Raw genomic sequence first — 113741 nt, forward strand, 5'->3', positions numbered from 1 at the left:
GGCACAGGTTCAAGGACCTCAGGAGCGACTCGGGTTGCCACCGGGCTGACAGGGGATGGTAGCTAATCATCTCCCTGCGGAGAGACACAAGGAGCGACTTCAGTCGCGATCAGCCCCGGCGCCATCTTCATCGCGACGGCAATGCGCGGTCCGGGCTTTCCGGTCGGCGGCGCTGGATAAAAAAAGCCCCGGCGGGGGGGCCGGGGCAAGGGGGGGTAAAACAGAGGGACGCAAGGCAGTCCGAATCAGCTCTGTCCGAGATTACTCAGCACTTCGGAGATGTGCTGGGGAGAATCCAGGTTCTGACGTTCGTTAAGGTAATCGCGGCCGGCACCGGCGGGGTTGCCTTCGGCTTTCACCACCTCTTGCTGCGCTTCCAGGTCACGGTATTCGGCGGCGATGAACTGCGCCTGATCCTGGTTGAGGCGCTGCGCCAGGTAATCACGGGGCGCGCCCTGATCGTTGCCGGCGGCGCGGGCACGCTGGCCCTGAGCCACGGCTTCCTGATAAGAGGCCTGGATCTGCTCGAAGCTGTCCAGGTTCTGGCGCTGGGCCAGGTAATCATCGGCCTGGGCAACACTCAGGGGGGCGGCGCTCAGGGCCGCAATGGCGAACGGGATAAGTGCTTTGTTCATGGTCCTAACCTCGCTGTTCGGTCGTTCCGGCGCGTGGCGGGACCGCTCGCTGTACTTGGCCTCCCACGCTTGATGGTTGCCAGTATGGTTACAGGTTACAGATTTGTCAACTTGTAACTTGCAAAGCAAATACCTATCGCCGCCATAGGTGTTGCCTCAGGGCGCCAGGCTGCGCAGGATCAGGTTGGTGACCGCGGTCAGTTTGGCTTCCATCTCCTCGGGATCGCCGAGCCGGCTGAGCAACACCGGGTGGGCGTAGGCGGCGGCGGTGACGCGGATCGCGGTGCACACCTCGTCGAGCGGGGTTTTACGTTCGAACTCGCCACTGTCGCGGCCGTCGGCGACGATCTTCTCGATGGTCTCGTAGACCACCCGGTTGTGCTCCTCGGTGACCGCCCATTGGTTCTCGATGGACACCACGATGATGTCGTGCATGCGGCGCTCCTTGAGGAACAGTCGCAGGGCTTCCTCCAGCAGGGTGCGCAGCATGTCGCGCAGGCGCTGGGTGGCGGGCTGGTCGCGCGCGGCGACGGCGCGGATGGCGTTGTCCATGCTCAGCAGAGCGCGGGCGCAGACCGCCTCGCCGATCGCCTGCTTGGAGTTGAAGAAACGGTACAGGTAGGCGCTGGACACGCCGATTTCCCGGGCGATGTCGGTGACCGAGGTCTTGCGGAAACCGTGGGCCTTGAACAGATCGTCGGCCACGCAAAGGATCTGTTCGCGGCGTTCGTGGTCCGCCGGCCCGCGCTGGCCCGGCGTGCCGTCGCACAGGTCGTTGCCCGTGTCGTTGGTGACTTTGTTGCTCATCATGCTCTCCCAATCTCGCCGTCGCGGCACAGGCACGGCAAGTAACAAACACTATAATTTGTAACGGGGTGAGCTTAGCAGATAGATCGGCGCGGCTGTAGGAGCGGTCGGGTGGCGTGCCGCTCCTACAGCGGCCTGGCCCCCTGGGGAGGGGGCCCGTGGGGGCTACTTGACGCGGGGATCCAGTTCGCCGGTTTCGTAGCGCTGGTACATCTTTTCCAGGCTGATCGGCTTGATCTTGTCGGCGTTGCCGGCGGTGCCGAAGGCTTCGTAACGGGCGATACAGATGTCGCGCATGGCCGACACGGTTTCCTTGAGGAATTTACGCGGGTCGAACTCGGCCTTGTTGTGGGCCAGGAAGCGCCGCACCGCGCCGGTGGAGGCCAGCCGCAGGTCGGTATCCACGTTGACCTTGCGCACGCCGTGCTTGATGCCTTCCTGGATTTCCTCCACCGGCACGCCGTAGGTTTCCGGAATCTCGCCGCCGTATTCGTTGATCACCTTCAGCCATTCCTGGGGCACCGAGGAGGAGCCGTGCATCACCAGGTGAGTGTCCGGGATGCGGGCGTGGATTTCCTTGATGCGCTCGATGGCGAGGATGTCGCCGGTGGGCGGCCGGGTGAACTTGTAGGCGCCGTGGCTGGTGCCGATGGCGATGGCCAGGGCATCCACGCCGGTGGCCTTGACGAAGTCGGCGGCTTCCTCCGGATCGGTGAGCAGCTTGTCGTGGTCGAGCTTGCCCTCGGCGCCGATACCGTCTTCCTCGCCGGCCATGCCGGTTTCCAGGGAACCCAGGCAGCCCAGCTCGCCTTCCACGGATACGCCACAGGCGTGGGCCATTTCAACGGTGCGACGGGTCACTTCCACGTTGTAGTCGTACTCGGTGGGGGTTTTGCCGTCCTCGCCCAGGGAGCCGTCCATCATCACCGAGGAGAAGCCCAGTTGAATGGAGCGCTGGCAAACACTGGGGCTGGTGCCGTGGTCCTGGTGCATCACCAGCGGGATGTGCGGAAACTCCTCGGTGGCCGCCAGGATCAGGTGGCGCAGGAAGGGGGCCCCGGCGTATTTGCGGGCACCGGCGCTGGCCTGCACGATCACCGGTGAATTGGTCTGGTCGGCGGCCTCCATGATGGCGCGCATCTGTTCCAGGTTGTTCACGTTGAACGCCGGTACGCCATAGCCGTGCTCGGCGGCGTGGTCCAGCAGTTGACGCATGCTGATCAGTGCCATGGTATTTCTCTCCGGTTAACCGTTTGCGGTGACTGACACCGCTTTGACTTCATCCTTAAGGCCGTACGCCCGACGCCGGACGCCTGATGCTTCAACCCGGTTCGGAGACCTGCGGAGTGTTTACTGCCCATGCCGCAGAAAACACGCCAGACCGTTCAGGTTGCGGGTTTAGCGTCCGGCGTCAAGCGTCCGGCGTCCGGCGTCCAGCGCTTTCAATCTCTTGCCCGCTGCTCGAGCATCGCCACCGCCGGCAAGGTCTTGCCTTCCACGAATTCCAGGAAGGCGCCGCCGCCAGTGGAAATATAACTGATGCGATCGGCGATGCCGTACTTGTCCACCGCCGCCAGGGTATCGCCGCCGCCGGCGATGGAAAATGCCTCGCTGTCGGCGATGGCTTCCGCCAGTTCCTTGGTGCCTTCACCGAACTGGTCGAATTCGAACACGCCCACCGGGCCGTTCCAGACGATAGTGCGCGCTTCCTTCATCAAGGCGGCGAACACGTGGGCGGTCTGCGGCCCCACGTCCAGGATCATGTCGTCCTCGGCCACCTCGTCCACCGTCTTGGTGATGGCTTCGGCGGTTTCGGCGAATTCCTTGGCCACCACCACGTCCACCGGCAGCGGGATGTGCACTTTCTCGGCCAGCTTCCGCGCCGCCGGGATCAGATCCTTCTCGCACAGGGACTTGCCCACCGGGTGGCCGGCGGCGGCCAGGAAGGTGTTGGCGATGCCGCCACCAACGATCAACTGATCGACCTTCTCCGCCAGGGCGTCGAGCACCTCCAGCTTGGTGGACACCTTGGAACCGCCGACGATGGCCACCAGCGGCTTGGCCGGTTCCAGCAGCGCCTTGCCGAGGGCATCCAGTTCATTGGCCAGCAGCGGCCCGGCACAGGCCACCGGCGCGAACCGGGCCACGCCGTGGGTGGAGGCCTGGGCGCGGTGGGCGGTGCCGAAGGCGTCCATCACGTAGATGTCGCACAGCGCCGCCATTTTTTTGGCGAGCGCCTCGTCGTCCTTCTTCTCGCCCTTGTTGAAGCGCACGTTCTCGCACAGCACCACCTGGCCTTCCGCCACGTCGACACCGTCGAGCCAGTCCTTGGCCAGGGGCACCTCGCGGCCCAGCAGGCCGCCCAGGTGCTCGGCCACCGGCTTGAGCGAGTACTGTTCCTCGTATTCGCCCTCGGTGGGGCGGCCCAGGTGCGAGAGCAGCATGACACGGGCACCAGCCTCCAGGGCGTGCTGGATGGTCGGCAGCGAGGCGCGGATGCGGGCGTCGCTGGTCACCTTGCCGTCCTTGACCGGCACGTTCAGGTCCTCGCGGATCAGCACCCGCTTGCCTTTCAGTTCCAGGTCGGTCATGCGTTTGAAATTCATGATTCCTCTATACCTCGTTGGAAAAACGCTGGCACGCTCCACGTAACACGCTTGCACGCCAAAACTTTAACCCGTGCCACCGGCGGTGCTCCCGCGTGTCAGCGTGAAGCGTGTTGCGTGCCAGCGGCAATATAAGCCACCCAATCGAGCAGGCGGTTGGCGTAGCCCCATTCGTTGTCGTACCAGGCCACTACCTGGACCATTTCGCCCTGAACCCGTGTCTGGGTCGCGTCAACGACGGCGGACTCGGGCCGATGGTTGAAGTCCGCGCTCACCAGAGGCTCGTCATTGTAGCCAATCAGCGCCGGTTGTTCCTGGGACAGGCGCCTTAACCAGGGGTTCAGGTCGCCGGCGTCCGGGGTGCGCTCAAGCAGCAGGGTCAACGCCACCATGGCCACGTTAAGCGTGGGCACACGGATGGAGTGGCCGTCGATGCGCCCTTCCAAGGCCGGCAGCACCGCCTGCACCGCCTTGATGGCGCTGCTGGTGGTGGGAATGATGTTCTGCGCCCCGGCCCGGCCCCGGCGCGGATCACGATGCACGTGATCGAGCAGGGTCTGGTCCGAGGTGTAGGCGTGGATTTCCTTCATCAGGGCCTGGCGCACACCGAATTCCCGGTCCAGGGCCGCCAGCACCGGCGCCACGCAATGAGTGGTGCAGGAGGCCGCGGACAGTACCCGGCTGTCCGGGTCCAGGTCGCCGTCATTGACGCCGTAGACGATGGTCTGGTCGGCGCGGTCGAACGGCACCGCGCCGATGATCACCCGACCGGCGCCGGCGCTCAGATGCCGCGCCGCGTCGCCGTGGCCGCGAAAATGGCCGGAGCATTCGAGCACCACGTCCACCCCCAGCTCACCCCAGGGCAGGTCCTCGGGCCGCGCCTCGCTGAACAACCGGGGCGCCTGCCCGCCGATGCGCAGGCAGCCGCCCTCCAGAGCCACCGGGGCGTCGAGACGACCGTGGGTGGTGTCGTAGCGGGTCAGGTAGAGCAGGTCCTCGGCGCGGCCCAGATCATTGATCGCCACCAGCGTCACGGGCGCGGGGCGGCCCGCCGCCTCGCGCTCCGCGAGCGCGCGAACGAAGGAGCGGCCGATGCGGCCATAACCGTTGATCGCGATCTTCATGAAAAACGCTCGACGCTTGACGCCGGACGCCGGACGCCAAATACCGCGCTTTTCAGCGTCTGGCGTCCGGCGTCTGGCGTCCGGCTTTTATTCAAAGCAAGCTCTCCACCGCTTCGCGGACCGCATCGGCGGTGATACCAAAATGTTTGTACAGCTCGCCGGCCGGGGCCGAGGCGCCATAGCCGTGCATGCCCACCACCTTGCCGTCCAGGCCCACGAAGCGGTACCAGTAGTCGACGATGGCCGCCTCCACCGCCACCCGGGCACGCACCGCCGAGGGCAGCACCTGTTCCTGGTAGTCGGCGCTCTGCGCCAGGAAGGTGTCGACGCTGGGCATGGACACCACGCGCACGTTCTTGCCCTGATTGCCCAGCTCGCGGGCGGCGTTCACCGCCAGCTCCACCTCGGAGCCGGTGGCGATGATGATCGCCTCGGGCTGACCTTCGCCGGTCTGCAGCAGGGTGTAACCGCCCTTGGCCACGTTGCCCAGCACGGTGTCGTCGCGCTCCATGCAGGGCAGGCCCTGACGGGAGAAGATCAGCGCGCTGGGGCCGTCGGTGCGGGTCACGGCGTGCTTCCAGGCCACCGCGGTTTCCACCGTGTCGCAGGGCCGCCAGGTGCTCAGGTTCGGCGTCATGCGCAGGTTGGCGAGCTGCTCGACAGGCTGGTGGGTGGGGCCATCCTCGCCCAGGCCGATGGAATCGTGGGTGTAGACCAGAATGTTGGGCTGGTGCATCAAGGCCGCCATGCGCACCGCGTTGCGGGCGTATTCCATGAAGGTCAGGAAGGTGCCGCCGTAGGGGCGCACGCCGCCGTGCAGGCACAGGCCGTTCATGATCGCCGTCATGCCGAATTCACGCACGCCGTAATGGATGTAGTTGCCGCTGGCGTCACCGGCGGTGATCGACTTGCAGCCCTTCCACACGGTGTTGTTGGAACCACCCAGGTCGGCGGAGCCACCGGTAAGCTCCGGCAGCAGGGGGCCGAAGGCGTCCAGGGTATTCTGGCTGGCCTTGCGGCTGGCTACTTTATCGCCGGCCTTCTGGCATTCGGCGATGAAGTCGTTGGCGCGCTGCTCGAAGCCGTCCGGCAGCTCGCCGGCCAGGCGACGCTCGAACTCCGCCGCCAGCTCCGGGTGCTCGGCCTTGTAGGCATCGAACCGGGCCTGCCAGTCGGCTTCCACCTTGGCGCCCTGGGCACGGGCGTCCCAGGCCTGGTAGATCTCGTCCGGTACCTCGAAGGGAGGATGGTGCCAACCCAGGGCATCCCGGGTCAGGGCCACTTCTTCCTCGCCCAGGGCGGCGCCGTGGGAATCTTCCTTGCCCTGCTTGTTGGGGCTGCCGAAGCCGATCACCGTCTTGCAGCAGATCAGGGTGGGCTGGTCGGTGTTCTTGCGGGCGTTCTCGATGGCCAGCTTCACTTCCTGGGCGCTGTGGCCGTCCACATTGGGGATTACGTGCCAGCCGTAGGCGCGGAAGCGTTCCACGGTGTCGTCGGTGAACCAGCCTTCCACCTCGCCGTCGATGGAGATGCCGTTGTCGTCATAGAAGGCGATCAGCTTGCCCAGGCCCAGGGTGCCCGCCAGGGAGGACACTTCATGGGAAATACCCTCCATCATGCAACCATCACCCAGGAAGCAGTAAGTGTGGTGGTCGACGATGTCGTGGCCGTCCCGGTTGAACTGGGCCGCCAGCACTTTCTCCGCCAGGGCCATGCCCACGGCGTTGGCGATGCCCTGCCCCAGGGGGCCGGTGGTGGTCTCGATGCCCGGCGCGTCGCCGTATTCCGGGTGGCCGGCGGTGGGGCTGCCGAGCTGGCGGAAGTTCTTGATGTCATCCAGGCTGACGCCATAGCCGGTCAGGTGCAGCAGGCTGTAGAGCAGCATGGAGCCATGCCCGTTGGAGAGCACGAAGCGATCACGGTCGGCCCAGTGCGGGTTGTCCGGGTTGTGCTTCATGAAGCCGCGCCACAGGACCTCGGCGATATCGGCCATACCCATGGGCGCGCCGGGGTGGCCGCTGTTGGCTTTCTGGACCGCGTCCATGCTGAGCGCACGAATGGCGTTGGCGAGATCACGGGTGGCGGGAGCAGAGGACATGCACGTCTCCTGGGTGATTTTTGGGCAGCGCTGAAAAAGGGGGCGCTATTGTCGCCGAAGCCCGGGATGGGGGCAAACCCCCAGGGCGGCGACCGGGCCTGGAGCATCCCTGGCACACCTACGGGCCGGAGGGGCTATTTGGGCGAGAGCGCCGCCGAGCCAGCTCCTTTAGTGAGACAATAGCCACCCCCAAACCAACCACCACCCCCACTAAAGAGTAAATACCGAAATAGGTATCGAAATCCCCGGAGTACACCAGAACGGCGAGCATGGATGCCGCCCCCGCGAAGCAAGAGCAGGAGATGAAGATCAGTTTTTTATCTCCGGCTGTTTCCCGGTCAGTCAGCGCCCAACACCAAAAGCCTGTCAGCCCCAGAAATCCCCCTATGATGACAAGAAACAACGGCACAAAAGCCATATACAACGAGCCATGATCATTGCTTGTTTCCCAAAGCTTGCCGATCCACCCTGCCTGGAACGGCAGGAAGAACTGGATACAAGCAACCAAAAGAAGTGCCAACATGGGCAGATAGATCAGAGTGCCTGGCACCCCGAAGATAATGATCACGGTTTTCTTTATCGTTGATTTCATATCTGCCCCCAATACAACTTTGATTAATGATCCTAACCCCCAGCCCCTGCCCTGATTCTTATCCGCGCCGAGTGCCCATGCACGCGCGGAACATGATTTTTGTGACACGTGAAGACCTGGCAACGACGGGGCAGGCCGGCGAGCCGCCCGGGGTGCCACGCAGCACACCTTTCACGCCACCGAAACACCTATATCAATAAACTTTGATGCAGACTTCCGCTTCCTTTAGAATCGCGCTTTATGACCACCGATGCGGCACCGCTGGAACAGCCCCTGGACACCCTGGCCGCCTTCCTCAAGGCAGCGGGCGATCCGTTGCGTCTGGAGGTGCTGCGGGTACTGGGGCAGAACAGCTTCGGCGTGCTGGAGCTGTGCGAGATCATGGCCATGAAGCAGTCCGGCATGAGTCATCACCTCAAGGTGCTGGCCCAGGCCGGGCTGGTGGAGAAGCGCCGCGAGGGCAACTCGATCTTCTACCGGCGGCGGCTGCCGCCGCCCCAGGCGCCCACGGAGAAGCTCCACGGCGCCTTGTTCGAGGAACTGGACGAGACCCTGCTGGACACCGGCACCGCCAAACGGCTGGCCGGGGTGCAGGCCCAGCGGGCGGCGCAGAGCCGGGCGTTTTTCGCCCGCCACGCCGACGACCTGCCGCGCCAGCAGGAACTGATCGCCGAGTACGATCAGTACGCCGAGCAGGCCTGTGAGCTGCTCGACCGGGCCCTGGCCGGGGCGCCGGCGCGGCGCGCCCTGGAAATCGGCCCCGGCGACGGTCGCTTTCTGACTCCCCTGGCGGCCCGTTTCGAGCAGGTGCTCGCGCTGGACAACAGCGAGGCCATGCTGGCTCTGGCCCGGCGCCGTGTGCGCGAGGCAAAACTGAACAATGTGACCCTGGTGGCCGGCGAGTGGCCCCAGGAGGGCGAGAGTTTACCCTCGGTGGACGCGGTGGTGCTCAATATGGTGCTGCACCACCTGCCCTCGCCGGCCAGCGCCCTCAAGGCGGCGGCGGCGCAACTGAACGGCGGCGGCGTGCTGGTGGTCACTGATTTATGCCGTCACGATCAACGCTGGGCGGTGGACGCCTGCGGCGATTTCTGGCTCGGCTTCGACGAAGCCGATCTGGTGGCCTGGGCCGGCCGGTCCGGGCTGGTGTTGCGCGAGAGCCTGTTCCTGGCCATGCGTAACGGGTTTCAGGTACAGGTAAGAAGCTTTGAAAAGAGCAGTTGACAGTTACCAGTTAAATCACGGGAGACCCCACAATGAGTGAGTATTCCATCTTTACCTCCGAGTCGGTCTCCGAAGGCCATCCGGACAAAATGGCCGACCAGATCTCGGACGCGGTGCTGGACGCCATCATCGCCGATGACCCCCACGCCCGCGTGGCGGTGGAGACGCTGGTCAAAACCGGCATGGCGATCGTCGCCGGCGAGGTCCGGACCAACACCTACGTGGAACTGGAAGACATCGTCCGTCAGGTGATCCTGGACATCGGCTACAACAGCTCCGATGTGGGCTTCGACGGCGCCAGCTGCGCGGTGCTCAACGGCATCGGCAAACAATCCGCGGACATCGCCATGGGCGTGGACGAAGCGGAAGACAAGGAGCAGGGCGCCGGTGACCAGGGCCTGATGTTCGGCTACGCCACCGACGAGACCGACACCCTGATGCCGGCCCCGATCTATTTCTCCCACCGGCTGGTGGAGCGCCAGGCGGAACTGCGCAAGAACGGCCGCCTGGGCTGGCTGCGCCCGGACGCCAAGAGCCAGGTCACCCTGCGCTACGAAAACGGCAAGCCGGTGGCGGTGGACGCGGTGGTGCTGTCCACCCAGCATTCCCCGGACATCAAACTGCCGGAGCTGCGCGAAGCGGTGATGGAAGAGATCATCAAGCCGGTGCTGCCCGCTGAGTGGCTGCACGACAAGACCCTCTACCACATCAACCCCACCGGCAACTTCGTGATTGGTGGCCCGATGGGTGACTGTGGCCTGACCGGCCGCAAGATCATCGTCGACACCTACGGCGGCATGGCCCGCCACGGCGGCGGCGCCTTCTCCGGCAAGGACCCGTCCAAGGTGGACCGCTCGGCGGCCTACGCCGGCCGCTACGTGGCCAAGAACATCGTCGCCGCCGGCCTGGCCAGCAAATGCGAGATCCAGGTGAGCTACGCCATCGGCGTGGCCGAACCCACCTCGATCTCGGTGAACACCTTCGGCACCGGTAAGATCTCCGACGAGCAGATCGTGGCGCTGGTACGCGAACACTTCGACCTGCGCCCGCGCGGCATCATCGAAATGCTCGACCTGCGCCGGCCGATCTACCGGCCCACCGCCAGCTACGGCCACTTCGGCCGGGAAGGCTTCAGCTGGGAAAACACCGACAAGGCGGAGGCGCTGAAAGCGGCGCTTTAAGCCAGGAAACGTAAATCAAAACCTCCGTAGGAGCGGCTTCAGCCGCGAAACACCGGCCGCGCACAGCGCTGATCGCGACTAAAGTCGCTCCTACAAGAACCTTATCCCCCAACGTCATCGAGGGGCGCTGCAGCGGACATCCGCGAGGCTCGATGAAACGGGGTCGAAACGAACAACGGCGCCCATTCGCTAACCACGAATGGAGAAAGCAATGAACGCAAAAGCAGACGCGTTGCAGGACTACAAAGTCGCGGATATTTCCCTGGCCAAATGGGGCCGCTCGGAAATCGAAATCGCGGAAACCGAGATGCCCGCCCTGATGGCGATCCGGGAAAAATACCGTGCCGAACAGCCGCTGAAAGGCGCCCGCATCATCGGCTGCATCCACATGACGATCCAGACCGCGGTGCTGATCGAGACCCTCAAGGCCCTGGGCGCGGAAGTGCGCTGGTCCTCCTGCAACATCTTCTCCACCCAGGACCATGCCGCCGCCGCCATCGCCGCCGCCGGCGTGCCGGTGTTCGCCTGGAAGGGCGAGACCGAGGAAGAGTACATGTGGTGCATCGAACAGACCTGCCGCGACGGTGACGGCAATCTGTGGGACGCCAACATGATCCTGGACGACGGCGGCGACCTGACCGCCTACATCCACGACACCTACCCGGAAATGCTGGACAAGATTCACGGCATCACCGAGGAAACCACCACCGGCGTGCACCGTCTCTACGACATGCTGAAAAAAGGCACCCTGAAAGTGCCGGCGGTGAACGTGAACGACTCCGTGACCAAGAGCAAGAACGACAACAAATACGGTTGCCGTCACTCGCTCAACGACGCCATCAAGCGCGCCACCGACCACCTGCTGTCCGGCAAGAAAGCGCTGGTGGTGGGCTATGGTGACGTGGGCAAGGGCTCCGCCCAGTCCCTGCGCCAGGAAGGCATGATCGTGAAGATCACCGAGATCGACCCGATCTGCGCCATGCAGGCGTGCATGGACGGCTTCGAAGTGGTCAGTACCTACAAGAACGGCATCAACGACGGCAGTGAAGCGTCCGTGGACAAGGCACTGCTGGGCAACACCGACCTGCTGGTGACCACCACCGGCAACCTGAACGTGTGCGACGCCAACATGCTCAAGGCACTGAAGAAAGGCGCGGTGGTCTGCAACATCGGCCACTTCGACAACGAAGTGGACACCGCCTTCATGCGCGACACCTGGGAATGGGAAGAAGTGAAACCCCAGGTGCATAAAGTGTGGCGCGACAAGAAGAACGCCGACTTCCTGCTGCTGCTCTCCGAGGGTCGCCTGGTCAACCTGGGCAACGCCACCGGCCACCCGAGCCGCATCATGGACGGCTCCTTCGCCAACCAGGTACTGGCGCAGATGTACCTGTTCGACCAGGGCTACGCCGGCCATTCCGACACCGTGAAGGAAAAAATGCTCAAGGTGGAAGTGCTGCCCAAGCATCTCGACGAGGAAGTGGCCCAGTACATGGTGCAGGGCTTCGGTGGCGTGATCACCAAACTCACCCAGGAGCAGGCCGACTACATCGGTGTCAGCACCGACGGCCCGTTCAAGCCCGACCACTACAAGTATTAAGGCGCCGGACGCCGGACGCCGGACGCCGGACGCTTTGCGCTCGCCTCGCGAGCGGGCGTCCGGCGTCAAGCGTCAAGCGTCAAGCGCCTCGCAACGCGAGGCATAAATGAAACGCATCAGCTTTGAGTTTTTCCCGCCCAAGACCGAACAGGGCCGGGAAAAACTGCTGAACACCCAGAAAAAACTGCTGGTGAAGAAGCCGGAATTCTTCTCCTGCACCTTCGGCGCCGGCGGTTCCACCCGGGACAACACCCGGCAGATGGTGGACCTGCTGCGCGAGCAGCACGCCGACACCGCGCCGCATCTGAGCTGCATCGGCCAGAGCCGTGACGAAATCATGGAGCTGGTGAATGGCTACAAGGAAAAAGGTGTCACCCGCATCGTGGCACTGCGCGGCGACCTGCCTTCGGGCATGGGCTATGCCCAGAGCGAGGTGAAGTACGCCGATGAACTGGTGGCGCTGATTCGAGAGGAAACCGGCGATCACTTCACCCTGGAAGTGGCTGCCTATCCGGAGAACCACCCGCAATCGCGCAGCTTCGATGACGACATCGGGCACTTCAAGCGCAAGATCGATGCCGGCGCCGACAGCGGCATCACCCAGTACTTCTACAACGCGGACGCCTACGGCTACTACATGGACGAGCTGCGCCGCCGGGGCTGCGAGGCGCCGGTGTACCCGGGCATCATGCCGATCCTCAACGTGGCCAACCTGTTCCGTTTCTCGGACAACTGCGGCGCCGATATTCCGCGCTGGCTGCGTGGCCGGCTCACCGACCTGCAGGATGACGAAGCGGCGGTGAAAGCCTTTGGCGAGGAAGTGGTGACCCGCCTGTGCGAACGGCTGCTCGCCATGGGGGCGCCGGGCCTGCACTTCTACACCATGAACCAGGCCGCGCCGATTCTGCGCATCCTCGACAACCTCGGCCTTTGAAGAACAAGGCGGCTGAAGCGGAGTGCCGCCCAGTCGCTCCTACAAAATCTCTACCCTGCGGAGCCACGCGGGACGCCACCTCGAAGCGTCTCGGTGTGGCCCCCGCCGCTAACGGAAAAAGCGGGCCAGCGCCCGCGCTTCCTCGGCAATCAGATCCCGCACCACCGACGCCAGCTCATTGAAGCGCAGCACGCCGTGGATCAGCCCGGGCGCCACCACCAGTTCCGAGGCCACGCCGGCGTTTTCCAGTTCACCGTGAAGGGCCCGGTTCTGATCCAGCAACGGGTCCAGTTCACCCACCACCAACCGAGTGACCGGCAGCCCGCGCAGATCCCCATGCAGCGGCTGCACGCGCCAGTCGCTGTCATCGTCCGGCAGATAGGTGCGCCAATACTCGCGCATGGACGCCGCCGACAACCCCTGCCCGCCAACGCCACCCAAACGCCAGGACGCCGAATCGGTCTCCTTCGCATAAACGCCGTAGAACAGCAGAAGACAGGCCAGGGGCTCCACTCCGGCATCGCGCAGAGCCAAGGCCGCCGCCAGCGCCAGATTGGCACCGGCGGAATCGCCGCCCAGCGCGAATCGGGCCACGCTCAGCCCGGCCACGCCGCCCTCGGCCATGACCTGGCTGGCCACCGCCACCACCTCTTCGAACGCCGCCGGGAACGGATACTCCGGCGCCAGAGCGTACTCGATCGACAGCACCGCCAGGCCGCTGTCGCGCACCAGTTGGCGCAGGGGCGCGTCCCAGCCGGCCAGGGTGCCATGGCGGAAGCCGCCACCGTGGCAATAAAGCAGCAGACCCGGCGGTGCCCCGCCCTCGGGCGGGTAAAGCTTGCAGGGCACCGCGCGGCCCGGCGCCGGCACCGACAGCAGGCGCTCCCCGGGCAGCGGCACGCTGTCCGCCGAGGCAAACGCGGCGAGGCGTTCCAGATCCGCCCGCACGGTTTCGATGTCCGCGCCTTCCCGTGGCACCAGGCCGGCGCCGCGTAACAACGCGGCGACCCTCGCCACCTGAGGATGCACGGCCCCGCTCACGAAAACACCGCCCCGGCCATGGCGTCGAAGAGCGCCTCATACCCGGGCTGTCGGTCCAGATCGGCGACGAACCGGAGCACCGCGTCTTGCGCCTCCTCGGTGAGATGTGGCGCCGCCATCTTGCGGAACTTGCGCTCGAAGTCGGCCTCGGTCATGGGCGTCTCCACGGAACCGAGCCCGCTGATCACCTCACTGACCAGGTGCTCCCCGGAGTCCAGCGTCACGATCACCCGGTTAGCCAGATGCTTGGGAAACAGCGCGGTGAGCGCCGGGTCCACGGTCACCGTGGTCCGGTCCATGAGCGCCGCCGCCGCCGGATCGGCGATCTTAGCCGGGGTATAGGAATCCAGGGTGATGTCCCCGTCCAGCAACGCGCGGGCCACGTTGTAGGGCAGGCTGTGGTCGGCGGTTTCCCGGGTGCGCGGGCGCCATTTGTCGGCACCGTCCGCCAGCACCCGCCGGTTGAATTCGGAGGTCTCGATGCGAATCGCCTCGATCCCGGCCAGGTCACCGACCCGCTCACGCAGATCGAGGGCGGCCCACACGGCGGTATGCAACTCGCCGTTGGTGGGGAAGGTCTTGGTCAGCGAGCGGCGGATGGCGAAGTCTCCGTTCTCCAGGGTGCCGAAGCGGTCCACGTCCAGATTCAATGCACCGGTGACCTGGTTTTCGAAGCCCATTTCCCCTTCAAACACCGGCGCCGGGCCGGTCATGCCGTGGCGCGCCAGTTGCGCCGAGAAGATCGCGTTGCGGGCGGCGTTGGCGGCGGAACAGCCCTTCCAGTCCGACAGGGTGCCGGAGCGCACCTGGCGCAGGGCCAGATGCCCGCTGAGCGAGATATTGATGGCCTGCTCGATGGCGTCCGGCTCCAGCTTCATCAGTTTGCCAACCGCCGCTGCCGTGGCCACGTTGATGTAGTTCACGTGGTCCCAGCCCTTCTTGTTCAGGCTGGCGGCGTCCTGAAGACGCATCTGGATTTCGTAGGCCAGCACAATGGCGGCGATCAGCTCCTCGCCACCGGCCCGTTCCGCCTGGGCCACCGCCAGGCAGGCGGGAATGTTGTCGCTGGGGTGGCCCGGCTCCAGACCCATGTAGCCGTCGTTGTAATCCAGGAAGCGTACCATCACGCCGTTGGCGAAGGCGGCGGCCTCCGGCGTGCTCGTCAGCGCCGACCCGAACACGCCACAGACACCGGGCACCGACGAAGCATGGGCCACCGCGGCGTTTACCGGCGCGGCACCGTAAGCGCCCAACACGCATGCCAGGCTATCCAGAAAACGGCTGCGCGCAATGGCGCGTATCGGTTCGGGAATGTCCGTCACTGGAAAATCCCGGGCGTAGAGGGCGAGGCGTCTTGCAAGGGTCATGGGGTTTACTCCGATAGAAAGAGATGACGAATCGCGATCAAAGGCCCAGCCCGGCGTTCAGCCAGCCCAGATAGCCCACGTAGATGGCCAGAAGCAGCGCCCCCACCCACCGGCTCAGGCGCAGCCCTCGGGCTCCACCGATCAGGGCCAGCAATTGCAGCATCACCACCAGCGCGACCATCACCGGCCAATCCCGGTACAGCAGCCCATCGGCCACCGGGAAGGGCGTGATCACGCCGGCCAGGCCGACCACCGCCAGGGTGTTGAACAGGCCGGAACCAACAATGTTGCCAAGCGCCAGGTCGTGCTCGCCTTTGCGCGCCGCCGCGATGACGCTGGCCAGTTCCGGCAGGGACGTGCCCAGGGCCACCACCGTGAGCCCGATGATCAGTTCGCTGATGCCCAGGGACAGGGCGATTTGAACCGCGCCCCAGACCAGTAACCTGGATGAGGCCAGCAACAGAACCAGGCTGACCAGCAGCCAGACCAGGGCGGCGCCGGTGCCCGCGCCGGCTTCATTGCCGGGGGAATCGTCGGCGGAAGGACCGCCGCTGAAACTCTTCTTCACCGACCAGGCCAGCAACACCACGAAGGCGGCGAGAAGAACGAGCGCGTCACCGCGCCCCAGCTCGCCGTCGAGCAGTAACCCGCCGGCCAGCAGGCTGACGCCGAGCAGGAGAAGAATTTCCCGCCGAATCACCGGCGAGCGGGAATGGATCGGCCGGACCAACGCCGCCAGCCCCAACACCAGGCCAACGTTGGCAATGTTGGAACCGAACGCATTGCCCAGCGCCAGCTCGGGGCTGTTTTGCGAAGCGGCGATGGCGGACACCACCAACTCCGGCGCCGAGGTACCGAAGCCGACGATGATGATGCCGATAAACAGGGGCGGCACGCCGAGTCGGCGCGCGCACAGGGAGGCGCTATCGATGAAGCGGTCGGCGCTCCAGACCAATATCGCCAGACCCAGGATCAATGCCAACCAGGAGAGAAGCATGACAAAAGCCGGAGCGGATGGTTACGAAAAAAAGGGCGCGTGCTCTCCGCCCGGAGAGCACGCGCCCGCCCAACGACGGGCGAGCAATGCCTTATGTGGGGACCGTGATGCACATAAGGTCGGCACATCGCTTAATCGAGCGGAACATCCAGTAGCCGCGCGTACTGCTGGCCGGCATGCATGTCCCGCTCCACCATGCCGCCCTGGGGCGTCAGCCGGGGGTAGGAAATCTTCACCATGCTCAGTTGCGGTACCGGGATACGCTTCACCAAGGCCGGATCGGCGCCGTAGAGGCTGGCGAACCGCTCCACGGAAAGCGCCGGGCTCTGGTGATAAAGGTCAAAGCTCTCCCGGCTGTCGAAGTAGATATCGAAAGTGATCCAGAAAGGACCCGCCTGCTTCGACCGAACATGACGACATACTTCACGCAGTTTAGGCACGCGCTTTCTCCTCGGATTCGTTGGCATCGCCCACGCCGACCCACTCGGTGGTGACCAGCTCGAACGGGTCATCCAGCTGGACGACATGATTGAGTTTGAACTCATAGATGCGGCCGCAAGGGATGTCCGCCGGCGAAAACGCGAAGCCGTAGGACGGCAACTCCTTGCCCATGATGCTCGGGTAATGGAAGAAGTAGGGATTGCAGGCGTGGGCGATGGTGTTCGCCAGATCCTGAGTGGCCGCCGTGGCGACGAACAGCATCCCCAGCTCCGGCGGCGTGGCCGTGCCCGGGGGCGGCGTCACTCCGGTAACCGCGTTCCAGCCATACATACGCAGGGAGATATGGAATTCGCCCAGCTCGTCCTCCGGAATACACTGCCGGGTGCGCTCATTCAGCGCCGCCAGAAGGCGATCATGGAAGCCGTCGATGTCCTCCAGCACATCCGGATCCTGGATACCGACCAGCATGATGGTCTGGTAAGCACCGGCGGCGGCGCCCTCCAGCTTCATGGTGTAGGGCTGGTTTTCCCAGCGGGAGCCGGTGACCCGGACCCGGCGCTCATCCACTGAGCGGTACTCCGCATCGGTCACGTTCAGAATGCCGCCGGGCTCGGTCAGGCGGAAAGGGTCGGTATTCTCATAGAGCATGTGGCCGGACACGCTGTTGGGGGTACAGCGGTTGCCCGGGTCCAACGGCTCCACCTCGAATCCCGCCGAGTCGATACAAAGCAGGACGCCCGCCCCCCCGGTGGAGTTCTCCGCGCACTGCACGCCACATTCAGCGATCTTTCCCGCATGCCAGGCCGGGCCCCAGGGAGCACCTTTCCAGATCGGGAAGGCGGCGATCACCGCGGTATCGGTGGCGCGCCCGGCGAGGATAATGTCCGCGCCCTGGTCAAGAGCCTCGACGAAGGGCTCAACGCCCAGGGCGGCGACGATATGCTCGCACTGGTCCACGGTTTCGTCTTGCAGATCACCCAGCGGCGGCAGCGGCGTGATGCGGCCTTCGCCGTTCAGCCGCTTGAGCGTTGCTTTATCCTGCTCGCAGTGGATCAGCGCGATGCGCGGGGCAAGCCCGAGTTCCCGGGCCACTTCCAACACGATGTCCCGGGTCCAGGCCAGATTCAGATCGCCGCCGGCCTGGCCGCACGTGCCCACGATCAACGGCACGCCATGCTCCGCCTGCGCCGTCATCAGGATTCGCAGATCCCGCTTCACGGCGCCCCGGCTGTTTTTTGATTTGCCCATCGCCAGATAGGCGGCACCGCTATCGGTGGACCCGGCATCGGTGGCGATGGCCTGGGCGCCGAGGCGGAACCCCCGCGCGACCTCCTCCTCACGCACGCCGGCCCCAAGAGAACCACACGGCACGATGATCTTAATAGTGTCTTCTGAATCCTGTCTCATAAAAGCATCCTCTTTACCTTTCAATAAACGGGCCGGAGCCGGGAGTGGCCCACGATCAGGCAACCGGACGGGGGCTCTTGGTCGTTCAACACGGACACCACGCAACGGGCCGCCACCTGATTGGTACGCCGCAGTCCCTCGTGGGTGGACGCGCCGGAGTGGGGCGTGGCGACCACGTCGGGCCGTCGCACCAGTTCCCGGGTGACATCCGCGAGTGCCGGGTTGGCTTCACTTTCAAACACATCCAATCCGGCCCCGCCCAACCGCTCCTCTTGCAACGCGGCCAGCAGGGCCCGGTCATCGACCAGGCCGCCACGACCGGTATTGATCAGAAAGGCGTCCGGTTTCATCAAGGCCAACCGCCCGGCGTTGATGAGGTGCTTTGTTTCCGGCTTGAACGGCGCATGAAGGGAGACGAAATCGGCGCGCTCGAGCAGGGTGTCCAGATCCACGTACTCGACGCCCATGGCATCCGCGTAGGCCGGGTCCGGTCGCGGCGTGTGGACCAGCACGGTGGCGTCGAACGCCTTCAGCCTGCGCACCACGTTGCGGGCGATGCGCCCCAAGCCGATGATGCCCACCGTGCGCGCGTAGAGATCGTGACCAAGCAAAATCGCGCCCGGCCCGTCGATCAGTTGCTGCTGTGATTCGCGCAGCCGGTGGGCCACGCCCAGCATCAATGCCAGGGTGCGGTCCGCCACGCTTTCCTCGTTGCCACCGGCGGCGATGGTTACCACCTTGCCGGTTTGCCGGGCGGCATCGAGATCCACTTTCTCGTAGCCGACACCCCGCCGCGCCACGATCTTCAGGCGCGGCAGCGCCTGCAGCAGGCTCAAGGTCACCTGGGCGTGCCCGACGATCCAGGCGTCCGCCTCGGCGAGCAGAGCGATCAACTCCGCCTCGCCGGCGGTGGCGTCGGTGACGCCCTCCGGGAAACGGGCCACGGTAACATCGCAGCCGTTTTCCTCGAGGAACCGGATAGTTTCCCCGTCGAAGAATTTCTGCGTCACCACCACCGACTTTCTTTCATCCACCATGTTGGGTTCACCGTTCAAGGTTCACTTTTTCCTTTCGTTTCGCCCATGTCAGAACGCGTAATCCACGTACACGCGCAGCTCCTCACCGTTCAGCACGTTGTCCGGCTGCGCGGAGACCAGCGCCACGAAGTCCTCATTGATCCAGTAGCGGGTGTAAATCAGGCCCACGGAGACGCCCTCGTGCTCCGGTTCGTCGAACCGGTAGTTCAAGCGGTACTCCAGTTGCTTTTCTTCCACCTCGCTGCTGACACCGGACAGCGGGTTGGTGGCATCGAATTCGCCGCGTTTGAAGATCGCCATGGCGTTGACGCCATCCAGCGGGATACGCCCCAGGGAATGGCCGCTGAAGTCATACTGAACGCCGATCTGCCAGGCTTCCTCGCCATCGTTGTTGAAGTCATTGCCGGAACGGGTCCAGGCGTCCATCAGGCCATCGGCGTTGTCGCCGTGGTCGAAGTAGGCGTAGCCGAGCATGCCGTTACTGAGTTCCGCCTCGGATTTGGAGTAGGACAGACCCAGCCCCCAGCGCGCGATTTCCACGCCCAGGTTCACGTTCAGCCAGTTGGCGTCGTCATCGTAGGCCGCGTCGCCGCTGGCCCAGTCGTGGTCCCAGAGTTCACCTTCTTTCTGGAAGTCGTAGTACTGGGTTTCCAGGAGGACGCCGCCGTCCTCGCCAATGGGCGCGCGCAGGGTCAGGCCGTAGCTGGTGTTGCGGTTAAAGTCCCGGGCCACGCCACGGGCGAACTTGAGCGCGATCAGACGGGCGTCGTATTCCACGCCGAAGGTCTTGATGTCGGTGATCTCTTCCCCGGACTCACTGACGATCTTTTCGAAGTCTTCCCGGTCCCGGGGCGAGGTGCGATTGATGTAGGCGGCATCCAGGCTGAGCACGCCGGGCAGGGGACCGATGTCCAGGCCCTCGAAGCGCATTTGCCCGCGTGCGCCCTGGTAACTGCCCGGCACTGCCCGGGTGTCCTTGGTGACCACGGTGCCAGCGTCGAACCGGCCCCGGCCCGCCTGGAAGGCGGCCAGCCAGTGCTCGCCGCCGTGGCGGAATTTCAGGTTGGCCTGGCCCAGCTTGCCGAAGCTCTTGCTGTCGCCGGAGGTATCGTCGAACAGGTCGCGGTCTTCCGGTCGCGCATCGATCTTGGCGACGCCGTACAGGGATGCATCGAAGCCGATGCTGTCCATCCAGTAGCGGGATTCGTAATCGGTGACCACGCCCAGGGCGGTGCCGCCCAACCGTTCGCCGATCGGGATGCCGCCGAACAGATCGTCCATCAGATCGTTCTCGATGCGGGTATCGATATGCACCGCGCGCATGTACACATTCAGTTCACCGTCGTTGCCGGTGCGGTCATAGTCATTGATGCTCACCGCCATCACCTGGGTGGGCGCGCCGATCACCAGCGCCGCCGCCATTGCGTTTTTCATCTTCATTTCGGTTACCTCTTATACTTATTTTGGACAGAGGGGCCCCGTGCACCCTGGCGAAGCCGGATGCGGACCCGTTTTTTATTTGCTGTTTTTCTTTAAATAGCGCCGGTCAGGAAGGCTCCGGCAATAAAGACCAGGGACGCGCCGATCGCGGGAAGAAGCGCGAAACGTTGCAGTTCCCCCACCTCCTTGTTCAATAGGCCGCCGATTACATAAATGGGCGCGATCAACGGACTCAACGCATGCACCGGTTGGCCCAGCATGGAGGCGCGTGCGATATGGATCGGATCGACGCCGTACTCCGCCCCGGCCGAGGCGAGGATCGGCACGATGCCAAAGAAATAGGCGTCGTTGGACACGAAGAAGGTGAACGGCAAGGAAGCGAACGCGGTGATCGGCGCCATGTACTCGCCGGCGGCGTCGGGAATGATCGCCACGAACGCCTGCGACATGGCGTCCACCATGCCCGAGCCCGTGAGAATGCCGGTGAACACGCCGGCGGAGAAAATCAGCGTGGCCACGGTAACGGCGTTTTCCGCGTGGGCGGCGATGCGCGCCTTCTGTTCCGCCAGGCGCGGATAGTTGATCAGCAGAGCCAGCGCGAAGGTGACCACCATCACCACCGGCAGCGGCGCCACGCCGGTGCCCATGGCACCGGCCATGCCGAGCATCAGGAACAGGTTGACCCACACCAGTTTCGGGCGCTGATGGCGGTTACCGATTTCCGGCACGTCCGCGCCATTGTCGGTGGCCAGCATGTCCTTGCCCGGTTCCCAGCCGAGCCGCTTGCGCTCCCTCAGCCCCAGCCACCAGGCCACGCCGGTGGCGTACACCAGGCCCAGCAAGGCGGCCGGGATCAGCCCGACGAAAATATCCATCACATCCAGGTGGAGGGCACTGGCCACCCGGGCGGTGGGGCCACCCCAGGGAATGATGTTGATCATCGTGTTGGTGAGCAGCAGAAGCAGCGCGATGATCAGCGGATTCATGCCGATGCGCAGATAGACCGGTAGCATGGCCGTCACCACGATCAATACCGTACTGGTGCCGTCGCCATCGAAGGAAGTGGCGGCGCCGAGGAACGCCGTGGCCAGCGCGATGCGCAGCGGGTCGTGACCGGCGAACCGGGTGATCGATTTGACCAACGGCTCGAACAGGCCGGCGTCATACATGATCGAGAACAGCAGAATCGCGAACACCAGCATGATGGCGATGGGCGCCACCTTGCGCATCCCCTCCATGACCATGCCGCCCATGTCGCCGCCCAGGCCGGCGAACAGGCCGAGAATCACCGGGACAAGAATAAGGGCCACCACGGCGGACAACCGCTTGGTCATGATCAGCGTCATGAAGGTGATGACCATACCGAAACCAATCCAAGCCATATCGCTTTCCTTTTTTATTTTCCGAATAACGCGAACCGCCCCGGGGCGATCAAGGCAGAACCGTACACATTGACTATAATCAAGTAAATCTTGATTTTTTATGTGCATATTTACAGTAAATATTCACCTATGCTCCAATACACCGACGTCCCGTTCGCGAACAACCAGGATCGATTTCCGTGAGTGATGATCATCTCTATCTGACGGCCGAGGAGGCCGCCGGCATGCTCGGCGTGAGCCTGCCCACGCTCTACGCTTACGTAAGCCGCAAAGGCATTCGCTCGGTGAAAGTCGAGGGATCAAGAAAACGGCGCTACTGGGCGGCGGATATCGAGGCACTGAGCAACGGGGAACGCCGACCGCGAACCGAACGGCAGCCCGCACTGGACCTGGGAATACAAAGCAGCGCCATCACCCTGCTCACGGACAACGGCGTCTACTACCGTGGCGTCAGCGCCACGGAGCTGGCCGATTCGGCCTCCGTCGAGGAGGCCGCGGAGCTGATCTGGCAGTCACCGGGGGCGTTCTCCGATTCGCTGCCGACCATGCCGAAGGCCACCAAGCCATTGCTTGAGCTGTACCGGGACATGACCGTGTCGGAAAAGGCCATCGCGCTGTTTCCCCTGGTCGAGCGGGAGAATCCCCGCGCCTTCGATCTGTCGCCGGACGCCTACGCCCGCACCGGCGCCGACGTGGTGCGCATTCTGGCCTCGCTGATCGCCGGCCGGGGCGTGCCGGACGCCTCGCCGCTGCACCAATTCCTGACCCGCGAGCTGGGGCTGGACCCGGCCTACGAGGATATGATCCGGCGCCTGCTGGTGCTGTTCATCGATCATGAGTTCGACCACTGCACCTACAGCGTGCGGGCCGCCGCGCGCACCGGCGTGACGCCCTACTACGCGGCCATCGCCGGGCTGACCACCTATCAGGGCCGGCGGACGGCGTACGCCCGGCACCAGGCCGCCAACCGTCTGCTCACGGAAATCTGCACCGCCAAGGACCCGACCCCGCCGGTGCTGCAGTATTTCAGCCAGAATGGAGAGATCCCCGGTTTCAATCACTCCACCCACAAGGTCAAGGATCCACGGGTGGCGAACCTGATGAAGGCGCTCACGGCGCTGTTCGAATCCGATTCGGAATTCCAGAATCTGATGAAAGCCACCGAGGTGGCGGATGAGCTGGTGCAAAAGCCGCCTGAGTTCGTGCTGCTGGCCAGTTTCGTGGGGCGCAAATGCAACCTGGCCGGCCAGGAGCTGGCCCTGGCCGGCATCGCCCGCGCCATCGGCTGGATCGCCCATGCCAGCGAGCAATGCCAGCAGCCGGTGTCCCGGCAGCGCGCCAACTACGTGGGCAAGCTGCCGTAGGGCGGGCCGTCAGGCCAGCCAGGGCTGGTCGGCGAAATGCCGGGCCTCGAACCGCTCGATCCGGTCACTCATGGTGAGCGTGCGGTCGATGGCGTCCAGGCCCGAGATCAGCGCGTCCTTGCGCAGCCCGTCGATGTCGAACGCCACCACCACGCCGTTGGCCAGGGTGATGGTCTGCGCCGGCAGGTCGATCTCCAGGGTCGCGCTACCGGCCTCGGACACCCACTCGCCAATCTCCCCCACCCGCTCCTGGTCCAGTTCGATCAGCAGCACGCCGTTACGCTGGCAGTTATCGAAGAAAATGCCGGCGAAGCTGCTGCCGATCAGCGCTCGTATGCCGAGCTGCCGCAAGCCCCAGACCGCGTGTTCGCGGCTGGAACCGCAGCCGAAATTGGGCCCCACGACCAGGAACCTGGCGTCCCGCCAGGGCGCCCGATTAAGCACGAATTCCGGATTCGGGCCGCCTTCGGGCAGAAATCGCAGATCGTGAAATACGCCCCGGTCGAGGCCGGCCCGGTCGATGCCCTTGAGGAACTGCTTGGGCATGATTACGTCGGTGTCGATATTGGCGGAGAGCAGCGGCGCGGCCACGCCCTGTTCTCGAGTGAAAGGTTCCATCAGGCCTCCGGGTTCGCGGCGTGCGCGGTTCTGACATCGGCGAGCCGGCCAGCGATGGCGGCTTCCACCACCATGGCCGGGCTCATCAGGTGGGTGCGGGCGCCGGCGCCCTGACGCCCCTCGAAATTACGGTTGGTGCTCGACGCGCAGCGGTCACCGGGGGCGAGCACGTCGTCGTTCATGGCCAGGCACATGGAGCAACCGGATTGCCGCCATTCAAAACCGGCGTCGATGAATTGCCGGGCCAGCCCTTCCTCTTCCGCCTGGCGCTTCACCGGCGTGGAGCCGGGCACGATCATCGCGCGCACCCCCGGCGCCACCTTGCGGCCACGCAGCACCCCGGCGGCGGCGCGCAGGTCCTCGATACGGGAGTTGGTGCAGGAGCCGATAAAGGCATGGGTGATGGGCAGGGCATCCAGGCGGGTGCCCGGCGCCAGGTCCATGTAACGCAGCGCCCGCTGCATATCCATGCGCCGCAACGGGTCCGGCTCCCCGGCGGGGTCCGGAACGCGACCCTCGATGCTCACCACCTGGTCCGGGCTGGTGCCCCAGGTCACCATGGGCGCCAGCTCGCCGGCCTCCAGGGTCACCTCCCGGTCGAAGCGGGCCCCCGGATCGCTGTACAGCGTCCGCCAGCGCGCCACCGCCCGCTCCCACATCTCGCCCTTGGGCGCGCGGGGCTTGTCGGCGAGATAGGCGTACACCTTTTCATCCGGCGCCATGAACGCCCCTCTGGCGCCGGCCTCCACGGCCATGTTGCAGATCGTCATGCGCGCCTCCACGGACAGGTCATCGATGGCGGAGCCGCTGAATTCGATGGCGTAGCCGGAGGCGCCGGACGCGCCTATGCGCCCGATCAACGCCATGATCACGTCCTTGGAGGTCACGCCCGGCGCCAGGGGCCCATTGACGACCACCCGCATGGCCTTGAGCTTCTTGTAGGCTAACGTCTGAGTAGCCAGCACATGCTCAATCTCCGAGGTGCCGATGCCGAAGCCGAACGCACCCAGGGCACCGTAAGTGGTAGTGTGGCTGTCGCCGGCGGCCACCACCATGCCCGGCAGGATGAAGCCCTGCTCCGGCGCCACCACATGCTCGATGCCCTGGCGACCGTCCAGAATATCGAACAACTCGATGCCGAAGTCCTCGCAGTTGCGACCGAAGTATGACACCTGGCGGGCGCCGCCGGTGTCGGCCACCTCGGCGGTACGATGTGGCGCCGTGGGGTTCACATGGTCCACCACGCCCAGGGTGGCGGATGGCCGACGCACCTTTCGACCCGCCTCGCGAAGGCCGCTGAACGCCTGCGGGCTGGTGTATTCGTTCGCCACCTGCCGGTCGATGTAGAGCAGCACGTGGCCGTGCTCATCCAGCTTGCGGATGGTGTGCGAATCGATGTGTTTGTCGTAGAGGGTTTTCGGCGCCATGGCTGCTCCAGAATCCGTCGAAGGGACAACGAAAGGCTGGAGCATATACACGCACAAAAAATGTGTAAATGTTTACAATATTAATCAACCATTGATGCGCCTGATGCATCGAAAAAACGGTTATGTTGATCGATTTAGTACAGATTTCTTCAATGGAATCAGTGGTATATCTTCCATCGATTCATTCACTGCCGTTTTCATGTTGATTGCCCATGACCATTCCAATAACAACCTCCCGGGCCCCACTCCTGATCACTCTGCTGTGCCTGGCCGGGCTCATCGCGATGTCATCCGGCCCGCTGAAGGCCGGCGAACTACCCTCCGGCCCCTCCGCCGGCGACATGGATCTGTCTCCGTTTTATCGCTGGGACGGCGACGTGCCGGCGGCGCCCGGCACCGTGCTGCGCGCCGAGGAGGTTGAGCCCCAGGCCGATATTCCAGCCGCCGCCCATGTTCGCCGGCTGCTCTACAGTGCACCGGATCAGCGCTGGGATTCCGGCCCAGTACCGGTGAGCGCCACCCTCTTTCTGCCCTCCGCTCCGGCACCGGCGGACGGCTGGCCGATACTGGCCTGGGCCCATGGCACCCTGGGCATCGCCGATGTTTGCGCGCCCTCCTGGGCCGGGTTCAAGGGCCGCGACGCCGCCTACATCAACCGCTGGCTGGAACGGGGCTTCGTGGTGGTCGCCACCGACTATCAGGGCCTCGGCGGCCCCGGGCCCCACCCCTATTCGGTGTGGCGGGCGGAAGGGCAATCGGTGCTCGATTCGGTGCGCGCCGCCCTGGCTCTGGAACCACGCCGCCTTGGCAACCGGGTGGTCCTGGCCGGCCAGTCCCAGGGCGGCGGCGCGGCCCTCGGCGCGGCGATCCTGAGCCAGCGACAGGCACCGGAGCTGAATATTCTCGGCGCCGTGATCACGGGGCCCAACAGCACCTTTCCGGACGGCCCGGTGGCGCTGCCGCCACGCCGCTCCATGACCATGTTCCTGGCGTTCGCCACCGGCGGGTTGCGCCCGGATGGCCCGTCCCTGGAGAAAATCCTCACGCCCAAGGGCCTGGCGCTGCTGCGGGTGGCCCGCGCCGGGTGCACCGCCGACATCGCGCGCAAGGCACGGGAACTGGGTGTGGCCTCCTCCGAGGAGCTGCTCACCATCCCTGCTCGGGAGTTGGCCGCCCTGCGGGTACCGACCACCGATATGCCCCAGGCGCGCCTCCCCTTCCCCGTGCTGATCGGCACCGGCCAGGCGGATCGCACCATCACGCCCGAGCGGCAGTATGCCGTGGCGGCGGCACTGTGCGCCGCCGGCAACCGGATCATCTGGCGGCTCTACCCGGGCCTGGGCCACGACGGTGCCCTGCACGGCGCTCTGGACGACGCCTTCCGGTTCGTCGAGGCGCGGCGGGCAGGCGAAACACCGCCGGCCAATTGCGATCGACTGCAACCACCGGGCCCACCCGGCGAACGCGACCCGGACGCGCCTTTCAATCATGATTAAAAACGGCCACGCCGCCACCGGAACCGAACAATGAAAAAAACCGGCTTTCGCACGCTTTCCTTCTGGCTGCTCCTGATTCTTCTTTCCGGAGCCGCCGCCGCTCTGATGCGACGATGGCATCTGCCGGCGGCGTTCATGCTCGGGCCGATGGTGGCCGGCGTGATCATTGCCTTGAGCGGCAGCGGCCTGCGCTTGCACCGCAACTTCACGCTGGGCGCGCAAAGCGTGATGGGTTGCCTGATCGCCGGCTTCATCACCCCCTCCTTGCTGGCGGTGTTCCTGGAGCACTGGCTGCTGCTGATCTCGGTGAACCTGATCGCCATGGCGGCCATCGTGGCATTCAGCATCGTCATCGCGCGGCGTCGCTGGCTGCCCGACACCACCGCCATCTGGGGTCTGTTTCCCGGCGCGGCCTCGGCCATGGTATTGCTTGCCGACACCCATCATTCCGATCCCCGCGTGGTGGCGATGATGCAGTACTCACGGATCGTGCTGGTGTCCGTCGCGTCCATCGCCATGGCCACGCTGCTGGAAAAAAACCACGGAAGCGGCCATGCCGCCGGCGCCGCCCTGCCACTGGCCTGGTCGTTCCACGGCAGCTACCTGCCGATCCTCGCCGGGCTGGCGCTGGCGCTGTTCGGCTTCGCCATCAGCAAGCTCACTGGCAACGGCACCCTGGCGCTTCTGGTTCCCGCCTTCGGCGGCACGCTGCTGCAGGGCAGTGGCCTGCTGACGATCGAGGTGCCGCCGTTCGTGTTCATCCCCGCCTTCACCATGACCGGCTGGTATGTGGGTCTGACCTTCAATCGCGGCGCCATCAAGCACTGCCTGACGCTGCTGCCGATCATGCTGTCCGCGTCAGCGGCGGTGATTACCCTGTGTGGCGTGATCGCGTTCCTGCTGGCCCGGCTGGTGCCGACCATCGATCCGCTGACCGCCTATCTGGCACTCAGCCCCGGCGGCATTGAAACCATCATCATCATTGCCCGGGAAGCGGACGTGATTCTGCCGCTGATTCTCGCTTCGCAGTTTCTACGCCTGCTTATCGTGCTTTCCATCGGCCCCAGGGTAGCCCGGTCGGTGGCTGTCCGGAGCCGGGCGCGATAAGCCACGCCACGAAATTCCGTTAGCGAATTTCGCGACAATATGGCGACAATGTTGCAGGTCACCCTTTTTTCGCTAGACTCAAATGAATTAAAACGGCGCTCGACCGTTGGGGGACCTTAATCATGAGAATCGGTCTGGTGGTGGATTCCGGTTGTGATCTGCCCAAGTCCTTTATCGATGAGCACGGCATTCTGATTCTGCCGGTGGCCATCAAACTGGGCGATCAGGAAATCGTTGACCAGCGCGATCCCGAACGCACCCGCCAGTTCTATGCCACCGAGGCGGCGGACAAGGCCCACGACGCGGTCTCCGTGCCGTTCACCATGGAACAGATCAAGACCCTGTTCCTGGAAAAAGTGGTGGTGGATTTCGACTACGCTCTGGTGCAGACGGTACCGAAAAGCCGCAGCCCGATCTTCGACAACGCCACCGAGGCGTCCCACGCCATCCTTCGCGAGTACAAACCGATTCGCAAGAACGCCGGCGTGGAGGGCCCCTTCGCGCTGCGCGTCACCGACAGCCAGACCCTGTTCGCCGGCCAGGGTGCCCTGGCCGCGGCCACCGCGCGACTGATCCAGTCCGGCATGAAGATCACCGAGATCCGCCAGACCGTGGAAGTGCTGGCCAGCCAGGCCACCGGCTACGCGGTGGTGCCGGATATCTACTACCTGCACAAACGCGCCAAGAAGCGGGGCGACAAGAGCGTCAGTTGGGCCGGCGCGATTCTGGGCAATGCCCTGGATATCAAACCGGTGCTGTGCGCGCGTCAGGACGAGACCTTCCCGGTGGCCAAGCTGCGTGGCTTTGACGCCGGCGTGGAGGCGATCTTCCGTCACGGGGCGCGCTGCATCGAGCGCGGCCTGGCGGCGCCGGTGATCTGCGTGAGCTACGCCGGCGATGAAAGCCGCATTCGTCAAATGCCGGGCTTCGACAAGCTGGCCGCGACGGCCCGGGAGCATGACGTGGCCCTGCTGCTGAGCACCATGGGCCTTACCGGCGCGGTGAACATCGGCCCCGGCGCTCTGAGCCTGGGCATGATCGTCGACGATCCCGCCTTCGAGGGCTGATACCGGAAACGGCTCACCGGAACCCCGCCGCCAGACCCTCCCCCCGGCTGACGTCGGCGGCGGGTTTGAGGTTCCGGCGCCGCTGATCGCCTGCTTCCAGCCCACAACCCGAGTTTACGGCGCGGCGATCAGGCATCATTTTGCAGTGCACACGGTGAGCCGGCTTGCCCGTCCGTCCCCCATTTCTTGTCTCCGTGTCCCCGGAGCGATCAAAGCTGACGCAGCCAATGCTGAAAGGCCGGCCCGCCCGGCGTGGACGCCGGTGAGACGTCGGCGGCCCGGGCTTGCTCGATAACGTCGCTGGGGGTCATGGCGAAGGCACGGCGGAACAGCCGGCAGAAATGGCTCTGACTATCGAAGCCCCAGCGCAGGGCCACGTCCACCACCCGCTCGCCATTGACGGCGGCACGCCGCAGATCCCGGAAGCAACGCTCCAGGCGCTGCTCACGCACATAGGCGGCCACCCCGCCCACCGGCTGGAACAGGCGATACAACCGGCTCCTGGAACAGCCGAACCGATGACAAAGCCTGGCGGGCGACAGGTCTTCATCCAGGTGGGCGCGGATATAGGCGAGCATGGCGTCCAGCCCGACGCCCTCGAGAAGGGGTTCCTCGCCCGCCGACGGCGACACCGGCCCGCCACCGCCCGGGTCGGCGAAGGCTCCGGCCACCGCTCCCACCAGGGTGCGATTGACGCTTTCCAGATCGGCGACGGACAGGGTCGGAAGGGTTTGCCAGACGGAGAGCAGGTGGTGGCTCAGAATGGTCGTCAAAGGCCGGTTCGCGGCCAGTACCCGACCGTGGCGAAGGCGGACCCCGGGCGCCAGCTCGGCAAGCACGTCCCGGGGAATCACCACCGACAACACCCGCGATGAGGGGGCCCGGGTATCCAGGGAGCGGCCCAGATCCAGCAGGCTGATGTCGCCGGCGCCCACGCGCATCGGGCGATCACCGTTGTGCCCCGCATAGCCGCCCCGCTGATAGAACTGCACCAGCCAGTGATCACCCCCGTCCGGGTATTCACGGCCGGCGGGGCGTTGAAACGCCAGGGGCGAAAAACCGCACCAGGCGATGAACACCTCGCGCAGGTCGTAGCTTTCCACCCAGGCGTGAAATTTCCCGGTGGCGGCGGGCACGGAATCGAACAAGGGGCGCACGCTCTCCCGCCAGACCGGGAAGCGGTCCGCTCGGGGAAAGCGCTCAGCGCGAAATACGTCGTGGGACAGACCGGCCTCTTGCCGATCCACCTGCCCGGAACAAACCACCCGCCACCTCCAAAAACCGGAACCCGTTCACAAAACAGGTACCACGGTGGCGGGCGCCGTACAAGCCGGGGCGGCTTAGCGATCCCAGTCCGGGGCGAAATCCGGGTCGGCGATGCGCTCGCCCCGATCCAGACTTTCGATGATCGCCACGTCGTCTTCCTCGATGCTCAGATCCAAGGCCTCCAGATTGGCTTTCAGGTGGGCTTCCTTGGTGGAGGACGGGATCACCACGATGTCCTGCTGGTGCAGCCAGGCCAACACCAACTGAGCCGGCGTGGCGTGGTACTTATCCGCCAGCTTCCCGAGGGTCTCGTCTTCCATCACCTTGCCCACCGCCAGGGGCATGTAGGCGGTGACGGTGAGGCCGGCGCCCTTCACCGCCTCCACCACCCTGCGGTTGGTGAGGAACGGATGCACCTCCACCTGGTTGGTGACCAGGTGCTCGCCGCCGGGCAGACCGCGTGCTTTCTCAAGCTGGGCGACGGTAAAGTTGGACACGCCCACATGCTTGGCCAGGCCGCGTTGTTTGGCCTCCGCCAAGGCGCCGATGTATTCCTCCATGGGCACTTCGTCGCCGGGGCTGGGCCAGTGAATCAACGCCAGATCCACACTGTCGGTGCGCAGCCGGTTGACGCTTTCCTGCAGGCTTTTCAGCAGGTCGTCGTGGCGCAACCGGTCGTGCCAGATCTTGGTGGTCAGGAACACTTCGTCGCGGGGTACGTCATGGGCGTCCAGGGCGGCGCCGACGGTCTCCTCGTTGTCGTACATCTGAGCGGTATCGATGTGGCGGTAGCCCAAATCCAGAGCCTTGTGGATGCTGCCCATCAATTGCTCGCCCTTGAGCCGGAAGGTGCCCAGCCCCAGGGACGGAATGCTTGCCTTAGCCATGTTCGCTCCTTTGCCGTTCGGGTTAATCCGTCAACGGGGTGTACCTGACGGCGAATGGAGTGGGTTTCAAGGTTGATCGCGACTGAAGTCGCTCCTACGGTGCCCATGGCTCGTTGTAGGAGCGACCGGGCGGCGTACCGCTTCAGTCGCGACCCGCCATGGCCTCCACCAGAAAATCCACGAACTGCCGCACCTTCGGCGACAGATGCCGGTGGCGCGGATAGACCACCCACACGGCGGTGTGGCCACAGGCGTACTGGTCCAGCACCGAAATCAGCGAGCCATCGTCGAGCCCGTCGCGCACGTAGTAATCCGGCAGTTGCACCAGGCCCAGCCCCTTGCGGGCCGCGTCCAGCAGCGCCAGGCCGGAATTGGCCCGCCAGTTGCCCTGCACCCGCCAGGTACGGTGCTGGCCGTCCACGTCGAAGGCCCAGTGGTCCATGGAACCGAGCAGACAGTTGTGGCCGCCCAGCTCCCCCAGGGTGTGCGGGCGTGGATGCCGGTCGAAATAGGCCGCCGAGCCGACCACGTACTCGCGACGCTCGCACAGCTTGCGGGCGATCAGCGTGGAATCGGGCAGGGCGCCGGTGCGAATCGCCACGTCGAAGCCCTCGTCGATGATGTCCACCCGCCGGTTGGTGAAGTCCATGCGCACCGACAGCTGTGGGTGGGCGACCAGGAAATCGTTGACCACCGGAGCGATGAATTTCTCGCCGAAGGTGGTGGCGCAGGTCAGCTTGAGCACGCCCTTGGGCTGCTGCTGATAGTCGCTGATGGCGGTGAGCGCTTCCTGGAAGCCGTCGAACAGCTGGGCGCAGTGCTCATAATAGACGGCGCCGGCATCGGTGAGGCCCAGCCGCCGGGTGGTGCGATAGAGAAGCTGGGTGCCCAGTTCCTTTTCCAGCCGCGCCACCAACCGACTGACATGGGAACTGGAAACGCCCAGGGCACGGGCCGCGCCGGCGAAGGATTCGTGCCGCACCACCTCGACAAAGGCCTCGATCCGGTCCCAATGCTGCATTGTTGCTCCTGAGCAATAATCTATTGCGCCATGATGCCTTAATCCGAGCCCCGGCGCTGCTCTACCATGGGCACCAACGCGATATGGACACAAACGGAGAACACCATGAAATCAAGAGCCGCCGTGGCCTGGGAAGCAGGCAAACCGCTGGTCATCGAGGAAATCGACGTGGCCGGCCCCAAGGCCGGCGAAGTGCTGGTCCGGATCGTCGCCACCGGCGTCTGCCACACCGACGCCTACACCTTGTCCGGCAAGGACCCGGAAGGGCTGTTCCCTTCCGTGTTCGGCCATGAGGGCGCCGGCATCGTCGAGGAAGTGGGCGAGGGCGTTACCAGCGTGAAACCCGGCGACCATGTGATCCCGCTGTACACCGCCGAATGCGGCAAGTGCAAGTTCTGCCTGTCCGGCAAGACCAACCTGTGCTCCGCGGTGCGCGCCACCCAGGGCCAGGGCCTGATGCCCGACGGCACCCGCCGTTTCTCCCTGAACGGCAAGGAAATCAACCACTACATGGGCACCAGCACGTTCTCCGAGTACACCGTGGTGTCGGAAGTGTCCCTGGCCAAGGTCAGCAAGGAAGCGCCGCTGGACAAGATCTGCCTGCTCGGCTGCGGCGTCACCACCGGCATCGGCGCGGTGCTCAACACCGCCAAGGTGGAGCCCGGTTCAACGGTGGCGGTGTTCGGCATGGGCGGCATCGGCCTGTCGGTGATCCAGGGTGCGGTGATGGCCAAGGCGGAGCGCATCATCGCCATCGACATCAACGACGACAAGGAGAAGATGGCGCGGCAATTCGGCGCCACCGACTTCATCAACCCGACCAAATACAGCAACTCCATCCAGGAGGTGATCGTCGAGCTCACCGACGGCGGCGTGGATTACTCCTTCGAGTGCATCGGCAACGTCAACGTGATGCGCTCCGCCCTGGAGTGCTGCCACAAGGGCTGGGGCGAATCGATCATCATCGGCGTGGCCGGCGCCGGCGAGGAAATCTCCACCCGCCCGTTCCAGCTGGTCACCGGCCGGGTCTGGAAAGGCTCCGCCTTCGGCGGCGTGAAGGGCCGCACCGAGCTGCCCGGCTACGTGGACCGCTACATGAAGGGCGAGATCAAGATCGACGAGTTCGTCACCCACACCATGCCGCTGGATGACATCAACAAGGCGTTCGATCTGATGCACGAAGGCAAGAGCATCCGCTCCGTGATTCTGTACTGAGGCCGGTTGCTCCGTATCTTTCGAATATGACCCAGGGAGTCACCGATGACGACCTCCAATGAACTGGAACTGGTTTCCGCCAACAAGAGCTTCGGCGGCTGGCTGAAACGCTACAAGCACCACAGCAAGGTGCTGGGCTGCGAGATGGTGTTCGCCATCTTCCTGCCGCCGGCGGCGGAGGAGCATGATGTGCCGCTGCTGTGGTGGCTGTCCGGGCTCACCTGCACCGATGAGAACTTCACCCAGAAGGCCGGCGCCCAGCGGGTGGCGGCGGAGCTGGGGCTGGCGTTCGTGTGCCCGGACACCAGCCCGCGCGGCACCGACCTGCCCGGCGAGCATGACAGCTACGATTTCGGCTCCGGGGCCGGCTTCTACCTGAACGCCGAACAGGCGCCCTGGAACAAGCACTACCGGATGTACGACTACGTTACCGAGGAATTGCCGGCGCTGGTGCACGCGCACTTCCCACTCAACGGCCGCGAGGCGATCAGCGGACACTCCATGGGCGGCCACGGCGCCCTGGTCTGCGCGCTCAAGAACCCGGACCGCTACACCTCGGTGTCCGCGTTCGCGCCGATCGCCAACCCCACCCGGTGCCCCTGGGGCGAGAAAGCATTCGGCGGTTATCTGGGCGACGACCGGGAAAGCTGGAAGCAATGGGACGCCTGCGAGCTGATCGCCGCCGGCGCCCGGGTGGACGAGATCAAGGTGGACCAGGGCGACGCGGACAACTTCTACCAGGACGGGCAGCTACGCCCACAAGCCCTGGAAGCCGCCTGCAAGGACGCCGGCATTCCGCTGACCCTGCGCATGTGCCCGGGCTACGACCACTCCTACTTCTTCATCGCCAGCTTCATCGACGATCACCTGCGCTACCACGCCCACCACCTGCGCAGCGCCTGACCGCTGTTCCTCTCCAGAGGGCCCGCGCCGGGTGACGTCCAGCTGATCGCTGCCGGCCATGCGGCGACCGGTGCGCACCACCACGGTGTCCGAGGGCCAGGCCGGAAAAACGTGGGCATCGTGGCCGCAGGCGTGGGTCACGTGCACCTTGCTGCCGTCATCCAGGGTCACCTGCTTGCGGCTGGCGTAATCCAGATCGGTCTCTTCTTTCAGAGGCAGGCCATCCATGTCGCTGCGGAACATCACCACCGGCCCATCGCCGTTTTTCAGCACCGCCGCCACGCCGGGTGCCAAGGAACAGCCCCCCCATTCAACCGCTGGGACTCCCTGTAGGAGCGGCTTCAGCCGCGATCCGGCGGTGGGGTGATGCTCAAACGCCGAATCGCGGCTAAAGCGGTACGCCGCCCGGCCGATCCTACGGGGGGTCTACAGAGCATCAAGGTGGCGGCGCAGGCCTTTCTTGTAGAAGGTCCAGGCCATGACGCCGGCGAGCAGGTTGCCGGCGCCGGCGCCGATGGCCAGCCCGGTGAGCCCGCCCAGCCAGGCGCCCAGCCATAGCAACGGCAAGTAGCAGGCGAACAGGCGCAGGAAGGAAATCAGCATGGCGCGCATGGGCCAGCCCAGGGCGTTACTGGCCGATACCACCAGCATGCACACGCCGAGCAGCCCGTAGCTGGGCGGCAGGAAGCGGATCAGCTGGGTGAGGGGTTCACGCACCGCCGGGCTGTCCACCAGCAACGCCGCCAGGGGCGCGGCGCACAGCGCCACCAACAACCCCAGCAGCACCTGCCAGATCACCACCATGCGCGCGGCGGCGGCCATCACCCGCTCCACTTCTTCCCAGCGGCCGGCGCCGTAGCAGCGGCCCAGCCAGGGCGGCAGCGCCATGGTCATGCCCAGCACCAGCACGATGGAGAAGCTTTCCAGGCGGCTGGTCAGGCCCCAGGCGGCCACCGCCGATTCCCCCAGCCGCGCCACCAGGCCGGTGGCGAGCATGGCCGCCAGGGGCGGCATCAGCTGGCTGACCATGGCGGGCCCGGCGATGTGGGCGAACGGGCCGGCGGAAACGCGCACTTCCGCCAGCACCTGGTCGAGCTCCAGCCAGCCGCGCCCGCGCAGGAAGAAAGCGGTGACCAGGCCGCCGCTGACGAACGCCGCCAGCGACGCCCAGGCGGCGCCCTCCAGGCCCAGGGCCGGCACCGGCCCGAGGCCGAAGATCAGCAATGGGTCGAGGACCAGGTTCAGCAGGCTGGTGACCATCATCATGGTCCCCGGGAAGCGGGTATTGCCGTGGGCACGGAACAGGCTGTAGCCGAAATACATCATGGCGCTGGCCCAGGAGGCGCACACCTGAATGTTCCAAAACGGCCGGATCACCTCGCGGATGCGCTCGCTGGCGCCGAGCAGGGCGAAGGCCGGGTCCTGCAATGCCCACAACAGGAACAGCAATACCGCCATGACGGCGCCGCCGCCGGTGAGCACCAGCACCCCCAGGCGCCCGGCCCGGTGTTCCTCGCCGGCGCCGATGGCCCGGGAGATCAGGGCGGCGATGGCGATGCCCATGCCCACCTGCACGCCGATGGTGAGAAACACCAGGGGGAAGGTGAACGACTGGGCGGCCAGGGGCTCGGTGCCCAGGCGCGCCACGAAGACGCTGTCGACCAGATTGAAGCCCAGCAGCGACAGGGCGCCCAGGGTCATGGGCCAGGTTTGCTGCCAGATTTGACGGGTCAGGGAGGAATCGGCGTGGCGCACGGAGGCTCCGGCGGATTACGGGAGCGGCAAGCCTAACACAGGAGGGGTGACCGCATGGACGGGGAGCATCGCGACTGAAGTCGCTCCTACAGCCCCCCCTTGGCCTTGTAGGAGCGACTTCAGTCGCGATCATCACAGCGGCGTAAGGCGGTCCGCGAACTTGCCGGTCTCCACCAACTCCAGGAACTCGTCGCCCAGCCGCCGGCTCTCGTCGATGGCCGTGCGCCAGGCCCGCTCGCGGGCCGGGTCGTCGCCCAGGTAGCGCTTGAAGTCGGAGCGGTCCGGCAGCTTGCCGTCCGGCAGCCGCGCCAGGTAATCCGCCGAGGGCGCCACCAGCAGGGTGCGTGACAACCGTCCGGCGTCGCCCTTTCGCCAGCGCAGGGGTTTATCGAACCAGCCGGGGATCACCCGGTCGGTGAAGTGCGGATACAGCACCAGCCCCTCGCTGCGATAGGGCAGGTCCAGGTGGTAATCCAGCAGCCCGCCGTCCCGGTACACGCCGGGCGGCGCGCCGGGGATGTCGCGCACCCCCTCCAACACCATGGGAATGGCGGCGCTGGCCAGCAGTACCGCGCGCAGGTTCTTCACATCCAGGGGAATGGCATGGGTGGTGAAGTCGCGCAGCTCTTCCAGGGGCAGCTCTGGTTCGCCGGTGTAGGCAAGGCCCCGCTCCATGAACGCGCCCAGGGCGCGACGGCTGAGCAGATTGCCGCCGATCACCCCGGCCAGGCCGAGCCCCAGGCCCAGGGGGCGGTCGCCACCAATCGCGCCCCGGCTGCGGATCACCACCACCACCAGCCGGTAATCCGGGTTGGTGAGAATACGGTCGTCGCTGTCGGCGAGCAGGTCCGCCAGCATCTTCTCGCAGCGTCGCGTGACTTCCCGGGGAGTCACGCCCTTGGGAAAACGCTGGGAAGTGTACAGATCGGCCAGCCGCGCCAGCCGGTGAGCGGCGTCGCGACCGTCCCGGGCGCCGGCCACGGCGGCGAACCGCCAGCTGCCGATGGAAGCGCCGATCAGGGTGCGCGGGCGCGGCGCCCGGGGCAGGAAATCGCCGAACACGGCCCGGTCCAGGCCGGCCAGCCCCACCGCCTTGGGGCCGCCGGCGGCGCCGGGCAGGATGTCCACGTCCTCGGCGCGCAGGCCGTGATCAATAAGGTGCTGTCGAGCTTGCGCGCCAGCGCGCAATATCAGCGCCGGCTCGCGGGTATGAATGGCGGGCAAGGCGCTTCCCCCGGCTAACGGACCCGGCCATGCTAACCGCTGGTTCGGGAAACACAATGCCGAACAGGGGCGCCCTCAGTTGCGTTCCTGGGGATGGCAGTAGATCACCAGCTCGTCCTCCGCCTCGCTCTCGCTGAGCGGCGGGTTGAGCGGGTCTTCCACCGCCAGGATCACGTCGTAGGTGCGGGAACCACTCAACGAGCAATCCACGCGGGCAAAGCGCTCCTCCGGGCTGACACCGGTACGGGCGACCACCAGGTTGAGACTGCCTGCATTGGTACTCTGATAATCAGTGGCCTGGCCAAGGCGCAAGCCCGTCTCGAAGTAATTGCCGGTACCCGCGTCGTTGTAGCGCAAGGCGAAACCACTGGCATCCAGATCTTCCGGATCAACCGTATTGATGACCCTGAACCGGGCCCCGGAGTCGACGTCACTGCCATCCTGCTCGAAAACGGCAATATCCGTATTAAAGCCGGTGTCACCGTAGGACACCGCGGTGTAGTTGCTGTTATTGACCAGATCGACGCGAGTACGGAACAAACGACCGCTGCTGTTCTCGCCCACCAACGAAACGCTGTTGTCATCATTATCATCGGCATCATCGATGCGGACCCGAAGTTCCGGCCCTTCATCATCGAGGGAATAACCGATACCGGAAGCACTGTCGCTGTCGTCGTCCCCGGTCAGGGAGACATCCACCGTCAACAGGCTCTGATCGGCGGCGCCGTTGCTGGTGATCTGGTTGTAATAGAACACCGAGGCGTCGGAACGCAGTGAACCGAGGCCGTCGTCATCGTCGTCCCCGCAACTGCTGGCCACGGCGGCGGCCACCACCAGCGGCGTGAAATACAACAGATTCATGATTGTCTCCCCGGGATTCCGTCCCTGTTATTCGTCTCCGGTAGGACCAATGTCCACGTCCGCCGGTTCCGTGTTGAATTCCTGAATGAAGATCTGCCAGAAGGCCACGAACAGGCCCGCCAGCAGCGGTCCCAGGGCGAAACCGGTGATCCCGAACAGCGCCAGCCCGCCGAGGGTGGAGTACAGCACCACATAGTCCGGCAGCTTGGTGTCGCGGCCCACCAGGATCGGCCGGAGCAGGTTGTCCACCAGGCCGATCACCACGGCGCCGAAGGCGGTCAGGATCACCGCCTCGGCGACGTCGCCCACGGCATACAAATACAGCGCCACCGGCAGCCAGATCAAGCTCGCGCCCACCGCCGGGATCAGCGACAGCAGGGCCATGGCCACGCCCCACAGCAGCGCCGCCGGGATGCCCAGTATCCAGAAGATGAGACCGCCCAGGGCGCCCTGCACCGCCGCCACCACCAGATTGCCCTTGATGGTGGCCCGGGTGATTTCGGCGAACTTGTTGAACAGCAGGATCTCCCGGTCGTCGCCCAGGGGCAGCGCGCGGATCAGCATGTTCACCAGCTTGGGCCCGTCGCGCAGCAGGAAGAAAGTGAGATACAGCATCAGGCCCAGATCGATGAAGAACTGGAAGGTGTTCTGGCCCACTGCCAGGGCGCGCTTGCCAAGGAACTGGCCGGCGCTCTTCAGTCCGTTGATCAGCTGCTCGCCCAGATTGCCGAATTCCACGCCGGCGCGCTCCAGCAGGTGGTAGGCGGAGGGAAAACCGGTACGGAAGGCATCGATGTATTTCTGCGGGTCCAGATCGCCCTGCTGCAGCTTCTGGTACATGGCCACGCCCTCGGTGACGAAGGAGGCGGCCACCGCCAGCACCGGAATCACCACCACCACGGTGCAGATCAGCAGCGTGGTCAGCGCCACCAGGTTGGGCCGCCCCGGCCACTTGCGCAGCAGCCTCTGCTGGGCGGGATAGAAAATAAGCGCCACGGCGCAGGCCCAGAAGATGGGCGCGAAGAACGGCTTGAGCACCCACATGAAGGCCACGCTGACCAACAGCAGCAGGGCCAGGAAGGATTTCTGTTCCAGCGGCGCGCGCATTGTTTCTCCTTGTTGGCGGGCCGGCGTCAGCCGCCGGCGCCCGGCGCGGTGACCAGAGTGCTGATCAGATAGCCGGTGTACCCCAGGTAGGCGGCCAGCAGAATCGCGCCTTCAAAACGGTTGATGCGGCCCGTGCCGGCGCCCCGAAAACCGTAGCCGAACACGAACAGGGCCAGAGTGAGCGCCGCCATCACCACCCAGTCGCGGTACAGCACCGCCGGCTCGGTGGGCACCGGCGTGATGGCGCCGGCGATGCCGACCACCGCCAGGGTGTTGAACAGATTCGAGCCTAGCACATTGCCGAGCGCCAGATCGTGCTCGTTCTTGCGCACCGCCGCCAGAGCGGAGGCCAGCTCCGGCAGGGAGGTTCCCACCGCCACCACGGTCAGCCCGATGATCAGATCGCTGACCCCCAGGGATTCGGCGATGAACACCGCCCCCCACACCAGCAACCGGGAACTGACCACCAGCAGCACCAGCCCGGTAACCAGCCAGAACAGCGCCCGGCCCAGAGGAAGAGGCTGCGCCTCCAGTTCACCTTCCACGCCGCCGCCCAAGGGGTCGCCCTGGCCGCTCATGCCCTGATACACGGACCAGCCCATCAGGCCGGCGAACACCACCAGCAACACCGCGGCATCCAGGCCGCTGACCTGGCCGTCGAGCAACTGGTAGCCGGACAGTACGGTAATCACCGCCAGCACCGGCAACTCCCGGCGCAGCACCGTGGATTGCACGGCGATCGGGCTGATGATCGCGGTGACGCCGAGGATCAACGCAATGTTGGTGATGTTGGAGCCGTAGGCATTACCCAGGGCCAGCCCCGGATTGCCGTCCAGGGACGCCAGCGCCGAGACCACCATTTCCGGCGCGGAGGTACCGAAGCCGATCACCAGCATGCCGATCAGCAGGGTCGGCATGCCCGCGTGGCGGGCGGTGGCGGAGGCGCCGTCCACGAACCGGTCGGCGCTCCAGATCAGAATCACCAGGCCGGCGATCACCGCCCCTATGGCAAGACTCAAGATGACCTCCAAAAAACATGCGGCCCGTGGCCGCGATTCAGGATGCAGGATACAGGATGAAGGGAAGGCACCGGCCCATCTGCTGTATCCTTCATCCTGTACCCTGTATCGCGGCGCAAGCCGCTATTGTTTGCGGTAAAGCTCGGCGCGCACATCCCCGCCGTCTTTTTGCCGTATCCGTTCCCAGCCATCCGGCACCGCCGGGGCGTCCGCCTGACGCCGGGACTCCACGTAGATCAGGGCGCCGTCGGCAAGCAGGCCCAGCTCTTCCAGGGCGGCGCAGGCCGGTTCCGCCAGCCCCAGATCATAGGGCGGGTCGATGAACACCAGATCAAAGCGCTCGCTGCTGCGCGGCAGCCACTTGAGGGCGTCCGCGCAGCGCACCCGCACCCGCTCGCCGAACAGCGGCTCCAGTTGCCGGCTCAGGTCGGCGCAGCGCTCGCGCTTGCGCTCCACCAGCACGGCGTGGGCGGCGCCCCGGCTGAGCGCTTCCGCGCCGAGGGCACCGGAGCCGGCGAACAGGTCCAGCACCCGGGCACCGGGCACGTCCGCCTGCAGCCAGTTGAACAGCGTTTCGCGCATGCGATCCGAGGACGGCCGCAGATCGCCGCGCTGATCGACGAAGTGCAGCCGGTGGCCGCGCCGCTCTCCGCCGATGATCCGGATCTGGCCCCTACTGGTCTTGCCCCTGGGTTTCATTCTTCCCGCCTTGTGGCAGACGCGGCGCCTCCGGGCCGATGCTGACGATGGCCAGCCGGTCGGCGTCGAGGGCACGCTGGAACGCCTCGCGAATGTCCACCACCGTGACCGCCTTGACCTGCCGGTTGAAGCGCTGGAGATAATCCAGGGGCAGATCATAGAAGCCGATGGCGCCAAGCTGGCCGATGATATCGCCGTTGTCGGCGGTTTCCAGTGCCCGGCGGCCAAGAATGTTGGCCTTGGCGTTGTCGAGCTGTTCCTGGGTGGGGCCGTTGGCGATGAAGTCACGCAGGATGCCCATGGTCAGCCCCAGGGCCTGGTCGGCGTTGTCGTTGGCGGTCTGCAGCTGCAGGCGGAAGGGCCCGCCGCCGGCCATCGGCTGGAAGTAGCTGGACACACCGTACACATAGCCGTGCTTCTCGCGTACCTCCTGGGTGAGCAGGGAGGCGAAACCGCCACCGCCGAGAATGTAGTTGCCCACATAGAGCGCCGCGTGGTCCGGGTTGCCGCGCCAGGTGGCCTGGCCGCCGATCAGGATGTGGGTCTGGTTGGACGGGAAGGTGAGGTGCTCGGTGACCCGCGCGGCGGGTTTTTCCGCGCGCGGCATCTCCGGCGCCGGGCCGCCTTCGGGCAGTGCCGCGCTGAGCTCGGCGGCGATCGCCTCGGCCCGCTCGCGGCTGACGTCACCCACCAGGGCGATGACCGTGTTGCCGGCGGCGTAATAGCGCTCATGGAAGCGGCGCAGATCTTCCCGGGTAATGCCGGGCAGGCTCTCCAGGGTGCCGGAATCCGCATGGCCGTAGGGGTGATCACCGAATACCACGCGCTGGAAGGCCTTTTCCACCTGCGGGCCGGGCACCTGCTTTTCCATCTTCAGCCCTTGCAGGGCACGGGTACGCAGGCGATCCAGGGCATCCTGGGGGAAAGTGGGCTGGCCGATCACCCGCGCCAGCAGATCCACGGCGTCATCGCGCCAGGCCGGCTTGGACAGGGTGCGCAGGCTGATCACCCCCATGTCCTGATAGCTGCCGGTGGAGAAGCTGGCACCCCGATCCTCGAACCCACGGGCGATGTCGTCCACGCTCAGCCCCTCGGCGCCTTCGCCGATCAGGGCACTGGTCAGGGAGGCCAGGCCGGGCTGGTCGCCGTCACGGGCGCCGCCGGCGTGCATCACCAGGCGCACATCCAGCATCGGCAGCGCCTCGGACGGCACGAACAGCACCTTGGCGCCCTGATCGGTTTGCCAGGACTGAATCGCCAGCTCCGGCGCCGCCGGTTCCGCCTGGCTTACCTGCCGGGCGCTGGTGGGAAACCCGGCGCAACCGGCCAGAGCCAGAGTGCAGAGCGCCGCGACGACCATCTTCAGGGGACTGTGGGCTGCCATCTTCATTGCTGCTCCTCCGGAATCACATGGGCCACGGCGCGGCGTTCGGCCACCAGCCAGTCACGGGCCGCCTGTTGCACCTGTTCGGGGGTCACCTTCGCCAGGTTGTCGTCGAACTGCTCGGCCAGGCGCCAATCCACGCCCAGCACCGACAGGCGGCCCAGCTCCATGGCCTGGCCCATCACCGAATCACGCTGATAGACCTGGCCGGCCAACACCCCGGCACGCACCCGGTCCATCTCCTCGGCGCTGGGGGGCTGTTCAGCGATCTTGCGCACTTCCTTCTCGAACGCGGCCTCCAGGTCATCCAGGCTGACGCCCGGGTTCGGGGAAGCGCTGAAGGTAAAGGTGCCGTTGCCGCGCTGCAGGCCGTCGTAACCGGCGCCGGCGCCGGCGGCCAGGCGCTGGCCGCGCACCAGATTGCTTTCCACGCGGGCACTGAGGCCACCGTCCAGCACGCCACCGAGCATGGTCAAAGCGTAGAAGGTAGCCGGGTCCTCGGCGGTGGTCAGGGAGGGCACGTTATAAAGCATGTAGAGCGCCGGCACCCGCACCGGCAGCCGCAAGGTCATGCGCCGCTCGCCAGCGGGCGGATTCAGCGTCGGCTCCGGACGCGGCGGGGTCTCGCCGGCGGCGATGGCGCCGAAGAACTTTTCCACCAGGGGCCGGGCCTCGGCCTCGGTGACATCACCGGCGATCACCAGGGTGGCGTTGCCGGGCACATAAAAGCGTCGGTACCAGCTGCGCGCCTGCTCCGGCTTGAGCTGGGCAAGCTGGTCCCGCCAGCCGATGATCGGGTGAGCATAGCCGGTGCCGGGCCGCGCCACCGCCTGGAATTTCTCCCAGGCCAGGGCGGTGGGCTTGTCGTCGGTGCGCTGGCGCCGCTCTTCCATCACCACCTGCAGCTCGCGCTGGAAGTCCTCGTCCTCGATGCGCAGGTTCTTGAGCCGCTCGGCTTCCAGTTCCAAGGCCAGCGGCAGCCGCGAGGCCTCGTACTGCTGGTAATAGGCGGTGAAATCAAAGCTGGTGAAGGCGTTGTCGCTGCCGCCGAAGCGCGCCACGGTGCGCGAGAATTCACCGGGGGCCAGATGCTTGCTGTTGCGGAACATCATGTGCTCAAGCAGATGGGCGACGCCGGTTTCGTAGGGCGCCTCGTCGATGCTGCCGGCCTTGAACCAGATCATCACGGTGACCACCGGAGCGCGATGATCCTCGCGCACCAGCACGTCCAGGCCGTTATCGAGCTGGAATTCATGGGTGGGCAGGTCCGCCCGCGCGGTCACCGCGACCAGGCTCAACGCCAGGGCGATCCACAGTTTTTTCATGCGTTTTCCTCTGAACGACCGGGGTCAGGGAACCGGCGATTATGATGGTTAGCCCCCGCCGACGCGAGCCGTCGGCGGCCATAACCGGGTAGGACTGATCGGACGCCGGGAAGGTTCCGGCGCCGGGGGCTCAGAGCACCGGCGGTTCGAAGAGAGGAAACTGACGCAGCAGGGTTTCACGCACCACCCGGGCGATGCGCGCCAGGTGATCGTCTTCCAGGCGCTTCACCCCCAGGCGCCGGATCAGCGTGGTGCGGTGCACGCCGAACACGATGGCCTCACCGTACAACGCCTGCACTTCGATGATCACATCCGGATCGGTTTCCGGTTTGCCGCGCAACGGCCCCACCAGACGCGCCATCAACTCGTGCACCGGCTGGATCAGTTCGTCGTACAGGATGTCCATGGCGGCGGTGGGCTGCATCTGCTCGCGCAGCAGAAAGTAGCCGATCTCGTACTTGTCGCGCTGAGCAAGAATCTTCTCGAGCAGGGCGCCGACCAGCAACGCCACGTCCTCGCGGGCCCGGGCCAGGTCGGTGACGCCATCGGCGTGGCGATCACGCACTTCCACCACGGCGTGCTCCATGGCTGGACGCACGGTTTCCACGATGCGCCAGGCCACCGCCCGATAGAGCCCTTCCTTGGACTGGAAGTGGTAGGGGATGGCGGCCAGATTGGCCTTGGCGGCGTTGGCCAGGGCCCGGGTACTGACCGCGTCGAAGCCCTGGCGGCTGAACAGGCGCAGGCCGGCGTCGACCAGCCGCTTGCGGGTAGCTTCGCTGCGCGCGGATTCGCTGCGGGCATGCCCTGTGGAGGAGGCGGATTCAGGGCCCGTCGCGGGCCCGGTGCCGGGCTTGGCCATGCTGGGTTCCGGTGGCATGAAAAGGCCAATATTAATTCAATCGATTGATTTTGTCATTGGACTGTTCAAGAATGTTGCCCGACTTCATCGGGAGGCGTTTCATGCCCAGTTCCCTTATCCCCGTTCGCCGCTGGCGGCGCCCCACGCTGGTCGCGCTGATGGCGCTGACGCTGGGCGCCTGCGCGGTGGGCCCGGACTTCCAATCGCCGGCGGACAAGCTGGCCGAGGATTACCAGGTGCGCGCGCCGGTCGGCGAGACCGCCCGCACCGACGGCCCCGGCGGCGGCGCCCAGAGATTCACCGAGGGCGCGCCCATCGCCGCCGACTGGTACCGGCTGTTCGGATCCCCGGCGCTGGACGCGTTGATCCGCCAGGCCATGGAGAACAGCCCGTCGCTGCGCGCCAGCCAGGCCAGCCTGCGCCAGGCCGCCCATCAGCTGGAGGCGGTGTCCGGCTCCGACCTGCCCGACCTGGATCTGTCCGGCGGCGCCACCCGCCAGCGCTCCAACGGCGCGCGGATCGGCCAGGACAATCCCATGTTCAACAACGTCTTCAACCTCTACGAGGCAAGGCTGGCGTTGAGCTATGACCTGGATCTGTTCCACGCCTCGGACCGGGAAACCGAAGCCCAGGTGGCCCAGGTGGCATACGCACAAAACCTGCTGCGCGGCAGCATGCTGACCCTGGTGGACAATGTGGTGGTGACCACGGTGCGGCTGGCCGCCCTGCGCGACCGGCTCGCCGCCAGCGAGACCATCGTGCGCCTGCAGCGCGATCAGGCGGAACTGCTGAGCGAGCAGGAACAGGCCGGCTCCGTGGCCTACGCCGACGTGCTGCGCGCCCGCGCGCAACTGGCCGACAGCCAGGCGCAACTGCCCACCCTGCGCCACGATCTGGCCACCACCGAACATGCCCTGGCACGGCTGGTGGGCGCCGACCCGTCCACCTTCCGGGCGCCGCCGCTGTCACTGGCGGACCTGAACCTGCCGGCGGAGTTGCCGGTCAGCCTGCCCTCCGAACTGGTGCGCCAGCGTCCCGATATCCTGGCGGCGGAAGAACAGCTGCACGCCGCCAACGCCCGGGTGGGCCTGGCCACCGCGCGGCTCTATCCCAACCTGAATCTCACCGCCAGCCTGGGCTCCGTGGCCAACCACGGCGACGCCCTGTTCGAACCCGCCGCCAAGGTCTGGAGCCTGGGCGCCGATCTCACCGCGCCGCTGTTCCACGGCGGCACCCTGCGCGCCAACAAAAAAGCCGCCCAGGCCGCCTGGGAAGCGGAGTACGCCCACTATCGGGACACCGTGCTGGGCGCCTTCGTGCAGGTGGCCGACGTGCTCGACGCCATCCAGCGCGACGCCGACGGCCTCAATGCCCGCGATCACTCCCTGGAAGCCAACCGCGACAGCCTGGCGCTGGTGCGCAAGCAGTACCGGGCCGGCGCCGCCGGCTATCTGGACGTGCTCAGCGCCGAGCAACGCTACAACCAGGCGCTGTTGTCGCGCATCGACGCGGTGCGCCAACGCTACGTGAACACCGCCGCGCTCTACCACGCCCTGGGCGGCGGCTGGTGGAGCGCCACCCCCGAACGGAACGACCGGACGGCCGCCGCGCCGACCGCCCCCTGAACGCCGGAGACCTTTCATGGCCGAGCACGACACCTCCACCCACCCGGACCACACCGCGCCTCAACCGTCCGGCGACAGCCCCACCAACAATGACAGCCCCGCCGACAACAACGGCGGCAAACGCAAACGCCTGCTTCTGATTCTCGCCCTGGTGGTGGTGATCGCCGCCGCCGGCTACCTGGCCTACTGGCTGCTGTGGGGGCGCTTCCACATCACCACCGAGGACGCCTACGTGGGTGGCAACGTGGTCAGCGTCTCGCCCCAGGTGAACGGCACCGTGGTATCGATCCACGCCGAGGACACCGACCGGGTGGCCGCCGGCGACCTGCTGGTCACCCTGGATGACACCGACGCCCGCGTGGCCCTGGAACAGGCCAAGGCCAACCTGGCGCAGACCGTGCGCGAGGTGCGCCGGCTGTTCGACCAGGCCGACCAGCTCAACGCCACCGTGACCCTGCGCAAGGCCTCCCTGGAGCAGGCCCGCCGCGACTATCAGCGGGCCCGGGAGCTCAAGCAGGTGCGCGGCATCTCCACCCAGGACTTCCAGCACGCGGAGACCGAGCTGGAAACCGCCCGCGCCTCCTATCAGGAAGCCCGCCATCAACTGGCCGCCAGCCGCGCCGCGGTGGCCGGCACCAGCCTGGAGGATCATCCGCAGGTGCTGCGCGCGGAAGCGGACCTGCGCCAGGCCTGGCTGCGCCTGCAACGCACCCGCATTCTGGCGCCCACCGACGGCTACGTGGCCCAGCGCGGCGTGCAGGTGGGCCAGGAGGTGCAGCCCGGCGGCAAGCTGATGGCGGTGGTGCCCCTGGACCAGGTGTGGGTGGACGCCAACTACAAGGAAACCGAGCTCACCCATGTGCGCATCGGCCAGCCGGTGGAACTGACCGCCGACCTGTACGGCGACGACCACGTCTACCACGGCAAGGTGGCCGGGCTGGCCGCCGGCACCGGCAACGCCTTCGCGCTGCTGCCGGCGCAGAACGCCACCGGCAACTGGATCAAGGTGGTGCAGCGGGTGCCGGTGCGCATCCGCCTGGACGGCGACGACCTGCGCGATTTCCCGCTGCGGGTGGGGCTGTCCATGGAAGTCACCGTGGAAACCCGGGACCGGGACGGCCGCACCCTGGCCGAGGCGCCGGTGTCCGGCGCCCGCTTCGAGACCGACGTGTACCGGCGCGACCAGAGCGAGGTGGACGCGCTGATCGCCGACATCGTGGCCGCCAACCGGGGCGGCGATGACCGTGCCTCCTGAGTCCCGCGTCCACCAGGAGAACCGTCATGGCCGTTGATTCCGTCCGCGCCGGCACCCCGGGGGCGCGCAAGAACGTGAGCCCCTGGGTGATCGCCCCGGTGGTAGCCATCGCCGCCTTCATGGAGGTGCTCGACATCTCCATCGCCAACGTGGCCCTGCTGCACATCGCCGGCGGGCTGTCCGCCACCCAGGATGAAGCCACCTGGGTGCTTACTTCCTACACCGTGACCAACGCGGTGGTGCTGCCGATCAGCGGCTGGCTGTCCAACGTACTCGGCCGCAAGCGCTTCTTCATGATCTGCATCGCCGGCTTCACGCTCACCTCCCTGGCCTGCGGGCTGGCGCCCACCCTGGGCACGCTGATCCTGTTCCGCTGCTTGCAGGGCATCACCGGCGGCGGCCTGCAGCCGGTGTCCCAGGCGATCCTGTCGGACGCCTTTCCGCCGGCCAAGCGCGGCATGGCCTTCGCCATGTACGGCATCGCCGTGGTGTTCGCGCCGGCCATCGGGCCCACCCTGGGCGGCTGGATCACCGACCATTTCTCCTGGCGCTGGGTGTTTCTGATCAACCTGCCGGTGGGGCTGATTCTGATTCCGCTGGTGCAGGCGCTGATCCGCGACCCGGATTACATGAAGGAAGCCCGCCATAAGCGTGGCGGCAAACGGCCCCGGGTGGATCTGATCGGCTTCAGCCTGCTGGTGGTGGGCCTGGGCGCCCTGCAGATCATGCTCGATCGGGGCCAGCAGGACGACTGGTGGCATTCCGGCTTTATTCTGGCCATGACCTGCCTGGCGGCGGTGGGGCTGATCGCCTTCCTGATCTGGGAGTGGTACGACAAGGACCCGATCGTCGATGTGCACCTGTTCCGCAACCGCAACTTCGCGGTGGCCAACCTGTTCATGATGATCCTGGGCTTCGTGCTGCTGGCCAGCACCGCGGTGCTGCCGCTCTATGTGCAGGAACTGATGGGCTACACCGCCACCCAGGCGGGCCTGGTACTGACCCCCGGCGGCATCGCCATCATCTGCCTGATGCCTCTGGTGGGGCGGCTGGTGGGCAAGGTGCAGACCCGCTACCTGATCGGCTTCGGCTTCCTGGTCAGCGGCATCGGGCTGTACACCATGACCGGCTTCAGTCTGGAGGCGGACTACAACACCATCATGCTGGCCCGGGTGCTGCAGGCCTCGGCGCTGGGTTTCCTGTTCATTCCGATCAGCACCGCCGCCTACGACGGCCTGCCCATGGAGAAATCCAACGACGCCTCGGCGATCATCAATCTGGCCCGCAACCTGGGCGGCAGCATCGGCATCTCGCTGGCCACCACCCTGCTGGCCCGGCGCAGCCAGTTCCATCAGTCGCGGCTGGCGGAGGAGATCACCCCCTACAACCCGGCCTACCAGGACCAGATTCATCAAATCGGCCAGGCCACCGGCGCCGGCGACCTGGCCAGCCACGGTATGCTGTATCAGGACCTGCTCAACCAGGCCAGCATGCTGGGCTACCTGGACGTGTTCAAATTCATGGCGATTCTGTTCCTGTGCATGGTGCCGCTGGTGTTCATCATCCGCCGTGGCGTGGCCGGCCAGGGGGCGCCGGCCGGGGCGCATTGAGGGCGCCGGGCGCCGGACGCTGGACGCTGGACGCTGGACGCTGGACGCTAAACCCTGGTCTGAAGGGAGCGGTTTGTTTACTGCAAGGCCTTTCAGGAAACACGCCAATGATCCCAGCACCGGGTTTGGCGTCTGGCGTCTGGCGTCCGGCGTCCAGCGTCCGGCGTCCGCCGGCGTTTTTTGCCCGCCCCCATGGTGGTAGCATACCGACCGCCCCGCATTCGACCCCACAGGACCCGACCCGATGAACGACGACGCCCGCGACGACGATCGCAACGAGGAAGCGCAGAAAGGCGGCTTCTTCTCGCGCATGTTCCGGCGCAAGCCCGAGGACAAGCCGGAGCCGGAGCCGTCCAGCGACCGGGCGGAGCCCGATAGCGACACGCCGGCGGAACCCGGGTCACCGGAACCGGCCCCCGCCGAGCCCGCGTCCTCCGAGCCGGCCCCGCCGGAACCGGTGCGCGCCGAACCGGCCACCCCGCCGGCGCCCGTCGAGCAGCCCGCCCCCGCCCCGGAGTCCGCCGGCGAAGGCGGCGGCTTCTGGTCGCGCATGAAGCAGGGCATGAGCAAGACCAGCAAGAACCTGGGCAAGGGCCTGGCGGACCTGCTGGTGGGCGCCAAGGAGATCGACGACGAGATCTTCGAGGAGATCGAGACCCAGTTGCTGGTGGCGGACGTGGGCGTGGAGGCCACCGACACCATCATCGGCAACCTCACCGAGCGGGTCGGTCGCCAGGAGCTGGTTGACGCCGACGCCCTCTATGAAGCCCTGCAGGAAGAACTGCGCAATCTGCTGGTGCCGGTGGACCGCCCGCTGGAAATCGACACCTCGAAAAAGCCCTATGTGATTCTGATGGTGGGCGTGAACGGGGTCGGCAAGACCACCACCATCGGCAAGCTGGCGTGCCGCTTCAAGGCCGAGGGCCGCGGCGTGATGCTGGCCGCCGGTGACACCTTCCGCGCCGCCGCCGTGGAGCAATTGCAGGTGTGGGGTGAGCGCAACGACATTCCGGTGGTGGCCCAGCACACCGGCGCGGACTCCGCCAGCGTGGTCTATGACGCGGTGCAGGCGGCCCAGTCGCGGGGCGCCGACGTGCTGATCGCCGACACCGCCGGGCGCCTGCACACCCGCGGCAACCTGATGGAAGAGCTCTCCAAGGTCACCCGGGTGATGAAGAAGCTGTCCCCGGAGGCCCCCCACGAGGTGCTGCTGGTGCTGGACGCCGGCACCGGCCAGAACGCCATCAACCAGGCCGAGGAGTTCCGCGATACCGCCGGTGTGACCGGGTTGGTGCTCACCAAACTCGACGGCACCGCCAAAGGCGGTATCCTGTTCGCTCTGGCCAAACGCACCGGGCTGCCGATCCGCTTTATCGGCGTGGGGGAACGCCTGGAGGACCTGCGCCCGTTCAACGCCGAGGAGTTCGTGCAGGCGCTGTTCGAGGACGTCACCGCGTAACGCTTGCATACACCGCGCTGACACGCACCACGCTTTCAAGCGTGCCAGCGTGAAGCGTGTTAGCGTGCAAGCCGTCGAGCAAAGCGAGACTCTATTCATGATCAAGTTCGACCGGGTGGGCAAACGCTACCCGAACGGCAAGGACGCCCTGCGGCAGGTCAGCTTTGAACTGCCCGCCGGGCAATTGACCTTCCTGACCGGGCATTCCGGGGCGGGCAAGTCCACCTTGCTGAAGCTGATCATGATGATCGAGCGCCCCACCCAGGGTCAGGTGTTCGTGGAAGGCCAGAACCTGACCGGCGTGGGCAGCCGCCACATTCCCTTCCTGCGCCGCAAGATCGGCATGGTGCACCAGAACCATCAGCTGCTGTTCGACCGCAGCGTGTTCGACAACGTGGCCCTGCCGCTGGTAATCGCCGGCTTCGCCCGCGCCGACATCGGCAAGCGGGTGCGCGCCGCCCTGGACAAGGTCGGCCTGCTGGACAAGGAAAAACTCAACCCGATCATGCTGTCCGGCGGTGAACAGCAGCGCATCGGCATCGCCCGGGCGGTGGTCAACAAGCCGCCGTTGCTGCTCGCCGACGAGCCCACCGGCAACCTGGACCCGGCGCTGAGCGCGGAGATCATGGATCTGTTCCATGATTTCGCCCGGGTCGGCGTGGCGGTGCTCATCGCCACCCACGATCTGTCGCTGATCGCCCGCTACCGGCACCGGCTGCTGACCCTGCGCGAGGGCCGGCTGATTCACGATGGCGAGGAAGCGGCCTCCCAGCGCGACCAGGACCTGGCGCTCTACGCCGGCATCCGGGAGGACCGCCGTGGCCCGTAATACCCGTCCTCCCCGCCAGCGGCGGCCCGCCGGGGCGCGCAGCACGCGCACTTCCCTGGGTGACCAGTTCACCGCCTGGCGCCACCATCACCGGGATTCCCTGACCGACGCCCTGGCCCGCATGCGCGCCGCGCCCACCAGCACCCTGATGACGGTGTTGGTGATCGCCATCGCCCTGGCGCTGCCCGCCGGCCTGGCGGTGTTGATGGACAACGCCCGCGCCCTGACCCGGGGCTGGGACGGCCAGGCGCACCTGTCCGTGTTCCTGCAACTGGATACCGGCGAGGAGCGCCAGCGCGCCCTGGCGCGGGAATGGGACGGCTTCGATACCGTGGCGCGTACCGAGGTGATCACCCGCGAGCAGGCCCTGGACGAATTCAAAACGCTGTCCGGCTTCGGCGATGTGCTCGAGGCCCTGCCGGACAACCCGCTGCCGCCGCTGATCGTGGTCTACCCGGCGGATGTGGCGCCCGGCCAGATCGAGGCCCTGCAACGGCGCCTCAACGGCCTGCCGGAAGTGGACAACGCCCAGCTCGACGTGGCCTGGGTGCGGCGCCTGCACGCTATTATCGAGCTGGGCGACCGGATGATCAGCGTGCTCACCCTGGGCCTGGCCCTGGCGGTGGTCCTGGTGGTGGTGAACACCGTTCGGCTGGCCATCGAAAGCCGCCGCGAGGAGATCGTGGTGATCAAGATCGTCGGCGGCACCGACGGCTTCGTGCGGCGCCCCTTCCTGTACAGCGGCTTCTGCGTGGGTTTCGCCGGAGGCCTGCTGGCGCTGATCCTGGTCAGCCTGGCCCTATGGTGGCTGGGCGGCCCCATCGACGAGTTGCTGAGGCTGTACGATAGCGAGCACTCGCTAACCGGCATGGCCGCCTCCAGCGGCCTGGTACTGCCGCTATTCAGCGGCACCCTGGGGCTGCTCGGCGCCTGGCTGGCGGTGAGCCGGCATCTGGGCGACATCGAACCGCAGTTCTAGGGCCTGTTTTTCCTTTCTTTACCCCACGCCGACGCCGGGTTCCCTAAAGTGGGGAATTCACGGCGGGCAACGGCGTCTATATTGATGCACGTCACCACGGCGTCACCGACCCCGTCGCAGGCTGATAGCAGCCATTGAAGGTTTGAATGACGGGGAACTATCCCGGCTATTAGCACTCATATAAACCGAGTGCTAATATCGAGCCCATCCAATCAGGGAGAAGGGACATGACCACCCAACAACTGCAAAAGGCGCAAGCGTTACCGCTGGCGGTGCCGGGCGACGACCTCGACGCCTACATCCGCGCGGTCAACTCCGTGCCGGTGCTCAGCGTCGAGGAAGAGCGGCAGCTGGCGGAGCGGTTGTACTTCCAGGATGACCTGGACGCCGCCCGCAATATGGTGCTGGCGCATCTCCGGTTCGTTGTTCATATCGCCCGCAGCTACACCGGCTACGGGCTGCCCCTGGGCGATCTGATCCAGGAAGGCAATGTGGGCCTGATGAAGGCCGTCAAACGCTTCGATCCCAACAAAGGCGTGCGCCTGGTGAGCTTCGCGGTGCACTGGATCAAGGCGGAAATCCACGAATACGTGATCAAGAACTGGCGCATCGTGAAGGTGGCCACCACCAAGGCCCAGCGCAAGCTGTTCTTCAACCTGCGCGGCCAGAAAAAACGCCTGGGCCGGTTGACCACCGAGGAAGCCCAGCGGGTCGCCGATGATCTGGGCGTGACCGCCGCCCAGGTGAAGGAAATGGAAGGCCGACTGGGCGCTTTCGACGCCAGTTTCGACGGCCCCACCAGCGACGACGAGGACAATGCGATCCCGTCACCGGCGGCCTACCTGCACAGCGACAACAGCGACCCGGCGGATCTGGTGGCCGAGGAAGATCACCAGCAACGTAGCTCCCGCCAGCTGGGTTCCGCCATCCTGACCCTGGACGACCGCAGCCGCGACATCCTTGAGCGCCGCTGGCTGGCCGACCAGAAAGCCACGCTCCAGGAGCTGGCCGACGAATACGGCGTCTCCGCGGAGCGGATTCGCCAGCTTGAGAACAACGCGCTGAAGAAACTGCGCAACGCCATCGCCGCTTGAGGCGGCGACGGCGCGCGGAACCCCTTCGCCCCGGCACCCACCGCCGGGGCTTTTTTATGGTCCTCCACGCGGTTGAAGAGCCCCCGTCGCATCCCAATTTCCAGTACAATCGGGTCTCCACGGATCAACCACGCCGGTGACCATGAAATACCTCCTTTTCCTGGGCGCTCTGAATGGCGCTCTGGCGGTCACGCTCGGGGCCTTCGGCGCCCACGGGCTGAAAAACCGCGTCGACGCGGCCATGCTCGACATCTGGTCGACGGCCAGCCAATACCATTTCTACCATGCCCTGGCGATCCTGCTGGTGGGCGTGCTGGCCCGCCAGCTCGGCGCCAGCCTGCTTACCGCCGGCTGGATTCTGTTCGCCGGCATGCTGGTGTTCAGCGGCAGCCTCTATGTGCTGGTGCTCAGTGGCCAGAAATGGCTCGGCGCGGTCACCCCGCTGGGCGGCGTGGCGCTGATCATCGGCTGGCTGTGGCTGGCCTGGTCGCTGTGGCGCGCCCACGGCTGACACCCACTTACGGATAGCGAGCACCACCATGACTTCCCTGACCGTAAACGGCGACCCGCTGACCCTGGACGGCACCACCGTCGCGGACCTGGTGGCCCAGCTGCAGTTGCAGGGCCGCCGGCTGGCGGTGGAGGTGAACCGCGACATCGTGCCCAAGAGCGAGCACGGCCAACACCCGCTCCGCGACGGCGACGTGGTGGAGATCGTACACGCCATCGGGGGTGGGTAAATCGCGCCTACGGCGCGATTTACGACCGGACAGGACGTCCGGGCCGGGCGTTCAGACCGGCACGGCGCCGCGCCAGGGATGGCGGGCACGGCGCCAAAGAATGGTACGCGGAAGAGCCGCCAGGAATGGCGGAAATCAGCCCGAACCCTGTTTCACCAACGCTGGAACCCATCATGTCCGACCCGCTTCACATCGCAGGCAAAACCTACCAGTCCCGGCTGCTGATCGGCACCGGCAAATACAAGGACTTCGAGGAAACCCGCCAGGCCGTGGAGGCCAGCGGCGCGGAAATCGTCACCGTGGCGGTGCGCCGCACCAACCTGGGCCAGGAGCCCGGCGAGCCCAACCTGCTCGACTTCGTCACCCCGGACAAATACACCATCCTGCCCAACACCGCCGGCTGCTTTAATGCCGAGGACGCGGTGCGCACCTGCAAGCTGGCCCGGGAACTGCTCGACGGCCACAAACTGGTGAAGCTGGAAGTGCTCGGCGACCAGAAGACCCTGTACCCGAACATCGCCCATACCGTGCGGGCCGCCCAACAACTGGTGGACGACGGCTTCGACGTGATGGTCTACACCAACGACGATCCGATCGTCGCCAAGGAGCTGGAGGACATGGGCTGCGTGTCGGTGATGCCCCTGGGCTCACTGATCGGCTCCGGCCTGGGCGTGCTCAACCCGCACAACCTGCTGTTGATCATGGAAGAGGCCAAGGTCCCGATCCTGGTGGACGCCGGCGTGGGCACCCCCAGCGACGCCACCCTGGCCATGGAGCTGGGCTGCGATGGCATCCTGATGAACTCCGCCATCGCCCATGCCCGTAACCCGGTGCTCATGGCCAGCGCCATGAAGAAGGCCGTCGAGGCCGGTCGCGAGGGCTTCCTGGCCGGGCGCATGCCCAAACGGGTATTCGCCAACCCGTCCTCGCCCTCCGAAGGCCTGATTTAACGCGCTTACACGCAACACGCTGGCACGCTGGCACGCTAAACCCGTGCCTGAAAGCCCTCAGTGTTTCCTGACACCTCAGGAAACATGCCAAACACTCCAGGCGCGGGTTTAGCGTGTTGCGTGCCAGCGTGTTGCGTGTAAGCGTGTTTGCGTGCCAGCGTGCTGCGTGTAAGCGCGCCCCCCATCCCTTATACTCTGCCCCGCCAACCGCCACCGTAATCGCCATGCTCGATTTTCTGCACCAGGACAAGGACCCGGAAACCGGCAAGGTGATGCGCCGGGTGCGCAGCTTCGTGCTGCGCGAGGGCAGGCTCACCGACGGGCAGCGTCGGGCCCTGGACACCCTGTGGCCGCGCTTCGGCCTGGAACGGGGGCAGGGCATGCTGGACCCGGACGCGGTGTTCGGTCGCGACGCGCCACGGGTGCTGGAAATCGGCTACGGCATGGGCCGCTCCCTGGCGGACATGGCGGAGACCGACCCGGACAAGGATTTCATCGGCATCGAGGTGCACCGGCCCGGTGTCGGCGCCCTGCTGATGGAAATCGAGCAGCGCGGGCTCACCAACCTGCGCAGCTACTGCGACGACGCGGTGGATATTCTCAAACTGTGCATTCCGGACGGCAGCCTGGAGCGGGTGCAGCTGTATTTCCCCGACCCCTGGCACAAGAAGAAGCACCATAAGCGGCGCATCGTGCAACCGGACTGGGTGGCGCTGGTGGGCCGCAAGCTACGCCCCGGCGGCGTGCTGCACATGGCCACGGACTGGGAAAACTACGCGGAACACATGATGGAAGTAATGGCGGGCACCGACGGCTTCAAGAACCAGGCCGGCGCCGGCCAGTTCGCGCCTCGGCCGGCTTGGCGCCCGGAAACCAAGTTCGAGCGCCGTGGCGCCGGCCTCGGCCACGGGGTGTGGGATTTGCTGTTCGAACGAACGGCGCCGTAGCGAGGGCCACGGCGCCGTATCAGGCGGCGGGGTGCCTAGAAGCGGTATTCAAGACCCACGGCGAGGCTGTCGTATTCCAGGTCCTCGCTGACGTCATCCGCCTCGAACGCATAGCGGCTGTAGGACGCGGTGACACCGGCCTGCTCACTCAACAACCAGGCCGCGCGCACGCCGTAAAAGAAGTCACGGGCATCGTCGTCCATGCTGTCCGAGCCACCCGGCCCCCTGAGCCGGAACGTGATGTCCGCGTTCTGGATACCCAGGGTGCCGCCGACCAGGAACGAGGGTGTCACCGGGAACATGGCATCGGCGGCCACATAAAAACCGTCCGCTTCCACCTCGAATTTACCGATGCCGCCCTCGATATCGGCCTCCGCGTCCCCGAATTTCCGGTAACCGAAACGGAAAGTGAACATCTCGTTGGCGGCCAGGCCGACATACACATCCCCGCCCATTTCCGCATCCGGCGAACTTATCCGGACCGACGTCCCGCCCACCGCGTCGTCAAGAAAATCATCGGCGTTACTCTGGTCGCGGGTTACCGCCGCACCCACCAGAAATCCGGAATCCGCCTGGGCGGCAAGGGGCAGAATAGTCAGGCTGGACACAGCGGCGGCAAGAAGAAATTGTTTTTTCACGGGTTCCCTCCGATATTAATGTTATTGAATAAGAGCGGGACACTTTACCCAAAAAAGTTATAAAAGGTAAATCGTGATGCACCTTCCTGGTGCTCTCCGCCCGGATCGACATTGGCTTGGAGGGGCCTGTAGGAGCGACTTCAGCCGCGATCAACGGCGTGGTCCGCTGTACCGTGCTCAAACCTCTCTCAGGCGCCAGGACCAGAAAGTGCCGAGGGCGCCCATCAGCCCCAGGAACACCAGCGCCCACTGGGCGCCGACCAGGGACACACCGGTGCTGACCGCTCCCACCGCCAGCAGCAGCACGCCGATAACGGTGTTGCTCACCGCCGTGTAATCGGTGCGCTTGGTGCCGCCGGCCATGTCCACCAGGTAGGTCTTGCGGCCAATGCGCACGCCGGAGTGCGCCACGGAAAGCACGAAGAAGGCCACCGGATAGAACCCACCCAGCCACGACCGCTCCGGGGCGAACAACGCCACGGTGGCCACCGCCAGGCACACCAGGGCCGCCAGACCGCCACCGCGCATCATCACCTGGCGGCTGGAAGCGTCGGCCATGTAGCCCCAGAGCGTGGCGCTGAGGGTGCTGGCCAGGCTGGAGGCCACCAGGAAACCACCCAGCAACGCGGCGCCCTGACCACGCTCCTGGGCCAATACCACCAGAAAGGGGGAACCCAGGGCCGAGGCCATGAGCAAGGCCCGGGCGATCACGAAATTCCGGAACGGCGCGTCGGTCACCAGCAGGTTGAGGCTGCCCAGGGCCTCGCGCAGCGCATGGCCGCCACCGGCGGTTTCGCCCTTGAACTCATCGACGCGGGCGAACACCGCCGCCGCCAGCCACCAGGCCAGGCCCGCGGCCACCAGCAGCAGGGAATAGAACCGCAACCCGGGCTCGCTGTCCTGGCCAAACAGAAACAACCCCACCGCCAGAGTGGCCAACCCGGAGAACGTGGAGGCCAGGCCGGTGAGCCGGCCACGCCGGGACTTGGGAATGCATTTACCCTGCACGTCCTTCATGGCCACGGAGCAAAAGCCGCGGCCCAGGCTGAAAATCACCAGCAGCCCGACGATGGCCAGCCCGGCGGCGAGACCTTCCCAGTGCCATACCGCCAGCGCCATGCCCAGCACGCACACCCCCTGGATCACCGAGCCGAGAACCCAGAAGCCCTTGCGCACCGGATGGCGACGCACCCAGGCGCCGATCACCAGTTGCGGAATCAGCGAGCCGGATTCACGGATCGGCACCAGAGCCCCGGCCAGGGCGGCGGGGGCGCCCACCGCGCCGATCAGCCAGGCCAGCACGGTTTTCGGGTTGATCAGCAGATCGCCGATCTTGGAGAGCACGTTGGCCAGAATGAGCCTGAAGAAATTGCCGGGCACCTCCCGGCAGGCCTCCTCGCTGATGTCGGTGCAGGTGCGCGCGTCCTCATCGTTCGCCACCAGCGTGTAAAGGCGGTCCAGCGCGGCCTGGTCATGGTCGCCGCTGGCGCTCCGCGGTTGGTTCATGGTGTCCCCTTAACGTTTTTTAACCCTCGTTTACCCCTTGTTTACGCACCCCGGGAGTAGCATGAAACACAGGAGATCAGAGCACTCAGGGAGAGTAACACTATGTACAGAGTGTATTATCTCGTCCGCAGTCTCGATCAGGTAAAGGTCGCCCTGAACGGCCTGAAGCGCGCCGATATCGGCGCCAACCGCGTGCATGTGATGGCCCGCGACAACGGCGAACTGGTCGCCGAGGGTATCCACGCCACCACCCCCTGGGAAGACACCAACATCATGACCACCGGCTTCTATGGCGCCCTGATCGGCGCCGGCATCGGCCTGTTGGTGGGCGGAGCGTTGGCGGCCATCGACCCCTGGGGCGTGCCCATCGGCTTCTTCGGGGTAGTATTGAGCGTCCTGTTCTTTGCTGCCCACGGCGCCTGGGCCGGCGGCCTGCGCGGCATTTCCCACTGCAGCTACCATCTGAAACCTTATCTCAAGGACATCCGCCGGGGGCGTTATCTGATTCTGGTGGATGTGGACCGCGAGGAACAACGGGCCCGGGTGCACCGGGTGCTGGACCGCAGCCTGTACGCCGACCGGCAGGACGACGAGGGCTCCTACAGCCCGCTGTTCTGAACCGCGCGCGGCTGAAAAAGGTCCGTCGCTTTCTAGCGGGAACGGTGGCCGGATTTCCCGGCGGGAGCGGCTGAAGCCACTCCCGCCACATCCATTGAGCGTGCATTGCACGGTCGGGGGGTGGCCGATAGACTTTGCCCCACCTTTGGATGGTTACCCGAAATGCCCGAATCGATTCCCCAGGACTCCGTTGGCCTGGTACAACCGCGAACCCTGCACGTCGACCAGTCGCTGGAGCTGGAGTGCGGCCGGGTTCTGCCCGCCTATGACCTGGTGTACGAGACCTACGGGACCCTCAACGCGGACGCCTCCAACGCGGTGCTGATCTGCCATGCGCTGTCCGGCCATCACCACGCCGCCGGTTACCACGGCCCGGACGATAAACGCCCCGGCTGGTGGGACAACTGCATCGGCCCGGGCAAGCCCATCGACACCAACCGCTTCTTCGTGGTCTGCCCGAACAACCTGGGCGGTTGCCACGGCTCCAGCGGCCCCACCTCCACCAATCCGGAAACCGGCCAGCCCTGGGGTCCGGATTTCCCGATGATGACGGTGAAGGACTGGGTGAAGAGCCAGACCCGCCTGGCGGACGCCCTGGGCATCGCCCAGTGGGCGGCGGTGGTGGGCGGCAGCCTGGGCGGCATGCAGGCCATGCAGTGGGCGATCGACTTCCCCGAGCGGCTGCGTCACTCGGTGGTGATCGCGGGCGCGCCCAAGCTATCGGCGCAGAACATCGCCTTCAACGAGGTGGCCCGCCAGTCGATTCTCACCGACCCCCATTTCCATGGCGGTCGTTATTATCTGCACGACACCTACCCTCGCCAGGGGCTGATCCTGGCCCGCATGGTGGGCCATATCACCTACCTGAGCGACGACGCCATGCGCATGAAGTTCGGTCGCGACCTGCGTTCCGGTCGCTTCCACTTCGGCTTCGACGTGGAGTTCCAGGTGGAGTCCTATCTGCGCCACCAGGGCGAGACCTTCTCGCGCAATTTCGACGCCAACACCTACCTGCTGATGACCAAGGCGCTGGACTACTTCGACCCGGCCCGGGAGTACGACCATTCCCTGGAAAAAGCCATGGAACAAACACGCTGCAATTTCCTGGTAATGTCGTTCAATTCCGACTGGCGCTTCGCCCCGGAGCGCAGCCGCGAAATCGTCAACGCCCTGGTCCAGGCGGGCCGCGACGTGAGCTACGCGGAAATCGACACGCCCAAGGGCCACGACGCCTTCCTGCTGCCGATTCCGGAATACACCAAGCTGTTCAGTGCTTACATGGGCCGCGTGGCCGGTGAGGTGGCCGCCCATGTCTGAGCGCGACGAGCTGCGTCTGATCAGCGACTGGATTCCCCAGGGCGCCACGGTGCTCGACCTGGGCTGTGGTGACGGCGCCCTGCTGGCGCGCCTGCGCGACGAGCGGGCGGTAACCGGTTACGGTCTGGAGATCGATCAGGACAACCTGGCCGCCTGCTTCGAGAAGGGCGTCAATGTGATCGAGCAGGACCTGGACAAGGGCCTGGGCAATTTCCAGAGCGAGCGCTTCGACTACGTGATCATGACCCAGGCACTTCAGGCGGTGCTGCGCCCGGACGCCATTCTCGACGAGATGCTGCGCGTCGGTCGCGAGGCGATCATCACCTTTCCCAACTTCGGCTACTGGCGCATTCGCGCCTACCTGGGGTTCAAGGGCCGCATGCCGGTGTCCTCGGCGCTGCCCTATGAATGGTACGACACTCCCAACATTCACCTGTGCACGGTGGCCGATTTCCAGGCCCACTGCCGGCGCAACGACATCCGCATCATCGAGCGGACCGTGGTCAACCGCCAGCATCGCAGCGGCGCCCTGACCCGCCTGTGGCCCAACTTCTTCGGCGAGATCGCCGTCTACCGTGTGACCCGCTGACGCGGAGATAAACCATGAACACCCTTGTGCTGGCTTCCGGCAACCGCAAGAAACTCGAAGAGATGCGCGCCATTCTGGCGCCCCTGGATCATGAGGTGGTGCCGCAGAGCGATTTCGACGTACCCGAGGCGGAAGAAACCGGCCTCACCTTCGTGGAAAACGCCATCCTCAAGGCGCGCAACGCCTGCCTGCACACCGGCCTGCCGGCGATCGCCGACGACTCCGGCCTGGAAGTGGACGCCCTGAACGGCGCGCCGGGGATTTTCTCCGCCCGCTTTTCCGGTGCCGACGCCAACGACGCCAAGAACAACAAGCTGCTGATCGAAATGCTCGGCGACCTGCCGGAGGCACCACGCACCGCCCGCTATCAGGCACTGCTGGTGATGATGCGCCATGCCGAGGACCCCACGCCGTTGATCTGCCAGGGCACCTGGGAAGGCGAGATCATACTGCAGCCCCGGGGCGAGCACGGTTTCGGCTACGACCCGCACTTCCTGCTGCCGGACCGGGGCCTGACCGCCGCCGAAATGGACCCGGCGGAGAAGAACCGCGTCAGCCATCGGGGACGGGCCATGGCGGAATTGATTGGCCGGCTGACGGGGGATCGCGGCTGAAGCCGCTCCTACGGCGCCGCCAGGCCATGAACGCCACCGACGATACCCTCGGCCTCTATATCCACGTGCCCTGGTGCGTGCGCAAATGCCCCTATTGCGACTTCAATTCCCACGAGCGCGGCGAGATTCCGGAACGGGCCTATCTGGCGGCCCTGCTCACCGACCTGGACCAGGACCTGCCCTGGGTGGCGGGCCGCGTCGTGGACACGGTGTTCATCGGCGGCGGCACCCCGAGCCTGATGAGCGCCGCCTTCTACCGCGAGCTGTTCCATGGGCTCCGTGAGCGCCTGGCGTTCAGCGACCACGCCGAAATCACCCTGGAAGCCAACCCGGGCACACTGGAGGCAGGGCGCTTCGCCGGCTTCCGGGAAGCGGGCATCAACCGGTTATCCATCGGCGTGCAGAGCTTCCACGCACAACACCTGGCCAGGCTGGGCCGCATCCACGGCCCGGAGGAGGCGCGGGCGGCGGTGGGGGAAGCCCGCGCCGCCGGCTTCGACAACTTCAACCTGGACCTCATGCACGCCCTGCCGGGCCAGACCACCGAGCAGGCGCTGGATGATCTGCGCCAGGCCCTGGCGCTGTCGCCCACCCACCTGAGCTGGTATGAGCTCACCATCGAGCCCAACACCGCCTTCTTTCGCGCGCCGCCGGAACAGCCCGACGGCGATCACCGCGCCGACACCGAGGAAGCCGGGCTGGCCTTGCTGGCCGATGCCGGCTTCCGTCGCTACGAAGTCTCCGCTTTCGCCCGGGACGACCGCGCCTGCCGGCATAACCTGAATTACTGGCGCTTCGGGGATTATCTCGGCATCGGCGCCGGCGCCCACGGCAAGCTGACCCTGCCGGACCGGCGGCTGCGTTATCGCAAGACGCGGCAGCCGGAACACTATCTCGCCGATCCGGCGGCGTCGCGCCGTCAGGAAACCGTCATCGAAGCCGCCCTGGAAGAGGCTCTGATGAACGGCCTGCGGCTGGTGGATGGTGTGTCCTCGGCACTGCTTGCCGAGCGCAGTGGCTGGTCACCACCGGAGCTGGACGCCGCCCTGGCGGCGTTCCGCCAACGCCACCTGTTGGTCGATGAAAAGGAGCGGGTGGCTTGCACGCCCCTGGGGTTCCGCCATCTGGATACCGTGCTCGAACAACTCTTCGCGCATCTGGCCAATCGCTGACGCGACGTCAAAAATCGATCCGCGCGGCGCATAGGCGCCATGGCCTCTGGCTCGGGGTCGACCGGGTGTTCACACTGCCATTTCAATATCCCATGACCGTGGCGTATGCTCTTCGCTCAGTTTCAGGCCACGGATGGCCGGCCCGGCGTCACGCGGGACGCCGCCCTCCGCGGGCACAAGAATCAAAAACACCGCCTTCTATCAGGGGTTTATACCGATGAGTAAGCGCATTATCAGCAAGCGCATGGTGATCATGCTGATCATCCTGGCGATCGTGTTCGGGGTGATCTTCGGCATCAAGGCATTTGTCAGCGTGAAGATGAACGAATTCTTCGACAACATGCCGCAACCCGCCGCCGCGGTATCCACCTATGAAGCCCGCCCGGACAGCTGGGCCCTGATGCTGGAAGCGGTGGGCACGGTCAACGCGGTGAACGGCGTGGACGTGACCAGTCAGGTGGCCGGCGAGGTGCGCAAGATCGAGTTCGAATCCGGCGACACGGTCAAACAAGGCGATGTGCTGGTAACCCTGGAATCCGCCGCCGACCGCGCCCAGCTCAATGCGCTGCAAGCCACCGCCCGGTTGTCCCGCCAGGAATTCGACCGTTACGAGCGGCTGTTCAAGCAAGGCAGCATTTCCAAATCCGAGCTGGATAACCGCCGCGCCCAGCGCGACCAGGCCATGGCCCAGGCCCAGGCCCAGCAGGAACAGCTCAACTACAAGACCGTGCGCGCGCCCTTCGACGGCCGGCTCGGCATTCGCCAGGTGGACCTGGGTCAGTATCTGCAGCCCGGCACCCCGGTGGTGAGCCTGACCCAGCTGGAACCGATCTTCGTGGACTTCTCCCTGCCGGAGCAGGAACTCAGCAAGGTGGAGCAGGGCTTCAAGGTACAGGTGCGGCTGGATGCCTTCCCGGACCAGAGCTTCGAAGGTGAGATCAGCGCCATTGAGCCGGGCGTGGACGCGGCCACCCGCAACGTGAATATCCAGGCCCGCTTCGAGAACGCGGATCGCAAACTGCGCCCGGGTATGTTCGCCAAGGTGAATATCCAGTTGCCCCAGGCGGAAGACGTGGTGGTGGTGCCGCGCACCGCGATCAGCTACGCGCCCTATGGCAATGCGGTATTCGTGCTGCAGGACGCCGACACCGGCAAGAACGGCGAGCAAGCCAGCGGCGAAGACGAACCCCGGAAAATCGTCAAGAAACGCTTCGTGAAACTGGGCCGCCAGCGCGGCGACCTGGTGGCCGTGGTGGACGGGCTCAAGCCCGGCGAGGTGGTGGCCACCAGCGGGCTGCTGAAACTGCGCAACGACGCCAAGGTAACCATCGAGAACGATGTGCGGCCTTCCGCCGACCCGACGCCGACGCCGGGTAACAGCTGAGGCCGCCCATGAAATTCACGGATATTTTCATCAATAAACCGGTGCTGGCCAGCGTGGTCAGCCTGTTCATCTTCCTGCTCGGCCTGCGCGCCGCCACCGAGCTGAACGTTCGCCAGTATCCGGAAATGGAAAACGCCGTGGTCACCGTGACCACGGTCTATACCGGCGCCGACGCGGACCTGATCCAGGGCTTTATCACCACGCCCCTGGAGCAGGAAATCGCCTCCGCCGAGGGCATCGATTACCTGGTCTCCACCTCACTGCAGGGGGCGTCCTCGATCCAGGCCTATATTCGCCTGGGCGCCGACCCCAACGAGGCGCTCACGCAGATCGTGGCCAAGGTCAACAAGATGCGCAGCGAGTTGCCGCAGGAGTCCGAGGACCCGACCGTCGAACTGGCGGTGGGCGAGGACATCGCCTCGATGTATCTGTCGTTCTCGTCGGAGATTCTCGACAACAACCAGATCACCGACTACATCGTGCGCGAGATCCAGCCCAAACTGGCCACCATTCCCGGGGTACAGCGCGCCCGCGTACTCGGCGACCGTACCTTCGCCATGCGCGCCTGGCTCAAGGCGGAACGCATGGCAGCCCTGGGAGTGACGCCCTCGGACGTGTACGGCGCCCTGCAGCAGCAGAACGTGCTGGCCGCGGTGGGCAGCACCAAGGGCACCAACGTGGCCCTGGACCTGAAAGCCGGTACCGACCTGAATTCCGCCCGCCAGTTCGAGCGGCTGATCATCCGTTCCGAGGGTAACGCCATCGTGCGGCTCGGTGACGTGGCCGATGTGGAACTGGGCTCGGAGTCCTATCAATCGTCGGTGACCTTCAACGGCAAGCAGGCCACCTTCATCGGTGTCGAGGTGGGCACCGACGCCAACGCCCTGGACGTGATCGCGGAAGTACGCGACGTTCTGGAAAACCAGATCTTTCCGCAGTTGCCGGAAGGCATGAGCGGCGACATCCCCTACGACGGCACCGACTACATCCAGGACTCCATCGACGAGGTGATCAAGACCCTGATCGAGGCGGTACTGATCGTGATTCTGGTGATCTACCTGTTCCTGGGTTCACTGCGTTCAGTGCTGATCCCGGCCATCGCGGTGCCGTTGTCCATGGTCGGCGCCCTGTTCCTGATGCTGCTGATGGGCTTCTCCATCAATCTGCTGACCCTGCTGGCCATGGTACTGGCCATCGGCATCGTGGTGGACGACGCCATCATCGTGCTGGAGAACGTGCACCGGCACGTGGAAGAGGGGCTATCGCCGTTCGACGCGGCCATCAAGGGCGCCCGGGAACTGGCCTGGCCGGTGGTGGCGATGACCACCACCCTGGTGGCGGTGTACCTGCCTATTGGGTTCATGGGCGGCCTCACCGGCACCCTGTTCGTGGAATTCGCCTTCTCCCTGGCCGGCGCGGTGCTGCTGTCCGGTATCGTGGCACTGACCCTGTCGCCGATGATGGCCGCCAAGATTCTCAAGCCCCACGATCCGAACCGGGAAGGCCATCGCTTCGAAAAGTGGCTCAACCGCCGTTTCGAAAAACTGGAGAAGGGCTACGAGCGACGCCTGCACGGCGCCCTCAACGACCGGCCGGTGATCTATGTGTTCGGCCTGGTCATTCTGGTGTCCTGTTACTTCCTGTTCATCAGCTCGCCCAGTGAGCTGGAACCGGCGGAGGACCAGGGCTTCGTATTGACCTCATCCACCGCCGACCCTTATGTGACGCTGGATTATCTGGAACCCTTCACCCGGGAGTTCAACCAGATCGCCGACAGCATGCCGTCGGTGGGCAACGTATTCCTGCTCAACGGCATCGGCGGCGGCGCCGGCACCGCCGCCTCCAACACGGCGCTGGCCGGCTTCGTACTGAAAAGCTGGAACGAACGCGACCAGACCACCGCCGAGGCGAACACCGAGCTGTCCGAGAAGATCAACAGCATCGCCGGCCTGCAGGTGGCCTCCTTCGTACCGCCGTCCCTGCCCACCGCCGGCGGCATGCTGCCGGTGGAATTCGTGATCGGTACCACCGAGCCCACCGAAAACCTGCAGGAGTTCGCCAACGAAGTTCTGGCCAAGGCTCGCGCCAGCAACAAGTTCATCTTCATGGACACCGACCTGAAGATCGACAAGCCGCGCTACAACATCGTCATCGACCGGGAGAAGGCGGCCAGCCTTGGCATCACCATGCAACAGCTGGCCCAGGAGATGGGCGCCATGCTGGCCGGCGGCTACGCCAACCGCTTCTCCCTGGAGAACCGTTCCTACAAGGTGATTCCCCAGGTGCAGCGGGGCGACCGCCTGACTCCGGAGCAGCTCAAGCAGTTCTATGTGCGCACCGGCGGCGGCGAGCTGGTGCCCCTGGCCACGGTGATCAGCCTGGAAGAAACCGTGCAGCCGCAGCAGTTGAAGCGCTTCCAACAGCTCAACTCGGTGACCATCTCTGGGGTGCAGCGGCCCGGCGTGACCCTGGGCGAGGCCCTGGGCGTGCTGGAAACCGCCGCCAACGAGGTGCTGCCTCCGGGCTACTCGGTGGATTACTCCGGCCAGTCCCGCCAGTTCAAGAAAGAAGGCAGTGACCTGATCATCACCTTCTTCTTCGCGCTGATCGTGATCTACCTGGTGCTGGCCGCCCAGTTCGAGTCCTGGCGGGACCCGATCATCATGCTGATCACGGTGCCGATGTCGGTGTGCGGCGCCATGATTTTCGTGAGCCTGGGCCTGACCACCCTGAACATCTACACCCAGGTGGGCCTGGTGACGCTGATCGGGGTGATCTCCAAACACGGGATTCTGATCGTGGAGTTCGCCAACAAGATGCAGGACGAGGGCATGAGCAAGCGCCAGGCCATCGAGCACGCCGCTGCCGTGCGGCTGCGCCCGGTGTTGATGACCACCGCCGCCCTGGTGCTGGCCATGGTGCCGCTGCTGATCGCCGCCGGACCCGGTGGCGGTGCCCGCTTCGCCATCGGCCTGGTGGTGGCCGCCGGCATGACCATCGGCACCCTGTTCACCCTGTTCGTGGTGCCGGCCATGTACATGCTGCTGGGCCGCGACGAAGGCCACGACGACAGCGACCACGCCGCCGCCTGACGGCGGGGCGGTGCCCTGCGGGGCACCGCCCCGCTCCCACGGCAATGAAAAGCCCCGCTACGTGGCGGGGCTTTTTTGTGTCCGGGCGGTTTGAAGCGCCGGGTCAGAACTTCCAGTAGGCCGAGGCCGCCGGGCCTTTGACGGTCACGTTGTCCTTGTCGTAATAGAACATGTACTCGAGGTTCAGGCCCACGCGCTCGCTGAGATCCATGTCCACGCCCGCGCCATAGGAGGAGTCATAGAACTTCTGGTCGACTTCTCCAAGGTCGGTATCGAGCTTTTCCTTCCCTTCCGTGTAGCCACCCAGCAGGTAGGGGGTGAAAGCGGTGTGGTTGGCCCAGCTGAGTTTGGCGTAAATGCCGTAGAAGTATTCGATGGCGTATTCGCCTTTGACGCCGGGCAAAGCGCGCAGGTTGTCCTCGTTCTTGTTGATCGTGGTGCCGGCGCGCATTTCCACGCCGAACCAGTTGTTCACCCGCCCACCGAGTTTGCCGATCAGTTCGCCGGTTTCGAACCGGTCGTCTCCGAAGAAGCGATCATTCTGCTCATGATGGCCGTAGCCCAGGGACAGATAGGCCGGGGAGGGTTCGTCCGCGCTCACGGGCGACAGCAGGCCCAGGCCGATCAACGGAACGGCCAGGGCGGCGATGTTGGTTTTCATTTCTGGATCAGTCCTCTTCCTTGACGCGATTCGCTTCCACCACCCGCTTGTCGGCCCGCAGCCGCTCATGCTGGCGGGGCGTGCAGCCCAGACAACGCACGAAGGCGGCGGACGCCGGTGTTTTCACCAGGGTGTCCGCGGCTTCCTGCGGGTTGCCGCCAATCAGGCTGAATGGCAGGGTCACCGCGTAGACGGCTATGCCCCCCACGGTGCCCACGGTCATGATCGGCCGCACGATCAGGGCATCGCCGAACATGGCGAGCGCCGACGGGCGAGCGCCATCCAGCTCCATGTCGCGGGCCTGGGCGGGACCGGCAAGCGAAAGCGTCGAGGCGAGAGCGGTGGCCGCGACCAGGCGCAGGGCTCGCTTCATGGTGGTTCCCTCTTGCTTGGAATCGTCGATGTGCTCCGGCACGCCCAGGGCGTCCACCGGGAGCTTGTTAATGTAATACTGCTATTGTCGTTCCTAAGTAATTCTTCTTCCGACAATCACATCACAATCTACAGCTTTGTTATGAGCCCGGCAATATGGCCGCCAGCGGCCCGTCAGCGCTGGCAGGCCGCGCAAAATACCGTGCTGCGCTGGCCGTGGCGGGCGCTCCGCAGGGGCGCCCCACACTGCCGGCAGGGCTGGCCCGCGCGGCCGTACACCAGCAACTGCTGGGCGAAATAGCCGGGCTGGCCATCGGCTCGGGTGAAATCCCGCAGAGTGGTGCCACCGGCCTCGATGGCCTTGGCCAGCACCGCGCGGATCGACAGCGCCAGACGCTCGTAACGGGCGCGGCTGATACGCCCGGCGGGCCGCGACGGATGAATGCCGGCCAGGAACAGGCTTTCCTGGGCGTAAATGTTGCCCACCCCCACCACGGTGGCGTTATCCATGATGAAACTCTTCACCGACACCCGCCGTCCCCGGCTGCGCCGGTACAGCCAGTCGCCGCTGAACGCCTCGTCCAGAGGCTCCGGCCCCAGGTTGGCCAGCAGGGGATGGGTCAGCCCCTCGGCCAGGTAGAGCAGGGCGCCGAAGCGGCGCGGATCGTTGAAACGCAGCAGCCGGCCGGAGTCCAGGTGCAGGTCCACATGATCGTGCTTGCGCAGCGGGGTGTCCGCCCCCACCACCCGCAGAGTGCCGGACATGCCCAGATGGATACCCAGCTCCAGATCGCCCAGATCGATAAGCAGGTACTTGGCACGCCGCCGCAGAGCGCGGATGGGCCGGTCGCGCAGCTCGCCGACGCGGGCGTCCACCGGCCAGCGGAGGCGCGGCTCGCGCACGGTGACGGCGGTGAGCACACGGCCAGCCACATAGGGCTCGATGCCGCGCCGGGTGGTTTCCACTTCGGGCAATTCAGGCATATTCGGTCAATTCAGGTCGGGGAATCCGGGGTCGGGGGCGAGTGCACGCCTCCACCGGGGACATTAACATGGGCCTCGCATTGTAGTGGACACGGAACACGGAGACACCATGGCGTACTGGCTGGGCGTGGATACGGGCGGCACCTTCACGGATTTCGTGCTGCTCGGCGAGGATGAGCCGCGCATTCACAAGGTCCTTTCCACGCCGGCCGCTCCGGAGCAGGCGATCCTTCAGGGCATCCGGGAAATGGGCCTGGAAGACGCCCTGGGTGCCGGCGAACTGGTTATCGTGCACGGCACCACGGTGGCCACCAACGCCGCCCTGGAAGGCCAGGGCGCGCGCACCGTGCTGGTCACCAACCAAGGCCTGGAGGACGTGCCGCTGATCGGCCGCCAGAACCGTCCGGAGCTCTACAACCTGACCCCCATCGCGGCGCCTTCCGCCCTGGGCGAAACGCCGGTGGAAAGCCTGCCGGCCCGGCTTGGCGCCGGCGGCGAGGAAATAACCGCCCTGGATGACCGGCAGATTCAGGAGCTCGTGTCGAGAGTGAGCGCCCACAAACCCGAATCCGTGGCGGTCAACCTGCTGTTCAGCTATCTCGACCCCGACCACGAAAACCGGCTGGGCCGGGCTCTCGAGGAGGCCGGCCTGACGGTGAGCCTGTCCAGCCAGGTGCTGCCTTTGCGCGGCGAGTACGAGCGCGGCCTGGCCACCTGGTTGAATGCCTGGTTGGCACCGCGCATTCGTCATTATTTGAATCGTTTGTCCACCCATACCCGGCCGTCACCGCTGACCATCATGCAATCCAACGGCGGCACCGTGGCGGCGGAACAGGCCGCCGGCCGCGCCGTGAACCTGCTGCTCTCCGGCCCCGCCGGCGGCCTGAACGCCGCCCGCCGTCTGGGCCGCGAGCTGGGCCGCGACCACCTTATGACCTTCGACATGGGCGGCACCTCCACGGACGTGGCCCTGCTGGACGGCGACATCCGCCTGACCCGGGATGGCCACATCGGCCCTTACCCGGTGGCGGTACCGATGGTGGACATGCACACCATCGGTGCCGGAGGCGGCTCCCTGGCGCGGGCCGACGACGCCGGCCTGCTCCATGTGGGCCCGCGCTCCGCCGGCGCCCACCCCGGCCCGGCCTGCTATGGCCGGGGCGGCACCGAACCCACGGTCACCGACGCCAACGTGGTGCTCGGCCGCCTGCAACCGGAATTCGCCCTGGGCGGCAGCCTCGCCCTGGACGAGGACGCCGCCCGGGCGGCGGTGAACCGGCTGGCAACACGGCTGGGCCTGGGGCTCGAGGACGCGGCGCGGGGCATCATTGATCTCGCCAACGAGCACATGAGCCAGGCTCTGCGGGTGATTTCCATTCAGAAGGGCTTCGATCCGGCGAACTTCACGCTGGTCAGCTTCGGCGGCGCCGGCGGCCTGCACGTGTGCGCCCTGGCCGATAATCTGGGTATGCGCCAGGCCGTGGTACCGGTACGTGCCGGGGTGCTGTCCGCGGAGGGGCTGGTGTACGCGCCGCGCAAGCGGGAGCTGATCCAGGCTCTGCCGGCGGACGCCGACGGCCAGGGCGTGGACACCCTGGCCCGGGATCTGGACCGGCACGGTCGCGCCGAACTGGCCGCCGAGGGCGTGGCCGAAACGGACATCGAGACCACCGTGAGCCTGGACCTGTGCTACCAGGGCCAGTCCTCCACCCTGGCGCTGCCCTGGGAAGGGGACGCGGCGGCCTGCGAGGCGGCCTTCCATGCCCTTCACGAACAGCGCTATGGCCACCGGCTGGCCCTGCCCGTGCGGCGCGTGAATGTCCGTGTACGCTGCCAGGCCGCGCCCCGTTCACCGGCGCCGGCGGCCCTCACGGGCGGTACCGGGGAGCCGGCCTGGCACGCCCGGCTGCCGGAACTGTCCGTGCCGGTGCCGGTCTACCGTAGAGAGGCCCTTAAGCCGGAACAGTGCCTGGAAGGCCCGGCCCTGATCTTCGAGCCGGTCGGGACGGTTTATCTGGCACCGGGCTGGCGGGCTCAGGTACACTTTCAAGGTCATCTGCTGATGACCCGCTAGTCACCAAAAAGATACTCATCCCCATGAACGACGTACTCAATTTCCTCTCCGGCGGCCTGCTCTCACCCGGCCCCTGGACCCTGGTTCTGATCACCCTGGCGCTCACTCACGTGACCATCGTCAGCGTGACCGTATACCTGCATCGCTACTCCGCCCACCGGGCCCTGGAGCTGCACCCGGCCCTGAAGCATTTCTTCCGCTTCTGGCTGTGGATGACCACCGGCATGGACACCCGTGCCTGGACCGCCATCCACCGCAAGCACCACGCCCGCTGCGACAGCGAGGAAGACCCCCACAGCCCGCAGGTTCTCGGCCTGCGCAAGGTACTGCGCGAGGGCGCCGAGCTCTACCAGGCGGAAGCCACCAACCAGGAGACCCTGGACAAATACGGCGCCGGCTGCCCGGACGACTGGCTGGAGCGCAACCTCTACCACAAGCACAGCGTGCTCGGCATTACCCTGATGGGTCTGATCAACGTGGCCCTGTTCGGCGTGGTGGGCATCACCGTCTGGGCCGTGCAGATGATATGGATTCCAATCACCGCCGCCGGCATCATCAACGGCATCGGCCACTATTGGGGCTACCGCAACTTCGAGTGCAGCGACGCCTCCCGCAACGTGCTGCCCTGGGGCATCCTGATCGGCGGCGAGGAGCTGCACAACAACCACCACACCTACCCGAACTCCGCCAAGCTCTCCGTGCGGCGCTTCGAGTTCGACCTGGGCTGGGCCTGGATCCGCACCTTCGAGGTGCTGCGTCTGGCCAAGGTGAAAAAGGTGGCGCCCAAGCCGGTGGTCGCCCGCGACAAACACACCGTGGACCTGGACACCCTTCGTGCCCTGGTGCAACACCGCTTCCAGGTGATGGCGCACTACCGCCGCGAAGTGATCAAGCCCGTGTTCGAGCAGGAAAAGGCGCGCGCCTGCGACGCCACCCGTGGCCTCTACAACCGCGCCGCCGCCCTGCTGCATCGCGACCAGCGCTTCTTCAAGGTGCGCCACACCAAACGCCTGACCACCCTCACCGAGCACAACTCGACCCTGGCGACAATCTACGATTACCGCCTGCGTCTGCAGGAAATCTGGAGCCAGACCAGCCACAGCTCGGCGGAAATGCTCGACTCCCTGGCGCAATGGTGCCGGGACGCGGAAGCCTCCGGCATCCACGCCCTGCAGGATTTCGTAAGCACGCTGAAAGGCTACCGGGTCACTCCGGCCCGAGCCTGAACCGGACCCCGCCCGCCGCTTGCCGGCGAGCGGGGCCCGCCTTTCCAGGCGCTAGTAACGCAAGGACACCCCCACGGTGAACAGGCTTTCCGTGGGCTTCAGTTCCAGAGCTCCGTCGAAATAGTCCTCTTCGCCGTAGCGCGTCTGGTTCCACTCCAACCGCATATCGAGATTCTCTTGCAGAGGCAGCAGGGCGCCGACGCCGTAGCGAATGCCGTCATGGTCCTGGTCGTCTGAATCGGCGCCACTGACCTCGTAGTTGGAGGTCTGCCATCCCAAGCGCAGATAGGGTGTGGCGCCTTCGAGGCGGCCACCCAGAAGGATGCCCAGGCCGTAGCTCACGTCGGATTCAACCCGCGCTTTATCGGTTACACCACCAGAACGGAGGGTTTCTTCCGCTTCCGCGTCGCGCATTCCCATGTTGGCTTCAATTGCGAAGAAACCATGGATAGAGCGCCACCCATATCCAGCAAAAATACTGCCACCCAACCCATCAGCCGCAAGCCCATCCAGGTTGTAACGAGCACCGAGTGCCGAAGAACTCATCTCGACATGATTGCTGGACCAACCCATGCCAGCCCCAATGAACCCACCCTCGCGCGCCATAACCTGCGAGGGCAACCCAAGCACCAGCGCAAGAGAGCCAGCAACCATGTACACACCCAACCGGTTTTTTCCATTTTGTTTTTTCATCGTTTCCTTCTCCTTGCTCCTTATGGTTTGAACTTTTTTCCTTAGCAGCCCTCCGGACCGCAGTACTCCAATAGTTCCACGGCGGGCTGGTCCGCGGCGATTACGTGAACCTGCGCCGTGGCCAGATCCACGCCCAGGGTTTCCAACAACGGACCGATCAGATATTGCGAGAGCGGCTCAAGCACACCATTGATGGCCGGACGCAGAATATCCAACGTGAAGTTAAGTGTATCTCCCAGCGGCAAACAGGCCAGGCTGGCGTGGGTAACCTCGATACCTTCCAACAAACCGCCCACACTCCGCGCCAGCACCTCGCCGGAATCGCCGCGAGCCTCCTTGGTAACCGCCTCGAACTGGTCCAATGGCAAATCATCGAAATACAGGGGCGTACTCGCCACTGAACGACCGGTTACCGGCGTCGACTCGATCTGAATATCCAGCAGCCCCCGGCCACAGGCTTCAATGGGTGGGTAACAGCAATCCCCATACTCTTCACCCAGTAAGCCGCTGTATTTGTAGTTCCAATCCACCCCTTCCCGCTCCACCGGGCAGGCCCAGTCCGCGATGGCCGGGAAACAAATATCGTCCGGCGGCTCCTGAGAGCCAAGCAGCAGTACCTCGATGCCATGGTAGCCATCACCCTTCATGGTGCTCAGGGTCAGGGCGCTGCGCTCCACCTCGAAATCAAAACCCACCTCGTTGCGGGTGCCGGCGGCACAGCGCCCCCCCACCAGCCTGGCGCGGGTGGCCCCCGTGGAAAGCTCTATGGGCACACGCAACCGTAACGGCGTGAATGCCGCGCCACCCAAATCCAGCAGGATATCCAGACGCAACCGGATATCGGCGCCGGTAACGGTGCCCATCCACTCAAGACCGTCCTCGCCTTCCATCATGCGGGCCGGAGCCACCACCGGCTTCGGGGTGTTGTCGATCTCCAGGGCGAGCTCCAGCTTGATGTTGTCGTCCAACCCCAAGGCGCCGGTCAATCCATCAAGATTCAACTCAATCACGCCATTTAAAGGCGGCTGCTGGGCCAGATTGAAAATCAGCGACGACACCACCTCAAGCAGCGGCACCTTGGCGCCGGAATCCACCGCGCTCTCACCCAACACCCCCACCACATCCTGCAGCTTTACGTTGGTATCGACACCCGGCGTGGCGATGATGTCATCCAGCAACCCGGCAGCGTCATAAGTCAAACCGTCCACCGCCTTAAGCGCGCCCACCACCACATAGGCCGGCACCTCGGAACCCAGCACCTCATCCAGCCCCAGGTGCGTCTCTTCCGCGATATAACCGACGATATCCTCCAGGTCACCCACCGTGGCCGCCAACTGCTCCAGGGACAACGCCCGCAGCGTCAACTGATTGTCACCAAGCACGGCGCGGAAAATCGGTTCCAGAAGCGGCGACCCCGCCGTTGATAACTGCGCGGTAAAAGACTCCGTGTAGAAAGTGGCATACACCTCCTTCCGCGCGGCGGCATCCGCGCTCAAGGTCACGGTACCGAACACACTCTCCGGCAAAAGCCGGCTGATCGGCTCTTTGCGCTCAATGTGCACCGCCACTCCATTGGTGAGCAGGTAGTTATCCTCCGGCTTGAAGGAAAGTACCTCAGCGCCGTTCGCCTCCACCACTCCGGCCTGCACCGTCATGGTCGACGCGCCCGCATCGAATCCCTGAGCGTTCGCGGCCACCGTCGCGGCATCGAGCATGGCCGCCTCGCCCGCGCCGCCACAGGCCTGCACACCGCCAGCCGCCGCCGTGGCGGCGGCATTCGCCTGACTCTGTAGTTTTTTCTGCAGGGACATAAGACGCGCCCCATCCAATGCCATAACACTCAACATCACCACGAGCACCATCAAAAGCGGCGTAATCACCGTCAAGGCACCCTTCTGCCTGCGCATAACAAATCTCTTCAAGAATCGAGTGACAAACTACTACCGGCATTCGTCCACTGTTGCCGGTATCCCCGGAGCAGCGCACTCCGGACTTTTCCTATTAGCTATGGCCACCGTTCGCCGCGACCAGGCACCAGCCAAAACCCAAATTATTGAAGTGGTAAAGATCGAGACGTACCCATCCACTAAGTAGTGCCACCCCAAGTGCACCGAACCAAGCAAAATAACCACGACATAGACAAACGCCAGAAGCCCCCACCAAAGCCCGGCGCGAGCAGCCAGGAGGAATAGAAGCCAGGCAAGGGAGACATGCATACTTGGCATCGCTGATATGCCCGAACCAACCGCAAAATCACGCTTTTCGTAGATACTCCAAAGATGATCCTGTGTCCCCACAGCCCACGCTGGCGCACCCTGGTAAGCGGCTCCAAGATAGGACATCAAACCTGAAAAGGGGTCCTGAAGATCGGGGAAAAGCCTCCCGAAATAGCAAGGCCCTCCTGACGAAAACAACAATGCCAACAACGCACCGTTAAGCAGCCACGTTGAAGCATAGCTTATTAAATACTGCTTTCTTACACTCGGATGACGCACATCAACGACCATCCAGGCCAAACTCCCCACAACCAGAAAAAACCATAGGTTATAAAGAAAGTTAACCAACTGAGTCAGCCCCCAGCCCTGGATGAAAGGCTGAACCCACTCCCATGGCTGCTTCCCCCCATGCAGCATCCTATCCAAGTCGGCCAGAAATGGGTCCCATTGATAAGGATTGATGGCGGGGATTAGCGTTTTAAATGACGACGCCGCGGAAAGAAAAAAACTAAACATCATCATGATAATGGTAATACGAAGGGGCCCAGCATCCAGCAGCACCCCTCTGGCCTGACGAACCATATCGGATATCGGCTTATCCGGCCTTGTGATTAGCATCAGCCAAACTCCTCTAAAAAAGAAGAGTATGAAGACGATATACACCATCGCCTGGATCGCTATTTCCGGATAAATAAATATCGAGAATCTACCCTGAAGCCCGTAAGCCCAGGCAACCCCTCCGATCACGGAGATGAAACCCAGAAGGAGAGTAATTACATCACCATCCTCCCGGATCAGGTCACGCAGCTCTCGCCTCAACCCATTTCGGAATCTATGCCAATCAACCCAGCCGCGTATCATAGTCAGTCGTTTGTAGCTCGTTATTAGTCGCCATCACGATCAGCAGCCATCAACTCCACAGTACTCGAGCAGTTGGACACTATTCTGATCCGCTCCCGTAACGGCAACCTGCATCGTTCCGACGGAAACACCAAGCGCGTTTAGCAACGGATCTATAAGGGTCGTACCCAAGGCATTTACCAACCCTTCTACAGTCGAGGCGATCACTTCCTCCAGACCGAGGAGGCTGGTCACACCATCCACTATCCCACTTACGAGATCCCCTATTCCGACCAACAGGCAACTAATAAGTCCACCGCACGCCGCCTTGTTATCAAATAACTGAACATTAATATCAAATTGATCCAAGTCAGCCTCAGAAAGCCCTCCCTGAGTGAACACGGAGGAAGGGTTATCTTCATTAAGAGTGTAGCCAAGCTCGACCCGCTCCGTTCCACCGCCAAGAGTCAAATCCAGGTTCGCCGTTATAGTCGCAAGGCCAACCCTGCCAGGCAGCGTATTCTCAAGCACCGCTAGAGACACGGGTCCTGAATTCAGGTTTCCGGAAGCGTCAATCTCACCGGTGGCAACTCTCGCAGCCTGCCCGGCAACATCGAGCCCCAAAGCAACTGAATTGGTGTTCGTTCCCTCAGCACAGTCAGCCCAAACAAGCTCCGCATCACCACCACCCGCCTCTACGGCCAACGGAAGCTCAAGTGTCAATAGTCCGAGTACGTTCAACTCGCTGGTCAGTGTAAGTCCAAGGTCTGGAGCATGAAGACGAGTAATCCAATCGCCCGCATCATCCTGGCGCGCCGGGCCAGTCACCACCGTCGGCGCCTTTCCAACAAAGAGACTGACCCGGGTGGAAGTGACATTAGGGATGTTTATCTGAGTGTCGGTCAGCGCCCCTTCGAGAAGCTGGCCTTCGGCGAGGTTGAGCACTAAGGCAATGACTGTATCGTAGACAGGCAGCCGGCTATTTTCAGGAACCTTGGTCGTGCCTACCACTTCAATAATGTCCGCGATCTTGATCGTCTGAACGCCCGCGGCCCCGATGAGCTGATCCAAAGCACCACCAACATCGTTCAGCCCATCATTGTCATCCAGGGCCTGCAGTAGATCGGCGACCAGGACATCCGTACTCAACATGGCTTCCAGGCTATCAACACCAAGAGAATCCAGAACATCTCCCAGGCGAGCCGTGGTCAGGGCAAGACTCTGAAAATCGGTGGGATCAATAGAAAATGGCGTTCCGCCATTGAGCACCTCACCAAGGATTACGTTCAGCAGGTTGGCCGTTTGGGCGTCACCGCCAAGCACGGCAGTACTACCGGCACCGCTCAACGTAGCGACCAATTCTTTACGGGCCGCTGCCTCCGCCGTTATCTTGACGGTGCCAAAGGTACTCTCAGGCAACAGGACGGAGATCGGCACTTCCCGCTTTTGCTCGACAACGACGCCATTACTCTTTCGAAGATCGGAAACCGGTTGAAAGGAAAGTACTTTCTCACCATCGCTTTCTATAACGCCGGGCTGGACAGATAAGGTGCCCTTTGAGGCGACATAACCTTGTGTCGTGGCAGCGCCCAATGCTCTTTGCTGGATAGTTGCAAGGCTTATTGTTTCTCCGCCGCAGGCCTGAGCCGCATCCGCGGCGGCCATCGCCGCCACATTAACCTGGCTTTGCATCTCCTGCCGAAGAGAATAAAGGCGGGCGCCATCAACCGCGAGCGTGCCGAGTATCACCACCAAAACCATAAGTAATGGTGTGACAAAGGTGAGAGCACCCCGCTGATTGCGCATTTTAGTTATCTTCTCGTGTTTGGTTGCCGAACGTCTCCGGAATCGGCGTACGGAAACTTTCCGCGAGGCGCTTCTGGGTATCGACATAGACGGGCACCGATATCTCACTGCGCTCCGCACGGGCGGAGCGGCGCTGTTGATCCAGCGCCCTGTCCGTGGCGGTCGGCGAGTGTTCCTTCACCACCACGCCAGCCAGCCCGTACTCGGGCGGCTCCGTTTCACCGGCCATGACCAGGGCCGGAATCATCATCAAGATCGCGATCCGGTATTTCATTGCACGCTCCTGAAAGTCGCCGCGAGACGCTCCGCGTAGGCGCGCTCCTTGGCATCGAAGTCGTATTCCTGGGTCATCCATTGCAGACCCGCCCAGTTCTCGGTGAGCAGGTAGGCCACCGCCAGATTCTGGCGAACCGGCCCCTGCCCGTCGCCCAGCTCCATGGCGGTGCGCAACTCGTAGGCGGCGGCGCCGTATTCGCCCACCATGAGAAGCACGTAGCCATAGTCATTGCGAACCTGCGCGGAGGCGGGCTTCAACTCGCGGGCCTGGCGCAGCTGATCCAGGGCCGCCATGACCTCGTCCTTTTTGAGCAGAACCATGCCCAGACCATGATGGCCCCGACCGCTACCACATTGCTCCACCAGGCCACTGAAGATCGTCTCGGCTTCGTCAAGCCGGCCCGTGGAGGCTTTCAGCTGGCCGTAGCGCACCCAGTGGCCGACCGTCGACAGCGGTCTTGCTTCCAGCTGAGCCAGAGCGGCGTGGTTGTGATCCCGGGCCATTAGCGTATCCACCCGGTCCAACTGGACCTGCTCTTCTGGCTGGATTTTATCGTTGCATGTCAGGTTATCGGGCGCATCCGCCCTGGCTCCCTCTGGAGCCGGGGGGTGGTAGGCGCAGCCGGTAGCGAGCAACGCCGCCGTTAACCCCACAATGAATGCTCGCATCCCTTCACTCCCTTCTCTTTAACGCGTTAAGGCTTCGCCGATGGAAATAACCGCCGGGCCGCCGATAAGGATGAACAGCGCCGGCAGCATGAAGGCCATCATGATGACGGTCATCTTCGCGCCTATCCGGTTGGTTTCCTCGCGGATGCGGTTCCGTTCGATTTTCTGTGATTCCTCGATGATCTGATCCAGGCTGTCAGAAACTCCGGCGCCAAGCTGACTACTCTGCTTCATCAATATGACATAGCTCCTCAGGACAGGAATACGCCGGTTCTCGCCCAGTTCCTCCAGGGCCTGGGTTCTCTCGGCCCCGGATTCCATGAGCCGATTAAAACGGTCAAGACGCAATGACAGCATCGGTATCATAGGGCGCCCCTGCACTGCGATAAGTCGCAATACCCGCTCCAAGGACAAGCCGGCCTCCATCAACATTCTCGTAAGGTGGCAAAGCTCCACCGCCTCAAGATTCTGTTTATCTTCAGCATTTCGACCCATGGAGCGAATAGCACGACGTGGCAACAGGAAAGCCAAAGCAGCCACGACCATAGCACCCAGAACCCCCATAAAAAGAAACCCGGTCACGATGATAAAAGCGGGAAGCAGCCAACAATAGAATAGATAGAGCATTTGGGCCTGCTCACGACTTCTACCTGTTGCCGCAAGCGCTTCACGAATTTCTCTGAAATCTTCCCGCGCAAGAGACGACTCGGTTAAGCGTGTCGCGATGCGCGTCAGCCAGAACGAAGAGGCTTCCCCTTCACTATCACCCGGATTTTTCAACCGGGTATGAATACGTGCCTTACGAGCCCATCGGGGCGTCATAAAAAAGGCCACCCACACAGATAACAGGGCCATGAGCAGCGCGGCGACGAACCATAAGCTAGTCACGCCCCACCCCCTGAATCATCCGCCATATCAATATCATGCCCAGGCCCTGAAGAGCGCCAGCAACGCCGAGCATCCAATGCCCCGTGGTCGTCTCAAGCAGAACCTCGGAATAGTTTTCGTTGATCAACATCATGTATGCCGCCAAACCCACAGGTAATAACGCGAACGCGGCGGCAGTAAATCGAATCTCGGCCGTAGCCGCCATAAACTCTCGACGAATTTCCTGCTGTGATCTGAGAGACTCGGAAACCTGCCTGAACACTGGTTGAATAGATGAGCCAAAGCGAGCCGCAGTGCGAAGAGCGATGGAAACCAATACCAATGACGGAACCCGATAGAGCCCCGCGAAGTCTTCAAAGAGTCCGGTGTAGTCCCGGCCGGATTCGACGGCACTGCGCAGTCTGAAATCCAGAGGCTCAAAAACCGGCGGCGCATCACGGAACGCCTCAACCAAAGCACTCTCCAGAGATCTGCCGGCACTCATGTAGCGCAATACGGAATCGATGATCCCGGGCAGTTCCTCATAGATACGGCGTCGTTGCTGCTGAAAGCGGAAGCGCCAGTACATCCATAGCATCACCGCCAACAAGCCGGCGGTAATCACGGCGACAAGCACGCCTTTCAGAGAGGCGACCACCGCCAGAAAGACCAGTATCAGAATACCCACCAACACCAACTGCTGGCGGGGTATCTGGATGTCGGCGCGCAACAATACCTGTTCCAGGGCGGTCAGCTTCACCCGGGCGACCGCGTCATCGCTCACGGGGGCCGCGTCGATCATACGGCGCTGCACATTCTCATTGAGCACGCGCCGCGACCGATAATGAAACCAGAGTGCCTGCACCGCCAGAACCAGCAGGGCCAGAACGGCCAGGGTCTGGGCGGCGGCGAGCAGGGCGACGCTATTCATGGTCCTGGCTCCGATAGAGATAATCCATGTGGTAGGCATCGGTTTCGGTGGGGCTCAGCGACACCACATCACTGACCATGCGCTTACCATCTGGCCGGCGCACCAACTGGATAATGATGTCCAGCGCCGAGCCGATCAGCCGGCCGATGGCCTTTTCGCTGGCGTCATAACCGCTGACCGCCAGCAACGTTTCAATTCGAACCAGGGCATCGCGGGTGCTGTTGGCGTGGATGGTACTCATGGAACCTTCGTGACCGGTGTTCATGGCCTGAAGCAATTCAATGATTTCCGCGGAACGGACTTCGCCGAGAATGATGCGGTCCGGGCGCATCCGCAGCGCATTGACGACCAGTTCCCGGGCGGTGATGCGGCCCTTTCCTTCGGTATTCGCGGGCCTGGTTTCCAGCCGCACCACGTGGGGGTGATGCAACACCAGCTCGGCGGAATCCTCGATGGTAAGAATGCGTTCCTGGCGGGGGATATGCTGGCTGATCAGGTTCAGCATGGTGGTCTTGCCGGTCCCCGTGCCGCCGCTGACGATGATATTGCGGCGCGATTCCACCGCCCGTATCAGCACCTCAAGGCATGCCTCGGTCATGGAGCCGCTGTTGATCAGCTCCCGGGCGGTAAGGTGGTTGCGGGTGAACTTCCGGATACTGATGGTGGGCCCGTCGAGCGCCAGCGGCGGGATGATCGCATTGACCCGGGAGCCGTCCGGCAGGCGGGCGTCGACCATCGGGCTGGCCTCATCCAGCCGCCGACCCAATGGCGCCAGCATGCGCCGGATCACCCGGATCACGTGCTCATCATTGATGAAGCGGGTGCGTGCCCGCTGCAGTACACCGGCGACTTCCACGAACACATCCTTCGGCCCGTTGACGAGAATGTCGTTGATGCTTTCGTCGGCGAGCAGTGGCTCCAGGGGACCATAGCCCACCACTTCGTTCAGCGTGTCCCGGGAGAGCTGATTGAGGTCGCGCGTGGACAGCGGCACCCGGTTCTGGGAAATAAACTGGCTCAGGTTGTGGTGCACGAACTCAGCAAGAGTATCGACCTTGGTGCGCCCTACCTCGATGCCCTCCTCGTCGAGCCGCTCAACCACCCAGCGGTGAGCACGCTCCTTGAGTTCCTGATATTCCTGATCAATACGACCGGGCACGGCTTAGCTCCCCAGAACACGCGTCAGCAAACCGCCCTTTCGCGATTTCTCCATTCCGCCGTCCAGGGCATCGAGTACCGCCCCGAGGTGGCGGCTGTAGGCACAACGTGGTGATTGTTCGAGAATCGGCCGGCCGGAGTTGATCGCCATCAACCGGTGGCGCCAGTCCATGGGCAGCGTGCCGGCCAGCGGCGCGCCCACCGTTTCACCCAGCTCCTCCAGATCCGGCGGCACCTTGCTGTCGTAGCCGTCGATGACCAGGCCGATTTCCGCATTGCGGCCCAGGTGCGAGCGCCAGTCCTGCACCAGGCCGCGAGCCGCGTGGGCCTGCTCCACCAGGGGCTGCATGGCGACCATGAGATGGCGCGTGTGTACACCCAGGGCGCGAATCCAGTAGTTGCTTTCCAGCACGCCCACGTTGATGACGATATGGTCGAACATCTGCATCAGCCGGTTCAGGGCGATGAACAGATCCGCGCTGCGATCTCCCTGAAAATCCTGTGTGCCGGCGCCGCCGGCGAGCAGCCTCAGGCCCGGGCGGTATTCCTCCAGGGCGGTGCCGATCAGGGTTTCGTCCAGGGTCTCCGGGCTGGTGATCAGGTTATCGAGGGTAAACTGGTTGCTGGCGTCGAGATAAAACACGCTTCGCTCGCCGGCCTGGGTATCAATCGCCAGACAGCGCCACTCCGGGTGGCGGCGGTTTATACCCAGAGCCAGGCTCTGGGTCAGGAAGCGGGTATCCACGGTCGGGTCCGCGCCGGCCACCAGGGTGAGGTTGTTTACCGCCGAACGGGTCTCGTCGCCATAATGACCGCTGCGCACCAATTGGTGCCGGCGCAGACGGTCACGGATTTCAGCGGCGTCGTTACCGGCCAGAAAACAGTCGCGGGCACCGGCACGCATGCTTTGCAGCAGCAGCTCCTGATTGGCATAGCCGCATACGGTGATCACCGTTACCCAGGGGCGCGCGCTGGTGAGGGCGGTGATGATGGCCAGGGACTGGTCCAGGTCTTCCTCGTTGACTTCGACCAGCACCAGATGGGCGGTGGTCGCTTCCAGCAGGCGCAGAACCCGGGTCATATCTCCACGGCTGACGAATTCGAGCCGGAACGGCTCCTCGACGCTTCGTTCCAGCCAGGCTTTGATGCCCGGATCATCGACCACGGACAGGACAATATCGTTATCGCTCATGGCTCACCAGCTCACTCCGTGACGAATGGGTTGCGAACCGCGCCGCGGTTCCGTGGCCATGTCCAGCCACCCGGTGCTGCTTTCGTGATAGGCGCCACCGGGCAGGGTGACCGGAGGACGGCCGGCCTTGCGCGGCGTCACCAGGTGCGGTGTGACCACCATGACGAGTTCCTTATCGTCGCGGGAAATGCGGCTGGAGCGGAAGAACGCGCCCAGCACCGGGATGTTGCCCAGGCCCGGGATGCGATCACTGTTATTAACCGTGCTCCGGCTCACCAGCCCACTGATGATGAAGGTCTCTCCGGGCGCCAGGGAGACCGTGGTCTCCGCGCGCCGCACGCGCAGGCCGGGCACCGCCACGCCACCGGTTTCCACGCCGGCGGAGTAATCCAACTCGCTGACCTCGGGTGCCACCTTGAGAATAATCTGTTCCCCGCTGATTACCGTGGGAGTCAGGCTGAGGCCGACACCGAACTCCTTGTACTCAACCTGGATGCCATCGTTGGAGCTGCGGGTCGGCACCGGAAACTCACCACCGGAAAGAAAGGAAGCGCTTTGGCCACTGAGGCTGGTGAGCGAGGGCTCCGCCAACGTGTAGGCGAAACCGCCACCTTCGAGAGCGTTGATGATGGTCAGGGAATTGCTGCCAAAACCAAACAGGTTGAAGCCATCCGCGTTGATCGGCGCCTGGGCGCCCCCCGGGCCCGAAAAGCCCCGATAGCTGGTGCCCGGCGGGGCGATGCCAATGGCGGAGTCGCCGCCGTCAAACAGGTTGGCGTAGTAAACGCCCAGGCTGTTGAGCTCCGAGCGGCTTACTTCCAGCACACGGATATCGGTTTGTACCTGGGTTCCGAACGGCAAACTGCCGCCCAGAGTCGTGGCCACCGCCACGCTGCTGCGCAGGGGCGCCTGGCGATCACGGACCCAGATGGTCAGTTCGGCGGAGCCCTCCTGGATGGCGGTCAACAGGACTTCGCGGTCGCCGCTCACCGTCAGTCTGGCGACCTCCGGGTTCGATGTGGCCACCTTGGTGATCGGCCCCGGGAAGGTCAGGACTTTCTGATCGCCGGGGGCGAGCCTGGTAGAGCTTCCCATGGGTTCCGCCAGAACAGCCACCGACCAGCACAACGCCAGTACGGCAACGAAAGCGGATCTGCATCGCCTAGCGAACATAGGTGCTCCTTGATTCAGCTCCCTCGAACACCTGAACACGGCGCCCCGGCGAAGCACGCGGCGCCGGTGCCCGCGCCTTGGGCGGCTCCGGGAAGAAGTCCTCGAAATAGAAAGGTTCGGCTTTGTCTTCGGTGTCGTTCATCGCCACCGAGGTAGCGCGCCGATCATCGGCGGCCGGGCCTTGTTCAGGAGTGGGTTGTGACGCCGGCCCCTCGTCCTGGCCACCGACCACGGCGAGGCGGAGCTTCCCTTCGGAGGAAGCCAGCATCAGCGCGGAGACTCTCGCCTCCGGCACCGACAGCACCACGGTGTCGTTGCGGCGATTGTTGTCGTCGTCGCTGTCGACATTGTTCATCACGCCACGCACCGCCAGCACCTCGATGCGCTTGAGCATCACCAGAGCCACCGGCGCGTCCTTGTCGGAACGACGGAAAGCGGTAATCACGTCAACACGGTCGCCGGGCCTCAGCAGCCCCCCGGCCACGGTGACATTGTCCACGGGAATGGCGATGGCGCGATGCCCCGGAGGCAGACTGGCGGGCAAGGAGCCCCCGGCTTCAAGATGATGGGCGGTCAGCAATTCCCCGGCGCGAACGGTGCTTCGCACCTGCTGACCATCAATGGACTGAGCCGCGCTCAGCGCCCCGGTGATGGGCGTATCGGCGGCGACCACCGCCAGCTTGTCGGCGGTGAGCGTTTGCCCCGCTTCAAGAGGCTCGCGCACCACCCAGTACCGATGGGCCGGCGCCTCTTTCACCGTGGCTACCTCCGTCGCCGGCGCCTTGCGCCCGGCGGAGGCCGGCTCCGGCTCCCGGCTCAACCCCACCAGGGCCAGAATCAGGGCCAGCAACGCCAGCAGTAATGCCGGCAGGGTATACAACAGTTTCGATCCCATAACCCCTCCAGAACATCCCTGTTTTGGCAACTTATTGAGAAGAGGTCAGAAAGCCGCGTGCGCCTCCGCCGTCAAGGTATCCGGCAGGGGAGGAAAAGTACCAAGCATGCCGAAGCTCATAACCGGCACGATCGGTTTGGCCTTGTAGTTATAGGTCAAAGTACACCGGAGCATTTCCACTCCCCCGATGGTCTCCACCCCACAGGCATCCTCTCCCGGAGACATGCTCTTTAATGGCTCAGGCTGCTGTTGAAGCAAACCGAGCAATACAGCCCGGGCACGACTCTCCACTTGATTTTGCAAATCCGAGGCGGCGTACGCAGAGCGATCCACATAAAGTGCCGTGGATACTGATCGGTCCACCACATTCTGCAATCGGTACTGGCTGAAGAATACAATCCCGTATATGGCAGCGGCATAAAGCATCGCCACCACAAACGGAAACAGCATCAGGAACTCCAGCGCGACCGCCCCGATTTGCCGGCGCATAACGCCTTTCTCCCTATCTCAGGAGCCGCCTACGCCCTGGGCAGTCGAGAACAGACTGGAGAAGGCGTCGGATAAGGGGTTGGATTCCCCTCCGAAGACGGTAGCAAGAACACCAACGATCACAATAATCGCGGCAGCCAGCACAATATATTCGAGGGCACTGGCACCACGCTGTTTGTCGGCACGGGTAGGCGCGACGGAGTACAGACGGGCCGCCAGTTTCTGAGTAGTGAGTCGAATGTTAGTGATCGCTTTCATAGTGAGCTCTCCGTGGCACTTTGTTGTGGAATCAGTAACGAATCCTTTCCCGATAGTAGACATTCTGTGAGCGTGATCACAATGACTGAATTTGCCATGATTTTTTGTCTCCCCCACTAAATCAATGAGTTAGCTGATATGGCCGGATGATAAGTGGCACCGTGAGAGCGACGACCGGTGGGTACCCGTCCCAAATTACCGGACATCAAGCGCTCGACGACACACCCTCGCCGGCCTCACGTTCGTACCAATATGGCGAAATGGTGGGCGTTTCGGAAGATATTCTTTGTATTGTTATGAAATTTTTTGTTTCTTGGAATTTTTATGACAGAGGTCGGTTTTCCAGGCACACAAAAAACCCGACGTAGTGTGAACCACGTCGGGTTTTTTGTTGCCCCTTGCCAGGCGGGAAGCTTACTTAATCTTCGCTTCCTTGTAGATCACGTGCTTACGCACCACCGGATCGAACTTCTTGGTCTCCATCTTTTCGGGATGCAGACGCTTGTTCTTGGTGGTGGTGTAAAAGTGACCCGTGCCCTCGGAGGACACCAGACGGATCTTTTCGCGAATCGGACCTGCCATGATTCAGTTCCTCCCGGCCTTTAAACCCGCGCGCCGCGGGCGCGGATATCGGCCAGCACGCTGTCGATACCCTTCTTGTCGATGATGCGCATCCCTTTGGAGGACACACGCAGACGCACGAAGCGCTTTTCGCTTTCCACCCAGAAACGGTGGTAGTGGAGGTTCGGCTCGAAGCGGCGTTTGGTCTTGATGTTCGAGTGGGACACATTGTGACCCGTTACCGGCCGCTTGCCGGTCACCTGGCAAACCTTGGACATGATTCTTGCTCCCGTGAAACATACTTTGGGGCGGGGCAGCCCCGGAAAAGGCGCGTTTTATACCATCCCATTGGCCGTTGTTCAAGCAAAGAGTGGCGTTCAGACCCAACCGCGCCGGCTGAAGGACTCCCAATGGCCGTCGCCGATCACCAGATGATCCAGCACCCGCACGTCCACCAGATCCAGCGCCTTGCGCAGCCGGTCGGTGACGTCGCGGTCCGCCTGGCTGGGCTCGGCCACCCCGGACGGGTGGTTGTGCGCCACGATCACGCTGGCCGCGTTGTATTCCAGAGCCCGCCGCACCACCTCCCGGGGATAGACCGCGGCGCCATCAACGGTGCCGTAGAACATTTTCTCGAAACCGATCACCCGGTGCTTGTTGTCCAGGAACAGGACGGCGAACACCTCGCGGGGCTCACCGCGCAACTCCGCGGTCAACAGACGCGCCGCCGGTTCCGGATTATCCAGGCTGAAGCCGCGCTCAAGCTCCTCCGCCAGATAGCGCCGGCCCATCTCCAGGGACGCCAGCAACAGCGCCCGGCGCCCCACGGAAGCCAGCCCGGGCAGCCGCGCCATCCGGGACGGCGGCAGGTCCAACAGTTTGCGCAGCCCGCCGGCGCGGTGCAGCAGCCCCCGCCCCACATCCACCGCGGTGCGCCCGCGGCTGCCGGTGCGCAAAAAAATCGCCAATAATTCCGCGTCGCTCAGGGCCGACGCCCCGCGCGCCAGAAGTTTCTCCCTCGGCCGCTCGTCCTCGGGCCAGTCGCTGATCGCCATTGTCCACCTCCTTGGACCGTGACCGCCCACCCGGCCACGGCATCACTACGCTTGGTCATACCTTGGTGCTACCCTAGGCCCCCTCTGAGAGTCACCACCCCATTACACCAAGCCACCCACGGACCCTGGCAGACGACATCGGCTCCGAATCGTGTCAGCCAAATCCCAAAACACTGTACGGAATAACAGTATGCAGCGACTGGTCAACAAGCGAATCCTCCTCGGCGTGACCGGCGGCATCGCCGCCTACAAAGCCGCCGAACTGGTCCGCCGACTGCAGGATGCCGGCGCCGAAGTGCGCGTGGTGATGACCCAGGGCGCCTGTGAGTTCATCACCCCCCTGACCATGCAGGCCCTGTCCGGCCACCCGGTGCATACCGATTTGCTCGACCCGCGCGCCGAAGCCGCCATGGGCCACATCGAACTGGCCCGCTGGGCGGACCTGGTGCTGATCGCCCCGGCCTCCGCCAACTTCCTGGCGCGCCTGGCCTACGGCCACGGCAACGATCTGCTCAGCACCCTGTGCCTGGCCACCGGCGCGCCCATCGCCGTGGCGCCGGCCATGAACCAGCAGATGTGGGCGGACGCCGCCACCCAGAAGAACCAACTGATTCTCCAGGAAAAGGGCATTCATATATTCGGCCCCGGTGATGGCAGCCAGGCCTGCGGCGAAGTGGGTCCGGGCCGCATGCAGGACCCGGAAACGATCATCCACCAGGCGGCGGACGTGTTTGACTACGACCTGCTCACCGGCCGCCATGTGGTGATCACCGCCGGTCCCACCCGGGAGCCAATCGACCCGGTGCGCTACCTGACCAACAAAAGCTCCGGCAAGATGGGCTTCGCCCTGGCGGCGGCCGCCGCCGAGGCCGGCGCCCGCGTGACCCTGATCGCCGGGCCGGTGTCGCTGCCCACCCCCAACCGGGTACGGCGGATCGACGTGGTACGCGCCGAGGAAATGCACCAGGCGAGCCTGGACGCGGTGGAAGACGGTTGCGACATCTTCATCGCCACCGCCGCGGTGGCGGACTACCGCCCCACGGTCACCGCCGATCACAAGATCAAGAAGTCCACCGAGGAAATTCACCTGACCCTGGTGAAGAATCCGGACATCATCGCCGCGGTAGCCAGCCACGCGAAACGCCCCTTCACGGTGGGCTTCGCCGCCGAAACCCAGGACGTGATCCAGTACGCTCAGGGCAAGCTGGAAAACAAGAACCTGGACATGATCGCCACCAACGACGTCTCCGGCAGCGACGTGGGCTTCAACAGCGACAACAATGCCCTGACCGTGATCTGGCCCAATGGCCACAAGGTGTTGCCGCTGGCTTCCAAGGCGCAGATCGCCAAGCAGTTGATCGAGCTGATCGCCATCCGTCAGGGCTGAGGCATGCCCCGCTCAGGACATCCGGAACGGCGCCTTGCCTTTATCGTTGTTGGCCTCCACCAGCCGCACCAGCTGTGACAACAAGGCCGCCCGCTCCGGCTCCGGCAGGGCCTCGATGGTGCGGTCGTGGGCGCGCTGCGCCGCCGCGTCCACCCGCTTGACCAGAGCCCGCCCCTTGCGCTCCAGCTTCACCAGCTTAACCCGCCGGTCACTTTCGCTGCGCCGGCGCGACACCAGTTCACGGGCTTCAAGGCGGTGGATCACCTCCGCCACGCTGGTCCGTTCCAGACCGATCTCCGTGGCCAGGCCCACCTGATCCAGTTCACCGCGATCCGCCAGTGTGGTCAGCAGGCTGTACTGAACCGGCGTGATATTGAAATCCCGCGTCTCTTCCAGAAACAACGCGCAGTGAATCTGATGCAGGCGGCGAATCAGGAAACCGGGTCGGTCCAGCAGCGAGGACCGGGGAGCATTCGCGGGCGGCGATTGTGAAGCGTCCATCAACATTCCTTTTGCAAGGTTCGGTGCGTCCGGGCCTATTGCACCCTAGCCAGGGCAGCCGCGCAACAAGCGCCGGCCCGGTGCATTTAAATAAGTGGTATGCCCCTTAATGCGACACTCGTATACTCGCCGTCCCACCATATAAGAGGCATACCACTCATATAGATCAATAATTGCCCACCAAAAACTCATTTATTTTCAATGGATTACATTACCCCTGAATAAATTTTCCGCGCCCTTGGCATATCCATTGCAGCAGACGCCGTATCACAAGGACCAAAAGGACAGCGCAAACAATGGCGGATCTGCTGATCAAAGGCGGGCATGTGATCGACCCCGCCCAGAACATCGACGCCCCCCGGGACATACTGGTCACCGACGGACGCATCGAGGCCGTGGTAGCCCCCGGCACGGTCGCCGCGCCGGGGGCGGACGTTATCGACGCCAGCGGCAAACTGGTGATCCCCGGCATGATCGACACTCATGCCCACGTATTTCAGTACGTGACCGGTCGCTTCGGGCTCAACCCGGATCTGTGCGGGGTTCGCTCCGGCGTCACCACCCTGATCGACCAGGGCGGCCCGTCGTGCATGACCCTGCCGGCGTTCCGGGAGCACATCGCCGGAGGCCACCACTCACGGACCTTCGCGTTTCTTTCCACCTATCTGGTCGGCGGTCTGGAAGGCCATTACTACCCCTCGCTGTACAAGCCCGATTGCGTGGACGTGGAAGCGACCGTTACCTCGGCGCTGGCCAACGCGGACCTGGTAAAGGGCTTCAAGGCCCACGCGGAAATCGGCGGTATGTCACGCTGGGGGCTGGATGTGATGCGCCAGTGCGCCGAAATCGGCAAACGGGCCGGTCTGCCGCTGTACATCCACTTCGGCCAGCTCTGGCCATTGCCCGAGGACAAACACCCCATCGACCCGGATTCGGTGCTCCGCGACGTAGTGCCGCTGCTCAAACCCGGTGACATTCTGGCCCACCCGTTCACCCGCCACCCCGGCGGCTTCGTGAATAGCGAGGGCAGGGTGCACCCGATGGTTCGCGAGGCCCTGGAGCGGGGCCTGAAGGTGGACGTCGGGCATGGCTCGCACTTCAGTTTCAAGATGGCCCGCATCGCGCTGGACGCGGGCATCGTGCCGCACACCCTGGGCGCCGACATGCACGGCTACAACACCCATGTGCCGCACCCCGCGGGCACTCCGGAGGAGCACACCGACAAGGAACACATGTTCTTTGGTAAGCAGCGCTTCTCCCTGGCTTCGGCGATGACCTCCATGCTGGCCCTGGGCCTGCCCCTGATGGAGGTGGTGAAGATGGTCACCACCAATGTGGTGGCGAATTTCGGCCTGCCGGACGAGCTGGGCTCCCTGACCCCGGGCAACCCGGCGGACATCAGCGTGCTGAACGATCACCGCGGGCGCTTCTCATTGCGCGACAACGAGGACACCGTGGTGGCTGCGGACCGGCTGCTGAGTCCGGCGTTCTGCCTGGTCGATGGCGTGCGCCATGACGCCGACGCTCCGATCCTGCCGGACCTGACGAGGAACGCGGTATGACACCCGCCACCCTCGCCGCGCCCTTCGCCGGCGCCTTCTGGCATGATCTGGTGACACGCCGTCAGGCGCTGCCGGATCTGCCCGAACGCACCCTGCTGCATGCCGGCCCGCCACTGCGCGGCGCCGTACCCACCGCCGTGCGCAACGCGGCGGTGGTGGCCGCTCTGTTCGAGGGGCTGGCCGGCAGCTCCGCCGAGGCTCTGGAACTGCTCAAACAGGGCCACCTGACCCTGGCCCCGGCCCAGGACCATGGCGTGGTGACCCCGCTGGCCCAGGTGGTCAGCGCCAGCATGCCGTTGATCGCGGTGGGCGAGGGCGCCGCCACCCGTTATGCCCCCCTGGTGGAAGGGCCGCCGCCAGCGGCACGGTTCGGCACCCTGAGCACGGACGGCGCCGCCCGTTTCCGCCATCTGGCACGGCTGGCCGCCGACCATCTGGCGCCGGCGGTACGCGCCCGCCCCCTGGCCGTGGAACCGGTAGTGACCGAGGCGCTTGCCGAGGGCGACGACTGCCACTCCCGTACCGGCGCGTTGACGCGGGCCTTGCTGGACCGGTTGCCCGGCCTGCCGGAGGCGATCCGCGCGGAGCTGGCCAATAACGCCTCCTTCGCGCTGACACCGCTAATGGCCGCCGCCGCCTGGCGGCTCCACGACGCGCCGATTACCGCCATCGGCGGCAACGGGGTGGATTTCGGCCTGCGCGCGCGTGGCGCCAGCCAATGGCGCACGGCGCCGGCGACACCGCCCCGCGGCACCCTGCTGCCCGGCGCCGACGAAGCCAATGCCCTCGGCGCCATTGGCGACAGCGCGGTCATTGACGCCTGCGGCCTCGGCGGTCAGGCACTGGGCCTCGCGCCGACTCTGCTCAAGGAATGGGCCGACAGCCTGCCCGACTACGCGGCGCGACGCCGGCCCCTGTTCGAGCCCGCCAGCGGCACCCTGGACCCGGAAAGGATTCTCGCCGATGGCCGCCCTCCCATCATCAACCTGGCGATTCTCGGTCGCGACGAGGCCTCCGGCCTGATTGGCCGGGGTTTCCATCTGCCCCCGCTCAGCCTGTTCGACCTGCCGGAGACCGTCTCATGAATCTGGAAACGACCCTGGCCGGGCGCGTCGCCGTGGTCACCGGCGGCGCCCTGGGCATCGGCTTCGCCGCCGCCGAGCGCCTGGCCCGACGCGGCGCCAGCGTGATCATCGCCGACCGCGACGGCGCCGAGCAGGCCGCCACGCGGCTCCGCGACCAGGGCCTGGCCGTCGAGGGCCTGGCGGTGGACGTGGCCTCGGAAGCGGATACCGCCATGCTGGCCCGCACCGTCACCGACCGTCATGGCCGCCTGGACATCGTGCTCAACAACGCCGGCATTTATTCATCACTGAAGCCGGCGCCGTTTGAAACCCTGGAGCCGGAAGAATGGCGCCGCGTATTCGGCGTCAACGTGATCGGCATCTTCCTGATCTGCCGGGCTCTGCTGCCTCTGCTCAAGGCCAGCGACCATGCCCGCGTCATCAATATCGCTTCCGGGGTGGCCTTCAAGGGCAACCCCTGGATGGCCCATTACGTGGCCAGCAAGGGGGCGGTTATTTCCCTGACCCGGGCGCTGGCCACCGAGCTGGGCGCCCATGGCATCACCGTCAACGCGGTGGCGCCGGGCTTCACGCTCAGCGATGGCGTGCACGGCAACCCGGAGCTGGTGGACGGCGTCAAGGAACCGTCCCTGCGCAACCGGGTACTGGCCCGCGACATGCTGCCCGCCGACCTGGTGGGCGCCATCGAGTTCTTCGCCGGCGATCCGTCCGCCTTCATTACCGGCCAGACGCTGGTGGTGGACGGCGGCGCCTACTTCCACTGACCCCGAGGCCTTCCCATGACCGCCACCATTCCCGTTATTGATCTGGCCCCGGCACTCGAAGGCGACCCCGAGGCGCGCCTGCGCGTGGCCCGGGAGATCGATGCCGCCTGCACCCGGGTGGGTTTTTTCACCATTCGCGGCCACGGCGTGCCGCTGGCGGTGATCGACCGTCTGCGCGAACAGGCCAGCGCCTTTTTCAACCTGCCGCTGGACGAGAAGTTGCGCGCCCAGCCGGATGACGTTTCGGTGCCACGGGGCTACCGCGCCATCGGCTTCGAGGCGCTGTCCTACGGCAACACCATCGAGACCCCGCCGGACCTGAAGGAGTACTACCACTTCGGTCGCCCGGACTGGCCGGACGAGCCCTATTACACCAGCGACCAGGGGCAACGTTTCTTCGTGCCCAACCGCTGGCCGGCGCGGCCCGCGGCGTTTGCCGAGGCCGCCGCCGACTACTACCGGCGGGTGGAAAAACTGGCCGAACAACTGATGGCGCTGACCGCCCTGGCGCTGGGCCTGGACGAGGATTTCTTCGCCGACAAGATCGATCGCCATATCACCGCCATGCGCATCAATTTCTATCCGGAGCAGAAAGAAGCCCCGGAACCGGGACAACTGCGTGCCGGCGAACACACCGACTACGGCCTGCTCACCATTCTCAACGGCGAGAACAAGCCCGGTGGCCTGCAGGTTCAGGTGCGCGACGGCGAGTGGATTCCGGTGGAAACGGCGCCGGACACCTTCGTGGTCAACATCGGCGATCTGCTGATGCGCTGGACCAATGACCGCTGGGTTTCCAACGTGCACCGGGTGGTGAATCCCCCGGCCAGCGCCGCCTCCATGTCGCAACGCATTTCCATTGGCTTTTTCCACCACCCCAACTACGACGCCCTGATTGAAAGCGTGGCGGCGCCGGGGGAAGCCAAGTATCCGCCGGTTCTGTCCGGCGAGTACCGCGACGAAAAATACCGGGTGACCCGCAGCTGATAACGCGGCACTCCGATGATTTCTTTTTTCCCACAAGAGGGTATACGCAGCATGACTTCCACCAAGGTTCTTCACGCTCTGCGCGCGCTGGGGTTCGCCGGCGCCTTGTCCGCCGGCCTGGCCGTGGCCGGCGCCCACGCCGCCGATCTGCGCTTCGCCGCCGACTGGGCGTTCCAGGGTCCCCAGGCTCCATTCCTGTTGCCCCACGAGAACGGCTGCTATGACGAGGCCGGCCTGGACGTGGTCACCGACCGGGGCTTCGGTTCCGGCGACACCATCACCAAGGTCAGCACCGGCGCCTATGACATCGGCTTCGCCGACATCAACGCCATGCTGGAATTCAACACCCGCAATCCGGATGACGCCCTGATCGCCATCTTCGTGATTTACGACGGCTCACCGCTGTCGATCATTACCCGCAAGGACACCGGCGTCGAAAAACCGGCGGACCTGGTGGGCAAATCCATCGCCGCGCCACCGGGGGATGCATCCCGGCGCCTGTTCGGCCTGCTCGCCAAGGCCAACGGCTTCGACGAAGACTCGGTGAACTGGAAAAGCGTCTCGCCGGAACTGCGCGAGAGCACCCTGGCCCGCAAGCAGGCCGACGCCATCGCCGGCCACGCCTTCACCGGCTATATCGGCGCCAAGGCCGCCGGCGTGCCCGAGGATCAACTGGTGGTGATGCGTTACGCGGAAAACGGCGTGCCCCTGTACGGCAGCTCCCTGGTGACCCGCCCCGGGTTCGCCGAGGAACATCCGGAAGCGGTGAAGAAGTTCATCGGCTGCGTGGCGCAGGCGTTCATGGAAAGCGCCCGGGACCCGGAAGGCACCATCGAGGTGCTCGCCAAGAAGGACCCGCTCACCGACAAGACCGTGGAGCAGGAGCGCCTGCAGTTGTCCCTGGACTGGTCCGTGGCCACGCCCTGGGTGGTTGAGCACGGCATGAGCAACGTGGACGCCAAACGGCTGGCGGACACCACCCGTGGCGCCGCCCAGGCGCTGGGCATCGCGGTGCCGGCGCCGGACACCGTCTATACCGACGCCTACCTGCCGCCCCGCGACACCCTGAAATGGTCCGCCGAGTAATCGCATGGGATATCCAGCCATGGTCAATACGCTCCCGCCGACGCCGGAGGAACCGGCGTCGGGCGGCCAGCGTCCGTTCGTCGAGCTCACCGACGTCAGCCTCACCTACGGCGACTTCGGCGAAGGGCTGCTGGCCCTCAAGGATTTCAACCTTTCCGTGGGCCAGGGCGAATTCTGCGCGCTGGTGGGCCCTTCCGGCTGCGGCAAGTCGACCACGCTGAAACTGGTGAGCGGGTTGCGCCAGCCGGATGCCGGCGGCGTTATCGTCGCCGGCAAGGAGGTCAGCAAGCCGCTGAAGATCGTCGGCATGGCGTTCCAGAACCCGACGCTGCTGCCCTGGCGCACGTCCCTGGACAATGTGCTGTTGCCGCTGGAAATCGTCGACCCCCACCGGCGCCGTTTTCGCAAGGAGCGCGCGCGTCATGTGGAACGGGCAATGGCGCTGTTCGACAAGGTCGGCCTCAAGGACGTGGCCGACCGCTTCCCCTGGCAGCTCTCCGGCGGCATGCAGCAGCGGGTATCGCTGTGCCGCTCGCTGATTCACGAGCCGGACCTGCTGCTGCTCGATGAGCCGTTCGGGGCGCTCGATGCCTTCACCCGGGAGGACCTGTGGGACACCGTGAAAGCGCTTTGGGAGGAACGGAAGTTCACTACCCTGCTGATCACCCATGACCTCACCGAGTCGGTGTACATGGCCGAGACCGTGCACGTGTTGTCCGCGCGCCCGGGCCGGGTGATTCATTCACAGCGCATTCCCGCCCACCTGCGACGCACTCGCGAGGATCGCTTCTCGCCGGCGTTCGCCGACACCGTCCATCGGCTCCGCCAGCACGTGGGCCACGCCCAGGAGAACCCATCATGAACCGACGCAAACTGCGCCAGGCGATGAGCCCCTGGATCACCGCCGGCGGCTTCTTCGCGGTCTGGGAAGTGGCCTGCCTGGCGTTTGATATCCCGCAATCGATCCTGCCGTCGCCCACCGACTCGGTGAAGGCGGGCATCGAGTTCTGGCCGGTGATTCTGTCCGCCTCGATGCAGACGCTTTACACCACCCTGGTGGGCTTCTTCATCGCTCTGGTGGTGGGCGTGGCCCTGGGCGCCCTGGTGGGCTCCAGCCAGGCCATGTACCGGGCCACCAACCCGCTGCTGATCGGCTTCAACTCAGTGCCCAAGGTGGCCATGGTGCCGGTGCTGGTGATGTGGTTCGGCATCGGCTCGGTGCCGGCGATTCTTACCGCCTTCCTGACCGCGTTCTTTCCGATCCTCGCCAACGTGGCCACCGGCATCGCCACCCTGGAACCGGAACTGGCGGATGTATTGCGTTCGCTGGGCGCGAAACGCGGTGTGATTCTGCGCAAGGTGGGCCTGCCCCGGGCACTGCCCTATCTGTTCGCCTCGTTGAAGGTGGCCATCTCGCTGGCGTTCGTCGGCTCGGTGATCGCCGAGATGGTGGCCAGCGATGGCGGTATCGGCTACCTGCTGCTGACCGCCAGTTCCTCGTTCCGGGTACCGTTGGTGTTCGCGGCGCTGCTGGTGGTGGGGGTGCTCGGTATCCTGATGTACGTGATCGCCGACCTGATCGAACGGCGCTCCACCCGCTGGGCGACCCGGGGCGGCGGCTCCCTGTGAGCCGCCCCTCGCCGGCGGGGCTTCCCCCTTGGTCGGACTCTGCAAAGGATGGCACCCGGTGTTAAAGTAACGGCCCGAATGGCCCGAACGGAGAGCCCGACACCGTGGAACTGCAATACCGCCTTCTCGACCCGCGCCTGGGCGACCAATTCCCATTGCCCGCCTACGCCACCGACGGCTCCGCGGGCCTGGATCTGCGCGCCATGGTCGAGGCGCCACTCACTCTCAACCCCGGTGACACGACCCTGCTGCCCACCGGCCTCGCCATCCATATCTCCGACCCGGCCTACGCCGGCCTGATCCTGCCGCGCTCCGGGCTTGGCCATAAGCACGGCATCGTGCTCGGCAACCTGGTGGGGCTGATCGACTCCGATTACCAGGGCCAGTTGATGGTGTCGTGCTGGAACCGGGGGCAAGCTCCGTTCACCGTGGAACCCGGTGAGCGGATCGCGCAACTGGTGGTGGTGCCGGTCATGCAGGTGGCACTGCGTCAGGTGGAAAGTTTCGAAGACAGTGAACGGGGTGAGGGCGGTTTCGGTCACAGCGGCCGCCATTAAGGTGAACGACAATGGGCGCTGGGGGGCGTCCATCGCGGCTGAAGCCGTGATAACAAGACGACAAGAGGCGAAAAAGGGGGGGGAGAGCATGGCGCGCACCAGGAACCCGTTCGGCGGGCGGGCGCTGTTGCTGATCTTGGCGGTGCTGATCGGCGGCGGTGCCTACGGTTTCCACGAATACCAGCACGGGCGGACTCTGGCCCAGGCCCGGAGTGACGCCCAGGCACTGTCCCGGCAATTCGCCGGCACCCTCGCTACCCTGCTCAACCGCGACCGTGAACAGCTCCAGCAACGCGGCGCGGACCCTTCCGTGCGTGAGCGCCTGGCCAGCGGCGAACTGGCGCCCGGCCCCTGGAACGATGACGCCCGCCTGTGGCTGATTGCCGATCAAGGGACCGGCGAGGAAGAACTGTCCTTCGTCTTTCAGGACCTGCTGCGGCAGGTGCGCGAGAGCGGCGAACCGAGGATGTCGTCGCGGGGCGGCGAGCAACCGGCCGTGCTGCTGGCGCGTAATGCCCCCGGTGGCGCGTTGATTCTCGAGCGTCGCCTGACCCCCTGGCTCGATCAGAGCGCCCGGGATCTGCCACCAAGGGCCATGCTGACCCTGGAACAGGGCGGTCTGACCCTGATTCGATATGGTCAGGCCAGCGCCGATGCCCCCCGGGCACAGGCCGCCGCCGGCCCTCTTTCCGTGGCGGTCACGGTACCGCCAGCCCCCCCTTTCTGGTCCGCCTGGCTGATCCCCGGCGGCGCCGGCATCGCGGCGTTGCTACTGATAGCGGCCCTGGTTCCCGCCCTGCGGCGCCTCCGTGGCACGCCGGCCACCGAACCGGCGACACCCGGCGTCCGGCGTCCGGCGGCCAAACCCGCCGGGCCCTCCCCGGCCGCGCCGGCGGCACCGCCCTCCGCTCCGGAACCCGCTCCGGAACCCGCCCCGGAGCCGGCCAGCCCGCCGCCGCCCACCGTACCGGCGGACCTGCTCCATGATGACCACCTCGGCGGCGCCACCCTGAAAACGGACACCTTGGCCCGGCTGGCCCGGGCTCTCGGTGGCGCCGCCGGCGAAGCCGGCCAGCACACCCTGTTCGCGGCCCGCTCCCCGGCTACCGGGGACGATCCCTACGCGGCGCTGCTGGACGGGCTCGCCGCCAGCGGCCGCCAGGTCATGGATCTTGGCGCCGTTCCCCGCCCGGTGCTCTACTACGCCACCGAGGTGCTGGAAAGCCAGACCGGGCTGTACCTGAGCGGCCAGCGCCTGGAAGTTCGCCTGCAGGGCGAGCGGCTCACCGGCGAGGCCCTGGCCGCCGCCGCCAGCCACGCCGGGCCCGCGCCCGAGGCGCCCGGCACCGTGGAGCAGCGGGAACTCACCGGGCGCTACCTGCGGGCCCTGGGCGATGACATTATTCTGGCCCGCCCGATGAAGGTGGCGGTATTCGCCAGCCCCGGCGCCACGGACCAGGTGGCGGCGGTGCTGCTGGAAGAACTGGGCTGCCGCGCGGTGCCCGTGGAGGGCCGATGGGACCCGGCCGACCCGGCTACGCTGGCGCCCCTGGGCGACACCGTCACCGGCCAGAACCTGGACCTGGGCCTGGCCTTCGACGATGGCGGTGGGCGGCTGGCGGCGGTGGCCTCGGACGGCGCCGTGCTCGGCACCGACCGGCTGTTGATGTTGTTCGCCCGCGACCTGCTGAGCCGGAATCCGGGCAGTGACGTGCTGTTCGACGTAGAATGCAGCCCCGGGCTGGGCACCCTGATCCGTAAACAGGGCGGTCGGCCGGTGATGACCCCCGCCGGCGCGGCGGCCCTGCAGACGCGCTTGCGCGAAACCGGCGCTCCCCTGGCCGGCGACATGAGCGGGCATATATGCTTCGCCGATCGCTGGTTCGGGTTCGAGGACGGCCTGTACGCCGCCGCCCGGCTGCTGGAAATACTGTCCCTGCAAGCCGGGGACAGCGCGGCGGCGTTCGCCGCGCTCACCGATTGATTGAATGGCTGGAGACACACATGGACACCAAGAGCGCACAGGAAACCGCCCGCGTTCTGATCGAGGCGCTGCCGTATATTCAGCGCTTCTCCGGCACCACCGTGGTGATCAAGTACGGTGGCAATGCCATGGAAAACGACGAACTCAAGAACAGCTTCGCCCGCGACGTGGTGATGATGAAACAGGTCGGGATCAACCCGGTGATCGTGCACGGCGGCGGGCCGCAGATCGGCGACCTGCTCACCCGCCTGGGTAAGGAAAGCAAGTTCGTCCAGGGCATGCGCGTCACCGATCGCGAGACCATGGACGTGGTGCAGATGGTGCTCGGTGGTTTGGTGAACAAGGACATCGTCAACCTGATCCAGCACAACGGCGGCCAGGCGGTGGGCCTGACCGGCAAGGACGGACGCCTGATCAGAGCGCGCAAGATGGTGCTCAAGAACCTGGACACCAGCGACCCGGAACTGAACACCTCCGAGATCATCGATATCGGCCACGTGGGCGAGGTGCAGGGCATCGACACCAAGGTGCTGGACCTGCTCGGCGGCAGCGACTTCATCCCGGTGATCGCGCCCATCGGCGTGGACGATGACGGCGTCAGCTACAATATCAACGCCGACCTGGTGGCCGGCAAGGTGGCCGAGGTGCTGCGCGCCGAGAAGCTCATCCTGCTGACCAACGTGGCCGGCCTCAAGGACAAGGAAGGCCGGGTGCTGACCGGCCTCAGCGCCGAGCGGGTCGGCGAACTGATCCAGGACGGCACCATCCATGGCGGCATGTTGCCCAAGATCCGCTGCGCCCTGGAGGCGGTGGAGAACGGCGTGAAGACCTCGCACATCATTGATGGCCGGGTGGCCCATGCCGTGCTGCTGGAGATCCTGACCGACAAGGGCGTGGGGACGCTGATCAGCAAGCATTGAATTTGGACTGGTCGGGTCGCGGCTTCCGCCACGCCCCGACCCGGGGGAAAAGGGAACCACCGAATGACAGAACAGAAGCAGTCCAGAAAGGACCAGATCCTGCAGGCACTGGCGCACATGCTGGAGGCGGAGCCCGGGGGGCGCATCACCACCGCCGGCCTGGCCCGGGAGGTGGGCGTCTCGGAAGCCGCCCTGTACCGGCATTTTCCCAGCAAGGCGAAGATGTTCGAGGGGCTGATCGACTTCATCGAGGAGGCGATCTTCTCGCGCATCAACCGCATCACCGCCGAGGGCGATGCTCTTACCCAGGTGGAGCAGATTCTGACGCTGATTCTGGCCTTCACCGAGCGCAACCCGGGCATCACCCGGCTGCTCACCGGCGACGCCCTGACCGGCGAGAACGAGCGCCTGCGCAAGCGCATCCAGCAGTTCTACGACCGTGTCGAAAGCCAGCTCAAGCAGGTGGTACGGGACGCGGAATTCAAGGAAGGCAAGCGCACCCGGGCGACGCCCACTATCACCGCCAATTTACTGCTGGCGGTGGTGGAAGGGCGCATCGCCCAATTCGTACGGTCCGGGTTCAAGATCCACCCCGGCCAGGACTGGCCGGAGCAATGGGCGCTGCTGGCGCCCACCGTGTTCCGCGATTAACCCCCGCTTACCACTCCTCCCGTAGGAGCGGCTTCAGCCGCGATAAGTCCGCTGCTTCGAATCACGGCTGATCGCGGCTGAAGCCGCCCCTACAGGGGAACCATGAATGGCGGGTCAGGGGGCGGAGGTTTCCAGTTGGCGCAGCCGCTCGATGATCGGCTCGTACTGCTTGCGTACCGTCTCGATGTCACGCTGGTAGGCTTCGATTTCGGCGTGAGTGTCTTCCATGCGGCGATTGTAACGGCGGATTGCTTCGCGGGTGCCTTCCGGCACCGCCCGCCCGGCCCGCTCGGCACGGGCCGCATCGCTGACCTCGGCGTCGCGCTTGTCCTCAAGCTGGCCAAGGGAACTGCGCGCATAGCTGATTTTCAGCTCCAGGGCATCCACCTGGCGTTCCCGGGCCCGCTCCGCGTCCTCCGGGCCGGCGTACAGGCGCTTGAGTTCCTCGTCCCGGGCGGCCCGCGCCTCGGCCTGGCGCCTAGCCTCCATTTCCTGGCGCCGACGCGCCTGCTCCTCCGGCGGTGCCGGGGCCACTTCCTTGATCACCTGACCCTTGTGGTCAAGCACCTGGTAACCGGAATGGATCGCCTCGCGGGTGAGCGTGGCGCTCAGCGCCAGATTGCCGTCCGGGGTGGTGTAACGGTACGTCACTTCCCCCGGGGCACTTTCGTTCCGGGCCGGCGCGGCCATCACCAGTACCGGCAACAACAGCAATCCCGCCCAGAGCCTTTTCACTCGTCGTCCACTCCGTATTGTTGCCGGTAAAGTTGCATGGCGGCGCGATCCGCCTCGCGCTCGGGCAGTTCCTCCAGCCAGGCGATGATGTCGGCCATGCTGACGATACTGCGTACCGGCACACCCAGGCTCCGTTCCACCTCCTGGATCGCGGACAGCGGCTTGCCCTCCGCCGACGGCGCCGCCTGGCCGCGCTCCTGACGGTCCACCGCCACGAACACCCCGGCGATGCTGGCCTCGGTTTTCTCGAACAGCGCCGCCACCTCGCGGATCGCGGTACCGGCGGTGATCACGTCGTCAATCACCAGGACCCGGCCCTGCAGGGGCGCGCCCACCAGCCAGCCGCCTTCGCCGTGGTCCTTGGCTTCCTTGCGGTTGAAGGCCCAGGGCAGGTCGCGGCCGTGGTGCTCGGCCAGGGCCACCGACACCGCCGCCACCAGCGGGATACCCTTGTAGGCCGGCCCGAACAGCATGTCGAATTCGATGCCGGACTGAACAATGGCGTCCGCGTAGTGACGGCCCAGCCGCGCCAGTGCCTCACCGGTATGGAAGGTGCCGGCGTTAAAGAAATAGGGGCTGATGCGCCCGGATTTGAGCGTGAATTCCCCGAACTTGAGCGCCTGGCGCTCCTCGGCGAAGCGCAAAAAGTGCTTTTTGTAGTTCTTCATGCGTCCCCCCGGGCTACCAGCCCAACACCGCCTGTTGTTCGCGAACGATTTCCCCGATGCCCTTCTCCGCCAGGCCCAGCAAGGTGTCGGACTGCTGGCGGGTGAACGGCTCGTCGCCTTCGGCGGTGCCCTGAATCTCCACGAAACCACCATGTTGGGTCATTACCACGTTCATGTCCGTGTCGGCGTTCGAATCTTCGGCATAATCCAGGTCCAGCACCGGCTCGCCCTTGTACAGGCCCACGGACACCGATGCGATCAGGCCGTTGAGCGGGTCTTCCTTGATGCGCTTTCTCTCCAGCAGCTTGGTGAAAGCGTCCACCAGCGCCACGCAGGCCCCGGAAATGGCCGCCGTGCGAGTGCCGCCATCGGCCTGGAGCACGTCGCAATCCAGGTAGATGGTGTTCTCGCCCAGCTTCTTGAGATCCACCGCCGCCCGCAGCGAACGGCCGATCAGGCGCTGAATCTCCAGGGTGCGGCCCCCCTGCTTGCCGCGCGCGGCCTCGCGCCCGGAGCGGGTGTGGGTGGCGCGGGGCAGCATGCCGTATTCGGCGGTGATCCAACCCTGGCCCTTGCCCTTCAGGAAGCGCGGCACGCCATCCTCCACGGAGGCGGTGCACAGCACCTTGGTGTTACCGAAGGACACCAGCACCGAGCCTTCGGCGTGCATGGTGAAATCGCGCACGAAGGAAACCTCGCGCATCTGGTCGGACTGTCGGCCGGAAGGGCGCATGAAAACTCCTTGATGGGACGTTGAAGGCGCCCATTGTAACGAACCCCCGGCGCCGAGTGCGAGGCGCGCAGCGGTTCAGGACGGGTTCACCAGCCCCAGGTGAATGGCTTTCAGGGTCGCCTCGGCGCGGGTGTTTACCTGCAACTTGGCATAAACATCCTTCATGTAACCCGCCGCGGTATAGGGGGAAATGCCCAGCTTTTCCGCGGCATGCTTGACGCTCAGCCCCTTGGCGATAAGCGTCAGCATGTCGGTCTCGCGCCCCGTCAGGGTGGCTTCCTGCTCGCCGAAAACCGGGTGGAACCGCTCCAGCAGCCGCCGCGCGATGGACGACGAAAGTGGCGGTCGTCCGGCCAGGATACCGGCCAGCTGCTGGCGAAATTCCGATTCGGTGTCGTCCTTCAGAAGGTAGCCGTCGGCGCCGGCGCGCAGGGAGCCAAACAGGTGCTCGGCATCGTCGAAGATGGTGGTCACCACGCAGAGTCCGTCGCGGTGGGCTTCCTTGAAAGGGCGCACCAGATCCACGCCGCTGCCATCCGGCAGACCGAGATCGATCAGTGCCAGGTCATGGACGTTGGCGCCCATGCTCTCCCGTGCTTCCTTCAGGCTGGCGGCCCGGTCGATGTGTTCAGGGGCCAATAAACCGGACACCTGCTCATGCAGCCAATCGGCCACGTCCGGCAGATCCTCCACAATCAATACTCGCTTGATTGCTTTCATTGTCGCGCCCCTGAATATGGACAAACGCAAAGCTGTGACACACGTCACAGGAATCATATATTCTGCGACGATATCACAAAGGGAACAGGCATGTTTTCACTAAAAACACGCATCACCACCGGGCTTGTTCTCGTTGCTGTTTATGGCTTTCTGACCGTCGCCCTGGCATTAACATTGCCCGCCAGCGACATCACCTTTGGCACGCACGACGACCGCATCGACGCCGTCCTGCCCAACAACCGGGCGGTTACCGTGGCCGCCTTCAGCGATGGCGTCTCGACACAGCCGGCGGACCCCATCCTGCTGCTGGAAGAGCCCGACGTGGTCGCCACCTACGCCGATCTGAACCGCTTCTTCCTCGGCCACCAGCAACTGGCCGACTGGCTCGCCAACGGCACCCTGGTGCTCATTGATACGGACGGCGGCCGGCACCCGGTCAGCCCGGCGCGCCGCACGGTCACGCAGTTGCCCGGGCTTTTCTGGCTGCAGCTTCTTTGCGGCCTTTCCGGCATGGTGATCTGCCTGCTTGTCTGGGTGCCGGCGAAACGGGACGTGGCGATCCATTCGTTCGCCATCACCGGGCTGAGCTACGTGCTGTTTTCATCGGCGGCGGCGATTTACAGCACCCGGGATTTCTTCATGCCGGGCCCGTTGTTCTCCTGGCTGTCGGGCATCAACCATCTGGGCGCCTTGCTGTTCTCCGCTTCCCTCGGCGCCTTCCTGTGGAACTATCCGCGCAAGGCGCCTTCCCGCTGGGTCGCCACCGGGTTTTATCTGGCCTCCGCGCTGGCCATTGTGATCGACCAGTTGCAGCTTACCGACCGCCCCGCCGAGGGTTTCCATTCCTGGGTGCTCGGCATTTTTCTTATCGGGCTACTCGGCGCCGCCTGGCAATGGCGCGGCACCAGAACACAACCCGGGCACCGCTCCGCGCTGCGCTGGGTGATCAGCTCGATCCTGGTTGGCACCGCGTTCTTCGCCGGCGGCATGATTCTCCCGGCCATGCTGCAGGTCGCGGAGCCGGCCTCCCAGGGACTGCTGTTCACCACCTTCCTGCTGATGTACCTGGGCATGGCCCTGGGGGTGGTGCGGCACCGGCTTTTCAATCTGGATCAGTGGTGGTTTTCACTCTGGTCCTGGCTGCTCGGCGGCCTGTTCATCATGCTCACGGATCTGGTGCTCGCGCTGATCCTCAGCCTCTCCGCGCCGGTCACGCTGACGCTGTCCGTCGCCCTCATCGGCTGGCTGTATTTTCCGCTGCGCCAGTATCTCTGGCGAAAGCTGTTTCTCAGCAATCACCAGGAACTGGAAGAGTGGTTGTCCCAGGCCCTGCCGGCCATGCTCGAAGCACAGCGCCACACACAACCACGCTCCGGCGTGCAGGAAGCCCTGCAGGCGGTATTCCAGCCTCTTGCCCTGGAGAGCCTGCCACATACCACCTCCGCCATTGCCCTCTCCGATAAGGGCGAGACCCTGAAGGTCCCGGACCCCGCCGAGCCGCGCACCTGGCTGCTGCACCATGCCCGCCAGGGTGAAAGGGTGTTCAACCGCCACGACATGCGTACCGCCGGCCTGGTGCTGGCCCTGCATCAACTGGTGAACCAGGCCGACCGGGCCCACGCCACCGGCGCCCGGGAAGAGCGCCTTCGCATCCGAAGGGACATCCATGACGATCTGGGCGCCAAACTGCTTCAGCTCCTGCACCGTTCCACCGACACCACCAAACCCCTGGTCCGGGAGGCCATCCATGACTTGCGTGACCTGCTCAAGGACATGGAAGGGGAATCCCTTTCCCTCGAAGCCGCGATGCTGCAATGGCACGAGGAAACCGCGCAACGCTGCGAGGATCACGGCACCCGGCTGCAATGGCGGGCGCACCCCACCGGCACGGTGCTCGCCGCCAGCGAATTCAGCGAGTTGACCCGTATTCTTCGCGAGGCGGTGACCAACGCGCTCAAGCATGCCTCCACGAAACAACTTTCCGTGGTGCTCGACGGCGAAGCCGGCTCACTGACCATGGTGATCGAGAATGACGGCGCCATGCCCGCGCGGGAAAACCGGACCGGCCGGGGCCTGGATATCATGGCGAGCCGCGCCCGCAAGCTTGGCGGTCGCTTCCAGCATGAACACCAGGCCGACCGCTGGCGGGTGATCCTGGGCATCCCGCTGGCCGCCGGCGCGCCTACCCTGGAAGGCAGCCGCTGACCGGCGGCGCCGGTCATTGCTTTCGCGCCTCGCTCATCCCGAACAGTTCGCCGGCCATGCTAAGACGCCGCCCGCGAGACGTACCCCCCACGAACAGGGGGGCGAGCCCGCGCCACCCCGCCCGAGGTCAATGTCAGCCGCGCACCGAACCGGTACACTACGCCCTCACTCGTAATCGCAGCCCACGGGGACGCCCATGATCCGTAGCATGACCGCCTTCGCCCGCGCCGACCGTCGCCTCCAGGGAGCCGACCTGGCCTGGGAACTCCGCTCGGTGAACCACCGCTACCTGGAGCTCATGCCGCGCCTCCCCGACGCTCTGCGTGGCCTGGAAAACGCCCTCCGCGAACGCTGCCGGCAACGCCTGGGCCGGGGCAAGGTGGACATCACCCTCCGCTACCAACCCGATGACACCGACGCCGAACTGGAACTCAACGAAGCCCTGGTCAAGCGCCTCTCCGAAGCCGCCCGCCGGGTCGGCGATCTGGTACTGCACGCCGGCCAGGTCAACCCGCTCGAGGTGCTGCAGTTCCCCGGCGTGCTCAGCGCCCGCCAGATCGACAGCGACGCCCTGGAAGCCGCCGCCCTGGAGTTGCTCGACGAAGCCCTGGACGCCCTCATCGCCACCCGCGACCGGGAAGGCGAGCAGCTCGCCAAGCTGATCCAGGACCGCCTCGACCGGGTCGAGCAGGAAGTGGAGCGGGTGCGCAAGGCCCTGCCCGCGATCCGCGACGCCCTGCGCGAACGGCTCAAACAACGCGTTCAGGAAGCCACCGACAACCCGGACCCGGACCGCCTGGAACAGGAACTGGTACTCGCCGCCCAGAAAATGGACGTGGACGAAGAACTGGACCGGCTGGTGACCCACGTTGCCGAAGTACGCCGCGTGGTCCGCAAGGGCGGCCTGATCGGCCGCCGCCTGGATTTCCTGATGCAGGAACTGAACCGGGAAGCCAACACCCTGGCCTCAAAATCCGTGGACGCGGAGACCACCGCCGCCGCGGTGGAACTCAAGGTGCTGATCGAACAGATGCGCGAGCAGATTCAGAATATCGAGTGACGCCCAAGGCAGCCTTGCGCCCCCAACTCAGTTTACAGGGAGGTAGTCGCTCCACCCTGCCGCCTTTTTTATCGGGAGGATTCGCCGGGTCAGCTCAGCCTTGCAGGCTGGCGCGGAAGGCGGGGTCGTCCAGGTAGGCGACGTTAAGGCGGGTCCAGGGCACCACCAGGTCGCGGGTCGCGGAGAAAATCGAGCCGGGGGCGAGCATCACGCCCCGCTTCAGGCAGCGACGGGTCAATTCGTTGGCGTCCTCGATGCCGGGGAAGCGGGCCCACAGGTACAGGCTCTGCTCCGGTCGGCAGAACACGTCCGCGCCCAGTTCGTCCAGCACCCGTAACCCGGTGGCGGTGGCGGCGCGCAATCGCTCCTGGAGCCGGGAGAGATGGCGCAGATAATTTCCCTCTCTCAGGATCACGTCCACGGTGCGTTCGGCGTATTCGGCGCCGCCGATGTGCATGAGCATTTTTATATCCGCCAGCTCGGAGATCAGGGCTTCGCCGCCGGCGATGAAACCGACCCGCAGGGCGGCGGAGATGGGCTTGGAGAAGCTGCCCAGGTAGAGGGTGCGGCCGAGCTGGTCGAGGGCGGAGAGCTTGGTGGCCGAGTTCAGTTTGAAGTCGGCCATGGCGTCGTTTTCGACGATGATCAGGTCGTGGCGTTCCGCCAGGGTCAGGAGGCGGCGCGCTTTGTGCTCGGAGAGATCGGTGCCGGTGGGGTTGTGGCCCACGGACTGCATGAAGAACAGCGCCGGTCGCTCGCGGATCAGCAGGCGCTCCAGTTGTTCGAGGTCGGGGCCGTCCACTTCGCGGGGCACCGAGAGCATGCGCGCGCCGCTGAGCTGGAGCTTGCCGAACAGGGGGTAGTAGCCGGGATTTTCCACCAGTACCGCGTCGCCGGGCCGCGTGAAGCGCCGCAGGATGAGATCCATGGCGTGGTTGGCGCCGAAGGTGGTGAGAATCTGCTGGGGCAGGGCGTTGATGCCATAGCTGGCGATCTTTTTTACCAGTTGCTCGCGCAGGCTGGCGTTGCCAAAGCGGTTGCCATAGCGGAACAGGGTGGTAACGCCGCCACGCACCACCTGGCGGTGAAATTTGTCCAGACGCATATCCATGAGCCAGTCCACCGGCGGGAAGCCTTCGCCGAGGTGGGAGTGGCCCGGCTCGCGCACCAGTTGCTGGCGCATCATCCAGATGGTGTCCAGGGCACGGGCGTAGGGCGGCGGCTGGGTCTCGTCGTCCGGTGGACGAGGCGCCCCCCGGACAAAGAACCCTCGACCGTGACGCGCTTCCACCAGTCCCTCCGCCGCCAGGTACTCATAGGCGGTGATCACGGTGTTCTTGGAATAGCCGTGCAGGCGCATGTATTCGCGCAAGGACGGCAGTTTGTCGCCGCGCCGCAGTATGCCCTCGGCGATCTGCCCGGCGATATCGGAGGCGATCCGCTGGGCCCGGGTCTGGCGCTGCATCGGTATGGACACGGTTGGCTCCCACTGTTTGCCCTAACTGTACCTTTTTCATGGGTACAGGCGCCGATATGTTAGAGCACAACCTTGCGCGGCGACACGCGCTCCTAACAAAAACCGTCCCAGAAAAGGGGTATTCAGTGAGTTCCAGTTCCCAGCTCCCCGGTTTTCGTAATCTCTCACCGTCGGAACGCGTCGATTTCGTGGCCCGCCACCTTGAACTGAGCGACGAGGAAACCGCGCTGCTCCGCGACGATGGCGCCCTGCCGATCGAAATCGCCGATGGCATGATCGAGAACGTGCTTGGCAAATTCGAGCTGCCGCTCGGCCTGGCGGGCAATTTCATGGTCAACGGCCGTGACGTGCTGATCCCCATGGCCGTGGAAGAACCCTCCGTGGTCGCCGCCGCCTCCTTCATGGCCAAGCTGGCCCGGCCGGCGGGTGGCTTCCTGACCTCCAGCAGCGCGCCCTTGATGCGTGCCCAGATCCAGATCGTCGGGCTCCAGGACCCGGCCAACGCGCGCTTGAGCCTGCTGCGCAACAAGGCGCGCCTGATCGAGCTGGCCAACACCAAGGACCAGTTGCTCAACAAGCTCGGCGGTGGCTGCCGGGATCTGGAGGTGCACACCTTCATGGACAGCCCGAGGGGCCCGATGGTGGTGGCCCACCTGGTGGTGGACGTGCGCGATGCGATGGGCGCCAATACCGTTAACACCATGGCCGAGGCGGTGGCGCCGCTGATCGAGGAAATCACCGGTGGCACCGTGCGACTGCGCATTCTGTCCAACCTGGCGGACCTGCGGCTGGCGCGGGCACAGGTCCGCGTGGCACCCGAACACTTTGAAACAGATGCGTTTAGTGGCACGGACGTCATCGACCGTATCATCGACGCCTATACCTTCGCGGCGATCGACCCTTACCGGGCGGCGACCCATAACAAGGGCATCATGAACGGGATCGACCCGCTGATCGTCGCCACCGGCAATGACTGGCGCGCGGTGGAAGCCGGCGCCCATGCCTACGCCTGTCGCGACGGTCACTATGGCTCGCTGACCACCTGGGAGAAGGACCGCGACGGCCATCTGGTCGGCACCATCGAGATGCCGATGCCTGTTGGCCTGGTGGGCGGCGCCACCAAAACCCACCCCCTGGCCCGCCTTGCTCTGCGGATTCTCGGCGTCCAAACCTCCCAGGAACTGGCCGAAATCGCGGTGGCGGTGGGGCTGGCGCAAAACCTGGGTGCGCTGCGGGCGCTCGCCACCGAAGGCATTCAGCGCGGCCACATGGCGCTGCACGCCCGCAATATCGCCTTGTCCGCCGGTGCCCGTGGCGAGGAAGTCGACCAACTGGTGCGGCAAATGGTCCAGGACCATGACGTGCGTTCCGACCGCGCCGAGGCATTGCTCAAGGCGCTGCGCGGCCAATGAGCGTTACCGCCGTACGACTGGTGGAGGTGGGCGCGCGGGACGGGCTGCAGAATGAAGCCCGCACCCTGGCCCCCGAGGTGCGCGCGGAGCTGATCCGGCGCCTGGCGGACGCCGGCCTGCGCCATATCGAGGCGGGCGCTTTTGTGTCGCCGCGCTGGGTGCCGCAAATGGCCGGCACCGACACCGTGCTGGAGAAACTGCCCGGTGACGGCGATGTGACCTTCAGCGTGCTGGTCCCCAACGAGCGGGGCATGGCCATGGCGCTTGAGAGCGGCTGCCGGGAGGTGGCGGTATTTACCGCCGCCTCCGAGGCGTTCAACCAGCGCAACATCAATTGCTCCATCGACGAGAGCCTGGCCCGCTTCGAGCCGGTGCTGGCCGCCGCGAAGGAGAACGGCGTCGCGGTGCGCGGTTATGTCTCCTGTGTGCTGGGATGTCCATATAGCGGACCTATCCCGATCGCGGATGTGGTTCGTACCGCCACGCGGTTGTACCAAATGGGCTGCTACGAAGTGAGCCTGGGCGACACCATCGGCGCGGGCGTGCCCACCGGCGTGCGCGATCTGGTATCGGCCTGCGCCATGGAAATGCCGGTTGCCCGGCTCGCCGCTCATTTTCATGACACCTGGGGCATGGCCACGGCGAATTGCGTGGCCGCGCTCGAGGGAGGTATCCGCGTTTTCGACAGCTCGGTTTCCGGGCTGGGCGGTTGCCCTTATTCCCCCGGCGCCACCGGCAACGTGGCCACGGAGGATCTGATTTACCTGTTCGAGGGCATGGGCCTGGATACCGGCGCCGACCTGGGCGGCGTGGTCGCCGCCGGCGCCTTCGTGGACCAGCGGCTCGGGCGGGAGACGGCGTCACGGGTGGCGCGCGCCTGGCGGGCTCGCCACGGGGCGGCCTGAGCCCGGCGCGACAATACGACAACAAATCTGGAGGACAGATGACTGAACGCACAGGCCTGCCACCGGCGGCGAAAGGCGCCCTTAAAGGCGTCATTATCCTCGACCTGACGCGCGTGGTCGCCGGCCCCTATTGCGCCATGTTGCTGGCCGACATGGGCGCCACCGTTATCAAGATCGAGCATCCGAAGGACCCGGATCTCACCCGCGAATTTCCACCGGCCCTCGGCGGAGATGATGAAGCCATCAGCGGCTTCTTTGCTCAATACAATAGAAACAAGATGGCGATAAGCCTCGATCTCAAGGCCACGGAAGGCCGCGAGCTTTTCTTCGATATGGTGCGCAAGGCCCATATCGTGATTGAGAATTTCCGCCCTGGAACCATGGATAAGCTGGGCCTGAGTTACGCGACTCTCAAGGAGATCAATCCGGCCATCGTGATGACCAGCATCAGCGGCTTTGGCCAGACCGGCCCGAACGCGCCACGGCCGGCGTTCGACAGCAGCGCCCAGGCTTCCGGCGGCCTCTGGTCAATCAACGGCACCGTCGAGGAGCCCATGCGCGTGGGCACGGTGCTGGGCGATTTGAGCGCCGGCCTGTACGGCGCCATCGGCACGCTGGGCGCGCTGCGCGAGGCGGAGCGCGACGGCCATGGCCAGCATGTGGACGTGTCCCAGCAGGATTCCATTATCTCGCTGACGGAAAACGCCCTGGTCACCTACACCACCACCGGCAAGGTGGCGATCCCGGAAGGCAACGGTCATCCGTTCGTGAAGCCCTATGGCCGCTTCGCCTGCAAGGACGGTTACGTGTTCTTCGGCGCCTATACCGATAAGTTCTGGCGCGAAGCCTGCCAGGTGTTCGGCGATGAGGATCTGATCACCGATCCGGAGATCGACACCATGGCCAAGCGCTTTGACAGCGAGATCTACCAGCGCCGGGTTCATCCGGTGGTGGAGCGCTGGTGTGCCAGCCACACCAAGGCGGAACTGGAGGCGATGACCGGGTCGCGCTTTCCGCTGTCACCGATCAAGACCATCGACGAAGTGGTGGCCGACCCCCATGTGCGCGAACGCGACATGGTGATTCCGGTGGACTACAAGGGCCAGCGTTTCGAGGTATTTGGCAACCCGATCAAGATGTCGCTGGGGACCAACGAGCATGGCTCCCATGCGCCGGTGACCGGCGAATCCAACGATGCCGTTTATGCCGGCTGGCTGGGCCGCTCCGAAGAGGAGCTGGACCGGCTTCGTGACGCCGGCGTGATCTGAATCCCGATCCTGAACCATTAAACAACAATTCAAAGGTGACATTATGAATATCAAATCCATGGCCGGCGCGATGCTGGCCGGCGCCCTTCTGTTCAGCGGCCTGACCACCAGCGTGGAAGCACGCACCCTGCGTTACGCCATCGGCCACCCGCCCAGCTCCTTCGTGGTGGACGTGACCAAGGAATACGCCAAGCAGGTGGAAACGCTTTCCGACGGCGACCTGAAGGTACGCGTGTTCCCCATGTCGCTGCTGAACTTCGCGGAAACCTCCGGGGGCGTACGCGATGGCATGGCCGATATCGGCTTCGTGCTTACTTCCTATTTCCCGTCCGAGTACCCGCACAGTAACGTGGCGGTGGAAGCGTCCATGCTGGTGGGCCTGCTGGGCGATCAGGCCCGTGGCCGCGAGGGCATGGTTTTCATGGGGGCACTGTCCGAGTTCACCTTCTTCCACTGCCCGGAATGCAATCAGGAATTCAAGAAACAGAATCAGGTTTACACCGGCAGCACCGGCGGCACCTCCTATGGCCTGGTCTGCAATGAACCGGTGGAGACCAAGGCCGACCTTGAAGGCAAGCGGCTGCGTGTTGGCGCCTCCAACTGGTCCCGCTGGGCGGAGTCCGTGGGAGCCTCCCCGGTGACCATGTCCGCCAACGAAATGTTCGAGGCGCTCAGCCAGGGCGTGGTGTCCTGCATCGTTCTGGCGTCGCCGGAAATTCATAATTTCGGCCTTACCGATGTGGTCACCGACATCAACATGGACGTGCCCGGCGGCCCGATGCCTATCGCCGGCACCAATATCAACGCCGACACCTGGAAAAGCCTGAGCGCCGAACAACGCGAGGTAATGCTGCGCGCGGCCAGCCAGTTTTCCGCCGGCGTGCCGTGGATTTATCACCAGCATGAAGACCGGATTCTGGCCGAAGCCGAGGAACGCGGAGTGGCGATCCACCACGCCGACCAGGCGCTGATCGATCAGACCCGTGCGTTCATCAAGGACGACATGCAACACATCGCCGAGGACTACCGCTCCCGCTATGGGGTCGAGAACGGTGAGCAACTGATCGCCGATTTCCAGAAACTGCTGGAGAAATGGACCGGCCTGGTTCAGGACGTGGAAACCGAGCAGGATCTGGCGGACCTTTACTGGAACGAAATTTTTTCCAAGGTCGATGTGGAACAACACGGGCTATAGGAACGCATCATGACCCTTCTTACCGACGAGCTTGTTGCTCTGATCGGCACCGAGGTAGCGCCGTTCGAGTTCGAAATCACGCGCGGTGACATCAAGAAGTACGCGGTGGCCACGGGCCAACGCCAACGTCGCTACCTGGATGGCGACGAGGCGCCGCTACTGTTTCTTTTCAGTGCCATGATGCCGGTGATTCCTCTGGACGAGCTGCTGCCCGACGGGCGGCAGCCGGACAGTCCGCTGATTCCCGAGCTGCCGCTCAAGCGGATCATGGCCGGCGGCAGCGATTACCGGGTGCATCGGCCGGCGCGTGCCGGCGAGGTGCTGGTGTGCCGCCAGAAGCTGGCCGACCTGTACGAAAAACAGGGCGACTCCGGTCCGTTGATCTTCATGATCTTCGAGAACCGTTTCGAAACCCGTACCGGCGAGCCGGTGGTCACCGAATATCTGACCCGTATCGCGAGGTAAGAATGATGTCCACAACAAAAATTCAGAAAGGCGATACGCTGCCCGGTCGTGAATTCAAGGCCGATACCGTTCAGCTTTTTCTCTACAACGCGGCAATCTGGAACCCCCATCGTATTCACTACGATCTGCCCTATACCCGGGAGCAGGAAGGCCACCCCGGGCTTCTTATCGACGGGCCGCTTCAAGGGGACTGGCTGACCCAGATCATCGAGGAATGGCTCGGTGATCGCGGCGTGCTGACCGCGTTCCGCTATAGCAACCGCCAGGCGGCCTACATCGGCGAGGTACTCGCCGGGGAAGGGCACGTCACCGACCGTGACGGCGACAGCGTGACCCTTTCCCTGGCGCTACGGAACCAGGAAGGCGCGACCACCACCGTGGCCACCGCCAGCGTGCGCGTGGACCCCGGCCACTGACGCCGCGGCTCTTTTTCAGGAGAACTGCTATGTAC

108 protein-coding genes and 1 riboswitch (1 of these 109 running past the window's edge) are annotated in these 113741 nt (G+C 64.9%); of the genes, 51 read left to right on the plus strand and 57 right to left on the minus strand.

All coding sequences use genetic code 11. The features are described from left to right. Positions 1-245: 245 nt before the first annotated feature. From ACLD02_RS00005 to ACLD02_RS00035, 7 genes are all read right to left on the minus strand, one after another. Positions 246-635: a hypothetical protein gene (locus tag ACLD02_RS00005; RefSeq protein ID WP_203105559.1), complete on the minus strand. Its 390-nt coding sequence runs from the start codon at positions 633-635 to the stop codon at positions 246-248. A gap of 156 nt (positions 636-791) precedes the next feature. Further along, complete coding sequence (locus tag ACLD02_RS00010) at positions 792-1442, minus strand: TetR/AcrR family transcriptional regulator (protein WP_410297626.1); 651 nt, start codon at positions 1440-1442, stop codon at positions 792-794. Between the two features lie 165 nt (positions 1443-1607). Further along, positions 1608-2672, minus strand: coding sequence for a class II fructose-bisphosphate aldolase (gene fba / locus ACLD02_RS00015; RefSeq protein WP_203105557.1), 1065 nt, complete (start codon positions 2670-2672; stop codon positions 1608-1610). 212 nt (positions 2673-2884) lie between these two features. Beyond that, positions 2885-4048: a phosphoglycerate kinase gene (locus ACLD02_RS00020; RefSeq protein WP_410297627.1), complete on the minus strand. Its 1164-nt coding sequence runs from the start codon at positions 4046-4048 to the stop codon at positions 2885-2887. Positions 4049-4146: 98 nt separating this feature from the next. Then, a complete protein-coding gene (locus ACLD02_RS00025; RefSeq protein ID WP_203105555.1) occupies positions 4147-5172 on the minus strand; it encodes a type I glyceraldehyde-3-phosphate dehydrogenase in 1026 nt (341 codons plus the stop codon). 91 nt (positions 5173-5263) lie between these two features. Further along, positions 5264-7270: a transketolase gene (gene tkt / locus ACLD02_RS00030; RefSeq protein ID WP_203105554.1), complete on the minus strand. Its 2007-nt coding sequence runs from the start codon at positions 7268-7270 to the stop codon at positions 5264-5266. Between the two features lie 118 nt (positions 7271-7388). Beyond that, positions 7389-7862, minus strand: coding sequence for a hypothetical protein (locus ACLD02_RS00035; RefSeq protein WP_410297628.1), 474 nt, complete (start codon positions 7860-7862; stop codon positions 7389-7391). A 240-nt stretch (positions 7863-8102) separates the two neighbouring features. Here ACLD02_RS00035 and ACLD02_RS00040 point away from each other — a divergent pair, with 240 nt between their 5' ends. The 4 genes from ACLD02_RS00040 (at position 8103) to metF (ending at position 12801) form a co-directional block, all read left to right on the plus strand. Beyond that, the gene (locus ACLD02_RS00040) at positions 8103-9086 is read left to right on the plus strand and encodes an ArsR/SmtB family transcription factor (RefSeq protein ID WP_203105553.1); all 984 of its coding nucleotides are present in this window, start codon (positions 8103-8105) and stop codon (positions 9084-9086) included. 32 nt (positions 9087-9118) lie between these two features. After that, complete coding sequence (metK, locus tag ACLD02_RS00045; RefSeq protein ID WP_203105552.1) at positions 9119-10267, plus strand: methionine adenosyltransferase; 1149 nt, start codon at positions 9119-9121, stop codon at positions 10265-10267. A gap of 113 nt (positions 10268-10380) precedes the next feature. Continuing rightward, positions 10381-10458: riboswitch (S-adenosyl-L-homocysteine riboswitch) on the plus strand. Positions 10459-10478: 20 nt separating this feature from the next. After that, on the plus strand, positions 10479-11867 hold the full coding sequence (gene ahcY / locus ACLD02_RS00050) for an adenosylhomocysteinase (protein ID WP_203105551.1): 1389 nt from the start codon (positions 10479-10481) through the stop codon (positions 11865-11867). A gap of 106 nt (positions 11868-11973) precedes the next feature. Then, the gene (gene metF / locus ACLD02_RS00055; protein ID WP_203105550.1) at positions 11974-12801 is read left to right on the plus strand and encodes a methylenetetrahydrofolate reductase [NAD(P)H]; all 828 of its coding nucleotides are present in this window, start codon (positions 11974-11976) and stop codon (positions 12799-12801) included. A gap of 108 nt (positions 12802-12909) precedes the next feature. On the opposite strand, the gene ACLD02_RS00060 is transcribed toward metF, so the two are convergent. From ACLD02_RS00060 to ACLD02_RS00095, 8 genes are all read right to left on the minus strand, one after another. Next, entirely contained in the window at positions 12910-13842 is a 933-nt protein-coding gene (locus ACLD02_RS00060; RefSeq protein ID WP_410297629.1) for an alpha/beta hydrolase fold domain-containing protein, read from the minus strand. After that, positions 13839-15209 (minus strand): MmgE/PrpD family protein, encoded by a 1371-nt coding sequence (locus tag ACLD02_RS00065; RefSeq protein WP_410297630.1) that lies wholly within the window; start codon positions 15207-15209, stop codon positions 13839-13841. The genes ACLD02_RS00060 and ACLD02_RS00065 overlap by 4 nt, the downstream gene beginning before the upstream one ends. Before the next feature lie 37 nt (positions 15210-15246). Continuing rightward, a complete protein-coding gene (locus tag ACLD02_RS00070; protein ID WP_410297631.1) occupies positions 15247-16206 on the minus strand; it encodes a calcium/sodium antiporter in 960 nt (319 codons plus the stop codon). Between the two features lie 131 nt (positions 16207-16337). Then, complete coding sequence (locus ACLD02_RS00075; protein ID WP_338015240.1) at positions 16338-16646, minus strand: DUF4387 domain-containing protein; 309 nt, start codon at positions 16644-16646, stop codon at positions 16338-16340. Continuing rightward, the gene (locus tag ACLD02_RS00080) at positions 16639-18054 is read right to left on the minus strand and encodes an acyclic terpene utilization AtuA family protein (RefSeq protein ID WP_410297632.1); all 1416 of its coding nucleotides are present in this window, start codon (positions 18052-18054) and stop codon (positions 16639-16641) included. Before ACLD02_RS00080 ends, ACLD02_RS00075 begins: the two co-directional genes overlap by 8 nt. Positions 18055-18074: 20 nt before the next feature. Then, entirely contained in the window at positions 18075-19109 is a 1035-nt protein-coding gene (locus ACLD02_RS00085; protein WP_410297633.1) for a phosphoglycerate dehydrogenase, read from the minus strand. A 30-nt stretch (positions 19110-19139) separates the two neighbouring features. Beyond that, positions 19140-20531 carry an OprD family outer membrane porin gene (locus tag ACLD02_RS00090; RefSeq protein ID WP_410297634.1) on the minus strand — a complete coding sequence of 464 codons (1392 nt, stop codon included), beginning with the start codon at positions 20529-20531 and terminating at the stop codon, positions 19140-19142. Positions 20532-20623: 92 nt separating this feature from the next. Next, entirely contained in the window at positions 20624-21913 is a 1290-nt protein-coding gene (locus ACLD02_RS00095; RefSeq protein WP_410297635.1) for a CitMHS family transporter, read from the minus strand. 179 nt (positions 21914-22092) lie between these two features. Here ACLD02_RS00095 and ACLD02_RS00100 point away from each other — a divergent pair, with 179 nt between their 5' ends. Further along, complete coding sequence (locus ACLD02_RS00100) at positions 22093-23277, plus strand: citrate/2-methylcitrate synthase (protein WP_203105542.1); 1185 nt, start codon at positions 22093-22095, stop codon at positions 23275-23277. Between the two features lie 9 nt (positions 23278-23286). Here ACLD02_RS00100 and leuD read toward each other — a convergent pair whose 3' ends face one another. Beyond that, positions 23287-23895: a 3-isopropylmalate dehydratase small subunit gene (leuD, locus tag ACLD02_RS00105; protein ID WP_410297636.1), complete on the minus strand. Its 609-nt coding sequence runs from the start codon at positions 23893-23895 to the stop codon at positions 23287-23289. Then, the gene (gene leuC / locus ACLD02_RS00110; RefSeq protein ID WP_410297637.1) at positions 23895-25322 is read right to left on the minus strand and encodes a 3-isopropylmalate dehydratase large subunit; all 1428 of its coding nucleotides are present in this window, start codon (positions 25320-25322) and stop codon (positions 23895-23897) included. The genes leuD and leuC overlap by 1 nt, the downstream gene beginning before the upstream one ends. 212 nt (positions 25323-25534) lie before the next feature. On the opposite strand from leuC, the gene ACLD02_RS00115 reads away from it, so the two are divergent. From ACLD02_RS00115 to ACLD02_RS00125, 3 genes are all read left to right on the plus strand, one after another. Beyond that, on the plus strand, positions 25535-26818 hold the full coding sequence (locus ACLD02_RS00115; protein ID WP_410297638.1) for a lipase family protein: 1284 nt from the start codon (positions 25535-25537) through the stop codon (positions 26816-26818). A 30-nt stretch (positions 26819-26848) separates the two neighbouring features. Next, a complete protein-coding gene (locus ACLD02_RS00120) occupies positions 26849-27925 on the plus strand; it encodes an AbrB family transcriptional regulator (protein WP_410297639.1) in 1077 nt (358 codons plus the stop codon). A 122-nt stretch (positions 27926-28047) separates the two neighbouring features. After that, the gene (locus tag ACLD02_RS00125) at positions 28048-28992 is read left to right on the plus strand and encodes a DegV family protein (RefSeq protein ID WP_203105537.1); all 945 of its coding nucleotides are present in this window, start codon (positions 28048-28050) and stop codon (positions 28990-28992) included. 209 nt (positions 28993-29201) lie between these two features. Here the strand turns inward: ACLD02_RS00125 and ACLD02_RS00130 are convergent, their stop codons facing one another. From ACLD02_RS00130 to ACLD02_RS00140, 3 genes are all read right to left on the minus strand, one after another. Next, positions 29202-30140: a helix-turn-helix domain-containing protein gene (locus ACLD02_RS00130; RefSeq protein ID WP_410297640.1), complete on the minus strand. Its 939-nt coding sequence runs from the start codon at positions 30138-30140 to the stop codon at positions 29202-29204. Between the two features lie 192 nt (positions 30141-30332). Continuing rightward, a complete protein-coding gene (gene dkgB / locus ACLD02_RS00135) occupies positions 30333-31145 on the minus strand; it encodes a 2,5-didehydrogluconate reductase DkgB (RefSeq protein WP_410297641.1) in 813 nt (270 codons plus the stop codon). A 142-nt stretch (positions 31146-31287) separates the two neighbouring features. After that, positions 31288-32166, minus strand: coding sequence for a LysR substrate-binding domain-containing protein (locus tag ACLD02_RS00140; protein WP_410297642.1), 879 nt, complete (start codon positions 32164-32166; stop codon positions 31288-31290). A 105-nt stretch (positions 32167-32271) separates the two neighbouring features. On the opposite strand from ACLD02_RS00140, the gene ACLD02_RS00145 reads away from it, so the two are divergent. Beyond that, positions 32272-33381, plus strand: a complete 1110-nt coding sequence (locus tag ACLD02_RS00145) for an S-(hydroxymethyl)glutathione dehydrogenase/class III alcohol dehydrogenase (protein ID WP_410297643.1) — start codon at positions 32272-32274, stop codon at positions 33379-33381. 45 nt (positions 33382-33426) lie between these two features. Then, positions 33427-34284, plus strand: a complete 858-nt coding sequence (gene fghA, locus ACLD02_RS00150; RefSeq protein WP_274380708.1) for an S-formylglutathione hydrolase — start codon at positions 33427-33429, stop codon at positions 34282-34284. Between the two features lie 426 nt (positions 34285-34710). On the opposite strand, the gene ACLD02_RS00155 is transcribed toward fghA, so the two are convergent. The 9 genes from ACLD02_RS00155 to ACLD02_RS00195 all read right to left on the minus strand — a co-directional run bounded on the left by ACLD02_RS00155 (position 34711) and on the right by ACLD02_RS00195 (position 44520). Continuing rightward, entirely contained in the window at positions 34711-35985 is a 1275-nt protein-coding gene (locus ACLD02_RS00155) for an MATE family efflux transporter (protein ID WP_410298619.1), read from the minus strand. Between the two features lie 186 nt (positions 35986-36171). Next, positions 36172-37263, minus strand: a complete 1092-nt coding sequence (locus tag ACLD02_RS00160) for a patatin-like phospholipase family protein (protein ID WP_410297644.1) — start codon at positions 37261-37263, stop codon at positions 36172-36174. A 75-nt stretch (positions 37264-37338) separates the two neighbouring features. Beyond that, positions 37339-38124: a hypothetical protein gene (locus ACLD02_RS00165; protein WP_410297645.1), complete on the minus strand. Its 786-nt coding sequence runs from the start codon at positions 38122-38124 to the stop codon at positions 37339-37341. A gap of 27 nt (positions 38125-38151) precedes the next feature. Further along, positions 38152-39231 carry an AI-2E family transporter gene (locus tag ACLD02_RS00170; RefSeq protein ID WP_410297646.1) on the minus strand — a complete coding sequence of 360 codons (1080 nt, stop codon included), beginning with the start codon at positions 39229-39231 and terminating at the stop codon, positions 38152-38154. Positions 39232-39257: 26 nt separating this feature from the next. Beyond that, positions 39258-40250: a calcium/sodium antiporter gene (locus ACLD02_RS00175; protein ID WP_410297647.1), complete on the minus strand. Its 993-nt coding sequence runs from the start codon at positions 40248-40250 to the stop codon at positions 39258-39260. Positions 40251-40373: 123 nt separating this feature from the next. Beyond that, a complete protein-coding gene (gene rsmD / locus ACLD02_RS00180; protein ID WP_410297648.1) occupies positions 40374-40949 on the minus strand; it encodes a 16S rRNA (guanine(966)-N(2))-methyltransferase RsmD in 576 nt (191 codons plus the stop codon). Further along, positions 40924-42339, minus strand: coding sequence for a M16 family metallopeptidase (locus ACLD02_RS00185; RefSeq protein ID WP_410297649.1), 1416 nt, complete (start codon positions 42337-42339; stop codon positions 40924-40926). The genes rsmD and ACLD02_RS00185 overlap by 26 nt, the downstream gene beginning before the upstream one ends. Then, positions 42336-43658, minus strand: coding sequence for a M16 family metallopeptidase (locus ACLD02_RS00190; RefSeq protein ID WP_203105526.1), 1323 nt, complete (start codon positions 43656-43658; stop codon positions 42336-42338). The genes ACLD02_RS00185 and ACLD02_RS00190 overlap by 4 nt, the downstream gene beginning before the upstream one ends. A gap of 130 nt (positions 43659-43788) precedes the next feature. Further along, entirely contained in the window at positions 43789-44520 is a 732-nt protein-coding gene (locus ACLD02_RS00195; RefSeq protein ID WP_410297650.1) for a CerR family C-terminal domain-containing protein, read from the minus strand. Positions 44521-44621: 101 nt separating this feature from the next. On the opposite strand from ACLD02_RS00195, the gene ACLD02_RS00200 reads away from it, so the two are divergent. The 11 genes from ACLD02_RS00200 (at position 44622) to trmB (ending at position 56008) form a co-directional block, all read left to right on the plus strand. Further along, a complete protein-coding gene (locus ACLD02_RS00200) occupies positions 44622-46145 on the plus strand; it encodes an efflux transporter outer membrane subunit (protein ID WP_410297651.1) in 1524 nt (507 codons plus the stop codon). Positions 46146-46161: 16 nt separating this feature from the next. Next, positions 46162-47400, plus strand: coding sequence for an efflux RND transporter periplasmic adaptor subunit (locus ACLD02_RS00205; RefSeq protein ID WP_410297652.1), 1239 nt, complete (start codon positions 46162-46164; stop codon positions 47398-47400). A 26-nt stretch (positions 47401-47426) separates the two neighbouring features. Then, positions 47427-49010 carry a DHA2 family efflux MFS transporter permease subunit gene (locus ACLD02_RS00210; protein ID WP_410297653.1) on the plus strand — a complete coding sequence of 528 codons (1584 nt, stop codon included), beginning with the start codon at positions 47427-47429 and terminating at the stop codon, positions 49008-49010. 244 nt (positions 49011-49254) lie between these two features. Then, on the plus strand, positions 49255-50469 hold the full coding sequence (ftsY, locus tag ACLD02_RS00215) for a signal recognition particle-docking protein FtsY (RefSeq protein ID WP_410297654.1): 1215 nt from the start codon (positions 49255-49257) through the stop codon (positions 50467-50469). 97 nt (positions 50470-50566) lie between these two features. Continuing rightward, positions 50567-51298 (plus strand): cell division ATP-binding protein FtsE, encoded by a 732-nt coding sequence (gene ftsE, locus ACLD02_RS00220; RefSeq protein WP_203105520.1) that lies wholly within the window; start codon positions 50567-50569, stop codon positions 51296-51298. Next, the gene (gene ftsX / locus ACLD02_RS00225) at positions 51288-52277 is read left to right on the plus strand and encodes a permease-like cell division protein FtsX (RefSeq protein WP_338015239.1); all 990 of its coding nucleotides are present in this window, start codon (positions 51288-51290) and stop codon (positions 52275-52277) included. Before ftsE ends, ftsX begins: the two co-directional genes overlap by 11 nt. Positions 52278-52504: 227 nt before the next feature. Next, the gene (gene rpoH, locus ACLD02_RS00230; RefSeq protein WP_203105518.1) at positions 52505-53371 is read left to right on the plus strand and encodes an RNA polymerase sigma factor RpoH; all 867 of its coding nucleotides are present in this window, start codon (positions 52505-52507) and stop codon (positions 53369-53371) included. Positions 53372-53513: 142 nt separating this feature from the next. Continuing rightward, positions 53514-53882, plus strand: a complete 369-nt coding sequence (locus ACLD02_RS00235) for a DUF423 domain-containing protein (protein WP_410297655.1) — start codon at positions 53514-53516, stop codon at positions 53880-53882. A 28-nt stretch (positions 53883-53910) separates the two neighbouring features. Beyond that, a complete protein-coding gene (thiS, locus tag ACLD02_RS00240) occupies positions 53911-54111 on the plus strand; it encodes a sulfur carrier protein ThiS (RefSeq protein ID WP_203105516.1) in 201 nt (66 codons plus the stop codon). A gap of 173 nt (positions 54112-54284) precedes the next feature. Continuing rightward, positions 54285-55061: a thiazole synthase gene (locus ACLD02_RS00245; protein ID WP_410297656.1), complete on the plus strand. Its 777-nt coding sequence runs from the start codon at positions 54285-54287 to the stop codon at positions 55059-55061. 224 nt (positions 55062-55285) lie between these two features. After that, positions 55286-56008 (plus strand): tRNA (guanosine(46)-N7)-methyltransferase TrmB, encoded by a 723-nt coding sequence (gene trmB, locus ACLD02_RS00250; RefSeq protein WP_203105514.1) that lies wholly within the window; start codon positions 55286-55288, stop codon positions 56006-56008. Between the two features lie 35 nt (positions 56009-56043). On the opposite strand, the gene ACLD02_RS00255 is transcribed toward trmB, so the two are convergent. Together ACLD02_RS00255 and ACLD02_RS00260 are read right to left on the minus strand one after the other, a co-directional pair. Beyond that, positions 56044-56646, minus strand: coding sequence for an outer membrane beta-barrel protein (locus tag ACLD02_RS00255; protein WP_203105513.1), 603 nt, complete (start codon positions 56644-56646; stop codon positions 56044-56046). Between the two features lie 177 nt (positions 56647-56823). After that, on the minus strand, positions 56824-58152 hold the full coding sequence (locus tag ACLD02_RS00260) for an MFS transporter (RefSeq protein ID WP_410297657.1): 1329 nt from the start codon (positions 58150-58152) through the stop codon (positions 56824-56826). Positions 58153-58254: 102 nt separating this feature from the next. Between ACLD02_RS00260 and ACLD02_RS00265 the strand changes: the two genes are divergently transcribed. From ACLD02_RS00265 to ACLD02_RS00295, 7 genes are all read left to right on the plus strand, one after another. Then, entirely contained in the window at positions 58255-58770 is a 516-nt protein-coding gene (locus ACLD02_RS00265; RefSeq protein WP_203105511.1) for a hypothetical protein, read from the plus strand. A gap of 162 nt (positions 58771-58932) precedes the next feature. Then, positions 58933-60087: a homoserine O-succinyltransferase MetX gene (locus ACLD02_RS00270; RefSeq protein WP_203105510.1), complete on the plus strand. Its 1155-nt coding sequence runs from the start codon at positions 58933-58935 to the stop codon at positions 60085-60087. Beyond that, a complete protein-coding gene (metW, locus tag ACLD02_RS00275; protein WP_203105509.1) occupies positions 60080-60676 on the plus strand; it encodes a methionine biosynthesis protein MetW in 597 nt (198 codons plus the stop codon). Before ACLD02_RS00270 ends, metW begins: the two co-directional genes overlap by 8 nt. Positions 60677-60690: 14 nt before the next feature. Next, the gene (gene rdgB / locus ACLD02_RS00280) at positions 60691-61290 is read left to right on the plus strand and encodes an RdgB/HAM1 family non-canonical purine NTP pyrophosphatase (RefSeq protein WP_203105508.1); all 600 of its coding nucleotides are present in this window, start codon (positions 60691-60693) and stop codon (positions 61288-61290) included. A gap of 26 nt (positions 61291-61316) precedes the next feature. Continuing rightward, the gene (hemW, locus tag ACLD02_RS00285) at positions 61317-62462 is read left to right on the plus strand and encodes a radical SAM family heme chaperone HemW (protein WP_203105507.1); all 1146 of its coding nucleotides are present in this window, start codon (positions 61317-61319) and stop codon (positions 62460-62462) included. Positions 62463-62679: 217 nt separating this feature from the next. Further along, on the plus strand, positions 62680-63846 hold the full coding sequence (locus ACLD02_RS00290; protein ID WP_410297658.1) for an efflux RND transporter periplasmic adaptor subunit: 1167 nt from the start codon (positions 62680-62682) through the stop codon (positions 63844-63846). Between the two features lie 8 nt (positions 63847-63854). Beyond that, positions 63855-66938, plus strand: coding sequence for an efflux RND transporter permease subunit (locus tag ACLD02_RS00295; RefSeq protein WP_203105506.1), 3084 nt, complete (start codon positions 63855-63857; stop codon positions 66936-66938). 103 nt (positions 66939-67041) lie between these two features. On the opposite strand, the gene ACLD02_RS00300 is transcribed toward ACLD02_RS00295, so the two are convergent. The 3 genes from ACLD02_RS00300 to mutM form a co-directional block, all read right to left on the minus strand. Next, the gene (locus ACLD02_RS00300; protein ID WP_410297659.1) at positions 67042-67599 is read right to left on the minus strand and encodes an outer membrane beta-barrel protein; all 558 of its coding nucleotides are present in this window, start codon (positions 67597-67599) and stop codon (positions 67042-67044) included. A gap of 7 nt (positions 67600-67606) precedes the next feature. Then, positions 67607-67972 carry a hypothetical protein gene (locus tag ACLD02_RS00305; protein ID WP_203105504.1) on the minus strand — a complete coding sequence of 122 codons (366 nt, stop codon included), beginning with the start codon at positions 67970-67972 and terminating at the stop codon, positions 67607-67609. Between the two features lie 173 nt (positions 67973-68145). Continuing rightward, a complete protein-coding gene (gene mutM / locus ACLD02_RS00310; RefSeq protein WP_410297660.1) occupies positions 68146-68955 on the minus strand; it encodes a bifunctional DNA-formamidopyrimidine glycosylase/DNA-(apurinic or apyrimidinic site) lyase in 810 nt (269 codons plus the stop codon). 109 nt (positions 68956-69064) lie between these two features. Between mutM and ACLD02_RS00315 the strand changes: the two genes are divergently transcribed. After that, on the plus strand, positions 69065-71029 hold the full coding sequence (locus ACLD02_RS00315; protein WP_410297661.1) for a hydantoinase/oxoprolinase family protein: 1965 nt from the start codon (positions 69065-69067) through the stop codon (positions 71027-71029). 23 nt (positions 71030-71052) lie between these two features. Beyond that, positions 71053-72255 (plus strand): fatty acid desaturase, encoded by a 1203-nt coding sequence (locus ACLD02_RS00320; RefSeq protein ID WP_203105501.1) that lies wholly within the window; start codon positions 71053-71055, stop codon positions 72253-72255. 51 nt (positions 72256-72306) lie between these two features. On the opposite strand, the gene ACLD02_RS00325 is transcribed toward ACLD02_RS00320, so the two are convergent. From ACLD02_RS00325 to radC, 17 genes are all read right to left on the minus strand, one after another. Then, positions 72307-72948, minus strand: a complete 642-nt coding sequence (locus ACLD02_RS00325; RefSeq protein ID WP_410297662.1) for an outer membrane beta-barrel protein — start codon at positions 72946-72948, stop codon at positions 72307-72309. Positions 72949-72989: 41 nt separating this feature from the next. Next, positions 72990-74855 (minus strand): hypothetical protein, encoded by a 1866-nt coding sequence (locus ACLD02_RS00330; RefSeq protein WP_410297663.1) that lies wholly within the window; start codon positions 74853-74855, stop codon positions 72990-72992. Positions 74856-74888: 33 nt separating this feature from the next. After that, complete coding sequence (locus tag ACLD02_RS00335; RefSeq protein ID WP_410297664.1) at positions 74889-75983, minus strand: phosphatase PAP2 family protein; 1095 nt, start codon at positions 75981-75983, stop codon at positions 74889-74891. An 81-nt stretch (positions 75984-76064) separates the two neighbouring features. After that, the gene (locus ACLD02_RS00340) at positions 76065-77810 is read right to left on the minus strand and encodes a hypothetical protein (protein WP_410297665.1); all 1746 of its coding nucleotides are present in this window, start codon (positions 77808-77810) and stop codon (positions 76065-76067) included. A gap of 1 nt (position 77811) precedes the next feature. After that, positions 77812-78084: a hypothetical protein gene (locus ACLD02_RS00345; RefSeq protein WP_410297666.1), complete on the minus strand. Its 273-nt coding sequence runs from the start codon at positions 78082-78084 to the stop codon at positions 77812-77814. Then, positions 78081-78755, minus strand: coding sequence for a tetratricopeptide repeat protein (locus ACLD02_RS00350; protein WP_410297667.1), 675 nt, complete (start codon positions 78753-78755; stop codon positions 78081-78083). The genes ACLD02_RS00345 and ACLD02_RS00350 overlap by 4 nt, the downstream gene beginning before the upstream one ends. An 18-nt stretch (positions 78756-78773) precedes the next feature. After that, positions 78774-79643 carry a type II secretion system F family protein gene (locus ACLD02_RS00355; RefSeq protein ID WP_410297668.1) on the minus strand — a complete coding sequence of 290 codons (870 nt, stop codon included), beginning with the start codon at positions 79641-79643 and terminating at the stop codon, positions 78774-78776. Then, positions 79636-80553 carry a type II secretion system F family protein gene (locus ACLD02_RS00360; protein WP_410297669.1) on the minus strand — a complete coding sequence of 306 codons (918 nt, stop codon included), beginning with the start codon at positions 80551-80553 and terminating at the stop codon, positions 79636-79638. The genes ACLD02_RS00355 and ACLD02_RS00360 overlap by 8 nt, the downstream gene beginning before the upstream one ends. Then, positions 80546-81712, minus strand: coding sequence for an ATPase, T2SS/T4P/T4SS family (locus ACLD02_RS00365; protein ID WP_203105494.1), 1167 nt, complete (start codon positions 81710-81712; stop codon positions 80546-80548). The genes ACLD02_RS00360 and ACLD02_RS00365 overlap by 8 nt, the downstream gene beginning before the upstream one ends. A gap of 3 nt (positions 81713-81715) precedes the next feature. Continuing rightward, a complete protein-coding gene (locus ACLD02_RS00370; RefSeq protein WP_203105493.1) occupies positions 81716-82903 on the minus strand; it encodes a CpaE family protein in 1188 nt (395 codons plus the stop codon). Between the two features lie 3 nt (positions 82904-82906). Beyond that, positions 82907-83998 carry a type II and III secretion system protein family protein gene (locus ACLD02_RS00375; protein WP_238401125.1) on the minus strand — a complete coding sequence of 364 codons (1092 nt, stop codon included), beginning with the start codon at positions 83996-83998 and terminating at the stop codon, positions 82907-82909. Positions 83999-84065: 67 nt separating this feature from the next. After that, positions 84066-84971, minus strand: coding sequence for a Flp pilus assembly protein CpaB (cpaB, locus tag ACLD02_RS00380; protein WP_410297670.1), 906 nt, complete (start codon positions 84969-84971; stop codon positions 84066-84068). 45 nt (positions 84972-85016) lie between these two features. Next, positions 85017-85460 (minus strand): TadE/TadG family type IV pilus assembly protein, encoded by a 444-nt coding sequence (locus ACLD02_RS00385; RefSeq protein WP_410297671.1) that lies wholly within the window; start codon positions 85458-85460, stop codon positions 85017-85019. Positions 85461-85478: 18 nt separating this feature from the next. Then, complete coding sequence (locus ACLD02_RS00390; protein WP_410297672.1) at positions 85479-85718, minus strand: Flp family type IVb pilin; 240 nt, start codon at positions 85716-85718, stop codon at positions 85479-85481. Positions 85719-86132: 414 nt separating this feature from the next. Beyond that, complete coding sequence (gene rpmG / locus ACLD02_RS00395) at positions 86133-86300, minus strand: 50S ribosomal protein L33 (RefSeq protein ID WP_138773780.1); 168 nt, start codon at positions 86298-86300, stop codon at positions 86133-86135. A gap of 20 nt (positions 86301-86320) precedes the next feature. Then, positions 86321-86557: a 50S ribosomal protein L28 gene (rpmB, locus tag ACLD02_RS00400; protein WP_161382569.1), complete on the minus strand. Its 237-nt coding sequence runs from the start codon at positions 86555-86557 to the stop codon at positions 86321-86323. Between the two features lie 99 nt (positions 86558-86656). After that, on the minus strand, positions 86657-87334 hold the full coding sequence (gene radC / locus ACLD02_RS00405) for a RadC family protein (protein ID WP_203105488.1): 678 nt from the start codon (positions 87332-87334) through the stop codon (positions 86657-86659). A gap of 190 nt (positions 87335-87524) precedes the next feature. Here radC and coaBC point away from each other — a divergent pair, with 190 nt between their 5' ends. Next, positions 87525-88721, plus strand: coding sequence for a bifunctional phosphopantothenoylcysteine decarboxylase/phosphopantothenate--cysteine ligase CoaBC (coaBC, locus tag ACLD02_RS00410; protein WP_203105487.1), 1197 nt, complete (start codon positions 87525-87527; stop codon positions 88719-88721). Positions 88722-88733: 12 nt separating this feature from the next. On the opposite strand, the gene ACLD02_RS00415 is transcribed toward coaBC, so the two are convergent. Then, complete coding sequence (locus ACLD02_RS00415; protein WP_410297673.1) at positions 88734-89222, minus strand: MarR family winged helix-turn-helix transcriptional regulator; 489 nt, start codon at positions 89220-89222, stop codon at positions 88734-88736. A 296-nt stretch (positions 89223-89518) separates the two neighbouring features. Between ACLD02_RS00415 and ACLD02_RS00420 the strand changes: the two genes are divergently transcribed. The 11 genes from ACLD02_RS00420 (at position 89519) to slmA (ending at position 100447) form a co-directional block, all read left to right on the plus strand. Then, positions 89519-90784 carry an amidohydrolase/deacetylase family metallohydrolase gene (locus ACLD02_RS00420; RefSeq protein ID WP_203105485.1) on the plus strand — a complete coding sequence of 422 codons (1266 nt, stop codon included), beginning with the start codon at positions 89519-89521 and terminating at the stop codon, positions 90782-90784. Then, on the plus strand, positions 90781-91869 hold the full coding sequence (locus tag ACLD02_RS00425; RefSeq protein WP_410297674.1) for a DUF1116 domain-containing protein: 1089 nt from the start codon (positions 90781-90783) through the stop codon (positions 91867-91869). The genes ACLD02_RS00420 and ACLD02_RS00425 overlap by 4 nt, the downstream gene beginning before the upstream one ends. Then, positions 91866-92633 carry an SDR family NAD(P)-dependent oxidoreductase gene (locus ACLD02_RS00430; RefSeq protein ID WP_410297675.1) on the plus strand — a complete coding sequence of 256 codons (768 nt, stop codon included), beginning with the start codon at positions 91866-91868 and terminating at the stop codon, positions 92631-92633. Before ACLD02_RS00425 ends, ACLD02_RS00430 begins: the two co-directional genes overlap by 4 nt. A gap of 15 nt (positions 92634-92648) precedes the next feature. Beyond that, on the plus strand, positions 92649-93620 hold the full coding sequence (locus ACLD02_RS00435; protein ID WP_203105482.1) for an isopenicillin N synthase family dioxygenase: 972 nt from the start codon (positions 92649-92651) through the stop codon (positions 93618-93620). A 51-nt stretch (positions 93621-93671) separates the two neighbouring features. Next, the gene (locus ACLD02_RS00440; RefSeq protein WP_203105481.1) at positions 93672-94706 is read left to right on the plus strand and encodes an ABC transporter substrate-binding protein; all 1035 of its coding nucleotides are present in this window, start codon (positions 93672-93674) and stop codon (positions 94704-94706) included. Positions 94707-94725: 19 nt separating this feature from the next. Continuing rightward, on the plus strand, positions 94726-95568 hold the full coding sequence (locus tag ACLD02_RS00445) for an ABC transporter ATP-binding protein (protein ID WP_203105480.1): 843 nt from the start codon (positions 94726-94728) through the stop codon (positions 95566-95568). After that, positions 95565-96335, plus strand: coding sequence for an ABC transporter permease (locus tag ACLD02_RS00450; RefSeq protein ID WP_203105479.1), 771 nt, complete (start codon positions 95565-95567; stop codon positions 96333-96335). Before ACLD02_RS00445 ends, ACLD02_RS00450 begins: the two co-directional genes overlap by 4 nt. A gap of 104 nt (positions 96336-96439) precedes the next feature. Beyond that, the gene (dut, locus tag ACLD02_RS00455; protein ID WP_203105478.1) at positions 96440-96892 is read left to right on the plus strand and encodes a dUTP diphosphatase; all 453 of its coding nucleotides are present in this window, start codon (positions 96440-96442) and stop codon (positions 96890-96892) included. Positions 96893-96980: 88 nt separating this feature from the next. Beyond that, the gene (locus ACLD02_RS00460) at positions 96981-98876 is read left to right on the plus strand and encodes a hypothetical protein (RefSeq protein WP_410297676.1); all 1896 of its coding nucleotides are present in this window, start codon (positions 96981-96983) and stop codon (positions 98874-98876) included. Positions 98877-98896: 20 nt separating this feature from the next. Continuing rightward, positions 98897-99796: an acetylglutamate kinase gene (argB, locus tag ACLD02_RS00465; protein WP_203105476.1), complete on the plus strand. Its 900-nt coding sequence runs from the start codon at positions 98897-98899 to the stop codon at positions 99794-99796. 63 nt (positions 99797-99859) lie between these two features. Continuing rightward, positions 99860-100447 carry a nucleoid occlusion factor SlmA gene (gene slmA / locus ACLD02_RS00470; protein WP_203105475.1) on the plus strand — a complete coding sequence of 196 codons (588 nt, stop codon included), beginning with the start codon at positions 99860-99862 and terminating at the stop codon, positions 100445-100447. 114 nt (positions 100448-100561) lie between these two features. On the opposite strand, the gene ACLD02_RS00475 is transcribed toward slmA, so the two are convergent. From ACLD02_RS00475 to ACLD02_RS00490, 4 genes are all read right to left on the minus strand, one after another. Next, positions 100562-101182 carry a hypothetical protein gene (locus tag ACLD02_RS00475; RefSeq protein WP_338015238.1) on the minus strand — a complete coding sequence of 207 codons (621 nt, stop codon included), beginning with the start codon at positions 101180-101182 and terminating at the stop codon, positions 100562-100564. Continuing rightward, positions 101179-101850: an orotate phosphoribosyltransferase gene (pyrE, locus tag ACLD02_RS00480; protein WP_203105474.1), complete on the minus strand. Its 672-nt coding sequence runs from the start codon at positions 101848-101850 to the stop codon at positions 101179-101181. Before pyrE ends, ACLD02_RS00475 begins: the two co-directional genes overlap by 4 nt. 13 nt (positions 101851-101863) lie before the next feature. Further along, positions 101864-102583: a ribonuclease PH gene (gene rph, locus ACLD02_RS00485; protein ID WP_203105473.1), complete on the minus strand. Its 720-nt coding sequence runs from the start codon at positions 102581-102583 to the stop codon at positions 101864-101866. Positions 102584-102658: 75 nt separating this feature from the next. Beyond that, the gene (locus ACLD02_RS00490) at positions 102659-103303 is read right to left on the minus strand and encodes a response regulator (protein WP_203105472.1); all 645 of its coding nucleotides are present in this window, start codon (positions 103301-103303) and stop codon (positions 102659-102661) included. A 90-nt stretch (positions 103304-103393) separates the two neighbouring features. Here ACLD02_RS00490 and ACLD02_RS00495 point away from each other — a divergent pair, with 90 nt between their 5' ends. Both ACLD02_RS00495 and ACLD02_RS00500 read left to right on the plus strand, forming a co-directional pair. Next, positions 103394-105508: a sensor histidine kinase gene (locus tag ACLD02_RS00495; protein WP_203105471.1), complete on the plus strand. Its 2115-nt coding sequence runs from the start codon at positions 103394-103396 to the stop codon at positions 105506-105508. A gap of 196 nt (positions 105509-105704) precedes the next feature. Further along, complete coding sequence (locus tag ACLD02_RS00500; RefSeq protein ID WP_203105470.1) at positions 105705-106568, plus strand: YicC/YloC family endoribonuclease; 864 nt, start codon at positions 105705-105707, stop codon at positions 106566-106568. Between the two features lie 94 nt (positions 106569-106662). Here the strand turns inward: ACLD02_RS00500 and ACLD02_RS00505 are convergent, their stop codons facing one another. Continuing rightward, a complete protein-coding gene (locus ACLD02_RS00505) occupies positions 106663-108045 on the minus strand; it encodes a PLP-dependent aminotransferase family protein (protein ID WP_338015237.1) in 1383 nt (460 codons plus the stop codon). Positions 108046-108170: 125 nt separating this feature from the next. Between ACLD02_RS00505 and ACLD02_RS00510 the strand changes: the two genes are divergently transcribed. The 7 genes in view from ACLD02_RS00510 to ACLD02_RS00540 are tightly spaced (at most 43 nt apart) and all read left to right on the plus strand, a layout consistent with a single transcriptional unit that may run on beyond the window. Further along, complete coding sequence (locus ACLD02_RS00510; protein WP_203105451.1) at positions 108171-109457, plus strand: hydroxymethylglutaryl-CoA reductase, degradative; 1287 nt, start codon at positions 108171-108173, stop codon at positions 109455-109457. After that, positions 109454-110362: a hydroxymethylglutaryl-CoA lyase gene (locus ACLD02_RS00515; RefSeq protein ID WP_203105450.1), complete on the plus strand. Its 909-nt coding sequence runs from the start codon at positions 109454-109456 to the stop codon at positions 110360-110362. The genes ACLD02_RS00510 and ACLD02_RS00515 overlap by 4 nt, the downstream gene beginning before the upstream one ends. Before the next feature lie 38 nt (positions 110363-110400). Further along, entirely contained in the window at positions 110401-111630 is a 1230-nt protein-coding gene (locus ACLD02_RS00520; protein ID WP_203105449.1) for a CaiB/BaiF CoA transferase family protein, read from the plus strand. A 43-nt stretch (positions 111631-111673) separates the two neighbouring features. Further along, entirely contained in the window at positions 111674-112825 is a 1152-nt protein-coding gene (locus ACLD02_RS00525) for a C4-dicarboxylate TRAP transporter substrate-binding protein (protein WP_410297677.1), read from the plus strand. Between the two features lie 9 nt (positions 112826-112834). Beyond that, positions 112835-113290: a MaoC family dehydratase N-terminal domain-containing protein gene (locus ACLD02_RS00530; protein ID WP_410297678.1), complete on the plus strand. Its 456-nt coding sequence runs from the start codon at positions 112835-112837 to the stop codon at positions 113288-113290. Between the two features lie 5 nt (positions 113291-113295). Continuing rightward, positions 113296-113706, plus strand: coding sequence for a hypothetical protein (locus ACLD02_RS00535; protein ID WP_410297679.1), 411 nt, complete (start codon positions 113296-113298; stop codon positions 113704-113706). A 29-nt stretch (positions 113707-113735) separates the two neighbouring features. Further along, a protein-coding gene (locus tag ACLD02_RS00540; protein WP_410297680.1) for a TRAP transporter small permease crosses the window boundary here: on the plus strand, positions 113736-113741 show its start. 573 nt of this gene lie beyond the right edge of the window; only the first 6 of its 579 coding nucleotides appear in the window; the start codon lies at positions 113736-113738; the stop codon falls past the right edge of the window.

The organism is Alloalcanivorax sp. C16-2 (genome assembly GCF_046507615.1).
Lineage (GTDB): Bacteria > Pseudomonadota > Gammaproteobacteria > Pseudomonadales > Alcanivoracaceae > Alloalcanivorax > Alloalcanivorax marinus_A.

Coding starts and splice junctions, on each gene's coding strand:
- ACLD02_RS00170 (WP_410297646.1), bottom strand. CDS start 39,231: ATGCGCGCGCCGCTGGAACAGAAATCCTTCCTGGCCCTGCTGCTGTTG.
- ACLD02_RS00530 (WP_410297678.1), top strand. CDS start 112,835: ATGACCCTTCTTACCGACGAGCTTGTTGCTCTGATCGGCACCGAGGTA.
- ACLD02_RS00385 (WP_410297671.1), bottom strand. CDS start 85,460: ATGCGCCGGCAAATCGGGGCGGTCGCGCTGGAGTTCCTGATGCTGTTT.
- slmA (WP_203105475.1), top strand. CDS start 99,860: ATGACAGAACAGAAGCAGTCCAGAAAGGACCAGATCCTGCAGGCACTG.
- ahcY (WP_203105551.1), top strand. CDS start 10,479: ATGAACGCAAAAGCAGACGCGTTGCAGGACTACAAAGTCGCGGATATT.
- ACLD02_RS00420 (WP_203105485.1), top strand. CDS start 89,519: ATGGCGGATCTGCTGATCAAAGGCGGGCATGTGATCGACCCCGCCCAG.
- ACLD02_RS00490 (WP_203105472.1), bottom strand. CDS start 103,303: ATGAAAGCAATCAAGCGAGTATTGATTGTGGAGGATCTGCCGGACGTG.
- fba (WP_203105557.1), bottom strand. CDS start 2,672: ATGGCACTGATCAGCATGCGTCAACTGCTGGACCACGCCGCCGAGCAC.
- metF (WP_203105550.1), top strand. CDS start 11,974: ATGAAACGCATCAGCTTTGAGTTTTTCCCGCCCAAGACCGAACAGGGC.
- ACLD02_RS00115 (WP_410297638.1), top strand. CDS start 25,535: ATGACCATTCCAATAACAACCTCCCGGGCCCCACTCCTGATCACTCTG.
- ACLD02_RS00450 (WP_203105479.1), top strand. CDS start 95,565: ATGAACCGACGCAAACTGCGCCAGGCGATGAGCCCCTGGATCACCGCC.
- mutM (WP_410297660.1), bottom strand. CDS start 68,955: ATGCCTGAATTGCCCGAAGTGGAAACCACCCGGCGCGGCATCGAGCCC.
- ACLD02_RS00010 (WP_410297626.1), bottom strand. CDS start 1,442: ATGAGCAACAAAGTCACCAACGACACGGGCAACGACCTGTGCGACGGC.
- ACLD02_RS00290 (WP_410297658.1), top strand. CDS start 62,680: ATGAGTAAGCGCATTATCAGCAAGCGCATGGTGATCATGCTGATCATC.
- ACLD02_RS00315 (WP_410297661.1), top strand. CDS start 69,065: ATGGCGTACTGGCTGGGCGTGGATACGGGCGGCACCTTCACGGATTTC.
- ACLD02_RS00155 (WP_410298619.1), bottom strand. CDS start 35,985: ATGACCCTGGGCGCCCTGTCGCTGCTGGGCTTCAATCTGGTCGACAGC.
- ACLD02_RS00190 (WP_203105526.1), bottom strand. CDS start 43,658: ATGAAAAAACTGTGGATCGCCCTGGCGTTGAGCCTGGTCGCGGTGACC.
- ACLD02_RS00460 (WP_410297676.1), top strand. CDS start 96,981: ATGGCGCGCACCAGGAACCCGTTCGGCGGGCGGGCGCTGTTGCTGATC.
- ftsY (WP_410297654.1), top strand. CDS start 49,255: ATGAACGACGACGCCCGCGACGACGATCGCAACGAGGAAGCGCAGAAA.
- ACLD02_RS00495 (WP_203105471.1), top strand. CDS start 103,394: ATGTTTTCACTAAAAACACGCATCACCACCGGGCTTGTTCTCGTTGCT.
- ACLD02_RS00295 (WP_203105506.1), top strand. CDS start 63,855: ATGAAATTCACGGATATTTTCATCAATAAACCGGTGCTGGCCAGCGTG.
- ACLD02_RS00500 (WP_203105470.1), top strand. CDS start 105,705: ATGATCCGTAGCATGACCGCCTTCGCCCGCGCCGACCGTCGCCTCCAG.
- ACLD02_RS00360 (WP_410297669.1), bottom strand. CDS start 80,553: ATGAATAGCGTCGCCCTGCTCGCCGCCGCCCAGACCCTGGCCGTTCTG.
- ACLD02_RS00200 (WP_410297651.1), top strand. CDS start 44,622: ATGCCCAGTTCCCTTATCCCCGTTCGCCGCTGGCGGCGCCCCACGCTG.
- radC (WP_203105488.1), bottom strand. CDS start 87,334: ATGGCGATCAGCGACTGGCCCGAGGACGAGCGGCCGAGGGAGAAACTT.
- ACLD02_RS00440 (WP_203105481.1), top strand. CDS start 93,672: ATGACTTCCACCAAGGTTCTTCACGCTCTGCGCGCGCTGGGGTTCGCC.
- ACLD02_RS00165 (WP_410297645.1), bottom strand. CDS start 38,124: ATGAATCTGTTGTATTTCACGCCGCTGGTGGTGGCCGCCGCCGTGGCC.
- ACLD02_RS00185 (WP_410297649.1), bottom strand. CDS start 42,339: ATGAAGATGGCAGCCCACAGTCCCCTGAAGATGGTCGTCGCGGCGCTC.
- rpmG (WP_138773780.1), bottom strand. CDS start 86,300: ATGGCAGGTCCGATTCGCGAAAAGATCCGTCTGGTGTCCTCCGAGGGC.
- ACLD02_RS00210 (WP_410297653.1), top strand. CDS start 47,427: ATGGCCGTTGATTCCGTCCGCGCCGGCACCCCGGGGGCGCGCAAGAAC.
- ACLD02_RS00425 (WP_410297674.1), top strand. CDS start 90,781: ATGACACCCGCCACCCTCGCCGCGCCCTTCGCCGGCGCCTTCTGGCAT.
- ACLD02_RS00435 (WP_203105482.1), top strand. CDS start 92,649: ATGACCGCCACCATTCCCGTTATTGATCTGGCCCCGGCACTCGAAGGC.
- ACLD02_RS00020 (WP_410297627.1), bottom strand. CDS start 4,048: ATGAATTTCAAACGCATGACCGACCTGGAACTGAAAGGCAAGCGGGTG.
- ACLD02_RS00095 (WP_410297635.1), bottom strand. CDS start 21,913: ATGGCTTGGATTGGTTTCGGTATGGTCATCACCTTCATGACGCTGATC.
- ACLD02_RS00375 (WP_238401125.1), bottom strand. CDS start 83,998: ATGGGAAGCTCTACCAGGCTCGCCCCCGGCGATCAGAAAGTCCTGACC.
- pyrE (WP_203105474.1), bottom strand. CDS start 101,850: ATGAAGAACTACAAAAAGCACTTTTTGCGCTTCGCCGAGGAGCGCCAG.
- ACLD02_RS00345 (WP_410297666.1), bottom strand. CDS start 78,084: ATGAAATACCGGATCGCGATCTTGATGATGATTCCGGCCCTGGTCATG.
- ACLD02_RS00535 (WP_410297679.1), top strand. CDS start 113,296: ATGTCCACAACAAAAATTCAGAAAGGCGATACGCTGCCCGGTCGTGAA.
- fghA (WP_274380708.1), top strand. CDS start 33,427: ATGACGACCTCCAATGAACTGGAACTGGTTTCCGCCAACAAGAGCTTC.
- ACLD02_RS00005 (WP_203105559.1), bottom strand. CDS start 635: ATGAACAAAGCACTTATCCCGTTCGCCATTGCGGCCCTGAGCGCCGCC.
- ACLD02_RS00330 (WP_410297663.1), bottom strand. CDS start 74,855: ATGCGCAGGCAGAAGGGTGCCTTGACGGTGATTACGCCGCTTTTGATG.
- metW (WP_203105509.1), top strand. CDS start 60,080: ATGTCTGAGCGCGACGAGCTGCGTCTGATCAGCGACTGGATTCCCCAG.
- ACLD02_RS00035 (WP_410297628.1), bottom strand. CDS start 7,862: ATGAAATCAACGATAAAGAAAACCGTGATCATTATCTTCGGGGTGCCA.
- ACLD02_RS00025 (WP_203105555.1), bottom strand. CDS start 5,172: ATGAAGATCGCGATCAACGGTTATGGCCGCATCGGCCGCTCCTTCGTT.
- dkgB (WP_410297641.1), bottom strand. CDS start 31,145: ATGGCTAAGGCAAGCATTCCGTCCCTGGGGCTGGGCACCTTCCGGCTC.
- ACLD02_RS00520 (WP_203105449.1), top strand. CDS start 110,401: ATGACTGAACGCACAGGCCTGCCACCGGCGGCGAAAGGCGCCCTTAAA.
- ACLD02_RS00390 (WP_410297672.1), bottom strand. CDS start 85,718: ATGAAAGCGATCACTAACATTCGACTCACTACTCAGAAACTGGCGGCC.
- ACLD02_RS00415 (WP_410297673.1), bottom strand. CDS start 89,222: ATGGACGCTTCACAATCGCCGCCCGCGAATGCTCCCCGGTCCTCGCTG.
- ACLD02_RS00260 (WP_410297657.1), bottom strand. CDS start 58,152: ATGAACCAACCGCGGAGCGCCAGCGGCGACCATGACCAGGCCGCGCTG.
- ACLD02_RS00320 (WP_203105501.1), top strand. CDS start 71,053: ATGAACGACGTACTCAATTTCCTCTCCGGCGGCCTGCTCTCACCCGGC.
- ACLD02_RS00205 (WP_410297652.1), top strand. CDS start 46,162: ATGGCCGAGCACGACACCTCCACCCACCCGGACCACACCGCGCCTCAA.
- hemW (WP_203105507.1), top strand. CDS start 61,317: ATGAACGCCACCGACGATACCCTCGGCCTCTATATCCACGTGCCCTGG.
- ACLD02_RS00300 (WP_410297659.1), bottom strand. CDS start 67,599: ATGAAAACCAACATCGCCGCCCTGGCCGTTCCGTTGATCGGCCTGGGC.
- rsmD (WP_410297648.1), bottom strand. CDS start 40,949: ATGAAACCCAGGGGCAAGACCAGTAGGGGCCAGATCCGGATCATCGGC.
- ACLD02_RS00245 (WP_410297656.1), top strand. CDS start 54,285: ATGTCCGACCCGCTTCACATCGCAGGCAAAACCTACCAGTCCCGGCTG.
- ACLD02_RS00305 (WP_203105504.1), bottom strand. CDS start 67,972: ATGAAGCGAGCCCTGCGCCTGGTCGCGGCCACCGCTCTCGCCTCGACG.
- coaBC (WP_203105487.1), top strand. CDS start 87,525: ATGCAGCGACTGGTCAACAAGCGAATCCTCCTCGGCGTGACCGGCGGC.
- tkt (WP_203105554.1), bottom strand. CDS start 7,270: ATGTCCTCTGCTCCCGCCACCCGTGATCTCGCCAACGCCATTCGTGCG.
- ACLD02_RS00195 (WP_410297650.1), bottom strand. CDS start 44,520: ATGGCCAAGCCCGGCACCGGGCCCGCGACGGGCCCTGAATCCGCCTCC.
- ACLD02_RS00370 (WP_203105493.1), bottom strand. CDS start 82,903: ATGAGCGATAACGATATTGTCCTGTCCGTGGTCGATGATCCGGGCATC.
- ACLD02_RS00235 (WP_410297655.1), top strand. CDS start 53,514: ATGAAATACCTCCTTTTCCTGGGCGCTCTGAATGGCGCTCTGGCGGTC.
- ACLD02_RS00265 (WP_203105511.1), top strand. CDS start 58,255: ATGTACAGAGTGTATTATCTCGTCCGCAGTCTCGATCAGGTAAAGGTC.
- rdgB (WP_203105508.1), top strand. CDS start 60,691: ATGAACACCCTTGTGCTGGCTTCCGGCAACCGCAAGAAACTCGAAGAG.
- ACLD02_RS00040 (WP_203105553.1), top strand. CDS start 8,103: ATGACCACCGATGCGGCACCGCTGGAACAGCCCCTGGACACCCTGGCC.
- ACLD02_RS00515 (WP_203105450.1), top strand. CDS start 109,454: ATGAGCGTTACCGCCGTACGACTGGTGGAGGTGGGCGCGCGGGACGGG.
- rpmB (WP_161382569.1), bottom strand. CDS start 86,557: ATGTCCAAGGTTTGCCAGGTGACCGGCAAGCGGCCGGTAACGGGTCAC.
- ACLD02_RS00145 (WP_410297643.1), top strand. CDS start 32,272: ATGAAATCAAGAGCCGCCGTGGCCTGGGAAGCAGGCAAACCGCTGGTC.
- ACLD02_RS00430 (WP_410297675.1), top strand. CDS start 91,866: ATGAATCTGGAAACGACCCTGGCCGGGCGCGTCGCCGTGGTCACCGGC.
- leuD (WP_410297636.1), bottom strand. CDS start 23,895: ATGGAACCTTTCACTCGAGAACAGGGCGTGGCCGCGCCGCTGCTCTCC.
- ACLD02_RS00065 (WP_410297630.1), bottom strand. CDS start 15,209: ATGACCCTTGCAAGACGCCTCGCCCTCTACGCCCGGGATTTTCCAGTG.
- ACLD02_RS00125 (WP_203105537.1), top strand. CDS start 28,048: ATGAGAATCGGTCTGGTGGTGGATTCCGGTTGTGATCTGCCCAAGTCC.
- ACLD02_RS00350 (WP_410297667.1), bottom strand. CDS start 78,755: ATGCGAGCATTCATTGTGGGGTTAACGGCGGCGTTGCTCGCTACCGGC.
- ACLD02_RS00270 (WP_203105510.1), top strand. CDS start 58,933: ATGCCCGAATCGATTCCCCAGGACTCCGTTGGCCTGGTACAACCGCGA.
- rpoH (WP_203105518.1), top strand. CDS start 52,505: ATGACCACCCAACAACTGCAAAAGGCGCAAGCGTTACCGCTGGCGGTG.
- leuC (WP_410297637.1), bottom strand. CDS start 25,322: ATGGCGCCGAAAACCCTCTACGACAAACACATCGATTCGCACACCATC.
- cpaB (WP_410297670.1), bottom strand. CDS start 84,971: ATGGGATCGAAACTGTTGTATACCCTGCCGGCATTACTGCTGGCGTTG.
- metK (WP_203105552.1), top strand. CDS start 9,119: ATGAGTGAGTATTCCATCTTTACCTCCGAGTCGGTCTCCGAAGGCCAT.
- trmB (WP_203105514.1), top strand. CDS start 55,286: ATGCTCGATTTTCTGCACCAGGACAAGGACCCGGAAACCGGCAAGGTG.
- ACLD02_RS00525 (WP_410297677.1), top strand. CDS start 111,674: ATGAATATCAAATCCATGGCCGGCGCGATGCTGGCCGGCGCCCTTCTG.
- ACLD02_RS00070 (WP_410297631.1), bottom strand. CDS start 16,206: ATGCTTCTCTCCTGGTTGGCATTGATCCTGGGTCTGGCGATATTGGTC.
- ACLD02_RS00340 (WP_410297665.1), bottom strand. CDS start 77,810: ATGCGCAATCAGCGGGGTGCTCTCACCTTTGTCACACCATTACTTATG.
- ftsE (WP_203105520.1), top strand. CDS start 50,567: ATGATCAAGTTCGACCGGGTGGGCAAACGCTACCCGAACGGCAAGGAC.
- argB (WP_203105476.1), top strand. CDS start 98,897: ATGGACACCAAGAGCGCACAGGAAACCGCCCGCGTTCTGATCGAGGCG.
- ACLD02_RS00445 (WP_203105480.1), top strand. CDS start 94,726: ATGGTCAATACGCTCCCGCCGACGCCGGAGGAACCGGCGTCGGGCGGC.
- ACLD02_RS00120 (WP_410297639.1), top strand. CDS start 26,849: ATGAAAAAAACCGGCTTTCGCACGCTTTCCTTCTGGCTGCTCCTGATT.
- ACLD02_RS00080 (WP_410297632.1), bottom strand. CDS start 18,054: ATGAGACAGGATTCAGAAGACACTATTAAGATCATCGTGCCGTGTGGT.
- ACLD02_RS00140 (WP_410297642.1), bottom strand. CDS start 32,166: ATGCAGCATTGGGACCGGATCGAGGCCTTTGTCGAGGTGGTGCGGCAC.
- ACLD02_RS00090 (WP_410297634.1), bottom strand. CDS start 20,531: ATGAAGATGAAAAACGCAATGGCGGCGGCGCTGGTGATCGGCGCGCCC.
- thiS (WP_203105516.1), top strand. CDS start 53,911: ATGACTTCCCTGACCGTAAACGGCGACCCGCTGACCCTGGACGGCACC.
- ACLD02_RS00325 (WP_410297662.1), bottom strand. CDS start 72,948: ATGAAAAAACAAAATGGAAAAAACCGGTTGGGTGTGTACATGGTTGCT.
- rph (WP_203105473.1), bottom strand. CDS start 102,583: ATGCGCCCTTCCGGCCGACAGTCCGACCAGATGCGCGAGGTTTCCTTC.